At 64.7% G+C, this 111,983-nt stretch carries 110 protein-coding genes, 1 tRNA gene and 1 pseudogene (1 of these 112 running past the window's edge); 64 read left to right on the top strand and 48 right to left on the bottom strand.

Annotation, left to right across the window (positions count from 1 at the left end; genetic code table 11):
* The 3 genes from PJE01S_RS09490 to PJE01S_RS09480 form a co-directional block, all read left to right on the top strand.
* Positions 1-200, top strand: the end of a protein-coding gene (locus PJE01S_RS09490; RefSeq protein WP_068833138.1) for a DUF429 domain-containing protein. 619 nt of this gene lie to the left of the window's left edge; 200 of the gene's 819 nt are visible here — the last part of the coding sequence; the start codon falls outside the window, past its left edge; its stop codon occupies positions 198-200.
* Between the two features lie 214 nt (positions 201-414).
* Positions 415-951, top strand: coding sequence for a thermonuclease family protein (locus PJE01S_RS09485; protein ID WP_245660706.1), 537 nt, complete (start codon positions 415-417; stop codon positions 949-951).
* Between the two features lie 210 nt (positions 952-1,161).
* The gene (locus PJE01S_RS09480; RefSeq protein ID WP_068833136.1) at positions 1,162-1,671 is read left to right on the top strand and encodes a BON domain-containing protein; all 510 of its coding nucleotides are present in this window, start codon (positions 1,162-1,164) and stop codon (positions 1,669-1,671) included.
* A 199-nt stretch (positions 1,672-1,870) separates the two neighbouring features.
* Here the strand turns inward: PJE01S_RS09480 and PJE01S_RS09475 are convergent, their stop codons facing one another.
* From PJE01S_RS09475 to PJE01S_RS09465, 4 genes are all read right to left on the bottom strand, one after another.
* Positions 1,871-2,185 (bottom strand): BON domain-containing protein, encoded by a 315-nt coding sequence (locus PJE01S_RS09475; protein ID WP_068833134.1) that lies wholly within the window; start codon positions 2,183-2,185, stop codon positions 1,871-1,873.
* Positions 2,186-2,329: 144 nt separating this feature from the next.
* On the bottom strand, positions 2,330-2,680 hold the full coding sequence (locus PJE01S_RS09470) for a hypothetical protein (protein ID WP_068833132.1): 351 nt from the start codon (positions 2,678-2,680) through the stop codon (positions 2,330-2,332).
* 95 nt (positions 2,681-2,775) lie between these two features.
* Positions 2,776-2,940, bottom strand: coding sequence for a DUF1328 domain-containing protein (locus tag PJE01S_RS24430; RefSeq protein ID WP_084389443.1), 165 nt, complete (start codon positions 2,938-2,940; stop codon positions 2,776-2,778).
* Between the two features lie 246 nt (positions 2,941-3,186).
* Entirely contained in the window at positions 3,187-4,527 is a 1,341-nt protein-coding gene (locus tag PJE01S_RS09465; protein ID WP_369406095.1) for a sensor histidine kinase, read from the bottom strand.
* Positions 4,528-4,660: 133 nt separating this feature from the next.
* Here PJE01S_RS09465 and PJE01S_RS09460 point away from each other — a divergent pair, with 133 nt between their 5' ends.
* The gene (locus PJE01S_RS09460) at positions 4,661-5,293 is read left to right on the top strand and encodes a response regulator (RefSeq protein WP_068833429.1); all 633 of its coding nucleotides are present in this window, start codon (positions 4,661-4,663) and stop codon (positions 5,291-5,293) included.
* Positions 5,294-5,295: 2 nt separating this feature from the next.
* Here PJE01S_RS09460 and PJE01S_RS09455 read toward each other — a convergent pair whose 3' ends face one another.
* The 4 genes from PJE01S_RS09455 to gpmA all read right to left on the bottom strand — a co-directional run bounded on the left by PJE01S_RS09455 (position 5,296) and on the right by gpmA (position 9,144).
* Complete coding sequence (locus PJE01S_RS09455; protein WP_068833130.1) at positions 5,296-5,676, bottom strand: response regulator; 381 nt, start codon at positions 5,674-5,676, stop codon at positions 5,296-5,298.
* 231 nt (positions 5,677-5,907) lie between these two features.
* On the bottom strand, positions 5,908-6,672 hold the full coding sequence (locus PJE01S_RS09450) for a HesA/MoeB/ThiF family protein (protein ID WP_068833128.1): 765 nt from the start codon (positions 6,670-6,672) through the stop codon (positions 5,908-5,910).
* A 103-nt stretch (positions 6,673-6,775) separates the two neighbouring features.
* Complete coding sequence (locus PJE01S_RS09445) at positions 6,776-8,215, bottom strand: S41 family peptidase (protein ID WP_068833126.1); 1,440 nt, start codon at positions 8,213-8,215, stop codon at positions 6,776-6,778.
* A gap of 185 nt (positions 8,216-8,400) precedes the next feature.
* Positions 8,401-9,144: a 2,3-diphosphoglycerate-dependent phosphoglycerate mutase gene (gpmA, locus tag PJE01S_RS09440; RefSeq protein ID WP_068833124.1), complete on the bottom strand. Its 744-nt coding sequence runs from the start codon at positions 9,142-9,144 to the stop codon at positions 8,401-8,403.
* A gap of 126 nt (positions 9,145-9,270) precedes the next feature.
* Between gpmA and PJE01S_RS09435 the strand changes: the two genes are divergently transcribed.
* The 4 genes from PJE01S_RS09435 (at position 9,271) to PJE01S_RS09420 (ending at position 11,816) form a co-directional block, all read left to right on the top strand.
* Complete coding sequence (locus PJE01S_RS09435; protein ID WP_068833122.1) at positions 9,271-9,681, top strand: rhodanese-like domain-containing protein; 411 nt, start codon at positions 9,271-9,273, stop codon at positions 9,679-9,681.
* Between the two features lie 118 nt (positions 9,682-9,799).
* On the top strand, positions 9,800-10,060 hold the full coding sequence (gene grxC, locus PJE01S_RS09430; RefSeq protein WP_068833119.1) for a glutaredoxin 3: 261 nt from the start codon (positions 9,800-9,802) through the stop codon (positions 10,058-10,060).
* Between the two features lie 178 nt (positions 10,061-10,238).
* Complete coding sequence (secB, locus tag PJE01S_RS09425; RefSeq protein ID WP_068833117.1) at positions 10,239-10,715, top strand: protein-export chaperone SecB; 477 nt, start codon at positions 10,239-10,241, stop codon at positions 10,713-10,715.
* A 45-nt stretch (positions 10,716-10,760) separates the two neighbouring features.
* On the top strand, positions 10,761-11,816 hold the full coding sequence (locus PJE01S_RS09420) for an NAD(P)H-dependent glycerol-3-phosphate dehydrogenase (protein WP_068833115.1): 1,056 nt from the start codon (positions 10,761-10,763) through the stop codon (positions 11,814-11,816).
* 52 nt (positions 11,817-11,868) lie between these two features.
* Here PJE01S_RS09420 and PJE01S_RS09415 read toward each other — a convergent pair whose 3' ends face one another.
* The 8 genes from PJE01S_RS09415 to panD form a co-directional block, all read right to left on the bottom strand.
* The gene (locus PJE01S_RS09415; protein ID WP_068833113.1) at positions 11,869-12,198 is read right to left on the bottom strand and encodes a cupin domain-containing protein; all 330 of its coding nucleotides are present in this window, start codon (positions 12,196-12,198) and stop codon (positions 11,869-11,871) included.
* A 210-nt stretch (positions 12,199-12,408) separates the two neighbouring features.
* A complete protein-coding gene (gene panC / locus PJE01S_RS09410; protein WP_068833111.1) occupies positions 12,409-13,257 on the bottom strand; it encodes a pantoate--beta-alanine ligase in 849 nt (282 codons plus the stop codon).
* A gap of 61 nt (positions 13,258-13,318) precedes the next feature.
* The gene (gene panB / locus PJE01S_RS09405; RefSeq protein WP_068833109.1) at positions 13,319-14,224 is read right to left on the bottom strand and encodes a 3-methyl-2-oxobutanoate hydroxymethyltransferase; all 906 of its coding nucleotides are present in this window, start codon (positions 14,222-14,224) and stop codon (positions 13,319-13,321) included.
* A gap of 83 nt (positions 14,225-14,307) precedes the next feature.
* Positions 14,308-15,330 (bottom strand): biotin synthase BioB, encoded by a 1,023-nt coding sequence (gene bioB / locus PJE01S_RS09400; RefSeq protein ID WP_245660704.1) that lies wholly within the window; start codon positions 15,328-15,330, stop codon positions 14,308-14,310.
* A gap of 62 nt (positions 15,331-15,392) precedes the next feature.
* A complete protein-coding gene (bioF, locus tag PJE01S_RS09395; protein ID WP_068833107.1) occupies positions 15,393-16,589 on the bottom strand; it encodes an 8-amino-7-oxononanoate synthase in 1,197 nt (398 codons plus the stop codon).
* Positions 16,586-17,278: a dethiobiotin synthase gene (bioD, locus tag PJE01S_RS09390; protein WP_377372009.1), complete on the bottom strand. Its 693-nt coding sequence runs from the start codon at positions 17,276-17,278 to the stop codon at positions 16,586-16,588. The genes bioF and bioD overlap by 4 nt, the downstream gene beginning before the upstream one ends.
* A complete protein-coding gene (locus PJE01S_RS09385) occupies positions 17,271-18,620 on the bottom strand; it encodes an adenosylmethionine--8-amino-7-oxononanoate transaminase (protein ID WP_068833103.1) in 1,350 nt (449 codons plus the stop codon). Before PJE01S_RS09385 ends, bioD begins: the two co-directional genes overlap by 8 nt.
* A gap of 60 nt (positions 18,621-18,680) precedes the next feature.
* Positions 18,681-19,061 (bottom strand): aspartate 1-decarboxylase, encoded by a 381-nt coding sequence (gene panD, locus PJE01S_RS09380; RefSeq protein WP_068833101.1) that lies wholly within the window; start codon positions 19,059-19,061, stop codon positions 18,681-18,683.
* Between the two features lie 170 nt (positions 19,062-19,231).
* On the opposite strand from panD, the gene nadC reads away from it, so the two are divergent.
* The 10 genes from nadC (at position 19,232) to PJE01S_RS09330 (ending at position 27,991) form a co-directional block, all read left to right on the top strand.
* Positions 19,232-20,107, top strand: coding sequence for a carboxylating nicotinate-nucleotide diphosphorylase (gene nadC, locus PJE01S_RS09375; RefSeq protein ID WP_068833423.1), 876 nt, complete (start codon positions 19,232-19,234; stop codon positions 20,105-20,107).
* Positions 20,107-21,228 carry a quinolinate synthase NadA gene (nadA, locus tag PJE01S_RS09370; protein WP_068833099.1) on the top strand — a complete coding sequence of 374 codons (1,122 nt, stop codon included), beginning with the start codon at positions 20,107-20,109 and terminating at the stop codon, positions 21,226-21,228. Before nadC ends, nadA begins: the two co-directional genes overlap by 1 nt.
* 244 nt (positions 21,229-21,472) lie before the next feature.
* The gene (locus PJE01S_RS09365) at positions 21,473-21,940 is read left to right on the top strand and encodes an SUF system Fe-S cluster assembly regulator (RefSeq protein WP_068833097.1); all 468 of its coding nucleotides are present in this window, start codon (positions 21,473-21,475) and stop codon (positions 21,938-21,940) included.
* 47 nt (positions 21,941-21,987) lie between these two features.
* Entirely contained in the window at positions 21,988-23,436 is a 1,449-nt protein-coding gene (sufB, locus tag PJE01S_RS09360; RefSeq protein WP_068833095.1) for a Fe-S cluster assembly protein SufB, read from the top strand.
* 24 nt (positions 23,437-23,460) lie between these two features.
* Positions 23,461-24,231, top strand: coding sequence for a Fe-S cluster assembly ATPase SufC (gene sufC / locus PJE01S_RS09355; protein WP_068833093.1), 771 nt, complete (start codon positions 23,461-23,463; stop codon positions 24,229-24,231).
* Complete coding sequence (sufD, locus tag PJE01S_RS09350; RefSeq protein ID WP_068833091.1) at positions 24,228-25,568, top strand: Fe-S cluster assembly protein SufD; 1,341 nt, start codon at positions 24,228-24,230, stop codon at positions 25,566-25,568. The genes sufC and sufD overlap by 4 nt, the downstream gene beginning before the upstream one ends.
* Positions 25,565-26,830 (top strand): cysteine desulfurase, encoded by a 1,266-nt coding sequence (locus tag PJE01S_RS09345; RefSeq protein ID WP_068833089.1) that lies wholly within the window; start codon positions 25,565-25,567, stop codon positions 26,828-26,830. Before sufD ends, PJE01S_RS09345 begins: the two co-directional genes overlap by 4 nt.
* A complete protein-coding gene (sufU, locus tag PJE01S_RS09340) occupies positions 26,830-27,279 on the top strand; it encodes a Fe-S cluster assembly sulfur transfer protein SufU (RefSeq protein WP_068833087.1) in 450 nt (149 codons plus the stop codon). The genes PJE01S_RS09345 and sufU overlap by 1 nt, the downstream gene beginning before the upstream one ends.
* Before the next feature lie 5 nt (positions 27,280-27,284).
* Positions 27,285-27,671, top strand: coding sequence for an SUF system Fe-S cluster assembly protein (locus PJE01S_RS09335; protein WP_068833085.1), 387 nt, complete (start codon positions 27,285-27,287; stop codon positions 27,669-27,671).
* Positions 27,671-27,991 (top strand): non-heme iron oxygenase ferredoxin subunit, encoded by a 321-nt coding sequence (locus PJE01S_RS09330; protein ID WP_068833083.1) that lies wholly within the window; start codon positions 27,671-27,673, stop codon positions 27,989-27,991. Before PJE01S_RS09335 ends, PJE01S_RS09330 begins: the two co-directional genes overlap by 1 nt.
* Positions 27,992-28,065: 74 nt before the next feature.
* Here PJE01S_RS09330 and nadB read toward each other — a convergent pair whose 3' ends face one another.
* The 3 genes from nadB to PJE01S_RS09315 all read right to left on the bottom strand — a co-directional run bounded on the left by nadB (position 28,066) and on the right by PJE01S_RS09315 (position 30,877).
* Positions 28,066-29,640, bottom strand: a complete 1,575-nt coding sequence (nadB, locus tag PJE01S_RS09325; protein ID WP_068833421.1) for an L-aspartate oxidase — start codon at positions 29,638-29,640, stop codon at positions 28,066-28,068.
* 32 nt (positions 29,641-29,672) lie between these two features.
* Positions 29,673-30,470 (bottom strand): segregation and condensation protein A, encoded by a 798-nt coding sequence (locus PJE01S_RS09320; RefSeq protein ID WP_377372016.1) that lies wholly within the window; start codon positions 30,468-30,470, stop codon positions 29,673-29,675.
* 188 nt (positions 30,471-30,658) lie between these two features.
* On the bottom strand, positions 30,659-30,877 hold the full coding sequence (locus tag PJE01S_RS09315; protein ID WP_068833080.1) for a DUF3460 family protein: 219 nt from the start codon (positions 30,875-30,877) through the stop codon (positions 30,659-30,661).
* Between the two features lie 147 nt (positions 30,878-31,024).
* Between PJE01S_RS09315 and PJE01S_RS09310 the strand changes: the two genes are divergently transcribed.
* Entirely contained in the window at positions 31,025-31,546 is a 522-nt protein-coding gene (locus PJE01S_RS09310) for a hypothetical protein (protein ID WP_068833078.1), read from the top strand.
* A 47-nt stretch (positions 31,547-31,593) separates the two neighbouring features.
* Here the strand turns inward: PJE01S_RS09310 and PJE01S_RS09305 are convergent, their stop codons facing one another.
* On the bottom strand, positions 31,594-32,580 hold the full coding sequence (locus PJE01S_RS09305) for a LysR family transcriptional regulator (protein WP_068833076.1): 987 nt from the start codon (positions 32,578-32,580) through the stop codon (positions 31,594-31,596).
* Between the two features lie 201 nt (positions 32,581-32,781).
* Here PJE01S_RS09305 and PJE01S_RS09300 point away from each other — a divergent pair, with 201 nt between their 5' ends.
* Positions 32,782-34,131: an MFS transporter gene (locus tag PJE01S_RS09300; RefSeq protein WP_068833075.1), complete on the top strand. Its 1,350-nt coding sequence runs from the start codon at positions 32,782-32,784 to the stop codon at positions 34,129-34,131.
* A gap of 232 nt (positions 34,132-34,363) precedes the next feature.
* Here PJE01S_RS09300 and PJE01S_RS09295 read toward each other — a convergent pair whose 3' ends face one another.
* Complete coding sequence (locus PJE01S_RS09295; protein WP_068833420.1) at positions 34,364-36,040, bottom strand: SulP family inorganic anion transporter; 1,677 nt, start codon at positions 36,038-36,040, stop codon at positions 34,364-34,366.
* Between the two features lie 202 nt (positions 36,041-36,242).
* Between PJE01S_RS09295 and PJE01S_RS09290 the strand changes: the two genes are divergently transcribed.
* The gene (locus tag PJE01S_RS09290; RefSeq protein ID WP_245660702.1) at positions 36,243-38,045 is read left to right on the top strand and encodes a sensor domain-containing diguanylate cyclase; all 1,803 of its coding nucleotides are present in this window, start codon (positions 36,243-36,245) and stop codon (positions 38,043-38,045) included.
* A 22-nt stretch (positions 38,046-38,067) separates the two neighbouring features.
* On the opposite strand, the gene metG is transcribed toward PJE01S_RS09290, so the two are convergent.
* Positions 38,068-40,161: a methionine--tRNA ligase gene (gene metG, locus PJE01S_RS09285; protein ID WP_068833074.1), complete on the bottom strand. Its 2,094-nt coding sequence runs from the start codon at positions 40,159-40,161 to the stop codon at positions 38,068-38,070.
* Positions 40,162-40,352: 191 nt separating this feature from the next.
* Here metG and apbC point away from each other — a divergent pair, with 191 nt between their 5' ends.
* The 5 genes from apbC to PJE01S_RS09260 all read left to right on the top strand — a co-directional run bounded on the left by apbC (position 40,353) and on the right by PJE01S_RS09260 (position 44,157).
* Positions 40,353-41,456 (top strand): iron-sulfur cluster carrier protein ApbC, encoded by a 1,104-nt coding sequence (apbC, locus tag PJE01S_RS09280; RefSeq protein WP_068833071.1) that lies wholly within the window; start codon positions 40,353-40,355, stop codon positions 41,454-41,456.
* Positions 41,457-41,495: 39 nt separating this feature from the next.
* Positions 41,496-42,446, top strand: a complete 951-nt coding sequence (locus PJE01S_RS09275) for a LysR family transcriptional regulator (protein WP_068833069.1) — start codon at positions 41,496-41,498, stop codon at positions 42,444-42,446.
* Positions 42,447-42,758: 312 nt separating this feature from the next.
* Positions 42,759-43,067 carry an acylphosphatase gene (locus tag PJE01S_RS09270; protein WP_068833067.1) on the top strand — a complete coding sequence of 103 codons (309 nt, stop codon included), beginning with the start codon at positions 42,759-42,761 and terminating at the stop codon, positions 43,065-43,067.
* 147 nt (positions 43,068-43,214) lie between these two features.
* Complete coding sequence (locus PJE01S_RS09265) at positions 43,215-43,739, top strand: winged helix-turn-helix domain-containing protein (protein WP_068833065.1); 525 nt, start codon at positions 43,215-43,217, stop codon at positions 43,737-43,739.
* Positions 43,726-44,157 carry a transposase gene (locus PJE01S_RS09260; RefSeq protein ID WP_245660700.1) on the top strand — a complete coding sequence of 144 codons (432 nt, stop codon included), beginning with the start codon at positions 43,726-43,728 and terminating at the stop codon, positions 44,155-44,157. Before PJE01S_RS09265 ends, PJE01S_RS09260 begins: the two co-directional genes overlap by 14 nt.
* Before the next feature lie 107 nt (positions 44,158-44,264).
* Here the strand turns inward: PJE01S_RS09260 and PJE01S_RS09255 are convergent, their stop codons facing one another.
* Positions 44,265-45,152 carry a LysR substrate-binding domain-containing protein gene (locus PJE01S_RS09255; RefSeq protein ID WP_068833062.1) on the bottom strand — a complete coding sequence of 296 codons (888 nt, stop codon included), beginning with the start codon at positions 45,150-45,152 and terminating at the stop codon, positions 44,265-44,267.
* Positions 45,153-45,428: 276 nt separating this feature from the next.
* Here PJE01S_RS09255 and PJE01S_RS09250 point away from each other — a divergent pair, with 276 nt between their 5' ends.
* The 9 genes from PJE01S_RS09250 (at position 45,429) to fdhF (ending at position 59,455) form a co-directional block, all read left to right on the top strand.
* A complete protein-coding gene (locus tag PJE01S_RS09250; protein ID WP_068833060.1) occupies positions 45,429-47,288 on the top strand; it encodes a TRAP transporter large permease in 1,860 nt (619 codons plus the stop codon).
* 38 nt (positions 47,289-47,326) lie between these two features.
* A complete protein-coding gene (locus PJE01S_RS09245) occupies positions 47,327-48,187 on the top strand; it encodes a transketolase (protein WP_068833058.1) in 861 nt (286 codons plus the stop codon).
* Positions 48,184-49,194, top strand: a complete 1,011-nt coding sequence (locus PJE01S_RS09240; RefSeq protein WP_068833056.1) for a transketolase family protein — start codon at positions 48,184-48,186, stop codon at positions 49,192-49,194. The genes PJE01S_RS09245 and PJE01S_RS09240 overlap by 4 nt, the downstream gene beginning before the upstream one ends.
* Before the next feature lie 61 nt (positions 49,195-49,255).
* Complete coding sequence (locus PJE01S_RS09235) at positions 49,256-50,005, top strand: SDR family NAD(P)-dependent oxidoreductase (protein ID WP_068833414.1); 750 nt, start codon at positions 49,256-49,258, stop codon at positions 50,003-50,005.
* Between the two features lie 34 nt (positions 50,006-50,039).
* A complete protein-coding gene (locus tag PJE01S_RS09230) occupies positions 50,040-51,071 on the top strand; it encodes a TRAP transporter substrate-binding protein (RefSeq protein ID WP_068833054.1) in 1,032 nt (343 codons plus the stop codon).
* A 61-nt stretch (positions 51,072-51,132) separates the two neighbouring features.
* Positions 51,133-53,157, top strand: a complete 2,025-nt coding sequence (tkt, locus tag PJE01S_RS09225; protein WP_068833052.1) for a transketolase — start codon at positions 51,133-51,135, stop codon at positions 53,155-53,157.
* 12 nt (positions 53,158-53,169) lie between these two features.
* Positions 53,170-54,135 carry a D-2-hydroxyacid dehydrogenase gene (locus PJE01S_RS09220; RefSeq protein ID WP_068833050.1) on the top strand — a complete coding sequence of 322 codons (966 nt, stop codon included), beginning with the start codon at positions 53,170-53,172 and terminating at the stop codon, positions 54,133-54,135.
* 527 nt (positions 54,136-54,662) lie between these two features.
* Positions 54,663-56,486: an NADH-ubiquinone oxidoreductase-F iron-sulfur binding region domain-containing protein gene (locus PJE01S_RS09215; RefSeq protein WP_068833048.1), complete on the top strand. Its 1,824-nt coding sequence runs from the start codon at positions 54,663-54,665 to the stop codon at positions 56,484-56,486.
* Positions 56,483-59,455: a formate dehydrogenase subunit alpha gene (gene fdhF / locus PJE01S_RS09210; protein ID WP_068833046.1), complete on the top strand. Its 2,973-nt coding sequence runs from the start codon at positions 56,483-56,485 to the stop codon at positions 59,453-59,455. Before PJE01S_RS09215 ends, fdhF begins: the two co-directional genes overlap by 4 nt.
* Before the next feature lie 37 nt (positions 59,456-59,492).
* Here the strand turns inward: fdhF and PJE01S_RS09205 are convergent, their stop codons facing one another.
* The 18 genes from PJE01S_RS09205 to PJE01S_RS09120 all read right to left on the bottom strand — a co-directional run bounded on the left by PJE01S_RS09205 (position 59,493) and on the right by PJE01S_RS09120 (position 78,233).
* A complete protein-coding gene (locus PJE01S_RS09205; protein WP_068833044.1) occupies positions 59,493-60,635 on the bottom strand; it encodes a histidinol-phosphate transaminase in 1,143 nt (380 codons plus the stop codon).
* A complete protein-coding gene (locus PJE01S_RS09200) occupies positions 60,632-62,074 on the bottom strand; it encodes an FAD-binding oxidoreductase (protein WP_068833042.1) in 1,443 nt (480 codons plus the stop codon). The genes PJE01S_RS09205 and PJE01S_RS09200 overlap by 4 nt, the downstream gene beginning before the upstream one ends.
* Position 62,075: 1 nt before the next feature.
* Positions 62,076-62,894, bottom strand: coding sequence for an N-formylglutamate deformylase (gene hutG, locus PJE01S_RS09195; RefSeq protein WP_068833041.1), 819 nt, complete (start codon positions 62,892-62,894; stop codon positions 62,076-62,078).
* A gap of 20 nt (positions 62,895-62,914) precedes the next feature.
* Complete coding sequence (locus tag PJE01S_RS09190; RefSeq protein ID WP_068833040.1) at positions 62,915-64,315, bottom strand: formimidoylglutamate deiminase; 1,401 nt, start codon at positions 64,313-64,315, stop codon at positions 62,915-62,917.
* Positions 64,305-65,600: an imidazolonepropionase gene (gene hutI, locus PJE01S_RS09185; protein WP_068833039.1), complete on the bottom strand. Its 1,296-nt coding sequence runs from the start codon at positions 65,598-65,600 to the stop codon at positions 64,305-64,307. Before hutI ends, PJE01S_RS09190 begins: the two co-directional genes overlap by 11 nt.
* Positions 65,601-65,677: 77 nt before the next feature.
* Positions 65,678-66,274, bottom strand: a complete 597-nt coding sequence (locus PJE01S_RS09180) for a HutD/Ves family protein (protein WP_068833038.1) — start codon at positions 66,272-66,274, stop codon at positions 65,678-65,680.
* Positions 66,274-67,137 carry a phytanoyl-CoA dioxygenase family protein gene (locus tag PJE01S_RS09175; protein ID WP_068833037.1) on the bottom strand — a complete coding sequence of 288 codons (864 nt, stop codon included), beginning with the start codon at positions 67,135-67,137 and terminating at the stop codon, positions 66,274-66,276. Before PJE01S_RS09175 ends, PJE01S_RS09180 begins: the two co-directional genes overlap by 1 nt.
* 43 nt (positions 67,138-67,180) lie before the next feature.
* On the bottom strand, positions 67,181-67,957 hold the full coding sequence (locus PJE01S_RS09170; protein WP_068833036.1) for an amino acid ABC transporter ATP-binding protein: 777 nt from the start codon (positions 67,955-67,957) through the stop codon (positions 67,181-67,183).
* Positions 67,954-68,622 (bottom strand): amino acid ABC transporter permease, encoded by a 669-nt coding sequence (locus tag PJE01S_RS09165; protein ID WP_068833035.1) that lies wholly within the window; start codon positions 68,620-68,622, stop codon positions 67,954-67,956. The genes PJE01S_RS09170 and PJE01S_RS09165 overlap by 4 nt, the downstream gene beginning before the upstream one ends.
* Before the next feature lie 23 nt (positions 68,623-68,645).
* Positions 68,646-69,395 (bottom strand): transporter substrate-binding domain-containing protein, encoded by a 750-nt coding sequence (locus tag PJE01S_RS09160; RefSeq protein ID WP_068833034.1) that lies wholly within the window; start codon positions 69,393-69,395, stop codon positions 68,646-68,648.
* A 32-nt stretch (positions 69,396-69,427) separates the two neighbouring features.
* Positions 69,428-70,174, bottom strand: coding sequence for an IclR family transcriptional regulator (locus PJE01S_RS09155; protein ID WP_174548535.1), 747 nt, complete (start codon positions 70,172-70,174; stop codon positions 69,428-69,430).
* Between the two features lie 85 nt (positions 70,175-70,259).
* Complete coding sequence (hutU, locus tag PJE01S_RS09150) at positions 70,260-71,978, bottom strand: urocanate hydratase (protein WP_068833030.1); 1,719 nt, start codon at positions 71,976-71,978, stop codon at positions 70,260-70,262.
* A gap of 51 nt (positions 71,979-72,029) precedes the next feature.
* Positions 72,030-73,574 (bottom strand): histidine ammonia-lyase, encoded by a 1,545-nt coding sequence (hutH, locus tag PJE01S_RS09145; protein WP_068833028.1) that lies wholly within the window; start codon positions 73,572-73,574, stop codon positions 72,030-72,032.
* Positions 73,575-73,634: 60 nt separating this feature from the next.
* Positions 73,635-74,432, bottom strand: coding sequence for a histidine utilization transcriptional repressor HutC (gene hutC / locus PJE01S_RS09140; RefSeq protein ID WP_068833026.1), 798 nt, complete (start codon positions 74,430-74,432; stop codon positions 73,635-73,637).
* A gap of 28 nt (positions 74,433-74,460) precedes the next feature.
* Complete coding sequence (locus PJE01S_RS09135) at positions 74,461-75,240, bottom strand: ABC transporter ATP-binding protein (RefSeq protein WP_068833024.1); 780 nt, start codon at positions 75,238-75,240, stop codon at positions 74,461-74,463.
* On the bottom strand, positions 75,240-76,076 hold the full coding sequence (locus PJE01S_RS09130) for an ABC transporter permease (RefSeq protein WP_068833022.1): 837 nt from the start codon (positions 76,074-76,076) through the stop codon (positions 75,240-75,242). The genes PJE01S_RS09135 and PJE01S_RS09130 overlap by 1 nt, the downstream gene beginning before the upstream one ends.
* A gap of 11 nt (positions 76,077-76,087) precedes the next feature.
* Positions 76,088-77,053: an ABC transporter substrate-binding protein gene (locus tag PJE01S_RS09125; RefSeq protein WP_068833020.1), complete on the bottom strand. Its 966-nt coding sequence runs from the start codon at positions 77,051-77,053 to the stop codon at positions 76,088-76,090.
* Between the two features lie 238 nt (positions 77,054-77,291).
* Positions 77,292-78,233, bottom strand: coding sequence for a LysR substrate-binding domain-containing protein (locus tag PJE01S_RS09120; protein ID WP_068833019.1), 942 nt, complete (start codon positions 78,231-78,233; stop codon positions 77,292-77,294).
* Positions 78,234-78,325: 92 nt separating this feature from the next.
* On the opposite strand from PJE01S_RS09120, the gene PJE01S_RS09115 reads away from it, so the two are divergent.
* The 15 genes from PJE01S_RS09115 to PJE01S_RS09045 all read left to right on the top strand — a co-directional run bounded on the left by PJE01S_RS09115 (position 78,326) and on the right by PJE01S_RS09045 (position 94,752).
* Positions 78,326-79,612, top strand: a complete 1,287-nt coding sequence (locus PJE01S_RS09115) for a CaiB/BaiF CoA transferase family protein (RefSeq protein ID WP_084389441.1) — start codon at positions 78,326-78,328, stop codon at positions 79,610-79,612.
* Positions 79,609-80,757: an acyl-CoA dehydrogenase family protein gene (locus PJE01S_RS09110; protein WP_068833017.1), complete on the top strand. Its 1,149-nt coding sequence runs from the start codon at positions 79,609-79,611 to the stop codon at positions 80,755-80,757. Before PJE01S_RS09115 ends, PJE01S_RS09110 begins: the two co-directional genes overlap by 4 nt.
* Before the next feature lie 72 nt (positions 80,758-80,829).
* Entirely contained in the window at positions 80,830-81,417 is a 588-nt protein-coding gene (locus PJE01S_RS09105) for a DUF3305 domain-containing protein (RefSeq protein WP_084389454.1), read from the top strand.
* Positions 81,410-82,096, top strand: coding sequence for a DUF3306 domain-containing protein (locus PJE01S_RS09100; protein WP_068833015.1), 687 nt, complete (start codon positions 81,410-81,412; stop codon positions 82,094-82,096). Before PJE01S_RS09105 ends, PJE01S_RS09100 begins: the two co-directional genes overlap by 8 nt.
* Positions 82,023-84,170, top strand: a complete 2,148-nt coding sequence (locus tag PJE01S_RS09095) for a 4Fe-4S binding protein (RefSeq protein WP_174548534.1) — start codon at positions 82,023-82,025, stop codon at positions 84,168-84,170. The genes PJE01S_RS09100 and PJE01S_RS09095 overlap by 74 nt, the downstream gene beginning before the upstream one ends.
* Positions 84,167-84,784, top strand: a complete 618-nt coding sequence (locus PJE01S_RS09090; RefSeq protein ID WP_068833011.1) for a TorD/DmsD family molecular chaperone — start codon at positions 84,167-84,169, stop codon at positions 84,782-84,784. The genes PJE01S_RS09095 and PJE01S_RS09090 overlap by 4 nt, the downstream gene beginning before the upstream one ends.
* Positions 84,785-84,982: 198 nt before the next feature.
* Complete coding sequence (locus tag PJE01S_RS09085) at positions 84,983-85,189, top strand: formate dehydrogenase (RefSeq protein ID WP_068833410.1); 207 nt, start codon at positions 84,983-84,985, stop codon at positions 85,187-85,189.
* A 33-nt stretch (positions 85,190-85,222) separates the two neighbouring features.
* Positions 85,223-88,198 (top strand): formate dehydrogenase subunit alpha, encoded by a 2,976-nt coding sequence (locus PJE01S_RS09080; RefSeq protein WP_068833009.1) that lies wholly within the window; start codon positions 85,223-85,225, stop codon positions 88,196-88,198.
* A gap of 10 nt (positions 88,199-88,208) precedes the next feature.
* Entirely contained in the window at positions 88,209-88,829 is a 621-nt protein-coding gene (fdh3B, locus tag PJE01S_RS09075; RefSeq protein WP_068833008.1) for a formate dehydrogenase FDH3 subunit beta, read from the top strand.
* Positions 88,826-89,065, top strand: coding sequence for a hypothetical protein (locus PJE01S_RS09070; protein WP_157090280.1), 240 nt, complete (start codon positions 88,826-88,828; stop codon positions 89,063-89,065). The genes fdh3B and PJE01S_RS09070 overlap by 4 nt, the downstream gene beginning before the upstream one ends.
* A gap of 15 nt (positions 89,066-89,080) precedes the next feature.
* Positions 89,081-90,280 (top strand): formate dehydrogenase subunit gamma, encoded by a 1,200-nt coding sequence (locus PJE01S_RS09065; protein ID WP_068833004.1) that lies wholly within the window; start codon positions 89,081-89,083, stop codon positions 90,278-90,280.
* Between the two features lie 12 nt (positions 90,281-90,292).
* On the top strand, positions 90,293-90,694 hold the full coding sequence (locus PJE01S_RS09060; protein WP_068833002.1) for a hypothetical protein: 402 nt from the start codon (positions 90,293-90,295) through the stop codon (positions 90,692-90,694).
* 91 nt (positions 90,695-90,785) lie between these two features.
* Complete coding sequence (locus PJE01S_RS09055) at positions 90,786-91,667, top strand: formate dehydrogenase accessory sulfurtransferase FdhD (RefSeq protein WP_068833000.1); 882 nt, start codon at positions 90,786-90,788, stop codon at positions 91,665-91,667.
* A gap of 67 nt (positions 91,668-91,734) precedes the next feature.
* Positions 91,735-94,302, top strand: coding sequence for an ABC transporter permease (locus PJE01S_RS09050; protein WP_068832999.1), 2,568 nt, complete (start codon positions 91,735-91,737; stop codon positions 94,300-94,302).
* An 18-nt stretch (positions 94,303-94,320) separates the two neighbouring features.
* A complete protein-coding gene (locus tag PJE01S_RS09045; protein ID WP_068832997.1) occupies positions 94,321-94,752 on the top strand; it encodes a group II truncated hemoglobin in 432 nt (143 codons plus the stop codon).
* Between the two features lie 272 nt (positions 94,753-95,024).
* On the opposite strand, the gene PJE01S_RS09040 is transcribed toward PJE01S_RS09045, so the two are convergent.
* From PJE01S_RS09040 to PJE01S_RS09030, 3 genes and pseudogenes are all read right to left on the bottom strand, one after another.
* Positions 95,025-95,243 carry a DUF1059 domain-containing protein gene (locus PJE01S_RS09040; RefSeq protein ID WP_068832996.1) on the bottom strand — a complete coding sequence of 73 codons (219 nt, stop codon included), beginning with the start codon at positions 95,241-95,243 and terminating at the stop codon, positions 95,025-95,027.
* Between the two features lie 11 nt (positions 95,244-95,254).
* A complete protein-coding gene (locus PJE01S_RS09035; protein WP_068832994.1) occupies positions 95,255-96,667 on the bottom strand; it encodes an FAD-binding oxidoreductase in 1,413 nt (470 codons plus the stop codon).
* 127 nt (positions 96,668-96,794) lie between these two features.
* Positions 96,795-97,027: pseudogene (locus PJE01S_RS09030) on the bottom strand (SAM-dependent methyltransferase); the annotation flags it as partial.
* A 169-nt stretch (positions 97,028-97,196) separates the two neighbouring features.
* Here PJE01S_RS09030 and PJE01S_RS25870 point away from each other — a divergent pair.
* Positions 97,197-98,057: a helix-turn-helix transcriptional regulator gene (locus tag PJE01S_RS25870; RefSeq protein WP_245660699.1), complete on the top strand. Its 861-nt coding sequence runs from the start codon at positions 97,197-97,199 to the stop codon at positions 98,055-98,057.
* 103 nt (positions 98,058-98,160) lie between these two features.
* Here PJE01S_RS25870 and PJE01S_RS09020 read toward each other — a convergent pair whose 3' ends face one another.
* A complete protein-coding gene (locus PJE01S_RS09020; protein WP_068832990.1) occupies positions 98,161-98,826 on the bottom strand; it encodes a Smr/MutS family protein in 666 nt (221 codons plus the stop codon).
* 11 nt (positions 98,827-98,837) lie between these two features.
* Positions 98,838-99,512, bottom strand: coding sequence for a RadC family protein (radC, locus tag PJE01S_RS09015; RefSeq protein WP_068832988.1), 675 nt, complete (start codon positions 99,510-99,512; stop codon positions 98,838-98,840).
* A 182-nt stretch (positions 99,513-99,694) separates the two neighbouring features.
* Here radC and PJE01S_RS09010 point away from each other — a divergent pair, with 182 nt between their 5' ends.
* The 8 genes from PJE01S_RS09010 (at position 99,695) to PJE01S_RS08975 (ending at position 105,674) form a co-directional block, all read left to right on the top strand.
* Positions 99,695-100,198 carry an FKBP-type peptidyl-prolyl cis-trans isomerase gene (locus PJE01S_RS09010; protein WP_068832987.1) on the top strand — a complete coding sequence of 168 codons (504 nt, stop codon included), beginning with the start codon at positions 99,695-99,697 and terminating at the stop codon, positions 100,196-100,198.
* On the top strand, positions 100,195-101,196 hold the full coding sequence (ispH, locus tag PJE01S_RS09005; RefSeq protein ID WP_068832985.1) for a 4-hydroxy-3-methylbut-2-enyl diphosphate reductase: 1,002 nt from the start codon (positions 100,195-100,197) through the stop codon (positions 101,194-101,196). Before PJE01S_RS09010 ends, ispH begins: the two co-directional genes overlap by 4 nt.
* A 6-nt stretch (positions 101,197-101,202) precedes the next feature.
* Positions 101,203-102,144 (top strand): threonine/serine dehydratase, encoded by a 942-nt coding sequence (locus tag PJE01S_RS09000; RefSeq protein WP_068832984.1) that lies wholly within the window; start codon positions 101,203-101,205, stop codon positions 102,142-102,144.
* 256 nt (positions 102,145-102,400) lie between these two features.
* The gene (gene serS, locus PJE01S_RS08995) at positions 102,401-103,741 is read left to right on the top strand and encodes a serine--tRNA ligase (protein WP_068832982.1); all 1,341 of its coding nucleotides are present in this window, start codon (positions 102,401-102,403) and stop codon (positions 103,739-103,741) included.
* A gap of 189 nt (positions 103,742-103,930) precedes the next feature.
* Positions 103,931-104,020 (top strand) — tRNA-Ser (locus tag PJE01S_RS08990).
* Between the two features lie 176 nt (positions 104,021-104,196).
* Positions 104,197-104,673, top strand: a complete 477-nt coding sequence (locus tag PJE01S_RS08985; RefSeq protein WP_068832980.1) for an Arm DNA-binding domain-containing protein — start codon at positions 104,197-104,199, stop codon at positions 104,671-104,673.
* Positions 104,674-104,884: 211 nt separating this feature from the next.
* Positions 104,885-105,190, top strand: a complete 306-nt coding sequence (locus PJE01S_RS08980; protein WP_068832979.1) for a DUF4258 domain-containing protein — start codon at positions 104,885-104,887, stop codon at positions 105,188-105,190.
* A 16-nt stretch (positions 105,191-105,206) separates the two neighbouring features.
* Positions 105,207-105,674 (top strand): helix-turn-helix domain-containing protein, encoded by a 468-nt coding sequence (locus PJE01S_RS08975; protein WP_174548533.1) that lies wholly within the window; start codon positions 105,207-105,209, stop codon positions 105,672-105,674.
* Positions 105,675-105,802: 128 nt separating this feature from the next.
* Here the strand turns inward: PJE01S_RS08975 and PJE01S_RS08970 are convergent, their stop codons facing one another.
* Positions 105,803-106,426 carry a hypothetical protein gene (locus PJE01S_RS08970; protein ID WP_068832978.1) on the bottom strand — a complete coding sequence of 208 codons (624 nt, stop codon included), beginning with the start codon at positions 106,424-106,426 and terminating at the stop codon, positions 105,803-105,805.
* Positions 106,427-106,495: 69 nt separating this feature from the next.
* Here PJE01S_RS08970 and PJE01S_RS08965 point away from each other — a divergent pair, with 69 nt between their 5' ends.
* Positions 106,496-106,756, top strand: a complete 261-nt coding sequence (locus PJE01S_RS08965; RefSeq protein WP_068832976.1) for a hypothetical protein — start codon at positions 106,496-106,498, stop codon at positions 106,754-106,756.
* Between the two features lie 90 nt (positions 106,757-106,846).
* Entirely contained in the window at positions 106,847-107,143 is a 297-nt protein-coding gene (locus tag PJE01S_RS08960) for a hypothetical protein (RefSeq protein ID WP_068832975.1), read from the top strand.
* Between the two features lie 305 nt (positions 107,144-107,448).
* Here PJE01S_RS08960 and PJE01S_RS08955 read toward each other — a convergent pair whose 3' ends face one another.
* Positions 107,449-107,694 (bottom strand): hypothetical protein, encoded by a 246-nt coding sequence (locus tag PJE01S_RS08955; protein ID WP_068832973.1) that lies wholly within the window; start codon positions 107,692-107,694, stop codon positions 107,449-107,451.
* A gap of 370 nt (positions 107,695-108,064) precedes the next feature.
* Here PJE01S_RS08955 and PJE01S_RS08950 point away from each other — a divergent pair, with 370 nt between their 5' ends.
* From PJE01S_RS08950 to PJE01S_RS08940, 3 genes are all read left to right on the top strand, one after another.
* Entirely contained in the window at positions 108,065-108,229 is a 165-nt protein-coding gene (locus PJE01S_RS08950; RefSeq protein WP_157090279.1) for a hypothetical protein, read from the top strand.
* Between the two features lie 325 nt (positions 108,230-108,554).
* Positions 108,555-110,393 (top strand): cache domain-containing protein, encoded by a 1,839-nt coding sequence (locus tag PJE01S_RS08945; RefSeq protein WP_068832971.1) that lies wholly within the window; start codon positions 108,555-108,557, stop codon positions 110,391-110,393.
* A 45-nt stretch (positions 110,394-110,438) separates the two neighbouring features.
* A complete protein-coding gene (locus PJE01S_RS08940; RefSeq protein ID WP_068832969.1) occupies positions 110,439-111,671 on the top strand; it encodes an ABC transporter substrate-binding protein in 1,233 nt (410 codons plus the stop codon).
* Positions 111,672-111,983: the final 312 nt, after the last annotated feature.

Genomic DNA, 111,983 nt, shown 5'->3' with positions numbered 1-111,983 from the left:
AACACGGACAAACCCGGCTGGGCCTGCGCCTGAAGGTCAGCCATGCCCAGCGTGACGCCCTGATTGACGACGCCAGCGGCGACAGCCTGGATGCCGTGCTGTGCCTGCTGCAGGCGGCATGGGCGCAGCAGCAGGGGGCGCCACGCTATGGCTTGCCGCTGGAGATGGATCCGCTGGAGGGCTGGATAGTCACGGCTTAGCCGGAGCGGGTTGGGCCGGGCAGGCATGTGCCCTGGGCTAGGCAGTTGGTGAATGCGAAAAACTGTTTGTTTGCACAGTACATTAGTCGCTCCAGGGAAATTCCGCAGGGCGCGCGCATGAAGCGCCGGTTGCGCTCCCTGAAACATTTTCAAGCATGAAATTGATCACCAGCCCAAGCAGGGCGGGCGCTATTAGCTATTAAATAAGTAGTAAATGAACAACATGCCTTCTCTTTGCCGGGCTGCAGCGTTGGCCGCATGGGCTTTTGCCGCGCTGGCCGGGTGTTCGCCGGCAAGCGCAGCGGCGCCGTCCAAAGCCAGCTGGTCGGGCGTGGTGACCTATGTGGGCGACGGTGACACCCTTCGCGTGCGGCCGCCCGGTGGCAGCAAGCCGGTGATCATACGCATCGAGGGCATTGACGCGCCTGAGATTTGCCAGGCTGGCGGCGCGGCGTCCCGCGATGCGCTCATGCGCCGCGTACTGGGAAAACGCGTCGTCGTCCAGGGCAGCCGTCACGACGACTATGGTCGCCTGCTGGCACGCATCGTGTTGAATGGGCAAGACCAGGGCAAGTGGATGGTCGCCCGGGGGCAGGCCTGGTCCTATCGCTACCGCCACAACCCGGGCCCCTACGTGATCCAGCAACGCCGCGCCAAGGCGGCAGGCCTGGGAATTTTTTCACGGGCCCAGACGGCGCCTCCGGTGTATCCCGGGGTGTTTCGCAAGCAGCATGGAAGCTGCCACGTTTGAGCCTTGCCCGGGCGCGGAGGTCTGCGGCGGGCGCCTGAACGGCGTAGATGGGTTTGTCCTACGGGCATTTCGGCAAAGACCGACCGACCGCCAGCAGACGGCTGGCTAGAGTGAATGGGGGCGATTTTGCCGTCGCCGTTTTCGCCCGTCTCTCCAAGGCTGCCTATCCGGGCGTCTTTGGGGCGGGGCCATTCACGAACAGGAGCCATCATGAAAAAGCAACGTTCAAGCCGTTCACCTGCCAGCCTGCCTTTCGTATCCACACCGCTGGTCCTGGCCAGCTCGCTGGCCTTGGCGCTGGGGCTGGCGGGCTGCAACAAGCCGGATGAGGGTAAGACCGCGGGCCAGCAGCTCGACTCAGCCATTGCCAAAACCGAGCAGGCCGGCGCAGAGGCCAAGGCTAAAACCGAAAGTGCCATGGCCAACACCGGGGCTGCATTGAAAGATGCCGCCCAGAACGCGGAATCCTCGGGCAAGGCGCTTGCAGGCAAGGCCGGCGAAAAAATGGATGATTTGGCCATCACCACGGCCGTCTCGTCAGAGTTCGTCAAAGACCCCGATTTGAGCGCACTCAAAATCAAGGTCGACACCGCCAATGGCGCCGTCACCCTGACTGGCTCGGCACCCACCGAAGCCGCCCGCGAAAAAGCCGCCACGCTCGCCAAAGGGGTCAAGGGGGTGAGCTCGGTGGACAACAAGCTGGTCGTAAAGGCCGGTTGAGTGCCGTCTCGCTCAACTGGGGGCTGCCGGTTCCTGCTTGAGTGTCCGGCGGTTTTTCGATCCACTGCGGCTCATTTTTGAGTGTCCCCTGGCAGCGAGAGCTTCAAGATTCATCACCCATGAAAAAGGCAGGCGATGGGAATTCCATCGCCTGCCCTTGGACCTGCCTGCTCATGGGGTGAGCGCTGGGGCGGTCCGTTTAAGGACGAATGGCGATGTCGTTGCGCACGCTCTTGACGTTCTTCACGCCGCGGGCAATATTTTCAGCCTGCATTTTTTCGGCATTGGATTTGGCAAAACCCGACAGCTGGACCGTGCCATTGAGCGTTTCAACGCTGATGGACATGGCGGAAACCGTTTTGTCCTCAACAAACTTGGCTTTTACGGCGGTGGTGATGGCCGCATCATCAATATAGGCGCCGGCGGTTTCCTGACCACGCCCAACGGCGCAGCCGCTGCCAATGATGGTGATGCCTGCCAGGGTGGCGAATGCGATGGCGCGAGCGTATTTCATAGGGTTTTCCTTTGGGGTTGATTTCATGGAATCGGTGCAAGTTGAAAAAGCCTGTCGATCAGCGGCACTACGCCCATCGACCTGCGGTAAGCGTTTATTTCTCCAGCCAGTCCCTGAGTTCGTCGGCGTTCAAGCGCCTCGGGCTCAATAGCGGTTCTTGTTGCGCTGGCGTGAGGAGGCAACCAGCAAGGCCACAGCGGCACCGACGGCCGCGGCAATCAGCACCGAGCGCACCGGCTGTTCGGACACATAGCGGGTGGTCACGCCTGCCGCGCGGTTCAATGATTGCTGGGCGCGGTCTTTCGCTTCGGCGGCCAGGTCAAGGCTGTGGCGCGCCAGCTGCTGCGCCTTGGAAGTCAGCATGTCCACGACCGGGTCGACACGGCCGCGCAATTCGTGCACCTGGTTGCCTGCCTTGTCCACGGCGTTGCCGGTGGTTTGCAGCAACTCATTTGAAGCTTCGCGCGCAGCCTGGGCGGGGGTGTTGGTGTTCATGTCGGTTCCTTGGTGAGTAGGGTTTCTGGTTCAGGCGAGAGTCAGCTCAGACCGCATGCAGGGGCGTTGCTTCACGCCCCGCATGGGCACGGGCCTTATTTTTTCTTCAGCAAGCTCATGACAAAGCTCACGATGGCCATGACGGCAAAAATGAAGAAGAGGATTTTGGCAATCTCAACGGCGCCAGCCGCAATGCCGCCAAAGCCGAAGACGGCGGCGATCAGTGCGATCACCAAAAAAACGACGGCATAGTGCAGCATCTCGATCTCCTTGTTTTCGCCGGCTTGAGTGGTGCTTCATTCCGGAGCGCTTGCTGCAAGGTTAATCAGGGCGGCGGTTTTCACCCATCGGCTGTGAACGTGTGCCCCTGTCAGTTGCAGGGGGGATGCGCTGTAGGAGGCCGCTGACAATTTTTTACATGGCTTTTGTGCGGCGTCTTGACTGAGCCGCTTTGGCGCATGCCTGGTGTTGTTGCCGGTTGGCGCTGCTGCACGCGCCGCGAAGACTTAGCGTGACTTCGGCAGCACGGCGGAAATCCGCGTGCCGCTGCCTTCCGCACTGACGACCGTGAGACGGCCTCCCGCGGCTTCAACGCGGTGGCGCATACCCGCCAGCCCATGGCTTGTCGCGCGGACACTTTCCATTTTGAAGCCCTTGCCGTTGTCCTTGACTTCAATGGTGATGACGCTGTCGAAGTTGTGAAGGCTGATTTCGGCTTGACTGGCCTTCGCATACTTGCCGATGTTGGTCAGCGACTCCTGAACCAGGCGGTAAACGGTCAGTTGTGCGGAGCCACCGAGTTCGACGGACTCCAGGTCGGTGGTGATGGGCAGCCCCGATCGCTCTTCAAATTCACGGGCCAGAATTTCGAGCGAGGCGACCAGGCCAAGATGGGACAGCGAGGAGGGTCGCAAATCTTCCACAATCCTGCGCTTCAAGGCAATGCCGCTGTTCAGCGTGCTGGTCAGGTGCTCCAGGCGTTCCACCGCTTCAGGCAGTTGACCCGCCAGACGCGATTTCAGGCGGGCCACATCCAGTTTGGCGGCAGTCAGCAGCGAACCCAGTTCATCGTGCAGTTCACGGGCAAGGTGACCGCGTTCGTCCTCCCGCACATTTTGCAGGTGAGTCGCCAGCTCGGCCAGGGTGGCGGTACGCTCGCGCACCTGTGTTTCCAGCAGATCCCGCTCCCGCTGCAAAGACTCCTGCTCACGCTGGCCTGAAGCGAGCAGTGCCTTGGTTTGCTGCAGGTACATGTAAAAAGCCAGCAAGCCGGCCAAGGCCATGGTGGCCACCCCGATGCGGGATAGCTGCAATGACTTCTTGATCTGGGCCTGCCCCTGTTCCATTTTGCTGATGCTGCGCGCAGCCAGCTTGGCTGATTGCACACGGATGGCTTCCATGTGCTCTTTCCCGACATCCGTGGTCAGCACAAATTTCCAGGCGTCCTCATTGCCTTCCTTGCGCATGCGCACGCTCAGGTCCATCTCGGCGAGCTTGCGTGAAATATGCTGGGACATTACGCTGAATTCGGTGAGCTGATCCTGGTAGGCGCCGAACAGCTGCCGCAGCACGTCCAGGTTCTGGCTGATATCGGCCGTGGCCGTGTTGTAGGGCTCCAGGTAGCGTGCGTCGCCCGTGAGCAAATAGCCTCTTGAGCCGGTTTCCGCATCCAGCATATGCTGCAGCAATTTATTGATGGCCTCGCGGGTTTGCTGCGCTTGCTCTATGTTGGCCGCCGCCGCCGTGGACTCGTGATAACTTGCTTCATTGATGAAAATCAGGATGGCGGCAGCCAGCACGGCCAGCGGCAGGCTGATGGCCATTTTGGGGAATGCAAAATTTTTCACGACCTACTCCGTTCAGTACTTTTGTGAATAATTCGTCAATAATGGGCACTGAAAGCTAATGCAGGTGTCCGAGCCGGCCATCTTTTTTCCATGGCGCTGCCCGTTCAGGCAGGCTTTAAAGGGGGACCGAGACATGATCAAAATTGGAATTGTGGATGACCACGCCATTGTGCGTTCGGGACTCAAGCAGTTCTTCTCCGATCAGGTGGATTTTCGGGTTGTCGGCGAGGCCGGCAGCGGCCGCGAGGCGATCGACCTGGTCCGCAATGTCGAGCTGGATATTTTGGTGATGGACCTCTCCATGCCCGGACAGAGCGGAATCGATGCGCTGGCCATGATCCGCGCCAAAGCCCCTGATGTGGGTATTCTCATTTTGAGCGGCTATCCGGAAGAGCATTACGCGGTCAACATGATTCGCCAGGGCGCCAGCGGTTACCTGAACAAGGAATGCGACCCTTCGGAGATTGTGGATGCGATTCGCGTGATCTCGCTTGGCAAGCGTTACATCACGCCGGCGGTGGCCGAGTTGCTGGCGCAACAATTGAACCGGCCCAATGACATGGCCTCCCATGAGCAATTGTCTGAACGGGAGTTTCAGGTTTTCCTCAAGTTGGCCAAGGGCGAGACGGCGGGCGACATCGCGAAAGCGCTTTCGCTGAGCGTGAAAACCGTCAGTACCTACCGAACCCGCGTGATGGAAAAAATGAGTCTTGCGTCCAACAGCGATCTCACCTATTACGCGCTTAAAAACAAGCTGATTGATTGACGTCAACCGGCGCTGCCGCTCTGCTGGATGCAATAGTCCACCAGGGCGTCAATCTCATTGGATTTGTCGAACACGGCGTCGACGCCCAGTTGTGCACAACGCCGGCGAATGTCCGCCGTGGCGTAGTTGCTGAGCACCACGACCTTCTGCCTGGGGGGGCGGTCACGGCAGGCGCCCAATACCCCCAGCCCGCTTCCCTGCTTCAGAAACAGATCAACGATCGCCAAATCCCAGCCATCCCGGTTTTCGGTCAGCCAGGCTTTGCCCTCGTTCTCGGTCTCTGCGGTTCCCACGGCGTTGATGCAGGCCAATTCTTCAAGCGTACCAATCAGATTTTCACGGATGGTGGGGTTATCTTCGACGATGTAAGTTTTCAGTCTCACTGCTCAGGATCCAATTAGGGGCGGGCTTTCGGAAGATGACGAAAGGCCTAACAATACGAATACGGCACGCCTTGTTTCCTAATGTATCTTGCCTGGAACTTAATTCTGCCAGTGACGACGGCCAGTGCCTGTAGGCGGCCTCCTACGCGAGCGCTTGCGCACGCCGCCGCACGGCCCTCTTTAGCGGCGGGCAGGCGGCAGCTTCAGGGTTTGTCGATGCTGTGCGCCTGATCACGGACCCGTCGAGGGGTGGGCGCCGCAAACGGCGCACGCGGTGTCTCGCGCCAGCTGCATTTCGGTCCATTCCATGCCCCGGCCATCCAGCATCATCAGCCGTCCGGTCAGCGTTTGACCGATGCCGCAGAGCAGCTTCAAGGCCTCGGCTGCCTGCGTGCTGCCCACGATGCCGACCAAGGGGGCAAAGACGCCCATGGTGGCGCAGCGGGTTTCTTCCAGCTGGTCCGATTCCGGGAAAACACAGGCGTAGCAGGGCGACTGCGCGCTGCGCGGATCATAGACGGCCACCTGTCCGTCGAAGCGAATGGCGGCGCCTGAGACCAGCGGCTTGCGGTGCTTGACGCAGGCGCGGTTGATGGCGTGGCGTGTGGCAAAGTTGTCGGTGCAGTCCAGGACGAGGTCGGCCTCGCCGACCAGCTTGTCAAGCAGGGCCGCATCGGCACGTTCCGTCACCGGAATGACCGTGACATCCGGGTTGATGGCGGCAATCGATTGCCGCACGGAATCTGCCTTGAACTCGCCGATGCGCGCCAGCGTGTGGGCAATTTGCCGCTGCAGGTTGGTGGCATCCACGCGATCGTGATCGACGATGGTGATGCGCCCGACGCCGGCACTGCCAAGGTACAAAGCCACCGGCGATCCCAGCCCGCCCGCGCCAACAATCAGCACGTGCGCGGCGAGGAGTTTTGCCTGACCCTCAATGCCCAGTTCGTCGAGCAGGATGTGCCGGGAATAGCGGAGCAGCTGTTCGTCGTTCATGGAAAGAGGCCGGTCAAATACGCAACTGCCCAGTCAGGGCCAGGCGCGAGGCAGGCCGGGGTCAGGCGGTGCAGGAGAAGACCGGCCCGACCTCAGTTCGGCCCTAGTTTTCTTTTTTCTCGTTCTTGGGTTCCACCACAGCGGTCTTGCTGACCAGCACCGGCCGGCCCTTGAGCTGGTTGATGGCCTGCGCCAGCTGGAAGTCCTTGTCGCTGCCCAGTTCGGGGGGGCGGCGCTGCTCAGGTGTCTTCTTGGCCTCTTCTTCCAGCCGCTTGAGGGCCGCTTCGCGGGCCTTTTCCCGGCCTTCGTCCTTGACTTCAGCGCCCTGGCCGCTGTTGAGGTGTTTCTCGAGATCGGCTTCGCGGGTACGCAGGGCGGCGAACGGGCTGCCTTCCGCGGTTTCGTCCACCATCACGTCGGGAACAATCCCGCGTGCCTGGATCGACTTGCCGCTGGGGGTGTAATAACGCGCCGTGGTGAGCTTGAGGCCCGTGTCGGGGCCCAGCGGGCGAACGGTTTGCACCGAGCCCTTGCCGAAGGTCTGGTTGCCCATGATGGTGGCGCGCTTGTAGTCCTGGAGCGCCCCCGCGACGATTTCGCTGGCCGAGGCAGAACCCTCATTCACCAGCACCACCAGCGGCACGCTCTTCAGGGCGGCGGGCAGGCGCTTGAGCGGGTCCACACCGTTGCGGCGCTGGTAGAACTCCGGCGAAGCCTTGTAGGTGAATTTGCTTTCAGCCAGCTGGCCGTTGGTCGAAACCACGGTCACGTCTTCAGGCAAAAAGGCGGCCGATACGGCCACGGCCGCATCCAGCAAGCCACCGGGGTCGTTGCGCAGGTCCAGCACCAGCCCCTTGAGGTGGGGCTCCTGCTTGTAAATCTGTTCCAGCTTGGTGACGAAATCGTCCACCGTGCGTTCCTGGAACTGGCTCAGCCGGATCCAGGCATAGCCGGGCTCGACCACCTTGCTGCGAACCGATTGCGTGCGAATTTCCTCGCGCACGATGGTCACCGGGAAGGTGCGGTTTTCATCCTTGCGGAAAATGGTCAGCAGTACCTTGGTCTTGGGTTCGCCGCGCATCTTCTTGACGGCGTCGTTGAGGCTCAGGCCCTTGACCGCTGTGTCATCGATTTTGGTGATCAGGTCATTCGGCTTGAGGCCGGCGCGGTCGGCGGGTGAGCCTTCAATCGGGGAAACCACCTTGACCAGCCCGTCTTCCTGGCTGATTTCGATGCCGACGCCGACAAAGCGCCCGGTGGTGCCTTCGCGGAATTCCTTGTAGGACTTCTTGTCGAAGTACATCGAGTGCGGATCCAGGCTGGCCACCATGCCTGAAATGGCATCCGTGATGAGTTTTTTCTCATCCACCGGTTCGACATAGTCGGTCTTGACCATGCCGAAAACGGCGGCGAGCTGTTGCAACTCCTCCAGGGGCAGGGGGGCCAAGCCGGCGCGCGCGACCGCTTGCAGTTGTACCGTGGTGAGGGCCCCTGCCACGGCGCCGATTGAAATCCAGCCTGCTATCTTGAGCTTCTGACCCATAAAAAAACCTTCGTAAGCCTGTTAAGGAGCCTTGCCCCTCTATATCTGGGAGCAATATACACCTTGGAGAAAGGCCCCACGCCGCAGTTCCGTTGCCAGCGTCTTGCCGGGCCTCAAAAGTGCCTGAATGGCCGGTTTTTACAGGACTTTTACACACAAAACCGCGCCGGATGCCCGTGAACGCTTCAGGCCCTGCCTTGCGCGCCCACCGCCGCTGCTGCCTTGGCGGCCGCTTCGCTGTCGCCCAGATAGTAGTGGCGCAGGGGCTGGAGATCGGCGTTCAGCTCATACACCAGCGGAATGCCGTTGGGAATATTGAGCCCCACGATGTCGCTGTCCGAGATGTTGTCCAGGTATTTCACCAGCGCGCGTATGGAGTTGCCATGAGCCGCCACCACAATGCGTTTGCCGGCCTTGATGGCGGGTGCCATGGATTCGTTCCAGAAGGGCAGCACGCGGGCCACGGTGTCTTTCAGGCATTCGGTCAGGGGCACCTGTTCGGCCGGCAGTTTCGCGTATCGCGGGTCGCCGCGTTCGCTGCGCTCGTCATCGGCGGCCAAGGGCGGCGGCGGCGTGTCGTAGCTGCGGCGCCAGACCAGCACCTGGTCATCGCCATACTTTTTGGCGGTTTCGGCCTTGTTCAGCCCCTGCAGGGCACCGTAATGCCGTTCATTGAGCCGCCAGCTGTGCACCACCGGCAGCCAGGTGCGGTCCATCTCGTCCAGCACATGCCAGAGGGTGCGGGTGGCGCGCTTGAGCACGCTGGTGTAGGCCACGTCGAAGTCATAGCCTTCGTCCGTCAGCAACTGGCCGGCGTTCTTGGCCTGGGCTATGCCGGTTTCCGTGAGATCGACATCGGTCCAGCCCGTGAAGCGGTTTTCAAGGTTCCAGGTCGATTCGCCGTGGCGGATGAGCACGAGTTTGTACATGGTGGAGCGGGTAGGAATGGGTGAAATGGAAGGGAAAGAGGTGGGGGTAAGCGGCGGCCGCAAGGCGGCAACCTCCCTCCATTCTAAAATCACGCCTTAGGTGAAAAACATACACAAAGGTACAACGTGAAATTTCTGATTGATAACTGGATGCTGATTGCCATCGCACTCGCCTCGGGCGGCATGCTGGTTTGGCCCATGATTTCGAGCGGCCTGAATGCCGGCGCGCTGAGCGCCAGCGGCGCCGTGCAGTTGATCAACCGCGAAAAAGCCGTGGTGGTGGATGTGAGAGAGGCCGACGAATACGCGGCGGGCCACGTCAGCGGCGCCAAGCACCTGCCCCTGAGCGAGCTGGAGGCCAAGCTGCCCGGGCTGGTGAAAAACAAGGCCTTGCCCCTGATTCTGGTGTGCGCCAGCGGTGCGCGTGCCAGCCGCGCCGTCGCGATTGCCCAAAAACTCGGTTACGCGCAGGCCCAATCGCTGGGCGGCGGACTCAAAGCCTGGAAAGACGCTAATCTTCCCGTCGAGAAAGCCTGAAACGGCTGAAAGTCGCCAACAGCCCTGGGGCCGCCAGATACTTCTGGTTCGCACCGGGGCCTGGCCCCGATTCACCCCACTGACTGCCCGGCATTGGCCGGCACGACCCGAAAAACCCATGCAACCCGTCAAGATTTACACCACCGGAACCTGCCCCTATTGCATTCACGCCAAACAGCTGCTCAAGGCCCGTGGCGTGACCGAGCTGGACGAAATCCGTGTCGACATGACGCCTGATGAGCGTCAAAAGATGATGACCATCACCGGCCGGCGCACGGTGCCGCAAATCTTCATCGGCGACACGCATGTCGGCGGCTGCGATGACCTGGTGGCGCTGGACGGCCGCGGCGGCCTGATGCCGCTGCTCAACGGCGGCTGAGCCCCTTCCTGTTTGGGCGATTCCCTCAGGAAAAAGCTGGCCTCTCGGCCGGCCGCAGCGAGGGGACGCGCCTGGCATGGAGCCGCCTGATTTGCCTGACATAATGCCCCGTTGCCTGACGGTGCACGCCGCGGGCACTCGCCCTTTCTTTCCGATTTTCTAGAACCGAAAGCACACCATGGCTGAAGCCAATCTTGACCCCGTATTCCAGATCCAGCGCGTCTACCTCAAGGACCTGTCGCTGGAGCAACCCAATTCGCCCGAAATCCTCCTGAACCAGGAGCAGCCTGGCGTGGACATTCAGCTCGGTGTCGATGCCACCCCGGTGGCCGATGGCCTCTTTGAAATCACGGTGACGGCGACGGTGCATACCAAGATTGCCGACAAGACGGTGTTTCTGGTGGAAGCCAAGCAGGCCGGCATTTTCGAAATCCGCAACATGCCGACGGAACAGATAGGCGCGATTCTGGGCATCGCCTGCCCGCAAATCGTCTACCCCTACCTGCGCAGCAATGTGGCCGACGTGGTTCAGCGCGCTGGTTTCCCACCAGTGCACCTGGCCGAAATCAACTTCCAGGCCATGTACGAACAGCAGCAGACTGAAGCGGCGGCCGCCGCGGCCGCCACGCCCGAAGCGCCGCAAATCATCGTTTAACGAATTGCTCTTGAAAGCGCCACCCGGACCCAGCGGCTTGATGTCATGAAAATTCTGGTGATTGGAGCCGGCGCCTGGGGCACGGCGCTGGCTGTCAATGCGGCAGGTGTCGCCGCGCATCACGCACCCCGGCATCAGGTGACGCTGTGGGCGCGCGATAGGGGGCTGGTTCAAGCCCTGCAGGCCGAGCGCGCCAACCAGCGCTACCTGCCTGGCGTGGCTTTTCCCGAGGCCTTGCAGTTGCAGGGCGGCGAGGCCACCCTGCCCCAAGCGCTCATTGGACAAGACCTCATCATCCTGGCCACGCCGGTGTCAGCGGCGCGCGGCCTGTTGCAAAGCCTGCAACATGTCAAGGTGCCGGTGGCCTGGCTGAGCAAGGGCTTTGAAGCGCCCCTGGCTAGCTCGGCTGCCGCGTCTGCGTCCTCGAATTCACAGCCATTCGGGCTGATGGTCCATGAAATACGGGCTCAGGTGGCTATCAATTTGAGAGCGGGCGTGCTCAGCGGCCCCAGCTTCGCCCTCGAGGTGGCGCGCGGCCAGCCAACGGCGCTGGTGGCCGCCAGCGAACACGCCGAAGTGCGTGAGGCGCTGGTCCAGGCTTTTCACAGTTCCACCCTGCGGGTCTACGCCAACGACGACATCGTGGGCGTCGAGGTCGGCGGCGCCGTCAAGAACGTGCTGGCGATTGCCACGGGCCTGTGCGACGGCCTGCAGCTGGGGCTCAATGCCCGCGCGGCCCTCATCACGCGCGGTCTCGCCGAAATGACACGGCTGGGCGTTGCCCTGGGTGCCCGCGCCGAAACCTTCACCGGCCTGTCGGGCCTGGGCGACCTGGTGCTGACCGCCACCGGCGACCTGAGCCGCAACCGCAAGGTCGGCTTGCTGCTGGCCCAAGGCAAGACGCTGGCCGAAGCGGTCGAATCGCTGGGCCATGTGGCCGAAGGCGTTTATTGCGCCCGCACAGTGGTGCAGCGCGCCGCCAGCCTGGGTGTGGAGATGCCCATCGCGCAGAGCGTGGTGGCGTTGCTGGACGGCCGGATATTGCCCGCGCAGGCCGTTGCCCTGCTCATGGGCCGTGACCCCACCGCCGAGCTGAATTAGCGCTGGCCGGGTTGGCGGCCTTGCCGTGATGGCGTGGGTTGAGCCCGGCCCGCTACTTTCGCAAAACAATGCTTAGCAGCAGCGAGGAGTCCCGCACGGCCGTCAATCCATACTGAACACCGCCCGCCAGCCAGAGCAACTGGCCCGCCCGCATCAGCTGGGTCTGTCCGCCGGCCGTGAATTCAAACTCTCCTTCCAGGCACTGAACCGTGATTTCGCCCTTGACCTGGTGCGAGGGCACGGTTTTGCCGGCGGGCACGATCAGCCGCATGACTTCAAGCTCACCGGTTTTGAACAGGGCGACCGTTCTTGCTTCGGTGAGTTTGTCTACCAGGGGATAAACGTCAATGAGTTGCCCCGATGCGGCATGTGGAATGGCCATGATGGAACTCCATGAAAGCGGCGGCTATGTCTGAGAGGCTTTATACCCCAAGGGTCAAAAGCCGGGCAAGCGCCCAACTCCCGCAGGCCAGGGCCGCGTCAATGCATGGGCCGGAAAATTTCGATGAAACAGGCCTCAAGCCCAGATCGTGCGGGCATATGAAGCTATTAAAAGATGAGTGGGTACGATCCCGACCATCTCTGAGTGGGGTCAGATTTCCAGGTTGTCGATCAGCCGGGTGTTGCCCAGCTTGGCCGCGCCCAGCACGACCAGCGGCTGGGCCGCCAGCGGGCCTTGCGGCGGCATCAGGTCGGCGCGGCGTCGCACGGTCAGGTAGTCGGGCTTCCAGCCGCGGCGTGCCAGCGCCTGCATGGCCTGGGCTTCCAGGGCCGGCAGGTCGGGTGTGGACGTGGCGCGAGCCGCCTCGCCGAGCCCCTTCAGCGCCAGCGAGAGCTGCACGGCTTCCAGCCGCTCGGCTTCGCTCAGGTAGCCGTTGCGCGAGGACAGTGCCAGGCCGTCTGCGGCGCGCTGGGTTTCGCCGGCCAGGATGTCTATGGGCAGGGCAAACTGCTGCACCAGGCGGCGCACCACCATGACCTGCTGGTAGTCTTTTTTGCCGAAGGCCGCCACGCCCGAGGGCATGCCGGCGAACACGCAGGAAAAGAGTTTCATCACCACGGTGCTCACACCGATGAAAAAACCGGGTCGGAAGTGGCCTTCCAGAATGTCGCTCAGGTCGGTCGCGGGATGGACCTTGAAGGTTTGCGGCTCGGGGTAGAGGTCTTTTTCGCGCGGCGCAAACACCAGGTCGCAGCCGGCGGCTTCCAGGCGGGCGGCATCCGCATCCAGCGTGCGCGGGTAGCTGTCAAAGTCTTCGTGCGGTGCGAACTGCAGGCGGTTCACAAAAATGCTGGAGACGGTGACGTCGCCCAGCGGCTTGGCCTGTTTGACCAGCGCAATGTGGCCGTCGTGCAGATTGCCCATGGTGGGCACAAAGGCCGGGCGCTTGTAGCCGCTGAGCTGCTGGCGCAGGTCGGCGATGGTGTGAACGATGTGCATCTTGTTTCCTTCTTAGGGGCCGCTGGCCGCGCGACGGGCAGGCGTGCCGGCGGCGCGGGGTTTACCAGGCGTGGGTGGCGTTCACCGGAAAGCTGCCGTCCTTGACGGCGCGGACATAGGCTTCCATGGCGCCGCGCACGCTTGCGCTCTTGTTGTCATCGCCCTCCATGAAGTTGCGCACGAACTTGGGCATTTTCCCCAAATTCATGCCCAGCATGTCGTGCAGCACCAGCACCTGGCCGGCCGTGCCCTGGCCCGCGCCTATGCCTATGGTGGAGCAGTGCGTCAGCTGCTGGGTCAGCTCGGCCGACAGCGCCGCCGGCACCATTTCCAGCACCATCATGGACGCGCCGGCGTCCTGCAGCGCAATCGCTTCGCGCCGCAGCTGGGCGGCGGATTCGTCGGTCTTGCCCTGCACGCGGTAGCCGCCCAGCGCATGCACGGTTTGCGGCGTCAGGCCCAGGTGGGCGCAGACCGGAATGCCGCGCTCGACCAGAAAGCGCACCGTCTCTGTCGTCCAGCCGCCGCCTTCGAGCTTGACCATGTGGGCGCCGGCCTGCATCAGTACCACGGCGCTGCGCAGGGCCTGCTCTTTCGACTCGTGGTAGCTGCCAAAGGGCAGGTCGCCGATCAGCCAGGCCGTGGCGTGCGCGCGGCGCAGGCCACGGGCCACACACTCGGTGTGATGCCGCATGGTCTCCAGCGTCACGCCGACGGTGCTGCTCAAACCTTGGCAGACCATGCCCAGCGAGTCGCCGACCAGGATGCATTCCACGCCGGCGGCATCGGCCACGGCCGCAAAGGTCGCGTCGTAGGCGGTGAGCATGGTGATTTTTTCGCCCTGCGCATGCATTTCGCGCAGGCGCGGCAGGCTCATGGGCTTGCGCGCCGAGGGCGTGGCGGCAGGCGGCAGCGTGCCGTAAGGCGTGGCGCCGGGCGGGGCTGTGGAAACGTTGGTTGAGCTCATGGTTCCATCCGAAGTGATAGCGGGTCTGGCTGGCCGGGGCCGCGCTTTCCAGCCGCGGCCACAGCCGGACGATACACCTGTCCTCAGCGGGCGTCAGGTGCCGCGCGGCGCATGCCCAGGCGCTCGATCAAGTGCAGGTCGGCGTCGGTGTCGGGGTTGCCGGTGGTCAGCAGCTTGTCGCCGTAAAAAATCGAGTTGGCACCGGCCAGGAAGCACAGCGCCTGCACGCCGTCGCCCATTTGCTGGCGGCCGGCCGACAGGCGGACCCGGGCCTTGGGCATGGTGATGCGGGCCACGGCAATGGTGCGCACGAACTCAAACGGATCGAGGTCGGCCTGATTCGCCAGCGGCGTGCCTTCGACCTTGACCAGGTTGTTGATGGGCACCGACTCGGGGTAGGGCGTGAGGTTGGCCAGCTCGGCCACCAGGCCGGCGCGCTGGCGCCGTGTTTCGCCCAGGCCCACGATGCCGCCGCAGCAAACCTTGACGCCGACGTTGCGCACGCGCGCCAGCGTGTCGAGCCGGTCCTGGTAGTCGCGCGTGGTGATGATGTCGCCGTAAAAGTCGGGCGCGGTGTCGAGGTTGTGGTTGTAATAGTCCAGGCCGGCGCTTTGCAGGGTCTGGGCGTGGCTGTCTTCCAGCATGCCCAGCGTGGCGCAGGCTTCCAGGCCCAGGCCCTTGACGGTGCGGATCAGTTCGGCGACTTTTTCAATGTCGCGGTCTTTCGGCGAACGCCAGGCCGCGCCCATGCAAAAACGCGTGGCGCCGGCGTCCTTGGCACGCTGGGCGGCCGCCAGCACTTCCTCGGGCTCCATCAGCTTGCTGGCTTCCACGCCGGTGTCATAGCGCGCCGCCTGCGGGCAGTAGCCGCAGTCTTCGGCGCAGCCACCGGTCTTGATCGACAGCAGGGTGGCGAATTCCACCAGCGTCGGGTCGAAGTTTTCGCGGTGCACGGTTTGGGCGCGGTGCATTAGTTCGGGAAAGGGCAGGTTGAACAGGGCTTCGATCGCGTCGATGCTCCAGCGCTCGGCCTCAGGCCTGCCGGCTTTTGCCTCGGCGGGGCGGGGGCGGTGCAGCGTGACGACTTGTTCTACAGGGGTGGACATTTTGGGCTTTCCTTCAGGAAAATGGATTTCGGAGTCTAGCGGAGGCGGCGTTGGCAACGGGTTTAGCGCAAGGTCTTGGCCAGGGTGGTCAAGGTTTCAATCAGCAGGTCGACATCGGCCTCGGTGTGCGCGGCCGACAGCGCGATGCGCAGGCGGGCCGTGCCCTCGGGCACCGTGGGCGGGCGAATCGCCGGCACCCAGATGTCCCGCTCGCGCAGGCCTTGCATGGCGGCCAGTGCCTTGTCGTTGGGGCCGATCAGCAGCGGCTGGATGGCGGTATGCGATTCCGACAGCTGCCAGCCGCTGCCCTGCAGGCCGGCCGTCAAGCCGCTGCGCAGGCGCGCAATCAGCTGGTTCAGGTGAGTCCGGCGCCATTCGTCCTGCGCAATCACGCGCAGGCTGGCGCTGAGGGCGCTGGCCAGCAGCGCGGGCGCGGCGGTGGCAAAAATATAGCTGCGGGTTTTTTGCAGCAGCCACTCCACCAGCGCGTCGTCGCCGGCCACAAAGGCACCGGCCGCACCGGCCGCCTTGCTCAGCGTGGCCATGTAGAGCACGCGGCGCGAGGCCTGGGCGCCATACAGCCCGGCCTCGGCCAGGCTGCCGCGGCCTTGCGGGCCCTTGACGCCAAAGCCGTGCGCGTCATCCAGCAGCAGCAGGGCGTCGTGCCGCTCGCACAGGGCCAGCAGGGCGGGAATGTCGGCGCAGGTGCCATCCATGCTGAAGACGGCATCGCTGATGACCAGTTTGCGGCGGGCGCTGCTGTGCGCCAGTTCGTGGTCCAACGCGGCCAGGTCAAGGTGCGCGTAGCGGTGAATCTGCGCGCGCGAGAGCCGGGCGCCATCGATCAGGCAGGCATGGTTCAGCGCATCCGAGAAGATCGCGTCACCGGCGCCCATCAGCGCCGGGATGATGCCGACATTGGTGGAAAAGCCTGCGTAAAAGTACAGCGCGCGCGGCAGGCCCACAAAGGCGGCCAATTCCTGCTCCAGCGCTTCGTTGGCGGCACTGTGGCCGCTCACCAGCGGCGAGCCGCCCGAGCCCACGCCAAAAGCCTGGGCGCCGGCGCAGGCCGCCTGCACCAGCTCGGGGTGCTGGGACAGGCCCAGGTAATCATTGCTGCAAAAGGCCAGCATGCTGCGCCCGTCGACCTTGAGGCGTGCGCCGCCGTCGGGTGTGACCACGGCGCGGCGGCGGCGCAGGTGGGCGTGGTCCAGTTCTTTGATGCGCACCGGGAAGTCGTCTAGCCAGGAGTTTGTCATTGCCATGTCTGTGGAAGGTTGAAGGTCAGTGCGCGCGGGTCGGGCGTGGACTGGTAGGGAATAGTGGCCAGCAGCGGGGCTTGCAGCTTTTGCCGCAAAAAGGCAATATTGTCTTCCTGTGCCAGCATGGAGGCATCCACATGGTTGGCGACCCAGCCGGCCAGCGTGAGTCCGCGCGCGCGAATCGCTTCGGCGGTCAGCAGGGCGTGGTTCAGGCAGCCGAGCCGCAAGCCTACCACCAGCAGCACCGGCAGATCGAGAGCCTGTGCCAGGTCGGCGCCGGTCTCGGTTGCAGAGAGGGGGACGAGAAAGCCGCCTGCGCCTTCCACCACCACCGCATCGGCCAGTGTCGTCAGCGCGCGCTGGCAGGCGACCAGATGGCCGATGTCAATCTGCACACCGGCGCGCGCGGCGGCGATGTGCGGCGACACCGGGTCGGGCAGCAGCACCGGGTTGTCGAGTTCGGGCGGCACGCTGCAGGTGGCGGCTGCGCGCAGGGCGAGCACGTCCTCATTGGCCTGCACGCCGTTGATCAGTTCCGTGCCGGCCGCCACGGGCTTCATGCCCACCACGCGGGCATGGTGCTTTGCCAGAGCATGCAGCAGGGCGGTGCTGACCAGCGTTTTGCCCACGCCGGTGTCGGTGCCGGTGACGAAAATGGACAGTGCCTTGGGCCGGGCGTCAGTCACGGGCATCGCCTTTGTCGGCCAGCGTGGCCTGCAGCGCGGCCAGTGCGCCTTGCGCCAGATGGGCGGCCGTTTCCGCATCCAGGACGTAGGGCGGCATGGCATACAGGGTGTTGCCGATCGGGCGCAAGACGACCCCTTGCGCCATCGCCTGCCGCGCGTAGCGGCTGGCAAACCCGGGCTGCGGCTTGGTGCCGTCAAAGCCTTCGTCGATGTCCCAGGCCCAGATCATGCCCTGCCGGCGCGCATGGCGCACCGAGGGATGTTGCGTCAGCGGCGCAAAGGCCTGGTCCAGCCGCTGCGCCAGTGCGGCGTTGTGCGCCAGTACGTCGCTTTGTTCAAACAGCTCCAGCGTGGCCAGTGCGGCGCGGCAGGCCAGCGGGTTGCCGGTGTAGGAATGCGAGTGCAGAAAGCCGCGTGCCACCTCGTCGTCGTAAAACGCCTGGTAGACCGCATCGGTGGTCAGCACGGCCGACAGCGGCAGGGTGCCGCCGGTCAGCCCTTTGGAGAGGCAAATGAAGTCGGGCCGGATGCCGGCCTGCTGGTGCGCAAACATCGTGCCGGTGCGGCCAAAGCCGGTGGCGATTTCATCGGCAATCAGGTGCACCTCGTAGCGCTCGCACAGCGCGCGCGCCTCGCGCAGGTAGGCGGCGTCATGCATGGCCATGCCGGCAGCGCACTGCACCAGGGGCTCGACGATGAGGGCGGCGGTGCTGGCGTGGTGCTGCTCCAGCCAGCTTTGCAGGCCTGCGGCCGCATGGTGTGCCACGTCTACAGCGCTTTCGCTTGGCTGCGCGCCGCGTGCATCGGGGCTCGGCACGGTGGCGGCCAGCCGCACCAGCGGTGCGTAGGCCTCCCGAAAAATGGCGATGTCGGTGACGGCCAGCGCGCCCACGGTTTCGCCGTGGTAGCCGCCGGCCAGGCCGACAAAGCGGCATTTTTCGGGGCGGCCCGTGTTGCGCCAGTAATGCGCGCTCATCTTCAGGGCAATTTCGGTGGCCGAGGCGCCGTCGCTGGCGTAAAACGCATGGCCCAGACCGGTCAAGGCGCCCAGCCGCTCGGACAGTTCCACCACGGGCGCATGCGTAAAGCCGGCCAGCATGACGTGATCGAGTTGCTCCAGCTGGTCGCGCAGCGCCGCCTTGATGTGCGGATGGCCGTGGCCAAACAGGTTGACCCACCAGGAACTGATGCCGTCGAGGTAGCGCCGGCCCTCAAAGTCATACAGCCACACGCCTTCGGCTTTGGCGATGGGCACCAGGGGCAGCGTCTCGTGCCGCTTCATTTGTGTGCAGGGGTGCCACACATGCTGCAGGCTGCGCTGGATCAGCGAGGGGTTGTCCATGGGGATCCCGTTTTAAAAAGGGCGGTAATGCCCGGGTGCGCGGGTGGCGCTGCGGGGCAATCAGGCCATTTGCACCGGAATCGTCGAGCGCTCTTCCTTGATGCGGTTGTCCGGGTTGACGAACACCAGCTTGGGTGCGAAACCCGCCACTTCTTTTTCTTCCACCTGGGCAAAGGCCGCAATGATGACCAGGTCGCCCACCGCCGCACGCCGTGCCGCCGAGCCATTGACCGAGATGATGCGGCTGCCGCGTTCGGCGCGGATGGCGTAGGTGATGAAGCGTTCGCCGTTGTTGATGTTCCAGATATGCACCTGCTCGTTTTCGCCCAGGTTGGCGGCATCCAGCAGGTCTTCGTCGATGGCGCAGGAGCCTTCGTAGTTGAGCTCGCAATGGGTGACGGCGGCGCGGTGGATTTTGGATTTGAGCAGGGTTCTGAACATGGTAGGAAGGGTAAAGCCAGCGACCAAAGACGGCGCAAAATGTGTTGATAAGCCACCGCGCCGCAGTGCCCATCGTCATGGAGCGGTAACATTTGGGCAGGCGGCCAAGGATTCTTAATTATTAATTAGTTTAATGCACTCCCGTGTGCGAGCTTTTCTTTGAATTGTTTATGACAAAAGCATTTGATTTTTCGGCACAGGCTGTTGAACAGCTGGCCAGGGCAGACGTGGCGCGTGCGCTGGCAGAGGATGTGGGCAGTGGCGATTTGACGGCCGCCCTGATTGACCCGGTCCGCCAGGCGCGCGCCCGGGTGCTGGCCCGCGAAAGCGCCGTGCTGTGCGGCAGTGCGTGGGCCGAGGCGGCCTTCAGGCAGCTCGATCCGCAGGCCAGGCTGGTCTGGCATATGAAGGACGGCGAGCGTTGCGAAGCCAACCAGGTGGTGTTCGAGGTGTCGGCCCAGGCCCAGGCCCTGCTATCGGCCGAGCGCACTGCGCTGAATTTTTTACAACTTTTAAGTGCTGTTGCAACCAAAACGGCAACTTATGTCGCTGTTGTGGCGGGTACCCGCGCCAGGATCGTCGATACCCGCAAGACGCTGCCTGGCCTGCGCCTGGCGCAAAAATATGCGGTTCGCACCGGTGGCGGCACCAACCACCGGGTCGGTCTGTATGACGCGGTGCTGATCAAGGAAAACCACATCGCCGCCGCCGGCGGCATTGCGCAGGTCATGCAGCAGGCGGCGCAACTGGCCGCGAAGGCCGACTTTGTGGAGATCGAGGTGGAAAACCTCGACGAACTGCAGCAGGCGCTGGAGGCGGGTGCCCGCATGGTGCTGCTGGACAACATGGACCTGGCGATGCTGCGCGAGGCCGTGCGCATCAACCAGGGGCGGGCGATTCTGGAAATTTCGGGTGGCGTGACGCTGGACGGCCTGCGTGCGCTGGCCGAAACCGGCGTTGACCGCATCTCCATCGGCACGCTGACCAAGGATGTGCGGGCGATTGATTTCTCGATGCGTTTTGACGCTCAACCAGGAGCCCTGTGATGGCCACCATCAGCGTTGACTATGAGCAGCCCCAGGCCGGCGTCCCGGGCGAATCCTCAGCCTGCAGCACGCGCCATGCCTGGGCGCGCGTGCCGGCCGAGCCCGCGCCGGTCGAGCGGCTTGCCTTGAAAGAGCGCATCCGCGGCCTGCTTAAAAGCCGCAACGCCGTCATGGTGTCGCACTACTATGTCCATCCCGATTTGCAGGACTTGGCCGAAGAGACCGGTGGCCTGGTATCGGATTCGCTGGAAATGGCGCGTTTTGGCCGCGACCACGCGGCACAAACGCTGGTCGTTTCCGGCGTGCGCTTCATGGGCGAGACGGCCAAAATCCTGTCGCCCGAAAAGCGCGTGCTGATGCCCGATCTGGACGCCACCTGCTCGCTGGACCTGGGCTGCCCGGCCGATGAGTTCAGCGCTTTTTGCGACGCCCACCCCGACCGCACCGTGGTGGTCTATGCCAACACCAGCGCCGCGGTGAAGGCGCGCGCCGACTGGCTCGTCACCTCCAGCTGCGCGCTGGACATCGTGCGCGCCCTCAAAGAGCAGGGCCAGAAGATATTGTGGGCGCCCGACCGGCACCTGGGCGGCTACATCCAGCGCGAAACCGGCGCCGACATGGTGTTCTGGAACGGCGCCTGCATCGTGCATGACGAGTTCAAGGCCTTCGAACTGGAAGCCCTGAAAAAAGAACATCCCAAGGCCAGGGTGCTGGTGCACCCCGAGTCACCGGCGGACGTGGTGGCGCTGGCCGATGCGGTGGGTTCAACCTCGGCCATCCTGAAGGCCGCGCGCGAGATGGACGCGCCCGAATTCATCGTCGCCACCGACAGCGGCATGATGCACAAGCTGCGCACGCTCAACCCCGGCAAGCTGTTTATCGAAGCGCCCACGGCGGGCAACAGCGCCACCTGCAAGAGCTGCGCGCACTGCCCGTGGATGGCCATGAACGGGTTGGCCGGGCTGGCGCAGGTGCTGGAAACCGGCGCCAATGAAGTCCATGTCGACCCGGCGCTGGGCCTGCGCGCGCGCTTGCCGATTGACCGCATGCTGGCTTTCACCGCCGCGATCAGGAATGGCCAGCCCACGACCGGCCTGGTGCCGCACATCGGCGCGGCCTGAGGCGTTTGCCCTGGTCCACGGCGCAAGCCGTGGATGCTATCAATAAGATAGCTGTCGCGCTTGTCGGACAAGCGCTGGCGGCTCTCTTTTAACAAAGGGGGCGGCTTGCGATTCGTCGCGGGTGCGCAGCTTGATGGCGGGTTCATCCAAAGCCGACGTTCAACGTTGTTCATGCTGGGTGACGCTTGCATCCTGGGTATATTTAGGACTAAACTGGTTCTATATAAAGCGAAAGCCCACGGCGATGTTGAGACTGAGCAAGCTGACCGATTACGGCACCGTGATCATGACCCACATGGCGCGGCAGCCGGCCCGCGTCTACAGCGCCGCCGAGGTGGCCACCGCGATCGGCGTGCCGGTCCCCACGGCGAGCAAGGTCCTGAAGACGCTGGCACGGGAAAACCTGCTGCAGTCGCTGCGCGGCGCCCACGGCGGTTACCTGCTGTCGCGGCCGCCGGATGAGATCTCCATCGCCCAGGTCATCGACGCGATGGAAGGGCCGGTCGGCGTGACCGAGTGCAGCGCCGCCCTTGGCCTGTGTGCGCAGGAGGGCTCGTGTTCGCTGCGGGCCAACTGGCAGCGCGTCAACCAGGTCATTCACCACGTGCTGAGCGACCTCACGCTGGCGGACATGGCGCAACCGGTGTTTCAGCCAGTGGACGTAGTCGCGCTGGTGGGCCCGGCAGCAAGGCGTGCCGGGGTGAGACGGTAGCAGGCACCCGGTCGCAACAGGAGCAACAGGAGCAACAGGAGAAGGCAATGGCAAGCTCTACAGTCCAACTCGACGAACTGATCAGCCAGGACTACAAACACGGCTTCTACACCGCCGTAGAGACGGACACGGTGCCGCGCGGGCTCTCCGAAGACGTGATCCGCCTGATCTCGGCCAAAAAGGGCGAACCGGACTTCATGCTCGAATGGCGTCTGCGGGCCTATCGCCACTGGCTGACGATCACCGAACCGCACTGGGCCACGGTGCGCCACCCGCCCATCGACTACCAGGAGATCGCCTACTATTCCGCGCCGAAGTCGCGCAAGGACGGGCCGCAAAGCCTGGACGAGGTCGACCCGGAACTGCGGCGGACCTACGAGAAGCTCGGCGTGCCGCTCGAGGAGCGCGCGCTGCTCGCCGGCGTGGCGGTGGACGCGGTGTTCGACAGCGTGTCCGTGGCGACCACCTTCAAGGAGAAGCTGGGCGAACTGGGCATTGTGTTCTGCTCGTTTTCCGAGGCCGTGCAACAGCACCCCGACCTGGTGCGGCAATACCTCGGCTCGGTCGTGCCCTACACCGACAACTTCTTCGCCACGCTCAACTCGGCGGTGTTCAGCGACGGCTCGTTCTGTTACATCCCGCCGGGGGTGCGTTGCCCCATGGAGCTGTCCACCTACTTCCGCATCAACGCCAGGAACACCGGCCAGTTCGAGCGCACGCTGATCATCGCCGACGAGGGCGCCTACGTGAGCTACCTCGAAGGCTGCACCGCGCCGATGCGCGACGAGAACCAGCTGCACGCCGCGGTGGTCGAGCTGATCGCACTGGAAGGCGCGCAAATCAAGTACGCGACGGTGCAGAACTGGTACCCCGGCGACAAGGAGGGCAAGGGCGGCATCTACAACTTCGTCACCAAGCGCGGCGATTGCCGCGGCGCCAACTCGAAGATTTCCTGGACCCAGGTGGAGACCGGCTCGGCCATCACCTGGAAATACCCCAGCGTGATCCTGCAGGGAGACAACGCGGTCGGCGAGTTCTACTCGGTGGCGCTGACCAACCACTATCAGCAAGCCGACACCGGCACCAAGATGATCCACCTCGGGAAGAACACCCGCAGCACCATTCTTTCCAAGGGGATCTCGGCCGGCCACGGCCAGAACGCCTACCGCGGACGGGTGTTGGTGGCCAAAGGCGCTGCCGGTGCACGCAACTACACGCAGTGCGACTCGCTGCTGCTGGGCGACCGGTGCGCGGCCCACACCTTCCCCTACATCGAAGTGAAAAACCCGACCGCCCGTGTCGAGCACGAAGCCTCCACTTCGCGCATCGGCGAGGACCAGTTGTTCTACTGCCAGAGCCGCGGCCTCTCGCCGGAAGATGCGGTGTCGATGATCGTCAACGGCTTCTGCAAGGCGGTGTTCAAGGAATTGCCGATGGAATTCGCGGTGGAAGCGCAGAAGCTGCTGGGCGTGAGCCTGGAAGACAGCATCGGTTGATAGCGGTTGTTATGAGGACAGACCATGCTCGAGATCAGAAACCTGCATGTCAGCGTCGACGACAAGCCCATCCTGCGCGGCATCGACCTCACGATCCGGGCGGGCGAGGTGCACGCCATCATGGGGCCGAACGGCTCGGGCAAGAGCACGCTGGCCCATGTGCTGGCCGGGCGCGACAACTACGCGGTGACCGCCGGCGAGGTGCGCTACGAGGGCCGGAACCTGCTCGACCTGCCGCCTGAAGAGCGGGCGCGGAACGGCATCTTTCTGGCCTTCCAGTACCCGGTGGAGATCCCCGGGGTCGCCAACATCTATCTGCTGAAGGCGGCGGTCAATGCGCGGCGCTTGCACCGCGGCGAGCCTGAGCTGGACGCGGTGGACTTCCTCGCGCTGGTGAAGGGCAAACTCCAGCTGATGGGCATGGACACGAGCCTGCTCTACCGCGCGGTCAACGAGGGTTTCTCTGGCGGCGAGAAGAAACGCAACGAGATCCTGCAGATGGCCGTGCTGGAGCCAAAGCTCGCCATCCTCGACGAGACCGATTCGGGACTGGACATCGACGCGCTCCAGGTCGTCGCGGGCGGCATCAGCGCCATGCGCAGTCCGGAGCGGGCCATCGTGCTGGTGACCCACTACCAGCGCCTGCTCAACTACATCGTGCCGGACCATGTGCACGTGCTGTCGCAGGGCCGCATCGCGCTCTCCGGTGGGCGGGAGCTGGCGCTGGAACTGGAAAAACACGGTTACGGCTGGATCGAGGCCGAGGCCAGCCACCAGGCGGGAGTGGTTACATGAACACCATCACGGCCGATTTCTACCGCGACGAATTCGCCCGCCTCAGAGCGTCACTGCCTGGCGGGCGCCTGCCATGGCTGCAGCGTACGCGTGAAGCGGGGCTGGCGTCGTTTGCCGACACCGGCTTTCCGACGCTGCGCCAGGAGGACTGGAAGTACACCAGCGTCGCCGCCATCGAGAAAGGCCGTTTTGTGCTGGCTGCGCTGGCACCGTCGGCGCCCGACGGTGTCACGGCGCAGCAGATCGAAGGCTGGAGCCTGCCTGACACGCACCGGCTGGTGTTCGTGAACGGCCACTATCAGCCGCGCTGGTCGCGCATAGCACCGCTGCCCGCGGGCGTCACGCTGGCCAGCCTCGCCGAGCTGCTGGAACGCGAGCCCGAGCGCCTGGAAAGCTTGCTGGGGCCGACGCCGGACGCCTACCCGTCCGCTTACCCGTCCGCCTTCGCGGCGCTGAACGCGGCCTTCATGACCGACGGCGCCTATGTCCATCTGGCCGCCGGCGTGGCGCTCGACACGACTATCCACCTGCTGTTCGTCGCCACCGAAGCGGGCCTGGCGATGCAGACGCGCAACCTCGTGGTGGCCGACGCCGGCAGCCGCGCCAGCCTGGTCGAACACCATGTGGCCGTCGGCGACGGCGCCTACTTCACCAATGTGATCACCGACCTCGTGGCCGGGCGCGACGCCGCGATCGAGCACCACAAGCTGCAGCAGGAGAGCCTCAAGGCATTCCACGTCGCTGCAGTGAATGCAGACCAGCAGCATGGCAGCTGCTTGACCTCGCGCTCGTTCGCGCTGGGCGGCGGCCTGGCGCGGATCGACATCCGCGTCGGACTCAATGCCGAGCGCACCGAGTGCGCGCTCGACGGGCTGTACATGACCGACGGCCGCCAGCATATCGACCACCACACGCGCATCGACCATGCCCAGCCGCACGGCACCAGCCGCGAGTTCTACAAGGGCGTGCTGGCCGGCGCCTCCCGCGCGGTGTTCAACGGCAAGGTGATCGTGCATGCCGATGCGCAGCACAGCGACGCCTGCCAGACCAACCGCAACCTGCTGCTGTCGGACAACGCCGAAGTCGATACCAAACCGCAACTGGAGATCTACGCCGACGACGTGAAATGCAGCCACGGCGCTACCGTCGGCCAGCTCGACCCCGAGCAGATCTTTTACCTGCGCTCGCGCGGCGTGGACGATGCGTCGGCGCGCGCGCTGCTCACCTTTGCCTTCGCCGAGGAGGTGATAGCCCGGGTGAGCATTGCGCCGCTGCGGGCGCGGCTGGAGAAGCTGCTGCTGGGGCGCCTGCCCGAGCGGGTGAAGGAACTGTTATGAACGACCGAATCATCGAGTCGACAGCACGCGCCAGCGCGCCCGAGACCAAACGGGCGGTGGCGCGGCTGCGGCAGGATTTCCCCATCCTGCACCGGACCGTGCATGGCAAGCCCCTGGTCTACCTGGACAACGCGGCCACCAGCCAGAAGCCTCAGTGCGTGATCGAGTGCGAGGCGCGCTACTACGCCCAACTGAACGCCAACATCCACCGCGGCGTGCACAGCCTGAGCCAGCAGGCGACCGAGGCCTACGAAGCCGCGCGCGACACCGTGCGGCGCTTCATCCATACGGAACGCCGCGAGGAAATCGTGTTCGTGCGCGGCACCACCGAGGCGATCAACCTGGTGGCGACGAGCTATGGGCAAGGCCTGCGGCCCGGCGACGAGATACTGATCACGGAGATGGAGCACCACTCCAACATCGTGCCGTGGCAGCTGCTGTGCGAGCGCAGCGGCGCGGTGCTGCGCGTCGCGCCCATCGACGACGCCGGCGAGCTGCGCCTGGACGCGTTCGAGCGTCTGCTGGGCCCGGCAACGCGCCTCGTCGCGCTCACGCACCTGTCGAACGCGCTGGGCACCATCAACCCGGTGAAGCGCCTCGTCGCGCTCGCCCATGCGGCGGGGGCGGTGGTGCTGGTCGATGGCGCCCAGGCGGTCGCCCACCTGCCGGTCGACGTGCAGGAACTCGACTGTGATTTCTATGCCTTCTCCGGCCACAAGCTCTATGGGCCGACCGGCATCGGCGTGCTCTACGGCAAGGCGGCGCTGCTGGACGCCATGCCGCCCTGGCAAGGCGGCGGCGACATGATCCGCGAGGTCACCTTCGCCCGCACGAGCTACAACGACCTGCCGTACAAGTTCGAGGCCGGCACCCCCCATATCGCGGGCGGCATAGCCCTGGGGGCGGCGATCGACTATGTGGGCATGGTGGGTTTGCCTGCCATCGCCGCCCACGAACACGCGCTGCTGGCGTACGCCACCGAACAGGCGGCCGGGATGGCCGGCCTGCGCCTCATCGGCACAGCCCGGGACAAGGCGAGCATCCTGTCGTTCACCGTGGAGGGCGTGCACCCGCACGATGTCGGCACCATCCTCGACGACGAGGGGGTGGCGGTGCGCACCGGCCACCATTGCGCGATGCCGGTGATGGCGCACTTCGGCGTGCCCGCCACGGTGCGCGCCTCGTTCGCCCTCTACAACACGGTCGAGGAGGTGGATGTGCTGCTGCGCGCGATCCGCAGGGCGCAGGAGGTATTTGGCTGATGTCTGACTTGCGCGATCTCTACCAGGAACTCATCGTTGACCATTACCGCCACCCGCACAATTTCGGGCCGCTGGCGGGGGCCAACCGCCGCGCCGAGGGTTTCAACCCGCTGTGCGGCGACCGGCTGACGCTTGCCCTCAAGGTGGTGGACGGCGTGATCGAAGACGCCCGCTTCGAAGGCTCGGGCTGCGCCATATCGACCGCCTCGGCGTCGCTGATGACCGACGCCCTCAAGGGCAAGACCGAAGCGCAGGCCCTGACCCTGTTCGCCGGCTTTCACGCGCTGGTGGCGGGCGGCGGCGACTCGCCGCCTGCGGTCGCGCTGGGCAAGCTGGAGGTGCTGGCCGGCGTGCGCGAATTCCCGGTACGGGTGAAATGCGCCACCCTGGCCTGGCATACGCTGCGCGCGGCGCTGCACGAAGCCAGCCGGCCGGTTTCGACGGAGTGAACGTGATGAGCATTTTCGATTTGATACGCCAGGCCAAGGAGGCCGCTGCCCCGCCCCCTGCTGCGCCGGCACCCACCACCCCTGCCACGGGCTTGCAGGCGCGCGTGATCGAGGTCCTGCGAACCGTGTTCGACCCGGAAATCCCGGTCAATATCTACGACCTGGGCCTCGTCTACGGCCTGGACGTGGACGAAGCCCAGGGCAAGGTGCATATCCGCCTGACGCTGACCGCCCCCGGCTGCCCGGTGGCACAGACCTTTCCCGAACTGGTCGGCAGCACCGTCGACGCGCTGCCCGGCGTGAACGAGGTCGAGGTCGAACTGGTGTGGGAGCCGCCCTGGTCCAAGGACAAGATGAGCGAGGCGGCGCGCCTGCAACTGGGGCTGCTGTGATGGCCGACTGGACCGACGTCGCCCTGGCCGACGGCTTCCCGCCCGGCAGCTGCCGCACCGTGGACGTGGACGGCGTGCCCATCGCCGTGTTCAACGTCAACGGCCGCTACCATGCGATCGAGGACGTGTGCACCCACGAGGCCGAGACCCTGTCCGGCGGCGAGCTGCTGGACGACATCATCGTCTGTCCCCGCCACGGCGCGCAGTTCTCACTGGTCACCGGCGAGGCGCTGTCGCCGCCGGCCTACGAGGCGGTGGCGACCTTCCCGGTGCGGGTCGAGAACGGCATGGTGCAGGTGAGGGACGACCGGTTCGACTAACACCTCGTTGCCGCGGACATCCCTGGCGGGCCGCCGCTGAACTCAAATGGGGCACAGGCAGGAGGTGCAGGCGCTCAGGCCACGGGCGGCACCAGAATGGTTGCCGCCGCCGGCGCCGCCAGTTCGGGGTAATCGCGGCTGAAGTGCAGGCCGCGGCTTTCGCGCCGCAACTGGGCCGAGCGCACGATGAGTTCGGCCACCTGCACCAGGTTGCGCAGCTCCAGCAGGTCGCGCGTGACGTGGAAGTGGGCGTAGAACTCCTGGATCTCGGCCTGCAGCAGCGTGATGCGGTGGGCGGCGCGCTCCAGGCGCTTGTTGGTGCGCACTATGCCCACGTAGTCCCACATGAAGCGGCGCAGCTCGTCCCAGTTGTGCGAGATGACGACGGCTTCGTCGGCATCGGTGACGCGGCTGTCGTCCCAGCGCGGCACCGCCGGGATGGGCTGCTGCGGCGCGGTGGCAATCGCCTGGGCGGCGGCGCGGGCAAACACCATGCATTCGAGCAGCGAGTTGCTGGCCAGGCGGTTGGCGCCGTGCAGGCCGGTGCAGGCGGTTTCGCCAATGGCAAACAGGCCGGGCAGGTCGGTGCGGCCGGCCAGGTCGGTGAGCACGCCGCCGCAGGTGTAATGCGCGGCGGGCACGACCGGAATCGGCTGCCTGGTGATGTCTATGCCCAGTTCGGCGCAGCGCGCCAGGATGTTGGGGAAATGCGCCTGCAAAAACTCGGGGCTCTGGTGCGAGATGTCCAGGTGCACGCAGTCCAGGCCGCGTTTTTTCATTTCGTAGTCGATGGCGCGGGCCACCACGTCGCGCGGGGCGAGTTCGGCGCGGGCATCATGCCCGGGCATGAAGCGGGTGCCGTCGGGCAACAAAAGCCGCCCGCCCTCGCCGCGCACCGCTTCGCTGATCAGAAAGGACTTGGCGTGCGGGTGGTACAGGCAGGTCGGGTGGAACTGGATGAATTCCAGGTTGGCCACGCGGCAGCCGGCGCGCCAGGCGGCGGCAATGCCGTCGCCGGTGGCGGTGTCGGGGTTGGTGGTGTAGAGGTAGACCTTGCCGGCGCCGCCGGTGGCCAGAATGGTTTGCGGGGCGCGGAAGGTGACGACTTCGTCGGTGGCGTCGTCGAGCGCGTACAGGCCCAGGCAGCGCTGGCCCGGCAGGCCCAGCTTGCGCGCGGTGATCAGGTCCACCAGCGTGTGGTGCTCGAACAGCGTGATGCCGGGCGTGGCGCGCACCACGTCGATGAGCGTGCGCTGCACCGCCGCGCCGGTGGCGTCGGTGACATGGGCGATGCGGCGCGCGCCGTGGCCGCCTTCGCGCGTCAGGTGCAGCTGCTCGCCCTCGAGCGAAAAAGGCACGCCCAGGTCGCGCAGCCAGGCAATGGCGTCGGGGGCGTTTTCCACCACGAAGCGGGTGGCGGCCAGATCGCACAGGCCGGCGCCGGCCACCAGGGTGTCGTTGACATGGGCGTCGAAGCTGTCGCCGTCGGCCAGCACGGCGGCAATGCCGCCCTGGGCCCAGCCGCTGGCACCGTCGCTCAAGCACCGCTTGGTCAGCACGGCCACGCGGTGGGTGGGGGCCAGGTGCAGGGCGGCAGACAGGCCGGCCAGGCCGCTGCCGACAATCAAAACATCAAAATCGTGTTGCATGGTCGCAGGCAGGGCGGGGTTGAAGATGAATATCAAGCCGGGGTGTAGGCCAGGCGCACGTAAATCGGGGCAAAGGCCTCGGCTTGCGTGACCTCCAGCAAGCCTTCCTTGGCCAGTTCAAGCATGGCGATGAAGGTCACCACCAGCACCGGCATGCCGCGTGCGGTGTCGAACAGGTCTTCAAATTCCAGAAACTTGCGGCCCTGCAGGCGGCGCAGCACGATGCTCATGTGTTCGCGCACCGAAAGTGCTTCGCGGCTGATGTGGTGGTGCTGCACCAGCTTGGCGCGGCGCACGATGTCGCGCCAGGCCTCCTGCAGATCGACCACATGCACGTCGGGAAAGCGCGGCTGCAGCGACTGCTCCACATAGACCTGGGCGCGCAGGAAGTCACGCCCGTATTGCGGTACTTCGTTGAGCTTGTGGGCGGCCAGCTTGATCTGCTCGTACTCGAGCAGGCGGCGCACCAGTTCGGCCCGCGGGTCTTCGGCTTCCTCGCCTTCGGCCGTCTTCTTGGGCGGCAGCAGCATGCGCGACTTGATCTCTATCAGCATGGCGGCCATCAGCAGGTATTCGGCGGCCAGCTCCAGGTTGGTGGCCCGGATCTCGTCGACATAGCTGAGGTATTGGCGCGTGACCGCCGCCATGGGGATGTCGAGGATGTTGAAGTTCTGCTTGCGGATCAGGTAGAGCAGCAAGTCCAGCGGGCCCTCAAATGCCTCCAGAAACACCTGCAGCGCATCCGGCGGGATGTACAGGTCGTGCGGCATGGCAAACAGCGGCTCGCCGTACAGGCGGGCCAGCGCGACCTGGTCAATCACGGCGGGCATGCCCGGACTTGCGGCCGCAGGCAGCTCGGGCCCGGCCGCGGGCGGCAGTTCCTGGAGGACGGCAGAAGAAGGGTTTGGGGACATGTTGCAGCAGTGGCACTCAGGAGGCGGCTGATTTGCTATGAAAAATATAGCTTATTGCGCCCGTCCCATAAGGGCTGGCGGCCTGTTTTTGGCCTGTTTGGCGCTTACTTGCTGTTGGCGTGGCCGCTGGTGCCGTAGACATAGGGCTGCTGGGGCACGCTGGCCTCGCGGTACTCGGCCTGGTCGTCGAGGTTCAGGTTTTTGTCCCACAGCAGGGCGCGGCCGGCCCGTTGCTCGGCTTCCAGCGTGGGCTTGTTGCTCTTGAGCTGGTCGATGAACTGCGTGACTTCTGAGGTGTAGTCGGGCCGGCGAAAGAAGGACATGGGTCTAAACTGCCTAAAACGTATAGTTGGTGGATTTTACCGGGGACTGCCGTGCTTTCATTGTTTCGCCTCTCCAGGCCTTTCTCCAGCGCTGTTTCCGGGGACTTTGCCGTCCCGGTTTTCTTCAACACAAGGACCATGGCCTGTATGGGTTTGCTGTCATTCATTCTGGGGCTGGTGGGTTGCGATTCCCGGCGCATTGCCGAGCTGGAAGAGGGCGTGTCCACCGAGGCCGATGTCCGGGCCCGTTTCGGCGAACCGGAAAAAATCTGGGACGCCACCGACATGGCCGAGACGCCCCTGCCGGGCGTTACCGCCGCGCCGGGTGCGCGCACCTTTGAGTACAACCGCCAGCCGCAAGGCCTGGTCAACTACATGATCACCATAGGCGCCGACGGCAGGATGAGCGCGCTCAGGCAGGTCTTGAACCCGCAGAGCTTTGCCAGGGTGCTGCCCGGCATGCGCATGGAGCAGGTGCGCAAAATGCTGGGCAAGCCGATGAAGGTCACGCCTTATGTCCTGAAGCGGGAAACGCACTACGACTGGCGCTACCTGAACCCGCCCAACACGGCGCGGATTTTTACCGTGGTCTTTGATCCGGAGCTGAAGGTGCTGGGCACCGAGTCGGTGGATGAGGAAAGCATCAGACCCTTGGGGGGTAACCGCTGAAAAACAGGCGCCAGCCCATGAGTGACGGGCGCAGGAAGCTATTGTTTTTATAGCGAATCGGTGTTTGCCAGAAAACCCGGGAGTTTTTCGTCAGGGGTTGGCAGCGGGACCTCCTGTGCAACGCGACGAGCGGCGTGCGACAACAGGTCGCGGAACCAGCGGTGTGACGGCGAATGGTGCGAGCGCTCGTGCCAGAGTTGATAAAAGCGCATGCGCGGAAAATCAAACGGCGCCGGGCTGACTGCCAGCGGCAGCATGCGCACGTAATGCTCCGCGAAGTGGCGCGTGGTCGTGAACACCAGGTCGGTGTTCACAAGCAGGTAGGGGGCGAGCCCAAAAAACGGCACGACGACAGCCGCATGGCGCGACACGCGCAAGCTCGCGAGATACATGTCGATGAGGCCGCGATGCGACTGCGAATACGGGAAGGGCACGATATGGCGCGCCGCGAGGTACTGCTCGCGGGTCAGGCCGCAGGCTGCTCGCCGGTCGTGGCCGCTCATCAGGCAGATCACCTCGTCTTCAAGCAGAACCGACAGGTGCAGCTGCTGCGGCGGCTGGGGCCAGTTGCCGATGACCACGTCGAGATCGCCCTGCGCGAGCGCGCGCTCATAGTCGAAGTCGGCACCGAGCGGCTGCACCATGAGCCGGGCTCGGGGCGCTTCGCGCCCGAAGCGCTCGACCGTCCCGGCCAGGAAGGACGCCGCCATGAAATCCGGCGAACCGATGCGAAAGGTTTGCGTGCTCGACGCCGGCTCGAACAGTTCGGCATCGGCGCGCATGGCGTCAATCTCGCCGAGCGCACGTCGCGCATGTTCGCGCAGCACCAGCGCCCGGTCGGTGGGCACCATGCCGCCCTTTTCGCGCACCAGCAAGGGGTCGTCAAAAATCTCCCGCAGCCGTTTTAGCGCAATGCTGATGGCCGGTTGCGACTGGTTCAGCCGGATGGCAGTGCGCGATACATTGCGCTCCGTGACCAGGGTCACCAGCACACGCAGCAGGTAGCTCTCGACGGGATCGGCGGGTCTGCTCATGGTTCGGTTCTCACATTCGTCGAGCTAAATGGTATTCGGATTCTGCAATGCTGCTTATAGCAATCCCCGTGCGCGGCGCCAGCCACTTGTTCGTAGACTGGCGGTGCCTTCGCACGGCGCGTCAATGGCGCGCCTGAAATCGAAAGCAATAGTCAGGCCCGGACGGGCTTGTCGCTCCCCCAAGCAACACAGGTAAAAAGCATGAATACAGCCAGCGTCACGCTACCCCTTGCCCAGGCACCCGCAAAGACGGATCTGGACAATGTGTACAAGAAGATTTTTCTGCGGTTGATCCCGTTTTTGATGATGCTGTGGATCCTCGCCTGGATAGACCGCGTCAACATCGGCTTCGTCAAACTGACCATGCTCGACGACCTGAAATGGAGCGAGGCGGTTTACGGTCTGGGCGCCGGCATTTTCTTCCTCGGCTATTTCTTCTTCGAAGTGCCGAGCAACCTGCTGCTGCAAAAGATCGGCGCGAAAAAAACCATCATGCGCATCACGATTGGCTGGGGCCTGACCAGCATCGCGATGATGTTCGTGAAGACGCCGCAGATGTTTTATTTCCTGCGTTTCCTGCTCGGCGTCTTCGAGGCGGGCTTTTACCCCGGCATCATCCTCTACCTCACGTTCTGGTTCCCGAACGACCGCCGGGCCAAGGCCTTCGGCATGTTCATGTCGGCCTCGGCGCTGGCGGGTGTGATTGGCGGGCCGCTGGCTGGCTTCATCATGACCTCGCTCAACGGTGTCAACGGCTGGCAGGGCTGGCAGTGGGTGTTTCTGCTGGAAGGCATCCCATCGGTGATTGCCGGTTTCGTGACTTGGTTTTACCTGACCGACAAGCCCGAACAAGCCGGCTGGCTGACGCAGCGGGAGCGCGATCTGGTGCGCGCCGACCTGGAGCGCGACGCCAAGGCCCTGGGCCACCGCGAGCACAGCATGCTGGCCTCGCTGAAGGATTCGAAGATCTGGCTGATGATCCTGATCTACTTCTGCATCATCGCGGCCAACTCCTCGCTGACCTTCTACGGCCCGACGCTGGTCAAGGAAGTCGGCTTCACCAGCCCGCTGGCGGTTGGCTGGATCATGGCCGGCGCCTATCTGTGCGGCGCGGTGGGCATGATTCTGAACGGATTTCATTCCGACAAACACCAGGAATCACGCTACCACTGCGGCATTGCGGCGGCACTCGGATCGGCCTCGCTGCTGGTGATTGCCCTGGTGCTCAAGACCAGCCCGCTGCTGACCCTGGCGATGCTGACGCTGGCCATTGTCGGCACCATGAGCGCCATTCCCGTGTTCTGGCAAATGCCCAACCGCTTTCTGTCAGGCACGGCGGCGGCCGGCGGTGTGGCGCTGATCAACTCGGTGGCGAATCTGGCCGGCTTCGGTGCGCCCTGGATGCTGGGCCTCATCAAGACCTCGACCGGCTCGCTGTCCGCCGGCCTGTACGTGGTGGCTGCCTTCGAGATCTGCGCGACGCTGCTGATCCTGAGCTTCGTCCCGCGCATGCACAAGACCCATGCGGCCGTCAAGGCGAGCTTTCGTTAAGTCTGGTCAGCAACGGAAAACCGCCATGGCCGAAGCGACACGCGCGTTCGACCTCGATGCCGTCAACGCCATGGCAGCGAGCTCGAGCTCAACCAGGCGCGGTGCAAATCGCTTGCATCACGCGGCTGCGCGTCGACGCCGGGGTGGCGGCCTGAAAAGGCCGGGCGTAGCCTGGGTTCAGATAAAAAAGTGCATGCAGCCCAATCGGAACGGGCGCAGCCAGCTACTGTTTTTATAGCGAATCTATTTTTTCCAGGAAGCCCGTGCGCTCCATCACGGCCCGGGGTTGGGCGTTGAGCCCGGCCACCACCAGCCGGCCACCGCGCAGCACGATGGCCTTGCGCAACTGCTCCAGCACATCGAGCCCCGAGGTATCCAGCGACTGCAGCGACTGCACATCCAGCCGGATCACCAGTCCCTGCGGCGCGCTTTCCACCACGCTCAGAATCGGGTCGATCTTGGCCACCGCGCCAAAAAACAGCGCGCCGTAAAGCTGAAAGCTGGCGGCCTCGGCACTGCGTGCGACCTCCACCACCTGGAACAGGCTGCTCATGCGCCGCACAAACAGCACGCAGGCCAGGATCAGCCCGACCTGCAGGGCCACGGTCAGGTCAAAAATCACCGTCAGCAAAAACGTGCCCAGCATGATGAGGCGGTAGTGGCTGCTGGCGCGCCCCAGCTCGGCAAACTCGCTCCACTCGCCCATGTTCCAGGCCACGTAAAGCAGTATGCCGGCCAGCACCGCCAGCGGCACATGCACGGCCAGCGGCGCCGCCGCCAGCACCACCACCACCAGCGTGAGAGCATGCACCAGGCCCGAGATCGGCGAGGTCGCACCGGCGCGCACGTTGGTGACGGTGCGGGCAATCGTGCCGGTGGCCGGCATGCCGCCAAAAAACGGCACCACGAAATTGGCCACGCCCTGCGCCATCAGTTCCTGGTTGGGGTCGTGCCGGGGCTGGCCCGAGATCTGGTCGGCCACGCGCGCGCACAGCAGCGACTCCACCGCGCCCAGCATCGCAATCGTGATGGTGGGAGTCAGCAGCAGCCTGACCGTCGCCCATGAAAAATCGGGCAGGGCAAAGCTGGGCAGGGCGCGCGGAATGCCGCCAAAGCGCGTGCCTATGGTTTCTATGGGCAGGCTCAGCACATAGGCAAATGCCGTCAGCGTGAGCAGCGCCACAATGGGGCCCGGCATGCGCGCGGCCATGCGCATGGCGTGTCCCAGTTCCACACTCTCCAGCGACTGGAGCATTTTGACGAGGCGGGTCGTCAAGCCGTTGGCCTGGTCCGTACCAAACAGTCGGGGCCAGACAAACAGGCCCAGCAGGCAGCTCAGCCCCAGGCCCAGCGCGTAGGGGTTGATGCCGCCGAGGTTGCCGCCAATCGCGTGCGCCAGCACATTGATTTGCGAAAAAAAATCGGCGGGCATTTTGGGCACGACCAAGCCCAGCAAGTCCTTGACCTGCGACAGCACAATCAGCACCGCAATGCCGTTGGTGAAGCCCACCACAATGCTGACCGGCACATAGCGTACCAGCGTGCCCAGCTTGAGAAACCCCAGTAAAAACAGCAGCACGCCGGCGCAGGCGGTGGAAATCAGCAAATTGGCCAGGCCATAGCGCTCCAGAATGCCGTACACGATGACGATAAAGGCGCCCGCCGGCCCGCCAATCTGCACCGCCGAGCCGCCCAGGGCGGAGATCAGGGCGCCGGCAATGATGGCAGTCCAGATGCCGGCTTCGGGCTTGAGGCCCGAGGCAATGGCAAAGGCCATGGCCAGCGGCAAGGCCACGATGCCCACCGTCAGGCCGGCACCCGCGTCCTTGAGAAACCTTTCCCGCGTGTAGCCTGCAAGCGCGGACAGCAGGCGGGGGCGAAATGGTGCTAGATAAGCGGGTAAATGCATGAGCGGCATTGTGCACTTCGGGCGTCAACGAACAATGTGCTTATTCCGTGAAAAATGTCCGTTGTTAAGTTAGTAATAGCTTGTTACATTGTTTTCAGGGCTTAGGTCCATTTGGTTAATGTCTGCTTGTTGACGGTGCGTGGCCTTCCATTCGGTTTCCAGAAGGTCCTCTCATGCTGCATGGTGTTCCTGAGGACGTATTTTGCGTGACTTGCTGCACTCATCGGTCGTCTTTCTGACCCGTCTTGCGACCTGCCTGGCAGGGCTGCTGCTTGTTCATGGCCTGGTTTTTGCGCAGGCGGCTGCCGCCCCCCCGATGGGGGCGCCGCGGCCGATTTCCTCATCGAGCGATTTGCTCGGCGCACACGGTCTCAGGGGTGAGGGTTGGGTGGTGCTGGATCCTTCGGGCACGCTGACGGTAGACCAGGTCCATGCCCGGTTTGAGGCCGGCGAGGGCCGCGTCGCCAATGCCGGCGAGATCATGCCCACCGGCGGCGGCCTGGCGCTTTGGTACCGGCTCAAGTTGCCGGCGGTGAGCTCGCCCACGCCGCTGGTGCTGACGGTGCCTCACGCCGGCATGAACAGCGTGGACCTGTACCGCCCGGCTGCGCAGGCCGGCAGCGCTGGCGCCGGCCAGTGGCAACTGCAGCGCTCGGGCAATCAGATTCCTGTCGCGGCCTGGCCGGTGCGGCACCTGCATCCGGCATTCGAACTGCTGGTCCAGCCCCATGAAAGCCAGCCCAGCTATCTGCGGGTGATGCACAACTACCCCATCAACGTGTACTGGACGCTGTCGGACGCGAACGGTTTTCATGAGCAGAGCAAGCAATGGCATTTGCTGCTGGGGGTTTATATCGGGCTGGTGCTGTTCATTGTGCTGATCAGCAGCCTCCAGGCCGTGTCGTGGCGCGATCCCATCCATCTTTGGTACGCGGGCTATGTGCTGGTCATGGCCGTGGGCCAGCTGTCGTTGACGGGTCTGGGCGGTGAGTATCTCTGGCCGGACCACGCCTGGTGGAACGACCTCGCCCCCGCCGTGCTGACGCTGGTGGCCGCGGCCTGGCTGCATCTGCTGCTGCGCCAGCTGGTGGTGGACCGGAATATGTTCTGGCTGCCCCGCGGGCTGCTGGCCATGGCGGCCTTGGGGGGGGCGATCGTGGTGGACTTGTTGGCGCTGGGACGCCGGCCGTCCTATCCCTTGCTGGCGCCCTATTACCTGGCGAGCCTGGCCACCTACCTGGGAGTGGCCGGCTGGTACGCGTGGCGCAGGCCCCGGGTGGGTGTGTGGGTGCTGGCCGCCATGGCCTGCCTGGTGGTTGGGGCCATCTTCCCCATCCTGCGCACGCTGAGCCTGCTGCCCCTGAGTCTGGCCACGCAATACGGCGAGCAAATTGGCGCCGCCTTTGAAATTCCCCTGCTACTGATTGCGCTTTACCTGCGCAGCCGCGAACGGCGCGACAACCGGGCGCGAGTGGGGGCGCTGACCCGTGTGGATCCGCTGAGCGGCGTGGCCAGCCACGGCGTGTTGTTGCAGCGGCTGGAGCAGCTGCTGCTTCGCCAGCAGCGCGACCCGGATCTGGGGGCCGTGCTGCGCATACGGCTCAGCAACGCGAATGAAATCCGCCAGGAATACGGCATGGAGATCGCGCAAAACGCGGTGGTGCATGCGGGGGCCTGCATCACCAGCGTGGCGCATGAAGGCGACACCGTGGGTCGCCATCGCGACGGTGACTTTGTGCTGATTTTGCAAGGCCATCTGACGCACCAGCAACTGGCCGACATCGGACAGCGCCTCATCGTCCGCGGCCTGGCAGAAAGCCCGGGCCTACCGCCCAATATGGTGCTCAAGCTCAAACTGGCGGTGGCCGAGGCGCCGTTCAGGGCCTCCGATGCCACTTTTTTACTGGAGTCCCTGGGCCGCGTGCTGGGTGAGCTGGCGGGCCGTTCGGGCACGGCGCTGCGCTTTGTGAGCTGGCCACGGCCAAGGACCGGATCGCTGGTCTAGCGGTGGTCCCGGGCGCGCCGACTCAGTGAATGCGCATGCCCGGCGTCGCGCCCGGCAGGGGCTCCAGCACATAAATGCCGGGCCGGGCCTTTTCGTCGGCGTGGCTGGCGGCCAGCACCATGCCCTCGCTGAGGCCGAACTTCATCTTGCGCGGCGCCAGATTGGCCACCAGCACCGTGTGCTTGCCGATCAGGTCTTCCGGCTGGTAGCTTGAGGCAATGCCGCTGAAGACGTTGCGCATGCGGCCTTCCCCGGCATCCAGCGTCAGGCGCAGCAGCTTGGTCGAGCCGTCCACCGGTTCGCAGTTGACGATTTTGGCAATGCGCAGGTCCACCTTGGCGAAGTCGTCGATGGTGATGGCGGGGGCAAGCGCCTCGCCGCCGGGCAGCTCTGAAGATGCTATCGATTCAGTAGCTGCCTGCGCAGGTTCTGCCTGGGCTGGAGGCTCAAACAATGCCTCAAGCTGTTTGATGTCGACGCGCTGCATGAGATGCTTGTAGTCGCCGATCAGGTGACCCTGCCCCAGGCTGCCGGCCGCGTCGGCAAAGGTCAGCGGACCGGTTTTCAGGAAAGCTTCCACCTCGGTGGCCAGGGCGGGCAGCACCGGCTTGAGGTAGAGGGTCAGCAGGCGGAAGGCCTCAATGCACACCGTGCACACGTCGTGCAGGCGGGCGGTCATGCCTTCCTGTTTGGCCAGCTCCCAGGGCTTGTTCTGGTCCACATAGCTGTTGACGCGGTCCGTCAGCAGCATGGTTTCGCGCAAGGCCTTGGCGTATTCGCGGCTTTCAAAGAGCTGCTCGATGGGGCTTTTCTGCGCGCGCAAGGTGTCCAGCAGCGTGGCGCCGTCGGCCGAGACTTCGCCAAGTTTTCCGGCAAAGCGCTTGGCGATAAAGCCGGCCGCCCGGCTGGCAATGTTGATGTATTTGCCGACCAGGTCGCTGTTGACGCGCGCCATGAAATCGTCGGCATTGAAGTCAATGTCTTCGTTGCGCGCATTGAGCTTGGCCGCCAGGTAGTAGCGCAGCCATTCCGGGTTCATGCCCAGGCTCAGGTACTTGAGCGGGTCCAGGCCGGTGCCGCGGCTCTTGCTCATCTTCTCGCCGTTGTTCACCGTCAGGAAGCCGTGCACAAAGATGTTGTCCGGCGTCTTGCGGCCGCTGAAGTGCAGCATCGCCGGCCAGAACAGGGTGTGGAAGGTGACGATGTCCTTGCCGATGAAGTGGTATTGCTCAAGGCCCGGCGTGGCCATGTAGCTGTCATAGCTCTGGCCGCGCTTTTCCAGCAGGTTTTTCAGCGAGGCCAGGTAGCCGACCGGGGCGTCCAGCCAGACATAAAAATACTTGCCCGGCGCATCGGGGATTTCGATGCCGAAGTAAGGCGCGTCTCTGGAGATGTCCCAGTCGCCCAGGCCCTCGCTGGTCGTGCCGTCGGCGTTCTCGCGCACCGAAAACCACTCCTTGACCTTGTTGGCCACTTCGGGCTGCAGTTTGCCGTCTTGCGTCCAGGCTTGCAGAAATTCAACGCAGCGCGGGTCAGACAGCTTGAAGAAGAAGTGCTCCGAGGTCTTGAGCACCGGCTTGGAACCCGACAGGGCCGAGTAGGGGTTGATCAGCTGGATAGGCGCATAGACCGCGCCACAGACTTCGCAGTTGTCGCCGTACTGGTCCTTGGCGTGACATTTCGGGCATTCGCCCTTGATGAAGCGGTCGGGCAGGAACATGTTCTTTTCCGGGTCAAAGAACTGTTCTACGGTATTGCTTTCGATCAGGCCGGCTTTTTTCAGATCCAGGTAGATCTGCTGCGCCAGCTGGTGATTTTCCGGCCCGTCGGTCGAATGCCAGTTGTCAAAACTGATGTGAAAACCGTCCAGGTAGGGCTTGCGGCCCGCCGCGATGTCGGCCACGAACTGCTGCGGCGTCTTGCCGGCCTTTTCGGCGGCAATCATGATAGGCGCGCCGTGGGCGTCGTCGGCACAACAGAAGTTCACCTCATGGCCCTGCATTCGCTGAAAGCGCACCCAGATGTCGGCCTGGATGTATTCCATGATGTGGCCAATATGGAAATTGCCGTTGGCGTAGGGGAGGGCGGTGGTGACAAACAGGCGGCGCTGGGACATATAAAGTTTTTTGGGGCTTTAGAGGGCTAACCCTGGATTTTAAGTCGCCCGGGGCAGAATGCCTGGCGGCAATCCCCCATGACCCCATGGCTCGCGCCGCGGCGTTAGACTTCATGACAACCCCAGGGACAGATGCGTTGCCGCAAAAAGCGCTCCGCCTGCCTTGTCAGATTCACATGGAGAGTTCCCCGATGGCCCCCGAAGAACAGCTGCAACAACAGACGGTATTGAATGCCTTGCAAACCGTGCTGGACCCCAATACCGGCAAGGATTTCGTCAGCAGCAAAGCGGTAAAAAACCTGCAAATCAGCGGCAGCGATGTGTCGTTTGATGTGGAACTGGGCTACCCCGCCAAGAGCCAGATTCCGGGGTTGCGCAAGAGCCTGATTGCGGCCGTCAAGGGCGTTGCGGGTGTGGGCAACGTGTCGGTCAATGTCACCTCCAAAGTCGTCAGCCACAGCGTGCAGCGCGGCGTGCAGCTCTTGCCGAATGTGAAGAACATCATTGCCGTGGCCTCCGGCAAGGGCGGCGTGGGCAAAAGCACCACCGCCGTCAACCTGGCCCTGGCGCTCGCCGCCGAAGGTGCCAGCGTGGGCCTGCTCGATGCCGACATTTACGGCCCCAGCCAGCCCATGATGATGGGCATCGAAGGCCGGCCCGAGAGCCTGGACGGCAAAAACATGGAACCCATGGAAAACTACGGCCTGCAGGTCATGTCCATCGGTTTCCTGGTGGCGCAGGACGAGGCCATGATCTGGCGCGGCCCCATGGCGACCCAGGCGCTGGAGCAGCTTTTGCGCCAGACCAACTGGAAAGACCTGGATTACCTGATCGTCGACCTGCCGCCCGGCACCGGCGACATCCAGCTCACGCTGTCCCAGCGCGTGCCCATGACGGGCGCCGTCATCGTCACGACACCGCAGGACATTGCGCTGCTCGATGCCAAGAAAGGCATCAAGATGTTCGAGAAGGTCGGCGTGCCGATTCTGGGCATCGTGGAAAACATGGCGGTGCATGTGTGCAGCCAGTGCGGCCATGTGGAACACATTTTCGGCCAGGAAGGCGGCAAGAAAATGGCGGCTGAGTACGGTATGGACTACCTCGGCGCCCTGCCGCTGGACATGCAAATCCGCCTGCAGGCCGACGGCGGCCGGCCAACCGTGGTGGCCGACCCCGACGGCGATGTGGCGGCCATCTACAAGGCCATCGCGCGCAAGATGGCGATCACGGTGGCGGCGAAAGCCAAGGACTTCTCGGCCAAATTCCCGACGATCACGATCTCGAAAAATACCTGATTCGGCTTAAGTGCCAGGCGGACTTTTGCGACATCCCGTATGAATCTGCTCACTTCATTGCGCTACCTGGTCGCACTGAGTGAGCACCGGCATTTTGCGCGGGCCGCGCAGGCCTGCCACATCACGCAGCCGGCGCTGTCCAACGCCTTGCGGGCGCTGGAAAAGGAGTTTGGCACGCCCATCGTCAAGCGCGCCCGCAGCTATGCCGGCCTGACGCCCGAAGGCGAGCGCGTACTCGCAACCGCCCAGCGCATGCTGCATGAGCATGCCTTGCTGCAGCAGGAACTCACCAGCAGCGCAGGACGGCCCCGGGGCCGCCTGCATCTGGGGGTGGTGCCGACGGCCGTGCCGGTGGCCGCGCGTTTTGCCGCCATGCTGCACGCTGCACATCCGGGCATTGCCCCGGTGGTGCGCGCCCTGAGTTCCCAGGAAATCGAAGAGGGCCTGGAAAACCTTTCGCTGGATTTGGCGCTGGGTTTCACGGACCGGCTCAAAAAGGGTGGGCCCTTTGCCGTGCTGCCGCAGTATGCCGAGCATTATTTTCTGGTGCGCCGGCTGCAAAACCAGGATCGCGCCATGGGGGCCGAACTGCAACTGGGCAAAGCCATGCGCTGGGTTGACGCCGCGCAACTGCCGCTGTGCCTGCTGACGCCCGAGATGCACAACCGCAGCCTGGTGGACCGCGCTTTTGCCTCCGTGGGCGCAGCGGTGCAGCCGGTCATGGAAACCAATTCGGTGCTGACCCTGGCCCTGAGCGTGCTGGCCGGCGATGTCAGCAGTGTGCTGCCGGGTGCGCTGGTCGGCGCGGTGCGCAGCCAGGGTGAGCTGGAAGCGCTGCCTCTGGTCGAGCCGGAAATGCTCACGCCCGTGGGTTTTATTTACCTGGCCAATTCCCGTGCCTCACGCGCGCTGGAAGCGGCGCTGGCGCTGGCCCGGGACCAGCGGTGGCTGCAGCATGCGGCGCAGCACAGCGGATCGCTCAAGCCCTGAGTCATCCGCCCGGCATTCGTAAGAATGCTGGGCCTGATGTGCGTGAATGCCTGTTGGCGACATGGCCAGCCTGGCCGGCCGGAATCGACCGGAGGGCGGCAGTGGGAAAATGCCCCCTGAGCAGCCGGTCGGCGCCGGGAACGGGCACAACGAAGTGCTGGACAGCAGGGGCCAAGTTGACGCAAGATTTGTGGTTCGCCCCCGCAGGCCGCGAGCGTTTGACGCGACATGCGAGGCGCTTGACAGGTGAATTCGGTGGAGCCAGTTGATTAACCTTCTCGTAGGTACATCCACAGGCAAGGGGCTGCGCATATGGTTTCTCGCGACAAAGATGGCACGATCGAGACTTGGCTGGTACGGGTATGGGGCCGTGTGCAAGGCATCGGTTACCGGGACGCTTGCGTGCGCCGCGCGCGCGCGCAGGGCATCACCGGCTGGGTCCGTAACCGCATGGATGAGTCGGTAGAGGTGATGCTGCAGGGCTCGCCGGAGCAGCTTGCGGACATGTGCAGTTGGCTGCGCGATGACATGCCCGCAGCACTCGTCGACGAGCTTGAAGTCACGCAGGTGCAGCCCCCGTTCCCTCGCTTCGACCACTTCGAGCGCTTGCCCACCCTGTAATTCCATTTCTAAATCATCCGTGCACTTTGTCGGCTTCGCTTGGCCGAAGTCTGTACTGTCTGCGCTTCGCCTTCACGAATGATTTATACAACTTTGCGTTCAATAAGTTAGATATCATACTCATCCACAGACTTCAAGGAGTTGTGGATGAAGGGTCTTATCTCGTGTGACAAGGCGACGATTGCGCGGCTTGCCGAGCGGCTGAAACAGGCCAACAGCCACTCGCAGTACCAGCGCATCCAGTGCGTGCTGATCAGGGCTACGCTGGGCAGTTCGGCTGCGCAGATCGCGCAACTGCTGGGGTGGTCGACAGCCACGGTACATGTCATCCACTCGCGCTGGGCCAAGGAAGGGGATGCCCTGTTCGACTTGCGTGGCCGGGGCGGACGACACCACCAGCACTTGAGCGCCGAGCAGGAGGCGCAGATTCTGGCGCCGTTCATCGCCCGGGCCGAAGCCGGCGGCATGCTCAAGGTAGCGGAGATTCAGCAGGCTTACCAAGAGAAGGTGGGCAAGGCGGTGGCGCCTTCGACGATCTACCGGCTGCTGGATCGGCACGGCTGGCGCAAGGTCATGCCGCGTCCGCGGCATCCGAAGGCGGACGTCGCGGCGCAGGCCGCCTTTAAAAAAACTCCGCCGCGCGGTACGCCAAGAGGTCGTGCGCCAGGCTGAACGCGGCCGCCGCGTGCGGTTGATGTTCCAGGACGAGGGCCGCTTCGGGCTGCTGGGCACGCCGCGGCGCTGCTGGGCGCCCCACGGCATTCGGCCGGTGGTGGGCGCGCGGCTGGAGCGCAAGTACATCTACGCCTTCACGGCCGTCAGCCCGCACGACGGCGTGATGGACAGTCTGGTGCTGCCATGGGTCAACGCTGAGACGATGTCGCTGTTCCTGGCCGAGGTGGCACAGCGTCACGCCGACGAGTTTGTCGTCATGGTGATGGATCAGGCCGGCTGGCACATCGCTGGCGAGTTGGTTGTGCCGGCGAACATGCGCGTGGTGCACCTGCCGCCATACAGCCCCGAGCTGAACCCGGCAACTGACCGGGTTCAGATGGATAACTTCTATATCATTGAACGCAAGTTAATATAAGAAGTGGCCACGCCGCAACGCGGGCTTGATGCTGGACGCCTCGGTTGTATCCTTGAGCCGTGGTCGAAACGTGCGCATCGACACAGCGCCTGGTGCGGCCCTCGCCTTCAGCCATTCTTCGCTGCCTCGCCGTGGAGCCATGACAAGAACGCCTCGACCGGCACGCGCTTCGCATGGCGCGCTGGGTACACGACAAAGTGAGCCTTGGTGCGCACGTCCTTGTCCAGGCTCAGGATCGGCTTGAGCTTTCCCTCGGCCATGTGCCGGCCGGCAATCGTATAGCTCTCCAGGGCGACGCCCAAGCCCTGGGCGGCGGCGTCGAGCGACATCATCGCGCGGTCGAAGCGCAGGGTGAAGCGTTCGGGCGCGCGCTTATTGGTGTGGGCCTTGAACCAGTCGGACCACTGCACCACGCTGACGTTGCTCTGGATCAGCGGAACGTCCAGTAGTTGCTCCGGGCGCTTCAGGCGGTGCTCGCGAATGAAGGCCGGGCTCGCCAGCGGCACGATGCGCTCTTCGAACAGCGGTTCGATCACGAGGTCGGGCCACTGCGGCACGCCATAGCGAATGTCGACGTCCGCCTGCCCAAGCCCGAAGTCGCTGTGGGTGTGCGCGGCCGACAGGTTGAGCGAGATGTCGGGGTAGGCCTGCGCAAATGTGGACAGCCGCGGGAGCAGCCACAGGCTCGCGAAGCTCGGCGTGGAGTGGACATAAAGGCTGTTGCGCACGCCCTGGCGCAGGTCGTCGCTCGCCGCGCCGATGGCCTGCAGCGCGCCACCGACACGCGAGAGGTACTGCTCGCCCGCGGCGCTCAGGCGCACGCCATGCGCGCTGCGTTCGAACAGGCGCACGCCCAGCTGCGATTCGAGCCGCGCGACCTGATGGCTGATCGCGGAAGCGGTGAGATGCAGCTCGGCGGCAGCGAGCGCAAAGCTGCGGCGGCGGGCCACGGCCTCGAAGGCCTGGAGGTTCACGAAGGGCGGAATGGAGGCCATGGGGGGAACCCTCACGTCAGATGAATTCCCGTCATCTTAGCCTGATGAGACTTCGCTTGTCGTCAAGTGCTCCGGCACATAACATCCGCTCCCAGGAACTCAGGAGACAAGGCGACAGGCAAGTGCGCCAGCCATCGAGGCCACGCCGAGGGCATCGGCATCTCCGACGTTCGTCCCATCGATCCACCAGCCCAAGGAGACAACCGAGATGCCGAACCCTCTCACCCATGCAGCCCGAGGCCGGGCGATGCTGCAAGCCAGCGTCGGGGGCCTGAAGTGAGCACCGCGTTGCTGGACGCACACCCCGTGCAACCGGACGATTCGCTGTTGGTGCGCGCCGAGTCGTGGCTCGGCCACGCCATCGAGATTCCCGCTGCCGCATTGGTCATCGGCGAAGTGGTCGTGCTGCTGGCGGGCGTGATCATGCGCTTCATCTTCAACAGCCCGATTCCCTGGGCTGACGAACTCGCGTCGATCCTCTTCCTCTGGCTCGCCAACCTGGGCGCCGCCGTGGCGCTGCGCCGCGGCTCGCACATGCGCACCACGGCGCTGGTGTCGCGCTGGGGCCCTCGGGCCAGGGCCTGGGCGGAGACCCTGGCGATCGCGGTGCCTTGCCTGATGCTCGTGATCCTGATCGGTCCGATGACCGAGTACGCCGCCGACGAATGGATCGTGCAGACGCCGGCCCTGTCGTGGCCGAACACGATCCGTGCAGCGGCAGTGCCTGCCGGCGCTGCACTGATGATTGCGCTCGGCCTGCTGCGCCTGGCCCGCGTCGGCATCGCGGATCTCGTCGGCGTGACCATCGCGCTCGCGGCACTGGCCATCGCGCTCTATGTCGGCTCGGGCTGGTTGCAGTCGGTCGGCAACTGGAATCTGGTCATATTCTTTGCGTTGCTGTTGGGCACCGGCGTACTGCTCGGCGTGCCGATCGCGTTCTGCTTCGGCATGGCGACAGTTGCCTTCTTGCTCTGCGTCACGTCCACGCCACTCGCGGTGGTCAGCGGTCGCATCGACGAGGGCATGAGTTCGCTGATCCTGCTGGCGGTCCCCTTGTTCATCCTGCTGGGGCACCTGGTCGAGATGACCGGCATGGCCAAGGCGATGGTGGACTTCCTGGCTTCGCTGCTGGGCCATGTGCGGGGCGGCCTGAACTACGTACTGCTCGGGGCGATGCTGCTGGTTTCCGGCATCTCCGGCGCCAAGACGGCCGACATGGCCGCCGTGGCCCCCGTGCTGCTGCCGGAGATGAAGAAGCGCGGCAACGACGAAGGCGAGCTGATTTCGCTGCTGGCCGCATCCGGTGCGATGGCCGAGACCGTTCCGCCTTCGCTGGTGTTGATCACCATTGGCTCGGTCGCGGGCATCTCGATCGGGGCGCTGTTCACCGGCGGCCTGCTGCCGGGCGTGGTGCTGGCGGTGATGCTGGCATTGCTGGCCCGCTACCGCAGCGCAGAGGTTGCGCACGGCCTGAAGCGCGCGCCCTTCAGCGTCGTCGGCCGCACGCTGCTGATCTCGTTGCCGGCGCTGTTGCTGCCGGTGCTGATTCGCACGGCCGTGGTCGAAGGCGTGGCGACGGCCACCGAGGTGTCGACCATCGGCATTGCCTACGCGGTCGTCGCGGGCCTGTTCATCTATCGCCGCTTCGACTGGCGCCGTCTCTATCCGATGCTGGTCGATACGGCGGCCTTGTCCGGCGCGATCCTCTTCATCATCGGCACGGCCACCGGCATGTCGTGGGCACTGACGCAGTCGGGCTTCTCGCACAGCCTGGCAGAGCTGATGACCAGCGTGCCGGGCGGCAAGTACGGCTTCCTGCTGGTGTCGATCGCGGCCTTCATCGTGCTTGGCAGCGTGCTCGAAGGCATCCCGGCGATGGTCCTCTTCGCACCGCTCCTGTTCCCGGTCGCCAAGGCCATCGGCGTGCATGAAGTGCACTACGCGATGGTGATCATCCTGGCCATGGGCATCGGCCTGTTCGCCCCGCCCTTCGGCCTGGGCTACTACGCCGCCTGCACGATCGGCCGCGCAAACCCCGACGTCGCCCTGCGCCGCATCTGGCCGTATCTCGGCGCGCTGCTGGTGGGCTTGCTCGTCGTGGCCTTCGTGCCCTGGTTCTCCATCGGGCTGCTCTGAGCCTGCTCCCCCTCACCGACTTTCAACAAAGGACACACATGTCTGATCTGACGAAGAATCTTCGCGAACGGGCCTACCGCATCCGCCGCTTTGCCCTGCGCATGGGCGAGGTGCAGGGCCAGGGCTACATCGGCCAGGCCCTCGGCTGGGCGGATGTGCTCGCCGTGGCCTACGGCCATGCGCTCAACTACCGTCCCGCCGAGCCCGAGTGGGAAGGCCGCGACCGCTTCCTGCTCTCGCACGGCCATTACGCCATCGCCTTCTACGCGGCGCTGATCGAGGGCGGGATCATTCAGGAGAGTGAACTCGAGACTTACGGCAGCGACGACAGCCGCCTGCCGATGTCGGGCATGGCCACCTACACGCCGGGCATGGAGATGTCGGGCGGCTCGCTCGGCCAGGGCCTGCCGATCGCCGTGGGCATGGCGCTCGGCCTGCGCCAGAAGAAGAACCCGGCCTTCGTCTATGTCTCGATGTCCGACGGCGAGCTCGACGAGGGCTCGGTGTGGGAGGCGGCCATGGGCGCTGCGCACCATCGGCTGTCGAACCTGGTCTGCCTGGTCGACATCAACAACCAGCAGGCCGATGGTCCCTCCAGCAAGGTGCTCGGCTTCGAGCCGCTGGCCGACAAGTGGGCGGCCTTCGGATGGGACGTGCAACGCGTGGACGGCAACGACCTGCCGGCCGTGCTGAAGGCTTTCGGCAACGCGCGCGACCTGGCCGAAGCGAAGCCGCGCGTGATCCTGTTCGACACCTTGATGGGCAAGGGCGTGCCCTTCCTCGAGCAGCGCGAGAAGAACCACTTCATCCGCGTCGACCCGCCCGAATGGCAGCAGGCGCTGCAGATACTGGACGACAGCTGGTCGGCCGCCAAGCAAACCGAAGGAGCCCTCGCATGAACACCGTTGTTGCGGAAAAGAAAAAGCCGCGCCTGACCACCTCGGCGATGATCGCCTCGATCGCCTCCGAAGGGCAGCGCGTCAAGGCCGCGCCCTTCGGCAAGGCACTGGTCGAGTTGGGCGCGCAGCGTCCGGAAGTCGTCGGCATGACGGCCGACCTGGCCAAGTACACCGACCTGCACCTGTTCGCGCAGGCCTACCCGGAACGCTTTCACCAGATGGGGATGGCCGAGCAACTGTTGCTCGCCGCCGCGGGAGGCATGGCCAAGGAGGGACTGGTGCCCTTCGCGACCACCTACGCGGTGTTCGGCACGCGGCGCGCGTATGACTTCATCCACCAGGTCATCGCCGAGGAGAACCTCAACGTCAAGATGTGCTTCGCATTGCCCGGCCTGACGACCGGCTACGGCCCCAGCCACCAGGCGACCGAGGACATCGCGATGATGCGCGGCATTCCCGGGCTGACGATCGTCGACCCGTGCGATGCGCTCGACATCGAGCAGGCCGTGCCGCAGATCGCGGCGCACAAAGGGCCGGTCTACATGCGCCTCCTGCGCGGCAACGTGCCCCTCGTGCTCGACGAGTACGACTACAAGTTCGAGCTCGGCAAGGCCAGGATGCTGCGTGACGGCAATGACGTGCTGGTCATCTCCAGCGGCTTCATGACGATGCGCGCGCTCGAAGTCGCGCAGGACCTGGCGGCGGACAACGTCGGCGTGGCCGTGCTGCACTGCCCGACGATCAAGCCGCTCGACGAAGCCGCCATCGTCGAAGCCGTTCGCTACAAGCATCGCCTCGTGGTCGTCGCGGAGAACCACTCCGTCATCGGCGGACTGGGCGAGTCTGTCGCCAGCGCGCTGCTGCGACACCGGGTGCAGCCGGCCGGCTTCGAGCTCGCCGGATTGCCCGACGCCTTCCTCGACGCGGGCGCATTGCCCACCTTGCACGAGCGCTACGGCATCAGCCGCGAGGCGCTGGCCAACCGCATCCGCAAGTGGCTGGGCTGAAGCCCCGGCCTGACCCTTTCATTCAACGCAAATTCAACACAACCCCTCATTGGAGATCAACATGCTTCTCGCAGACAAAGTAGCCCTCATCACCGGCGGCGCCGGCCTCAATGGACTTGGCTTCGCCACCGCACGCATGCTGGCAGAGCAAGGCGCCCGCGTCGTGATCCTCGACCTCGAACGCGCCGACCCGGCCGGCGCTGCCGCCAAACTCGGTCCGCAGCACGTGGGCCTGGTGGCCGATGTCACTGACAAGGCCTCTTGCGAACGCGCCGCCAAGGCGGCCGTGGAGCAATGCGGCCGCATCGACATCCTCGTCAACAACGCCGGCATCACGCAGCCACGCAAGACGGGCGACATCACCGGCGCGGACTACGACGCGGTGCTCGACGTGAGCCTGCGCGGCACGCTCTACATGTCGCAGGCCGTGCTGCCGACGATGCGCGCGGCCAAGACCGGCTCCATCGTCTGCATCTCGTCGGTGTCGGCGCAGCGCGGCGGCGGCATCCTGGGCGGCCCGCACTACTCGGCGGCCAAGGCCGGCGTGCTCGGCCTGGCACGCGCGATGGCGCGCGAATTCGGCATCGACGGCATCCGCGTCAACTGCGTCACGCCCGGCCTCATCGCGACCGACATCAACAAGGGCCTGATCCCCGATGACCGCATGCAGGGCATCCTGGACCAGATCCCCCTGAACCGCATCGGCGAGCCGGCCGACGTCGCCGGATGCGTCGTCTTCCTGGCCAGCCCGCTCGCCAAGTACTGCACCGGCATCACGCTGGACGTCAATGGCGGCATGTTGATCCACTGATCGGCTGCTTCACACACCCCCAACGGAGACAACAATGACCCAGCCCGAAACCTCTCGTCCGAACCTGACCCGTCGGCAATGCCTGGCCGGCGCCGCGGCGCTCCCCCTGGTCGCCATGCTGCCGCGGCGCGCGCATGCCGCCGAATTCACCTACAAGCTCGCCACCGGACAGGACCCCAGCCACCCCGTCAACAAGCGGGCGCAGGAAGCCATCGAGCGCATCAGGGAAGCGACCAAGGGACGCCTGGAGATCCGCCTGTTCCCGGCCAACCAGTTGGGCTCGGACACCGACCTCCTGGCCCAGGTGCGCAACGGGGGCGTGGAATTCTTCAACCAGGCCAGCTCGGTCCTGTCGACGCTGGTGCCGGCGGCCGGCATCGTCAACACCGGCTTCGCCTTCACCGACTACGACCAGGTCTGGAAAGCGATGGACGGCCCGCTCGGCAAGTATGTGCGCGGGCAGATCGAGAAGGTGGGCTTGCTCACCATGTCCAAGCCCTGGGACAACGGCTTTCGCCAGATCACCACGTCCACCAGGCCGATCAACACCCCCGATGACCTGCGCGGCCTGAAGCTGCGCGTGCCCTCGGCGCCTATGCTCTCGACGCTGTTTACCGCGCTGGGCGCGAGCCCGACGCCCATCAACTTCAACGAGGTGTATTCGGCGCTGCAAACCAAGCTGGTCGAAGGCCAGGAGAACCCGCTGGCGATCATTGCCACGGCGCGCTTGTACGAGGTCCAGAAGTACTGCAGCCTGAGCAACCACGTGTGGGACGCGTACTGGATCCTCGGCAACCGCAAGGCAGTAGACCGCCTGCCCAAGGACATCCAGGAGATCGTCTTCCGCGAGTTCGACAAGTCCGCCAACGACGAGCGCGCCGACATCGCCACGCTCAGCAAGACGCTGCGCGGCGATTTGCAGGCCAAGGGCCTCCAGTTCATCGAGCCCGACAAGAAGGCGTTCAAGGCCACCCTCGCCAAGACCACCTTCTACAAGGACTGGCGCGGCAAGTTTGGCGAGGACGCCTGGAAGCTGCTTGAAGAAAGTGCAGGGTCGCTTGCATGAGCGCCGCGCCGGGCCGCCCCAAGCAAGCTCGCACCGCAGTGCGAAGCACGGAGGTTACTCAATGAGTGCAGTGCTTGCCCCGAGTGCCGCGGACGTGCCGAGGCCCGCGTTGTCAAAGCTTGCCAACGCGATCCGTTTTCTCGCGATTGATGCGATCGTGCGTGCGGGCGAAGGGCATCAGGGCGTGCCGCTCGGCATGGCCGAGATCGCCACCGCGCTGTACACGCGTCACCTGAAGTTCCTTGCGGCCGACCCGACCTGGCCTGATCGCGACCGCGTCGTCCTCTCGAACGGCCATGGCTCGATGCTGCTCTACGCGCTGCTGTACCTGACGGGCTACGAGGCCATCTCGATCGACCAGGTCCAGCGCTTCCGCGAGATGGGCTCGCATTGCGAAGGCCATCCCGAGATCGCGCCCGGGCACGGCATCGAGGTGACCACCGGGCCCTTGGGCCAGGGCATTGCCAACGCGTTCGGCATGGCAGTGGCGGAGGCCTACCTCAACGCACGCTTCGGCAGCGGGCTGGTGGACCACCACACCTACGCCTTCGTCGGCGACGGCTGCCTGCAGGAGGGCATCGGCCAGGAAATGATCTCGCTGGCCGGTCATCTCCGACTGGGAAAGCTGGTGCTGCTGTGGGACGACAACCGCATCACCGATGACGGCAGCACCGCGTTGTCGATCAGTGAAAACGTCGCGGAGCGCTTTCGCGTGGCGGACTGGCACGTGATCGAGGTCGATGGGCACGACCTCGAAGCGGTGTCGGCGGCGTTGGCTGCCGCGAAGCTCGACCCCCGTCCGTCGATGATCGCGTGCCGCACCGTGATCGCGCGCGGCCTCGCACGTCTCCAGGGCCAGCGCGGCGGCCACAGCGCGCGCCTGCATCCCGAAGACGCGGACATCGCCCGCAAGGAACTCGACTGGCCCCATGCACCATTCGAGGTGCCCGCGTCCGTACTGGAAGCCTGGCGCGATGCAGGCCGCCGCAGCGCAGAGAAGCACGCCGCATGGCAGGCCCGGCACGCTGCGCTCTCGCCCGCGGAGCGCGCAGAGTTCGACCGCGTCATCGCCGGCGAACTGCCCGACGGCTGGCGCGAGACACTTCTGCGCTACAAGCGGCAGGCCACGGAGCGCAGCGAAGCGCCCGGCGGCATCATGATCTCGGCGGAGATCAACGACCTGCTCACCGACGTCTTGCCCGAGCGCATGGTGGGCTGCGCAGACCTCGAGGCGCCGACCAGCCACAAGCGCCGCCTCGCGGCCTTCACCGCTGCCGATCGCAGCGGCGCGTATGTGCACTGCGGCGTGCGCGAACACCTGATGGGTGCCATGGCCAACGGCATGGCCGCGCATGGCGGTGTCATTCCGCTGGCGGTCACCTACCTCGCCTTCTCGGACTATGAGCGGCCGGCCATGCGCATGGCTGCGCTGATGGGCTTGCCGGTGAAGTTCGTGTTCAGCCACGACTCCATCGGCGTCGGCAAGAACGGCCCCACGCACCAACCGGTGGAGATCCTGGCCTCGCTGCGTGCCATGCCCAACATGCTGGTGCTGCGTCCCGCGGATGCCGTGGAGGCCGCCGAGTGCTGGGAGATCGCGCTGGAACACTGCAGCGGCCCCGTCACGATGGTCTTCGCGCGACAGGCGCTGCCGCTCGTGCGGCGCACGCACCAGGCCGACAACCTCTCGCGCCGCGGCGGCTACGTGCTGGCCGAAGCCGTTGGCGGCCCGCGTCAGGTGACGCTCATGTCCACCGGCTCCGAAGTGGCGATTGCCTTGCAGGCGCGCGAACTGCTGCAGGCCCAGGGCGTGCCCACCGCGGTGGTATCGATGCCTTGCTGGGAGCTCTTCGACGCACAGAACGCGGCCTACCGGGCTTCCGTGCTGCCGCAGGGGGGCATCCGCGTGGCCGTGGAGGCCGCCGTGCGCTTCGGATGGGATCGCTACCTGGGCGAGCGCGGCGGCTTCATCGGCATGGCCGATTTCGGCGCGTCCGGGCCCGCCGACGAGCTGTACGAGCACTTCGGCATCGTGCCCTCGGCGGTGGTCGCCGAGGCGAAGCGATGGCTGCAACTTCAGAACTGACGAGACACTGATATGCACAAGATCGTTTTCCTGGACCGCGCGACCATTGCGCCGCAGATCCAGCTGCGCCGACCGAACTTCGAGCACGCGTACGAGGAGCATGCGTTCACCGCGCCCGACCAGGTCGCCGAGCGGCTGGAGGGTGCGAGCATTGCCATCACCAACAAGGCGCCCATCACCGCGGCCATGCTGGAGCGCCTGCCCGCACTGCGCCTCGTCGCGGTGGCGGCCACCGGCACGGATTGCATCGACAAGGCCGCCTGCCAGGCGCGCGGTATCGCGGTCGTGAACATCCGCGCCTACGCCGTCAACACGGTGCCCGAGCACACCTTCGCGCTCATCCTCGCACTGCGGCGCAACCTCGTCGCCTACCGCGAATCCGTGCTCCGCGGCCGCTGGCAGGCGTCGGGGCAGTTCTGCTTCTTCGACCACCCCATCCGCGACCTCGCGGGCGCGAGGCTGGGCATCATCGGCGAAGGGGTGCTCGGCCAGCGGGTCGCCGAGCTCGCCCGCGCCTTCGGCATGGTGCCGCTGTTCGCCGCCCACAAGGGCAAGAGCGGGCTGGGTCCCCTGTACACACCCTGGCAGGAGGTCCTCGAGACCAGCGACGTCATCACCCTGCATTCGCCGCTGACGAAGGACACGCGGGGCATGATCGCGATGCCCGAGTTCGAGGCCATGCGGCGCCGCCCGCTGATCGTCAACACCGCGCGCGGTGGGCTTGTGGACGAAGCCGATCTGGTGCGGGCGCTCGACGCGGGGCTCATCAGCGGTGCCGGATTCGACGTCGTCGACGGCGAGCCGCCTTCGCCCGACAACCCGCTGATGCGCGCAGCTTCGCGCCACAACGTGATCCTCACGCCGCATGTGGCATGGGCGTCCGACGAGGCACAGCAAGCGCTGTCCGATCAGTTGATGGACAACGTCGAAAACTTCGTCGCCGGCAGGCCGACGAACGTGGTCCTTGGCGCCTACTGATGCGGTCGATTCCGTATCGAAGGAGGGGCTATGCAGATTGAAGCGGTCATTGGCGGAGGGCGGCCCCTTGTTGCCGGCCATCCTCGCCTAGACACCAGGCGCAGAAGGATTCAGTTATAGCTGCGAGTAGACACGTCCGTGCCCGGACATTGGTCAAGTTGATACGGCGCCACGCGCAGTCCTGCCCCCGGCGACCGCTATCCAGTCTCAGTAAAGTCTTCGACCGCTCTCGGCCCCTATGCAGACATTCCTTGCGAAACCTTCAAAGACGGCTTGACAAACGAGGCTCCATAGAAGCAGCCGTTGGCCGGTACCCGCTATCGCTGCCAACTTGTCATTCACTTCTTTCCGGTGACTGACGGTAACGGGCCCGTTGCTGCCAGCCGGCTGCTGCCGTCGAAAGCCAGCTCCCAGTCCAATCCGCCTAGGGGCATTGAGGCGTCAAGCCGTGCTGCTCATTCAAGGATTGAATCAGCGCATACGCCGATTCAATTTGACGCGGCGGCGGCCGCGAGCCACAGTGCCGCATGAATCCATCCATCCAGCCTTCCGCCGTCCCGGCGGTCACCATCGCCACGGTGGACCAGTTGCGGGACCGCATACGCCGCAAAAGCAAGTTGAAGGGCCGCCAGGCCGATGAGGTGTCCCTGGCCGAAGTACGCGCGCTGATCGGCGAGCGCCCGGCTGAAGGCCATCGCCGCGACCTGCTGATCGAGCATCTGCACCAGCTCAACGACGCCTGGCGCTGCCTGCACGACCGCCACCTGGTCGCGCTGGCCAGTGAGATGAACATTCCCATGGCCGAGGTCTACGAGGTGGCCACCTTTTATCACCACTTCGAAGTGCTCAAGGGCGACAGCAAGGCTCCCGGCCTGACGGTGCGCGTGTGCGACGGCCTGGCCTGCGAGCTGGCCGGGGCGCAAGACCTGCTGGCGCGCCTGCCGGCCTTGCTGGGCCACCAGGATGTGCGGGTGGTGGCGGCGCCCTGCATGGGCCGCTGCGAGCAGGCGCCGGTCGCGGCAGTGCACCAGCGCGCCGTGCCTTTTGCCACCGTGGACGCGCTTCAGGCCGTTATTCAGGAGGAAATAAGGCCTTTAGCCCAGAAAGTACGGGTGAAGGATGCTATTAATTTCGTAGCGTCTGATCATGCGGAAAAGAGTGTGACCGGCTCGGCACGCGACGCCAGGCCGGGCTATACCGGTTATGAGACCTACCGCGCCCACGGCGGCTATGCGCTGGCCGCGTCGGTGGTCAATGGAGAGGAAGAAGCCGAGGCCATCCTCAAGGCCATGGAGGATTCCGGCCTGCGCGGCCTAGGCGGCGCGGGTTTTCCGGCGGGCCGCAAGTGGCGCATCGTGCGCGATCAGCCGGCCCCGCGCGTGATGGCAGTGAACATCGACGAAGGCGAGCCCGGCACCTTCAAGGACCGCGTCTACCTGGAACGCGACCCGCACCGTTTCCTGGAAGGCTTGCTGATCGCCGCGCAGGTGGTCGGCATTGAGGCCTGCTACATCTACCTGCGCGACGAGTACCACGACTGCCGCGCCATGCTGCAGGCCGAAATCGCCAGGCTGCAGGCCGACCCGCCCTGCGCACTGCCCTTGATCGAACTGCGGCGCGGCGCCGGCGCCTACATCTGCGGCGAAGAGTCGGCCATGATCGAAAGCATCGAAGGCAAGCGCGGCGAGCCGCGCATGCGCCCGCCCTATATCGCCCAGGTGGGCCTGTTTGGCCGGCCCACGCTGGAGCACAACTTCGAAACGCTGTACTGGGTGCGCGACATTGTGGAGAAGGGCCCGCAATGGTTCAGCGGCTTCGGCCGCAACGGCCGCAAGGGGCTGCGCAGTTTCAGCGTCAGCGGCCGCGTGAAAAACCCGGGCGTGAAACTCGCGCCCGCCGGCATCACGCTGCAGGAATTGATTGACGAATACTGCGGCGGCATGGCCGACGGCCACACGCTCTACGCCTATTTGCCCGGCGGCGCCTCGGGCGGCATTCTGCCGGCCAGCCTGAACCACATTCCGCTGGACTTTGACACCCTGCAGCCCTATGGCTGCTTCATCGGTTCGGCCGCCGTCATCGTGCTGGGTCAGCAGGACCGGGCGCGCGACGCGGCCCTCAACATGATGAAATTCTTCGAGCACGAAAGCTGCGGCCAGTGCACGCCCTGCCGCGTCGGCACCGCCAAGGCGGCCCGGTTGATGCAGGCCGAACGCTGGGACAACGCGACGCTGGAGGACCTGAGCCAGGTCATGGTCGATGCCTCGATCTGCGGACTGGGGCAGGCCGCGCCGAATCCGGTGCGCAGCGTCCAGAAATATTTTGCGCATGAGATTGGGGGCCAAGCATGAACGCTCCTGCCAAGCGGGTCGAGGTGATGCCTCAAACCGTCGAGTTCACGCTCGATGGCAAAACCCTTCATGCCTACGAAGGCGAAACCATCTTCAAGGCGGCCCAGCGCCACGGCGTGGACATTCCGCATCTTTGCTACAAGGACGGCTATCTCCCCGACGGCAACTGCCGCGCCTGCGTGGTCGAAATCAAGGGCGAGCGCACGCTGGCGCCGAGTTGCTGCCGCAACGCCGTAGCCGGCATGGAGGTGCAGGCCGGCAGCGAGCGCGCCCTCAAGAGCCAGAAGATGGTGCTGGAGATGCTGCTGTCGGACATGCCGGAGCAGGGCTACAAATGGAACGATGCGAATTCGGGGAGCCCTCACCCTGACCCTCTCCCAGGGGGAGAGGGGATTAATTCGCGTTCACTCCCTCTCCCTCCGGGAGAGGGCAGGGGTGAGGGCTCCCCCGGCCAGCATGGTGAGCTGAGCGACTGGGCGGCGCGCATGGATGTCACGGTGCGGCCCGAACTCAAGGCGCTGCGCCGCGAGCAGCCCCAGGCCGACCTGTCACATCCCGCCATGGCCGTGAACCTGGATGCCTGCATCCAGTGCAAGCGCTGCGTGCGTGCCTGCCGCGAGGAGCAGGTCAACGACGTGATCGGCTACGCCCAGCGCGGCGCGCACAGCGAAATCGTGTTTGACCTGAACGACCCCATGGGCGACAGCACTTGCGTGGCCTGCGGCGAATGCGTGCAGGCCTGCCCCACGGGCGCGCTCATGCCCAAGACGCAAATCGGCTCGCAGCGGGTGGATAAAAAGGTCGATTCGGTCTGTCCCTTCTGCGGCGTCGGCTGCCTGGTGACCTATAACGTCAAGGACAACAAGATTGTCAGTGTGGACGGGCGCGACGGCCCGGCCAACCACAGCCGTCTGTGCGTAAAAGGGCGCTTTGGCTTTGACTATGCCCATAGCCCGCAGCGTTTGACGGTGCCGCTGATCCGCAAGTCCGGCGTGGCCAAAGATCCCGAAGCCCTGCAGCATCTCAATCGCGATAGCGCCGACTGGTCGGAGGTGTTTCGCGAAGCCTCCTGGGAGGAGGCGCTGGCGCTGTCCGCCGGTTCGCTCAAATACCTGCGCGACACCCACGGCAAAAAATCACTGGCGGGCTTTGGCTCGGCCAAGGGCAGCAACGAAGAGGCCTACCTGTTCCAGAAGCTGGTGCGCACCGGCTTTGGCAGCAACAACGTGGACCATTGCACGCGCCTGTGCCATGCCTCCAGCGTGGCGGCGCTGCTCGAAGGCGTGGGCTCGGGCGCGGTGAGCAACCAGGTCAATGATGTGGCGCATTCGGACCTGATTTTCATCATCGGCTCGAACCCGACGGCGAATCACCCGGTGGCGGCGACCTGGATGAAGAATGCCGCAAAAAGGGGCGCGAAAATCGTGCTGGCCGACCCCCGCATCACCGACATAGGCAAATACGCCTGGCGCACCCTGCAGTTCAAGGCCGACACCGATGTGGCCATGCTCAATGCCCTGATTTACACGGTGATTGACGAGGGTTTGACTGACCGCGATTTCATTGAAAAGCGTGCCAGCAACTTTGAAGCGCTGCGTGAAAACGTCAAGGGCTACAGCCCCGAAGCCATGGCACCTATTTGCGGCATTCCGGCGCAAACGCTGCGCGAAGTCGCGCGTGAATTTGCCCGGGCCAGGGGCGCGATGATTCTCTGGGGCATGGGCGTGAGCCAGCATGTGCACGGCACCGACAACGCGCGCTGCCTGATTGCCCTCAGCACGGTGACCGGGCAGATTGGCAAACCCGGCTCGGGCCTGCATCCGCTGCGCGGCCAGAACAATGTGCAGGGCGCCAGCGATGCCGGCCTGATTCCCATGATGTATCCCAACTACCAGCGCGTGACCGACAAGGCGGCGCACGCCTGGTTCGAGGACTTCTGGAAAATGCCGCTGGATGACCAGCCCGGCTACACCGTGGTCGAGATCATGCACAAGGCGCTGGCGCCCGACAGCGACCCGCACAAGGTGCGCGGCATGTACATCATGGGCGAGAACCCGGCCATGAGCGACCCCGACCTCAACCATGCGCGCCATGCGCTGGCCAGCCTGGAGCACCTGGTGGTGCAGGACATCTTCATGACCGAAACCGCCTGGCTGGCCGATGTGGTGCTGCCAGCGACGGCCTGGCCCGAGAAGACCGGCACGGTGAGCAACACCGACCGCATGGTGCAACTGGGCCAGCAGGCCATTGATCCGCCCGGTGAAGCCCGGCCCGATCTCTGGATCATCCAGCAATTGGCCACACGCATGGGACTGGACTGGAACTACCCGGGCGAACATGCTGGCGTGGCAGCGGTGTATGAAGAAATGCGCCAGGCCATGCATGCGGTGATTTCAGGCATTAGCTGGGAGCGTCTGCAGCGCGAGTCCAGCGTGACCTACCCCTGCCTGAGCGCGGACGATCCCGGTGCGCCGACGGTGTTCATGGACCGCTTCGATACCGACGACGGCCGCGTCAAGCTGGTGCCCGCCGACATCATTCCCGCCAACGAGCGTCCCGACGCCGACTACCCCTTTGTGCTGATCACCGGGCGCCAGCTCGAGCACTGGCACACCGGCAGCATGACGCGCCGCGCCACCGTGCTGGATGCGATCGAGCCCATGGCGACGGCCTCGCTGTGTGGTGCCGACCTGCAGGCGCTGGGCCTGGCGGCGGGGGACGTGGTCACGGTGCAATCGCGCCGGGGTGAGGTGGCGATTCATGTTCGCCGTGACGACGGTACGCCGCAGGGGGCCGTCTTCATTCCCTTTGCCTATTACGAGGCCGCCGCCAACCTCATGACCAATGCCGCGCTGGACCCGTTCGGAAAAATCCCGGAGTTCAAGTACTGCGCGGTGGCCATTCGGCGCGGCGGCGCGGCGGCTGCCACGGCGGGCTATGGTGCGGGCGAGACCCTGGCGCGGGCCTGAAAATGGCGCCTGAACGCCGGGCCCGCTTTGACAGGCCTCAGGAAGCCAGGCCCATCACGTCCGTGAAGGCCTGCAGGAACAAGGCATTGTCCTCGGCGCTGCCGATGGAAACGCGGATGAAATTCTCGTAGCCGCGTTCCTTCCACGGCTTGACGGCCACGCCGCGCGCCAGCAGTCCTTCGGCGACCGGGCCGTTGGCGCGCTGCAGATTCAGAAACAGGAAGTTGGCCGCGGAGGGCGCCATGGTCACGCCCAGGGCGTGCAGTTGCGCCGCCAGTGCGTCGCGCCGTGCCACGGTTTCGCGCACGCTCATCTCCATGTGTGCCGGGTCCTTCCAGGCCGCGAGTGCGGCCGTTTGCGCGGCCAGGTTCACATTGAAGGGCGTGCGCACGCGGTCCAGGATCTGCACCAGTTTTTCGTCCGAGGCAATGCCGTAGCCAACACGCAAGCCGGCCAGGCCCCAGGCCTTGGAGAAGGTGCGCAGAGCTATCCACGGACGGGATTGCGCGCGCAACTCGGCCAGGGCGTCGGGGAACCCGGGGGTCAGGCGCGCGTATTCGTAATAAGCCTCGTCAATCACCAGCAGGGTTTCGGGCGGTGTGGCCTGCACGATGCGCCTGAAGGCATGGGCGTCGAGCATGCAGCCCACCGGGTTGGAGGGGTTGCTCAGCATGGCCAGTTTGGGCGGCTGCGGGCCGCCGGCCAGTGCGTCGCACCACGCGTCGACATCGAATTCCAGCGCTGGCGTCACCGGCACCATCTGCACCCGCGCACCCATCATGCGCGGATAGATGTCATGCAGGCCGAAGGACGGGCTCAGCGTCACCACCCGGTCGCCGGGCGAGAGAAAGGCCTGGCACAGCACTTCCAGCAGGTTTTCGGAGCCGTTGCCCATCACCACCTGGCCGGCCTGCGTGCCTGTACGTTCGGCAATGGCGCTGCGCAGGGCCTGGCTGTTGGCGTCGGGGTAGGTGGCCGCAGCGCCGGCGAGTTCGGCCAGCGCCTTGGCGACCGCAGGGCTGGGGCCGAAGGGGTTTTCATTGCTGGCCAGGCGCGCGACATGCGTGACGCCATAGCGCTGGCGCACGACATCGGACGACAGCCCGGCGTTGTAGGCCGGCAGGTCGCGCACTTCGGGCCGCGCAAGGCGGCTGAGCAATTCGGCGGAGGCAGTGGTCATGGCGTGGCTTTCGGGTCCTGTTGCGTGAGGTCAAAAATCTTGCCCGGATTGAGCAGGTTCAGCGGGTCCAGCGCCAGCTTGATGGCGCGCATGGCGGCGAGCTCGGCCGGCGTGCGGCTGGCTTGCAGATAGGGTTTTTTGTGCAGGCCTATGCCGTGTTCGGCCGAGATGCTGCCGCCACGTTGGGCCAGCAGGGCGTAAACCATCTCCTCGACTTCGTGTGCCGCCTGCTCCGGGGTCAGGCTGGCGCCGAGCGAGCGGGCGTCGGTCGTGAGGTGCAGATTCCCGTCGCCCAGGTGGCCAAAGCGCAGCGTGCGCTGGTCCGGCCAGCGCGCCGTCAAGGCGCTTACGCACTGCTCGGCGAAGTCGCCGATCTGGTCGATAGGCAGGCTGACGTCGAAATTGATGGGCACGAGGTGCGTGGGGAACTCCGCCGTGGCTTCGCGGATGCGCCACAGCGATAGCGCCTGGGCCTGCGACTGGGCCACCACGGCGTCGAGCACGATGCCCTGGTCCATGGCTTCGCCCAGGGCGGTCTGCAGGCTGTCGGTCAGCAGGGCTTGGTCGCGGCCGGTGACCTCGGCCAGCACCATGAAGGGATAGGCCTGCGGCAGTGGCGATGCCAACTGGCTCCAGCGCAGGGAGGTGGCATAAAAGTCTTCCCACATCAGTTCGAAGGCGGCCAGCGCCCCCGGGAAATGCGCCTGCAGCAAGCGCAGCAGCCGGATGGCGCTGGCATAGTCCGGCAGCGCGACCAGTGCGCTCACCCGGGCGCGCGGCGCGGGGTGGAGCTTGAGCACGGCGCGGGTGATGACGCCCAGCGTGCCCTCCGAGCCTATGAACCACTGCTTGAGGTCGTAGCCGGTGTTGTTCTTGAGCATGGGCCGTAGCATGTTCAACACGGTGCCGTCGGCCAGCACGACTTCAAGGCCCAGGGCCTGCTCGCGCATCATGCCGAACTGCACCACGCCATTGCCGCCGGCGTTGGTGGCGAGGTTGCCGCCTATCTGGCAGGAACCGCGCGCGCCCAGGTCCACGCCCAACAGCAGGCCTGCGGCCTGAGCGGCTTCCTGCGCGGCTTGCAGGGTGACGCCGGCCTGCACGGTCAGGGTGGCGGCCGCCGTGTCCACTTGCTCGATGGCGTTCAGGCGTTCCAGCGACAGCGCCACGGCATTTTCCTGGGGCATGGCCCCGCCGGCCAGGCCCGTCAGGCCGCCTAGCGGCACGACGGGGACGCGGTGGGCATGGCAGATACGCAGCGCCGTGGCGACTTCGCCGGGATGGGCGGGATGCACCAGCGCCAAAGGGCGAACCGGCGGCGCACCACTCCAGTCGGCCTGGTAGCGCGCGTCAATGGCCTCGCCCCACTGCACCGCGCCTTGGCCTAGCTGCGAAACCAGGTCGTCGATCAGCGAGAGGGTGGTTGCCGGCGTTTCCATGTCAGCTTCTATGGCTGTGCGCGAAGCCGAGCACCGCCTCCAGCATACGGCGCAGATGCGGCTGAACGCCCGCCGCCACCTCGGGCAGGTAGTCAAAAGGCAGGGCTTCCTGCATGTAGCTGCACTGGGTCATTTCCAGCTGGATGGCATGGATGCCTTGCTCGGGCTGGCCGTACTGGCGCGTGATGTGGCCGCCCTTGAAGCGGCCATTGAGCACGGCGGTGTAACCCGTTGCCGACTGGGCAATGGCCAGCAGCTGCTCGGCCAGGGCCTTGTCGCAGCTGGCGCCATTGGCGGTGCCCAGGTTCAGGTCGGGCAGCTTGCCTTCAAAAAAGCGCGGCAGCACCGAGCGGATGGAGTGCGCATCCCACAGCATCGCCACGCCATGACTGGCCTTGATGCGGTCCAGCTCGGCGCGCAGCTGCTGGTGGTAGGGCGCCCAGACGGCGTCGCGGCGTGCGACGATTTCGGCGTCGCCGGGCACATCGCCCCGGGCGTAGATGGGGGTGTCGTCAAAGGTGTCGACCGGGCACAGGCCGGTCACGCTCTGGCCGGGGTAGAGGCTGGCGCCATCGGGCGGACGGTTCAGGTCCACCACATAGCGGGAATGCGTGGCTACCAGCACCGAGGCGCCCATGTCCACCGCAAAGTCGTAGAGGCGCGCCAAGTGCCAGTCGGTGTCGGGGACCTGGCGGGCTTCGGCCGTAAAACGCTGCGCCAGCGCCGGCGGCACATAGGTGCCGGCGTGCGGCATGGAGATCAGCAAGGGCTGGCTGCCCTGGTGAAACTGGAAGGGCGGTGGTGTGTGGGCGGTGCTCATGCGCAAAATTCTCCAGAAGCTCAGTCGGGTTGGATGGTGGCGGAGCGTGCCGCCACAAAGGCCTGGGCGGCGCCCTCGTGCAGGGCATGGCGGCCGGCGGCGACACGCTGCCTGCCGGCGGTCCACAGGCTGTGGATGGCCGAGGTGCGGTGGCTGCCGAACACATGGGCCGACAACATGCTGTCGGCGGGCAACTCGCGCAGCGCCACATGCTCGGCATCGAGTGCCACCATGTCGGCCTGCTGGCCCACCGCCAGGCCGGCGACGGGACGTGCGGCGGCCTGCGCGCCGCCTTGCACGGCCTGCAGGGTCATGGCCGTGGCGACCTGCGGATGGTCGGCGCTGGCCAGCACATTGCGCTGGCGGCGCGAAAGGCGCTGGCTGTATTCGAGCAGCATCAATTCCTCGGCGGCATTGACGCAGGCGTGGCTGTCCGAGCCCACGCCCCAGGCGCCGCCGGCGGCCAGCCACTGCGGCATGTCGAAAATGCCATCGCCCAGGTTGGCTTCGGTGCTGGGGCAGATGCCGGCCACCGCGCCGCTGCGGGCGGCGGCGGTGTATTCCTCGGGTGTCATGTGCGTCGCATGCACCAGGCACCAGCGGGCATTGACGTCGGCGTGGTTCATCAGCCACTGCACGGGGCGCTGGCCGCTCCAGGCCACGCAGTCGTCCACTTCCTGGGTTTGCTCGGCAATGTGGATGTGGACTGGTGCCGAGGCATCAAGTGCGCTCAGGCCCTGCACGGCGGCGCGCAGGCTGTCGGGCGGCACGGCGCGCAGCGAGTGCGGCGCCAGGCCCAGGCGGGCCTGCGCACCCTGCGCCGCGCACAGGGGCTGCAGGCGCTGCAGCAGGTCCAGCATGTTGTCGGTGCTGCGGATGAAGCGCGCCTGGCCTTCATGCGGCGGCTTGCCGCCGAAGCCGCTGGTCTGGTAGAGCACGGGCAGCAGCGTGATGCCTATGCCCGCGGCCTGCGCGGCGCGCAGCAGGCACTGCGAGAGCGTGGCGTCGTCGGCATAGGGCTGGCCGCCCCGGTCATGGTGCACGTAGTGGAATTCGCACACCGAGGTGTAGCCGGCCTCCAGCATCTCCACATACAGCCAGGTGGCGATGGCCTCCAGATGTTCGGGCGTGATGCGCGCGGCAAAGCGGTACATCAGCGTGCGCCAGCTCCAGAAGCTGTCCTGGGCGGCGGCGCGGTACTCGGTCAGGCCGGCAAAGGCGCGCTGGAAGGCATGCGAGTGCAGGTTGGGCATGCCGGGCAGCAAGGGGCCGGCAGCCACGGGCGTGCCTTCGGCGGCCGTGCTGTTGGGCGTGACCTGGGTCAGTCGTCCCGTGCCGTCCCATTGCAGCTGCACATTGCGGGCCCATCCGGTGGGCAGCAGGGCATTGGCGGCAAAGAGGCTGTGGGGGTCATGCACCATGTCGGGTTCCTTGCGGCTGTATCGCCAGCGTGTTGCGCACCACCTGGCCCTGTCGGACGATGGTGCAATCGGGTTTCTGGCCCAGCCAATAGGCCAGCTCGGCGGCTTCGCGCAGGCGCCAGAGCACAAAATTGGCGGGGCGGCCGGCGGCGATCAGTCCGTGGCTGTCCTGCAGGCCCAGCGCCCGGGCGGCATGGCTGGTGATGCCCGCCAGCGCTTCAGGCACCGTGAGCCGGAACAGCGTGCAGGCCATGTTGGCCATGAGCAGCAGGCTTAAGCAGGGCGAGGTGCCGGGGTTGTGGTCGGTGGACACGGCCATGGGCACGCCGGCATCGCGCAGCTGTTGAATAGGCGGCAGCTGGGTGTCGCGCAGGGTGTAGTAGGCGCCCGGCAGCAGCACGGCCACGGTGCCCGCGGCCTTCATGGCGGCAATGCCGGTGGGCGACAAATGCTCGATGTGGTCGCACGACAGCGCGCCGTAGCGCGCGGCCAGCGCGGAGCCCCCCATGTCCGACAGCTGTTCGGCGTGCAGCTTCACGGGAATGCCCAGCTTCTGCGCGGCCTGGAAGACCTGTTCGGTTTCGGCCAGGGTGAAGGCGATGCGCTCGCAGAACACGTCCACCGCATCCACCAGGCCTTCGGCGGCCAATGCGGGCAGCATCTCTTTGCAGACCAGCTCGGTGTAGGCGGCGCTGCGCCCGGCATATTCGGGCGGCAAGGCGTGCGCGCCGAGAAAGGTGGTGCGCACCGTGACGCCCAGTGCTTCACCCAGGCGGCGTGCCACGCGCAGCTGCTTGCGCTCGTGCTCCAGCGCCAGGCCGTAGCCGGATTTGATCTCGATGGCGCAAACGCCCTCGTCCAGCAGCGCCTGCAGGCGCGGCAGGGCGAGTGCGAACAACTCGTCCTCGCTGGCTTCGCGCGTGGCGCGCACCGACGACACGATGCCGCCGCCGGCCCTGGCCACTTCTTCGTAGCTGGCGCCCGCCAGGCGCAGGGCGAATTCGTTGGCACGCTGGCCGCCGTAGACCAGGTGCGTGTGGCAGTCGACCAGGCCCGGTGTGGTGAGGGCGCCCTGGCCCGCAAAGCGCGGCAGCGTGGCATGGGCCGGCGGCAGCGCATGGCCGGGGCCCACCCAGCGCACCACACCGCGCTCGACCACCACGGTGGCCAGCGCATCATCGGCCAGCGGCACATCGGGGTGGCTCAGCCCGGGCACCAGCCTCAAGGCCTCCCACACGCCGTCGGCACTGGGGACGGTTGGCGATGTTTGCTTTTGATTTTTCATCGTTCCCTGTTTGCTATTGAATAAGTAGCTGTCAGCGCTTGTACATCAAGGGCTAGCGGTCTATTTGATTGAATTCTTTAAGCCGGTGAGAGCGGCAGCCAGGCCAGTGCCGCCGCGTCCATGGCTGACGCCTGGGGACCATCAATGGGTGCAAGCGCGCCATGGACTTCTTCTTCCGCCCACCAGAGGCCCTGGCCAGGACTCAACTCGCGCGTGCCGTCCGGCGTAGTGAGCGTCCACCGCCCGCCAAGCACCATGCACAGGCCGGCTGGCGTCTTGCCCAGCGGCCGGGCATCGTTGGCGACCTGGACATGGCCGCGCCACTGGCCGCGGCGCAGCATCAGGTTGAAGTCGGTGGAGGTACCGCCCAGCAGGCGGCAGTCCACCGCCGCATCGCCTGAAAACGCCAGCGGCTGCCAGCGTTGGTCCAAGGCATGGTCCAGGCTGCCATCGGCGGCTCGCAGGTGCACGCCGTCACCATCGAGCAGCATGATCACGCGGTCCACCTCGGCAAAGATCGAGAACGGCCCGGGTGTGGCAATGGTGGCGACGCTCACGCGCCAGCCGAAATCCTGCATGCCGGCGCCCGCTGGCCAGCAGGCCAGTTCGCGGGTGCTGCCGCCGCCATTCTTCCAGGGCATCGGGGGGCAGGCGGCCAGGTCAAAAAACTGCATCACAACTCCTGTGGGGGCACGAGCAAGGGAAACAGCGGGTGTTCCATGGGGGCGCCGGCCGGCAACTGCTCGGCCAGGCCCGGAAATTCGGGTGAGGTTTTCCAGGGCCTGGGGGCATGGCGAATGTCGTCGCCCAGGAATCGAATTGAAAATACGCGGCGCCGGTTGGGGCCCTCCACGCCGCCGGCCGCATGCAGCGACAGCATGTGAAAACACACCACATCGCCGGGCTCAATGTCCCAGCCGACGATGGGAAAAGCCGGCCGGTTTGCTTCGATGTCCGGCAGGTCGGCCAGGCTGCCCTCGGGAAACCATTTGGCCTGGTGGTCCATGAAGGTGCGCGGCATCAGCCAGGGCCCCTTGTGCGAGCCCGCCACAAACTCGAGCGTGGACACGCGCGGCACGGGGTCGACCGGAATCCACATGCTGATGTTCTGCCGGCCCTCGATGTTGTAGTAGGGCTGGTCCTGATGCCAGGGCGTGCGCTGGCGCGTGCCCGGCTCCTTAACCAGCACATGGTCGTGGTACAGGCGCACGCTGGCCGATGGCATCAGGCGCTGCGCCGCCAGCGCCAGCGGCGTTTCGTGGATGAAGCGCCCGAACTGGGGAATGTCCTGCCAGTTGCAGAAGTCCTCGAAGAAACGCCCCGGATCATCCGGCCGGCTGGCGACCTTGGCGCGCGGGCTGGGCGCCGCCAGGTTGGCATCGATGCCTTCACGCAGCAGCGCCACCTCGCCCGCCGACAGCAGTTGCCGGACACAGATCGCGCCATCGCGGTCAAAGTCCGCAACCTGCTGCTCACTCAAGCGCTCCTGCAGACGGCGCTGCAGGAGGAGGGACGGGGTCACGCTGGCTGGGTTCATGGCGATGTCATCTCCTGGTGGGGCGGGGTCGTGCCGGTGGCGATCAGGTTCGCGTGAGCACGGCCTGCAAGAACGAGCGCGTGCGCTCCTGGCTCGGGTTGGTGAAAATCACGTCGGGTGCGCCGGCCTCGATGATGCCGCCGCCGTCCATGACCACGACCACGTCACCGACCTCGCGCGCGAAGTCCATTTCGTGGGTCACCACCATCATGGTCATGCCTTCACTGGCGAGCAGCTTCATGACCTGCAGCACTTCCCCGACCAGTTCAGGGTCGAGCGCCGAGGTGGGTTCGTCGAACAGCATCACGCGGGGCTTCATGGCCAGTGCCCGGGCGATCGCCACGCGCTGCTTCTGTCCACCCGACAGGCTGGCCGGCATGGCCGACGCCTTGTGCGCCAGGCCGACCTTTTCCAGCAGGGCGCGGGCTTCCACCTCGGCTTCAGCGCGTGAAAGCGAGCGCAGTTTGCGCGGGCCCAGCGTCACGTTGTCCAGCACCGAAAGATGCGGAAACAGGTTGAAGGACTGGAACACCATGCCGACTTCTTCGCGCAAGGCATTGAGGTCATGGTCGGGCAGCATGCGGCCGTCCTGCATCAGGGGGCGGCCACAGATTTCCACGCTTCCGCCTTCGGGTTTCTCCAGCCCGTTGCAGCAGCGCAGGAAGGTGCTTTTGCCGGAGCCGCTGGGCCCGATCACCACCACCACCTGGGACGGCTGAACGTCGAAGTCGATGCCGTCCAGCACCACATGACTGCCGAAGGATTTGCGCAGGCCGCGAATGCGGACCATGGGTGCCGCGTTTGGATTGACTTCTTTCATTGCACCATTCCTCCTGCGCGCAGGCGTAATTCCATGTGGCGCAGCGCCAGCGTGGTCAGGCCCGTCAGCACAAAATACATCATGGCGATGGCCAGGTAGACTTCCAGCGAGCGGTAGGAGACGCTGATGATCTTTTGTCCTTCGTGCATCAGGTCATGGATGGTCAGCAGCGACACCAGGGCCGAGTTCTTGATGAGGGCAATGAACTCATTGCCCAGCGGGGGAATCATGCGAACCACGGCTTGCGGCAGCACCACCGTGCGCATGGCCAGCCCGGACGACATGCCGATGGAGCGCGCCGCTTCCATCTGCCCGCGGTCTATGGACTGGATCGCGCCACGCACGATCTCCGACACATAGGCGCCCGAGTAAATGCCCAGGCCGATCACACCGCAGACGAAGGCTGGCAGCAAGATGCCGAATTGGGGCAGTCCAAAAAACAGAATGAACAGCTGTACCAGCAGCGGCGTGCCGCGGATGGCCGCCACGTAGGCCGTGCACAGGGCATATATAAAGCGCCGCTGGGGGTTGATCCGGCCAATGCCGACCAGCAAGCCCATGACGCAACCGAGCAGCAAAGAGGCGGCAGTGACTTCCACCGTGATCAGCGCCCCCTCCAGGAGTTGGGGCCAGCCGCCCCAAACGGGAGAAAAATCGAGTTCCATTGATCAGTCGCAATATGGCTGGTTTACTTGGCAGCGCTATTGCTGAACCACTTTTTCACGATGGTGGCATAGGTGCCGTCCGCCTTGAGCTTGGCGATCGCGCCATTGACCGCCTTGGTGAGTTCGGGGGTGTCCTTGCGCAGGGCCATGCCGTATTCCTCGACGGTCAATTGCTCTTCGAGCACGCGCAGGCCGGGACGGGTGCGCACGTACTGGAAGGCGGCGGGCTTGCCCGTCACTGCGGCGTCGGCACGGCCAATGTCCACGAGGTTGAACATTTCCTGGTTCTTTTCCACCTCGACGCGCTGCACCTTGGGGAACTTTTCCTGCAGGTAGCCCACCGACTTGGTGCCGACCTGCACGCTGACTTTTTTGCCGTCCAGGTCCGAGATTTTCTTGATGACGGTGTTGCCATCCTTGATCATGGCCACCAGGCCGCCGGCGTAGTAGGAGTCGGTGAAATCCACCACCTTCTTGCGCTCTTCAGTCACGTAGATGCCGGACACCGCCATGTCGAAACGCTTGGAGATCAGGCCGGGAATCAGGCCCTTGAAGTCGATGTCCACCCATTCGACGCGCTTGCCCAGCGTCTTGCCAATGGCTTCGACCAGTTCGATGTCAAAGCCCGCGCGCTTGCCGTTTTCCACAAACTCCATGGGCGGGAAGGTGGCGTCGGTGCCTACGCGCAGCACATTGTCCTGGGCATGCGCGCCGCTGGCGCCAAAGGTGAGGGCAGCGAGGCTGGACAGAAGGAAGTGACGACGAAATGTCATGGGGGAGTCTCCAGGTTGAGGGGTAAGGGAAATCAGTGAAGGGTCAGGTGGCGAGAGATGCGTGCGGCCGTCACGACGGCCATGCGGATCAAGTCCTGCTCCTGGCCTTGGGCACGCAATATCGGCGCCATGAGCGTGATGGCACCCACGGCCTGCCGCGAGGCGCCGAACAGGGGCACGCTGGCGCCCCAGACGCCCGGATCAACTTCGCCCGCGCTGGTGGCAAAGCCGGCCAGGCAGATGGCGTCCAGCTCATCCAGCGCGGCCTGGCGTTCGGCACTGGCGGGGCCATGGTGCGCATCCAGCACGGCCGCGCGCGCGGCCTTGGGCAAATGGGCCAGCACGCATTTCGCCGAGGCCCCTGCGCGCAAGGGCACGCTGCGTCCTTTTTCAAAGGAGCAGCGCAGCGATTGCTGGCTTTCGACCATGTCCAGGCAAATGGCCTGGTCGTTGACCGCCACGATCAGGCCCACGCTTTCATGGGACTGCTGGGCCAGCGCCACCATGTCCGGGCGGGCCTGGCGCACCAGGTGCGAGGCCAGATCGAAGCCCAGCGCCAGTTGCAGGCTCAGAGGACCGGGGGCGTAGTGGCCATCGCTTTCCAGCACAAAGCCCCAGTTTTTCAGCCGGGCCAACTGCCGGTACAGGGTACTGCGGGCCAGCCCGGTGCGTTCCATGAGTTCTGTGGCCGAGAGCGCCTGGCCGTGCTGTGCGAGCACGGCCAGCACCTGCAGCACGCGGTCTGCCGTGGGAACAGGGGTGGAGGCACTCTTCAGCATGGAGGCAGTATCAAAGAATCCGGACAGCAATAAAACCCTTCATTCCCATGTTCTGGGAATGATGTTCCCTTTTTATCCCCTTTCCTTATCGAATCATGGGCAGCTTCAGGCCCTGCTTCTTCGCCGTTGCAATCGCAATCTCGTAGCCCGCATCGGCATGGCGCATCACGCCCGAGCCGCTGTCGTTGACCAGCACGCGTGCCAGGCGCTCGGCCGCCGCGTCCGTGCCGTCGGCGACGATGACCATGCCCGCGTGCTGCGAGTAGCCCATGCCCACGCCGCCGCCGTGGTGCAGGCTGACCCAGGTGGCGCCGCCGGCGGTGTTGAGCAGGGCATTGAGCAGCGGCCAGTCGGAGACGGCGTCGGTGCCGTCCTTCATGGCTTCGGTTTCGCGGTTGGGGCTGGCCACCGAGCCGGTGTCGAGGTGGTCGCGGCCGATCACGATAGGCGCCTTGAGCTCGCCGTTCTTCACCATCTCGTTAAAGGCCAGGCCAGCGCGGTGGCGCTCGCCCAGGCCCAGCCAGCAGATGCGCGCGGGCAGGCCCTGGAAGGCGATGCGCTCGCGCGCCATGTCGAGCCAGCGGTGCGTGTGCTTGTTGTCGGGGAACAGCTCCTTGATCTTGGCGTCGGTCTTGTAGATGTCTTCCGGGTCGCCCGAGAGCGCGACCCAGCGGAACGGGCCCTTGCCTTCGCAGAACAGCGGCCGGATGTAGGCCGGCACGAAGCCGGGGAAGTCGAAGGCGTTTTTCACGCCCTGGTCGAACGCCACCTGGCGGATGTTGTTGCCATAGTCCACGGTCGGTATGCCCATGGCCTGGAAGTCCAGCATGGCCTGCACGTGCACGGCGCAGCCTTTGGCCGCTGCCGCAGTGAGCTGGGCATGCTGCGCCGGGTCGCGCTGCGCGGCCTTCCATTGGGCCACGCTCCAGCCGCTGGGCAGGTAGCCGTTGATCAGGTCGTGGGCCGAGGTCTGGTCGGTCACCAGGTCGGGCTTGATGCCGCCGGCCTTGGCGCGCTTGACGAGTTCGGGCAGGATGTCGGCGGCGTTGCCCAGCAGGGCGATGGAGACGGCCTCCTTGCGCGCGGTGTGATGTTTGATCAGCGCGATGGCATCGTCGATGTCTTTGGCCTGCTTGTCCACGTAGCGGGTGCGCAGGCGGAAGTCGATGCTGCTTTGCTGGCATTCGATGGCCAGCACGCAGGCGCCGGCCAGCACGCCGGCCAGGGGCTGCGCGCCACCCATGCCGCCCAGGCCTGCCGTCAGAATCCATTTGCCGGAGAGGTCATTGTTGTAGTGCTGGCGACCGGCCTCCACGAAGGTTTCGAAGGTGCCCTGCACGATGCCCTGCGCGCCGATGTAGATCCAGCTGCCGGCGGTCATCTGGCCGTACATGAACAGGCCCTTGCGGTCGAGTTCGTTGAAGTGCTCCCAGTTGGCCCACTTGGGCACCAGGTTGGAGTTGGCAATCAGCACACGCGGCGCGTTGGCGTGGGTCTTGAAAACGCCGACCGGCTTGCCGGATTGCACCAGCAGCGACTCGTCCTCGTTCAGGTCTTTCAGCGAGGCCAGGATCTGGTCGAAGCAGGCCCAATCGCGCGCGGCGCGGCCGATGCCGCCATACACCACCAGGCTTTGCGGGTTCTCGGCCACTTCGGGGTCCAGGTTGTTCTGGATCATGCGGTAGGCGGCTTCGGTGAGCCAGTTCTTGCAGCTGAGCTGGCTGCCGCGCGGGGCACGGATCACGCGGCTCGCGTCCGTGCGTGGGTCGGCTGCGGCGGTGATGAAGGAATCCTTGGCGTTCATGGTGATCTCCTGGGAATGAAGGTGTCTTGGTATCTTGAAGAGGGTGATGGGTCAGGCGAGAGCGGCGCGGCTGGGCAGGATGTCCAGCAATGCTGCAGGCCAGTGGCTGTGCAAGGCCCATTGGCGCATGGCTTCGACGTCGGTGGCGAGGAAGCGGTCCTGGTCGAGGAAGGCCACCTTTTCGCGGATGCGGGAAAATTCGGCTTCGATCAGCGGGGAGGACTTCAGGCCACGCTTGAGTTCCATGCCTTGCGCCGCGCCCATGGCCTCGATGCCGACCACGACCGCGGTGTTGTTCACCATGTCGCCCAGGCGGCGTGCCGCGAAGGTGGCCATGGACACATGGTCTTCCTGGTTGGCAGAGGTTGGCAGGCTGTCCACGCTGGCCGGGTGGGCGAGCGACTTGTTTTCCGAGGCCAGCGCCGCGGCCGTGACCTGGGCAATCATGAAGCCGGAGTTCACGCCGCCGTCGCGCACCAGGAAGGGTGGCAGGCCCGACAGACCGGTATCCAGCAGCAGCGCCAGGCGGCGTTCGGCAATCGCGCCGATCTCGGCCACCGCCAGCGCGATGATGTCGGCCGCGAAGGCCACGGGCTCGGCGTGGAAGTTGCCGCCAGAGATCACGTCGCCGTTGTCAAAGACCAGCGGGTTGTCGGAGGCGGCATTGGCCTCGATTTGCAGCACGCGTGCCGCATGCTGCAGGTTGTCCAGGCAGGCGCCCATGACCTGAGGCACGCAGCGAATGGAGTAGGGGTCCTGCACGCGGCCGCAGTCGGGGTGCGAGGGAATGATCTCGCTGCCGTCGAGCAGCGTGCGCACCGCTGCGGCCACGGCGATCTGGCCGGGCTGGCCGCGCGCGGCATGCACGCGTGCATCAAACGGTTTGATCGAGCCCTGAATGGCTTCGAGCGACAGCGCGCCCGACACCAGCCCGGCGGCGAAGACGTTCTCGGCGCCGAACAGGCCGGCCAGCGCCAGCGCGGTCGACACCTGGGTGCCGTTGAGCAGCGCCAGGCCCTCCTTGGGGCCGAGCACGAATGGGGCCAAGCCGATGCGCCGCATGGCTTCGGCGCCGGAGATGACTTTGCCTTCGGCGGTGGTGGCTTCGCCTTCGCCGATCAGCACGCAGGCCAGGTGTGCCAGCGGCGCCAGGTCGCCCGAGGCGCCGACCGAGCCTTTGGCCGGGATGCGCGGCATCACCCCTGCATTGGCCAGTGCCAGCAGCGCATCCACCAACTCGGGTCGCACGCCGGAGTGACCGCGCGCCAGACTCACGGCCTTGGTCGCCAGCACCAGCCGCACCACGGCGGCCGGCAGCGGCTCGCCCGTGCCCACGCTGTGCGAGAGCACCAGGTTGCGCTGCAGCTCGGCCAGCCGGTCCGGCGCGATCTTGGTGCTGGCCAGCTTGCCGAAGCCGGTGTTGATGCCGTAGACCACCTGGTCTTCGTCCACGATGCGCTGGACGGCGGCCTGAGAGACCAGCAGGCCGTCGCGGGCCTCGGGCGCCAGGGCCAGTTGCACATGGCCGGCATGGATGGTGCGCAACAGGGCCAGGCTGACCTGGCCGGGATGCAGGATGTGGGTGGATGTCGTCATTGTCTAGTCCTGTATATACAAGTTGGTGGGAGCGATGATAAAAGAGTTTGACCCTTGCGGTCAACCTGTTACAGCGTTGCCGTCGGTACGGAACCGGCTACCGAGCCGGTAGCGCATGCCAGGATGCAGGCAACGCACGATGGTGATCGGGGTGTCCCGCGTCCAGGTGCGCCGCGTCAGCAGCAGGCAGGGTTGGGTGGCGTCCATCTGCAGCAGCTCGGCCTGCGCACGTGTGGGGAGTACGGCGTCAACCACATGTTCCATCTGGTCGAACAGCACGGTACGCACCAGGAAGTCGGAAGGTTGTTCCTGCGAGAAGTCCTGTTGGACGAACGTGGGCACGACGCGCGGGTTGACGTAGCGGTCTTCGAGCTGCATGGGCACGCCATCCTCGAGATGCACGCACACCGAATGAAATACCGATTCCCCGGTGCCCAGGCCCAAGGCCGAGGCAACCTCGAGAGAGGCCGACACACGCTCCACGGTGACCACCTTGCATTGGTAGTCGTGGCCACGGCGGCGAATGTCTTCGGCCAGGCTGGCGATCTGCAGCAGGTTGGCCTGCGGCTTCTCATCCGCGACGAAGCTGCCAACGCCCGCCAAACGCTTGATGCGGCCTTGTTCCACCAGCTCGCGCAGGGCCCGGTTCACCGTCATGCGCGACATGCCGAACTGAACGACCAGATCGTTCTCGGAAGGCAGCCGGTCACCGGCTTTCCAGGTGCCGTCCTGGATCTTGCCGGCGATGAAGTCCTTGATCTGCTGGTACAGCGCCACATTTTGCGCTTGTGGCGCGGCCTCCGCGGTTTGGGGCTGGGCGCGGCTGGCAGGTGGCAGAAGGTGCAGGCGGGAAGTCATAGAGGCAGTCTTGGGTGGTGATGGGGCGTCAGTGCTCTGCCGCAGCCATGGCTTCGTTCCGGATTTCCTCGGTCAGCCTGGCCTTGAGTTCCATGAACTCGGGCGAGGTCTTGATCGTATAGTGCCGCGGGTGCGGCAGGTTCACCGCGATGTCGGACTTGATGCGGCCCGGGCGTGCGCTGAACACGGCAACGCGGTTGGCCATGAAGATGGCTTCGTCGATGTCGTGCGTCACGAACAGCACGGTTTTGCGCGCCGATTCCCAGATGCCCAGCAGCAACTCCTGCATCAGCACCCGGGTCTGGTTGTCCAGCGCACCAAAGGGCTCGTCGAGCAGCAGTATCTTTGGATCGTTGGCCAGTGCGCGCGCGATCGCGGTACGCTGCTGCATGCCGCCGGAGAGCTGTTTGGGGTAGTGATTTTCGAAGCCCCGCAGGCCGACCTTGGCCATGAAGTAGTCGCTGCGTTCCTTTTGCTCGGCCTCCGCCATACCGCGTTCGCGCAGGCCGAAGCGGATGTTCTGCGCAATGGTCAGCCAGGGAAACAGCGTGTAGCTCTGGAACACCATGCCGCGGTCGGCGCCCGGGCCGTCCACCGGACGGCCGTCGAGCAGCGCCCGGCCGGTGCTGGGTCGTTCGAGGCCGGCAACGATGCGCAGCAGTGTGGATTTACCGCAGCCCGAGGGGCCGAGGATGGTGACGAAATCGTTGTCATTGACGTTGAAGTCCACCGGCAACAGCGCCTGTGTGCGCTGGCCCTTGGCGGTTTCGAAAACGCGAGATACGCCTTGAATTGATAGCTGGCTCATCAGATGGAACTCCAGGCAAACAGGCGTCGGTTGATCGCCTTGAACGCAAAGTCGGAAACGAGGCCGATCAGGCCGATGATGATAATGCCGAAGATGATCTGGCCGGTGTTGAGCAAGGCCTGGCTGTCGGTGATCATGTGGCCGATGCCGCTGGACGAGCCGATCAGCTCGGCCACGATCACATAGGTCCAGGCCCAGCCCAGCACCAGTCTGAGGGTTTCGGCAATACCGGGTGCGGCCCCGGGAATCAGAACACGCCGGATGATGCCGCGGTCGCTGGCGCCCAGGGTGTAGGCGGCTTCCACGAGGTCGCGTCGGGCGCTGCCCACGGTGACGGCCACCATCAGCACGACCTGAAAGAACGAGCCGATGAAGATGACCAGGATCTTCTGCATTTCGCCAATGCCGGCCCAGAGGATCAGCAACGGAATGAAGGCCGAGGCGGGCAGATAGCGGCAGAACGAGACAAAGGGTTCGAAGAAGGCTTCAACCCCTTTGTAGGCCCCCATCGCAATGCCCAGCGGCACGGCAATCACACTGGCCAGGATGAAACCGCCCAGGACGCGCCACACCGTCATGCCAATGTCGTGGATGAAGTTGTATTCGGTGAACAGCAGCCAGCCCTCTTTGGCCATGGTCAGTGGACTGGCCAGGAAGGTGGGCGAGACGAGGCCACCGAGCGTGAAGATCGCCCAGACCAGCGCGAACAGCACGAAGAAACCCAGACCCAGCAACCACCGTGTATTGGCGGCGACGGGCTCCAGCGGCGCGAACCGGCGGCTGCGCGTTTGCTGGGGTGCTTCGGCGAGATGAGGCGGTACTTGTACGGTATCCATGATGCGAAGGTTTACTTGATGAAGCTGTCGTCGAAGGTGACGGCGAGGTTGTCAGGCGCCTTGCGGATCACGCCAGACTCCAGCAGGATCTTTTCGGATTCCTTCATGAAGGCGGTGATTTCGCCGGCAAAGAACTTCTGGTTGGCGGCCTTGTCCTGCCAGCGCAGATAAGCCGCCGACTTGGCAAACTGTTCACCCGTCTGCTTGACGGCTGAGCCCATGATTTCATTGGACTTCACGGGCTCGGCCTTGATCATGTCGAGCGCGGCGAAATAGGAGTCGGCCAGTGCCTTGGCGGCCTTGGGATTGGCCTTGAGCCATTGCGGGGCGCAGCCCACGGTGTCGAGCACCCAGGGGTAGTCGAGCGTGGTGGCGAGGATCTTGCCGGAGGCCGGGTTGTCGCGCACGGTGGAGATATAGGGCTCATAGGTCATGGCCGCGTCATTCTGGCCTGCGACAAATGCCTGCGCCGCCGCCTGGGGTGACAGGGTGGTGGTTTTGACATCCTTGAGCGTCATGCCATTCTTGTTGAGCATCCAGGCCAGGCCGAAATAGGGCGAAGTGCCGGGCGCATCCACGCCGATGGTCTTGCCCTTGAGGTCTGCAAAACTCTTGATGTTGCCGCGCACGGCGACGCCGTCGGCGCCATAAGACTTGTCCATCTGGAAGATCTGCACGATGGGCACGCCATTGGCATTCCAGGCCACATGGGTTTCCACGGTGGTGGCGGCGCACTGGATGGCGCCGGCAGCCAGTGCCAGGTGCCGGTCCTTCTGGGGAATGAACTTGATTTCCACGTCCAGGCCGTTTTTCTTGAAGATCCCGGCCTTGTCGGCCAGTGAGAGGGGCGCAAAACCCGTCCAGCCGGACATGCCCAGGACCAGCTTGGTTTCCTGCGCATTCGCCGCCGAGGCCAGGCCGGCCACGCAGGCGCCCAGCGCCAGCAGTGAGGTGATTTTCTTGACTGTCTTACCCATTACATACTCCAGTGTGTTCGGAAAAAATGGTTATCGCGGTGATCAATGCCCAGTGGGTCTGCGCATTGGCCTATTTTTGACCTTTACCCTTGTACATGTATATACAGGTTAACCCTGAATACTCCTTTTCACGATATGAAGCACCAAACTGGGCCGTGGGGCGCACGCCTTGGTGCGTCGGAGTATGGATCTGGAGCTTTTTCTGTCTATACAGGTATGGGGTGCCGGTGCCGGCCGTTTATGCAAGCTTCGGGCCAGTTTTTCGTGCGGCGCTTCGGGCCGTCGCTGTCGCTTCCAGGCTGACGCGAACCGTCCGGGCGAAGACTTCGGTCAGCGCTGGCTGCTGGTCTGCCTCGGCGGGGTAGGCCAGCACCACCGACTGCGTCAGCAAGGCGCCTTGCAACGCCCGGCAGGCGATGCGTTTGCCGTCGACGCTGATATCGCGCGCCGGTCGGGTTGTGAGGATGGATACGCCGAGGCCATTGGCTACCATGGCGCGCACCATTTCCACCGATGGACTCTCATGGGCTATGTGCGGTGTGACGCCGGCAGCGCGGAACAGCGACAGAAAGTAGGTGCGGCTGTGCGGCAGGTTGATGAGTATCAGCGGCTCGCGGGCGAGATCGGCCAGGCGCAGGCTGCTGCGCGCGGCCAGGGTATGACCCCAAGGCAGCAGGGCGTAGGGGCGCAGGTCCGTGACGGGTTCCAGCCGCACGCCACGCGCCAAGCCCAGGTCATAGAGAAGCGCCACGTCGAGCGCGCCGCGTTCGAGTTGCCGCGTCAACGTTTCGGTGTCGCCCTCTTCGAGCTGCACTTCAATGCCGGGATGTTCACTCTGCAGGCGTGCCAACACTTCAGGCAGGTAACGCGGCCCCAGCGTGCTGAGGCAGCCGATGCGCAGTCGTCCTTGCAGCGCCACAGTGCGTGGTGCCGCCAGCGAGTCGGCCTGTTGCAATAGCGTGCGGGCCTGCCGCAGCCTGGCCTGACCCGCGGCGGTGAGTTCCAGCCCGCGCGCATGCAGGCGCACAAACAGGCGTTCCCCCCAGAGCGACTCCAGTTCGGCGATCGCCTTGGAGATCGAGGGTTGCGAGACATTCATCGCCTCGGCCGCGCGTGCAGCCCCGCCGTGGCGGGCAGCGGCCGTGAAATATTCGAGTTGGCGAAGGCTGAAATGAATCACTTTTAAGAATCCAATGAATCGATATTCTGTATTTTCATTGATTCAACAGGCGGCCAACAATGGGGCATTACCGACCTCCCAAGAAAGCCTTTATGTCTGAAACCCCTCCCGGCATCCGTCCACTCGACGGTTTGCGCATCCTCGACTTCACCCGGGTTCTGGCCGGTCCGCTGGCCACTGCGCTGCTGGCCGACCTGGGCGCGGAGGTCATCAAGGTCGAGCCGCCGCAAGGCGACGACTACCGGGCCATCGGCCCCATGAAAAATGGTCAGAGCGCCCTGTTCAGCGTGATGAACCGCAACAAGAAGAGTCTGGTGCTTGATCTCAAGCGGCCCGAATCGGTCGCGCTGGTGCGCGATCTGGCCGCGCAGGTGGACGTGGTGATCGAGAATTTCCGCCCCGGCGTGGCCGGGAAGCTGGGCATTGGCCATGCCGCCCTGTGCGGCATCAATCCCAGATTGGTCTATGTGAGCGTGTCTGGTTTCGGCCAGACCGGTCCCTATGCCAGCCGTCCCGCCTACGACGTGATCGTGCAGGCCATGAGCGGCCTGATGGAGGCCACTGGTGAGCCTGACGGCGCGCCGACCCTGGTGGGCGAGGCCGTCTCCGATGTGGTGGCGGGACTGTTCGCGTCATGGGCCACCTTGGCAGCGGTGCACCAGACCCAGCGCACCGGCCAGGGGCAGCATGTGGACGTGGCCATGTTTGACACCACGCTGAGTTTTTTGGCCACCTCGGTGTCGCGTTACCTGTTTACCGGCCGACCGGCTCGCCGGGTCGGCAACCGCCATCCCCTCTCGGCACCGTTTGGGGTGTACAAGGCGCAGGACGGGCATTTTGCGCTGGCAGTGCTCAACCGGAAGTTGTTTGCGGCCCTGGCGCAGGCCATGGGACGGCCCGAACTGGGGCTGGACGAGCGCCTGGCGACCGACGAACAGCGCTCGGCGCGCGAGCCAGAACTGCGTGCCGTCATCGAGGCCTGGGCGGGGCCGCATAAGGTCGCCGACGTGGTGGCGCGGATCGATGCGGCGGGGGTACCCGTGGCACCTATCTGGGACATCGGCCAGGCATTGAATTCACCCCAGGCGCTAGCGCGTGGACTGCTGCAGCCGGTGGATGATGAACGCCTGCCCGGTCTGCGCCTGCCGACCCAGCCGGTGCGTTTTGGCGGTGCGGCGCCTGGCCGGGCCACGCGGGCACCGGCCCTGGGTGAACACAGCCAGCAAGTCCTGACATCCCTGCTCGGCTGCGGCATGGAGCGACTGGCCGAACTGCAGGCGCTGGGCGTGTTTGGACAGCCTGCGAACGACGCGCCGCCGGTTTCATCCCTCCCAACCCCTTCAACCCCTTCAAGCTTTACGACCAAGGAATCCGCATGAATCCCTCCCTACGCCTCGGTGTGACCGATGAAGATCAGGCCCTGGCCGATGCCGTCGCCGCCTTTTCGCAGGCCGAACTGGCACCACGCGCCCAGGCCATCGACGAGCAGGAGCTGTCGGTGACCTGCCATGTGCCGCAGCTTGCCGCGCTGGGTGTGATGGGCCTGAACCTGCCCGAACAACTGGGTGGTCCGGGTGTCACGCCCACGGCCATGCTGCTGGCGCTGGTCGAGATATCAAAGGCCTGTGCCGCCACCTCGTCGATGATAGGCGCGCACTTCCTGGGCGCCGATGCCGTGCTGATAGGCGGCGATGCGGCCCAGCACCAAGCCTGGCTGCCGCGCGCCGCCAGCGGCGAATGGCTGGCAGGCTTTGCGTTGACCGAGCCGCGCGGCGGCTCGCACCCGGCCGACCTGCGCACACGCGCCGTGCGTGAAGGCGACCACTACCGCATCGACGGCGTCAAACACTTCATCTCGAACGCGGCTGAAGCCCGTTTTCTGGTGGTCTTTGCCAAAACCGATTTGGCTGCCGGCGCACGCGGTGTCAGTGCCTTCATCGTGGACATGGGCACGCCGGGCATCCAGGTTTCCAGCCATGAAAAACTCATGGGAATTCGCGGCGCCCATGCTTTCGAGGTGTCTTTTGACAACGTTCGGGTGCCGGTGGCGTGCCGCCTGGGCGAGGAGGGCTCGGGCTTCAAGACCGCGATGAAAGTGCTGGACAACAGCCGTCTGGACGTGGCCGCCACCGCTTTGGGGATTGCCGAGGCCGCCTTGGCGGCTGCGGCACAGTGGGCCAAAGACCGCAAGATTGACGGCGAGGCATTGGCCATGCGCCAGGGCATCCAGTGGATGGTGGCCGACATGAAACTGCGACTGGAAGCCGCCTGGGGTTTGACCCTGCAGGCCACGGCCTTGCGCACGGCCGGCAGGCCGTTTACTCAGCAGTCGGCGATGGCCAAGCTTCATGCATCGGAGATGGTCGGGTTTGTCACTGACGCGGCCTTGCAGATTCATGGCGGTTACGGCTACACGCGTGAAATGCCGCTGGAGCGTTACGCCCGCGATGCGCGCATCCTGCGCATCTACGAAGGGTCCTCGGAAATCCAGCGCAGCATCATTGCACGGGGCGTGCTCGGCTGAGGACGGGTGCGGACAGGCCATGCGCCAAACCCATGCTGAATGTGGGGGAGCGGCCCGCCTTACACTGCGGGCATGTCTGATTTTCTGACGCAGTCTCCGGAGACGGATGGGGCGCTTCACCGCCCCTGTGTCAAAGTGGCGGTGGTCATGCGCCGCGAGCGCATAGCCAACCCCTGGCAGCCCTGGCGCTGGGTGCTGGCCGATGTGGTGCCGCATGAGGACGGCTTTGGTGAACAACCGCGCCTGCTGCTCAGGGACGAGCATGAGGAGCGCTGGCTGCACCCCGGCTTCAAGGTGGAGCTGTTCACCGATGATGCCGAAGGCTATTACCTCAATGTCACCACGCCGCAGCCCTGCTTCTGGGTGGTCTGGCGCATGGAAGAAGAGGCCGCTCTGGCGGATGAGCCGGTGGCCGTGCCGCAAATCGTCACGCTGAGTTACCACGATGCCGGACGCTGGCTCGACGCCCAGGAAACGGTGGAGCAGGTGCCCGCGCCTCCGGACGTGGTGCAATGGCTGCAGCATTTCGTGGATGCACACCATGTGCTGCAAGCCAAGCAACGCCAGCGCCCCCAGAGCTTCAAATCCCTGACGGATCGCTTTGGCAATCCGGCGCGGGTGAGTACTGAAAAGAAATTCGGCGGAGCGGGCAATGGCTGAAGACGCAAAGGGATTTCTGGGGCGCTGGGCGCGCCGCAAGACGGAGGCGCTGCGGGGCAAGCCGCCGGAGGAGGCCGAGGCGGTCGCGATGCCCGGGCCGGTGGCGGCCGACGGCGCGCCGGCCATAAAGCCCCCGTCGCCGGCCGTTGAGGCAGACGAGCCGCCTGCAAAAGCGCTGTCACTCGACGATGTGAAGCTGCTCGGCAAGGACTCTGACTTCAAGCCTTTCATGGCCCGCGATGTGGGGCCTGAAGTGCGCAACGCCGCGTTGAAAAAACTGTTTGCCGATCCGCGCTTCAATGTCATGGACGGGCTGGACACCTATATCGATGACTATTCCATCTCCGAGCCCATTCCCGAGTCCATGCTGCGGCAGATGGTGGGTGCGAAGTTTCTCAAGTTGTTTGACGACGGGGGCGACCAGGGAGAGGCCGAAAAGCGGCAAGACCCGGCTTCTTTGCCGCGGGAAAATGCGAATAACCCCAACGGCGAAATCGTGGCACAGTCCTCTGAAAATCCGGACATGATCTGTTCGGACCAAGATAGCTCCGAACATTCCAGCCAGCCCGCGCCATTGCCTGACGACGGTGCCAGCCAACCAGACGATGCCCACACTCATTTGCGACTGCAACCAGACCATGCCGCTCCAGCCCAAGACGCTGGGCACGGCACTCAATGAAAATCTGACGCTGCATTCGACGCTGTGCCGGCGTGAAGCCGGCGCCTTCCAGAAGGCCGTTCAATCCGGCGATGACGTGGTGGTGGCCTGCACCCAGGAAAAACGCCTGTTTGCCGAAGTCGGGCAACAAACGGAAGGGGCGACCTCCGTTGTCCGGTTCGTCAACATCCGCGAGACCGGCGGCTGGAGCAAGGATGCTGCCAGCGCCAGCCCCAAAATGGCCGCCTTGCTGGCCGTGGCCCATTTGCCGGACCCGGAACCCGTTGCAACCGTGACCTATACAAGCACCGGCCGCCTGCTCATCGTCGGTCCGCTGGACCAGGCCGAGCAGGTGGCCGAGCTGCTCGCCGACACGCTGGCCGTGACGATTTTTGCGCAGGGCGTTTCCTCCCAGGCGCAGCCGGGCTTTCCCGGGCAGGAGCGCAAGTACCCGGTGATCAGCGGCGGCGGCCTCAGCCTCAAGGGCTGGCTGGGCGCCTTCGAAGCGAAGTGGGAAAAGAACAACCCCATTGATCTTGACCTGTGCACCCGCTGCAATGCCTGTGTTGCAGTTTGCCCCGAAGGCGCCATCGATCTTAGCTACCAGATTGATAGCGAAAAGTGCACGTCCCATCGAGACTGCGTGGCCGTTTGCAAGGCGGCCGGCGCCATTGACTTCAACCGCGAGGTGCAAACGGTCACGCAGGCGTTTGACCTGGTGCTGGACCTGGGCGTCAAGCCCCTGGTCACGCTGCATGCGCCGCCGCAAGGCTACTTCGCTGTGAATGCCGCGGCCGGCCTGGCATCAAAGGGCCTGCTGGCCACCGTGGTCAAGTTGCGCGACATGGTTGGTGAATTTGAAAAACCCAGATTCTTTGCCTACAAGCAAAAGATCTGCGCGCACAGCCGCAACGAAACCGTCGGTTGCAATGCCTGCGTGGACATCTGCTCGGCGGGCGCCATCCGCAGCGAAAAAGACCGCCAGCAGATCGTGGTCAGCCCCCATCTGTGCATAGGCTGCGGCGCCTGCACCACGGTCTGCCCGACGGGCGCCCTCACATACGCCTACCCCCGTGCCAGCGAGCAGGGCGTGCGCTTCAAGACACTGCTATCGACCTATGCCAAAGCCGGCGGCACGCATCCCGTCTTGCTCTTGCACAGCCAGGGCAGCGGCCAGCAGGCGGTGGAAGCGCTGGGCCGCGCAGCCCAGTTGCAGAAAACCGTGCGGGGTGTGCCTGCCAACGTCATTCCGCAAGCCCTGTGGCATACCGCCAGCCTGGGTCTGGACCTTTGGCTGAGCGCCATTGCATTCGGCGCTGCCCAGGTGGCCGTGCTGGTCACGGACGAGGAAGCGCCGGCTTATCTGGAGGGGCTGGCGGAGCAGATGCGGGTCGCCCAAGCCATTCTGAATGGTCTGGGTTATGCCGGTGTTCACTTCCATCTGTTGCGAACGCCTGCGGAAAGTGGTGCCGGGATGGTCGCCAGCCTTGATGCCAGCCTGCAAGCCCTTGGCCGGGCCCGGCCCACGGTACCCGCCACGCCAGCCCGCTTTGCAGTGGCACAGGAAAAGCGCAGCACGCTGGAGATGGCGCTGGACCATCTGATCGCCCAGGCGCCTGCGGCTTTGCCCGAGGCCATTGAACTGCCGGCCAAGGGTTCGCCGTTTGGAAGCCTTCTCGTCAACACCGACAGCTGCACCCTGTGCCTGAGTTGCGTCAGCGCCTGCCCGGCCAGCGCCCTGCAGGACAACCCCGAGCGTCCCCAGCTCAAATTCATCGAGAAAAATTGCGTGCAGTGCGGCCTGTGTGCCACCACCTGCCCCGAAGACGCCATCACCCTGCAGCCGCGCCTGTTGCTCACGCCCCAGCGCAAGGAGGCGCGGGTGCTGAACGAGACCCAGCCCTACCAGTGCATACGCTGCGGCAAACCCTTTGGCACCCTCAAGGCGATTGAATCCATGCTGGGCAAGCTGGCGGGGCACGCCATGTTTCAAGGCGCGGCGGCGGATCGCCTCAAGATGTGCAGTGACTGCCGGGTCATTGACATCTACTCCGCCGACAACGAACTCAAGATCACCGACATCCGCTCCACATGACACCAGCCCAACTCGTCGCCTCCACCCTGGACGAAGAAACCGCGCGCGCCGAGGTCTACGGTTTGCTGGCGGCCCTTTACTACGCAGCGCCATCGGCCGAACTGCACGAGAACCTGCGTGCAGCCGTCACCGAGGCACCGGCCGCCGGCGCCTTGCTGGAGGGCCCATGGAGCGAACTGGTGGCTGCCGCGCGAGCGCAAAGCCTGGCGGACGTCGGTCAGGAGTACGACGCGCTGTTCGGCGGCGTGGGCAAGCCGGAGGTGTACCTCTTTGGCTCGCACTACCTCAGCGGATTCCTCAACGAAAAGCCGCTGGCCGCCTTGCGCGACGATCTCGCTGCGCTGGGGCTGGCACGGGATGAGGCCATGCCGGAAACCGAAGACCATGTCGCCTACCTGTGCGAAGTCATGCGTTACCTGATTGCCGGCGATGACGTGGAGGTGGCCAACCTGACCCGGCAGCGCGATTTTTTTGCGCGGCACGTCCAGCCATGGGTGCCGATGATGTGCGAGGCCGTCATGCAAAGCCCCAAGGCCCGCTTCTACCGCGCGCTAGCTGCTTTCACGCAAGCATTCATCAGCGTCGAAGCGCAAGGGTTCGACATGCTGGCGTGAAGCCGCCCGGTTTTGCGCCTGGGCGTCTGGCGGTCTCAAATCGAGACGCAGGCCGCGTCAAAATCGCCTTGTCAAAGAGCTGGCCTATCGTTTACCCCTAGTCGCCAGGTTTGGGGCGCACTGTCCATTGTGGTGCGTGGTTCACCGGCGTACAGTATGCAAATACTTACATAGCAGCCAGCCTCCTTGGAGATCAAGATGCAGGACAGCCAGCCAAAACCCTCGCGCCGGGGTTTCTTTTTCGGCGCCGCCGCTACGGGTGCCGCCGCAGTAGCCATTGTGAACTTGCCAGGCGTTCAAGCACCAGAAGCCGTGCATCAGGAGCCCAAGCCGGCCCCGGAAAAAGGCGGTGGCTACAGCCTGACGGAACACGTCAAGCGCTACTACAAAAGCACGCGCCTCTAACTCATTCCCGTTCCCCTTCTTACGGAGAGCGTCATGCTGCTCACGAGAAAATCTCCCGGTATCCCTGGCGATACAGCGCGCGGCGCCAATGCCGCACGCTTTGTGCAAAGTCTTTCGCGCGGCCTGTCCAACGCCCTGCCCACCATGGACAGGCGCGCATTCCTGCGCCGCTCCGGCCTGGGGCTTGGCGTCGGCCTGGCGGCCAGCCAGCTGACGCTGGTTAAAAAAGCCAGGGCTGCAACGCCGGCTGCGGCCGACGGCAGTGGAAAAATCGAGGTCAAGCGCACCGTCTGCTCGCACTGCTCGGTCGGCTGCGCGGTTGACGCCGTGGTTGAAAACGGCGTCTGGGTCCGTCAGGAGCCGGTATTTGATTCGCCCATCAATCTGGGTGCCCATTGCGCCAAGGGCGCTGCGCTGCGCGAGCACGGCCACGGCGAATACCGCCTGCGCTACCCCATGAAGCTGGTGGGCGGCAAATACGAGCGCATCAGCTGGGACACGGCACTCAACGAAATCACGGCGCGCATGCTGGAGCTGCGCAAGGCCAGCGGCCCCGACTCGGTGTATTTCATCGGTTCCTCCAAGCACAACAACGAGCAGTCCTACCTGCTGCGCAAGTTCGTGAGTTTCTGGGGCAGCAATAACTGCGACCACCAGGCCCGCATCTGTCACTCCACCACGGTGGCCGGTGTCGCCAACACCTGGGGCTACGGCGCCATGACCAACTCGTACAACGACATGCAGAACAGCAAGTGCGCCTTGTACATCGGCTCGAACGCCGCCGAGGCCCACCCGGTCAGCATGCTGCACATGCTGCATGCCAAGGAAACCGGCTGCAAGATGATCGTGGTCGACCCCCGCTTCACGCGCACGGCGGCCAAGGCCGACGAGTACATCCGCATCCGTTCCGGCTCGGACATTGCCTTTCTGTTCGGCATGCTGCATCACATCTTCAAGAACGGCTGGGAAGACACCAGGTACATCAATGACCGTGTCTATGGCATGGACAAGGTCAAGGAAGAGGTCATGGCCAAGTGGACACCCGACAAGGTGGAGGAAGCCTGCGGCGTGCCGGAGGCCCGTGTCTACATGGCCGCCGAGATGATGGCCAAGAACCGGCCATCGACCCTTGTGTGGTGCATGGGCCAGACCCAGCACACCATCGGCAATGCCATAGTGCGCGCATCGTGCATCGTGCAGCTGGCCTTGGGCAATGTGGGTGTTTCCGGCGGCGGCGCCAACATCTTCCGCGGCCATGACAATGTGCAGGGCGCGACCGACGTCGGGCCCAACCCCGATTCGCTGCCCGGGTACTACGGCCTGGCCGAAGGATCGTGGAAGCACTTCGCCAAGATCTGGGGTGTCGACTTTGACTGGATCAAGGGGCGTTATGCCTCGCCGGCCATGATGGGCAAGCCCGGCATCACGGTTTCGCGCTGGATCGACGGCGTGCTGGAAAAAAACGAACTCATCGATCAGGACTCCAACCTGCGCGCCGTGTTTTACTGGGGGCATGCGCCCAATTCGCAAACGCGCGGCCTCGAAATGAAGCGGGCCATGGACAAGCTGGACTTGCTCGTGGTGGTTGACCCCTATCCTTCGGCCACCGCCGCCATGGCGGCCATGCCCGGCAAGGCCGAAGACCTCAACCCCAACCGCGCGGTTTACCTGCTGCCGGCCGCCACGCAGTTTGAAACCAGCGGTTCCGTGACGGCTTCCAACCGCTCGCTGCAGTGGCGCGAAAAAGTGATTGAGCCTTTGTGGGAAAGCCGCAGCGACCACATGATCATGCACCAGTTTGCGGAAAAACTGGGCTTTGCCAAGGAGCTCTCCAGGAACTTCAAGATGCAAAAGGTCAAAGGCATGGACGAGCCCATGCCCGAAGACATCCTGCGCGAGATCAACAAGACCTGCTGGACCATAGGCTATACCGGCCAGAGCCCCGAGCGCCTCAAGGCGCACATGCGCAACATGCACCTGTTTGACGTCAAGACCCTCAAGTCCAGAGGCGGCAAGGACAAGGAAACCGGTTACGACACGACCGGCGACTACTTCGGCCTGCCATGGCCCTGTTATGGCACACCGGAACTCAAGCACCCTGGCTCGCCCAATCTCTATGACACCTCCAAACATGTCATGGAAGGTGGCGGCAATTTCCGCGCCAACTTTGGCGTGGAGCGCGAGGGAAAGAACCTGCTGGCCGAAGACGGTTCGTACTCCAAGGGCGCCGACATCACCACGGGCTACCCCGAGTTCGATCACTTGCTGCTGAAAAAGCTGGGCTGGTGGGACGAACTGACCGACGCCGAAAAAACCGCCGCCGAAGGTAAGAACTGGAAGACCGACTCGTCGGGCGGCATCATCCGCATCGTCATGAAAAACCATGGCTGCCATCCTTTTGGCAATGCCAAGGCGCGCGCGGTGGTGTGGAATTTCCCCGACGCCATTCCCCAGCACCGGGAGCCCTTGTATGGCAACCGTGCCGACCTGCAGGCCAAGTACCCGACGCATGACGACAAGAAGGCCTTCTGGCGCATGCCGACGCTGTACAAAACCATCCAGCAGAAAAACATCGCCGACAAGGTGCATGAAAAATTCCCGCTGGTCATGACCTCCGGCCGGCTCGTCGAGTACGAGGGCGGCGGCGAAGAAACCCGCTCCAACCCCTGGCTGGCCGAGCTGCAGCAGGAGATGTTCATCGAGATCAATCCCAAGGTGGCGGCCGAAAAGGGCATCCGCAATGGCGAACGCGCCTGGGTCAGCACGCCGACCGGCGCACGTCTGAATGTGCAGGCCCATGTGACCGAACGTGTGGGTCCTGATACGGTGTTCATGCCCTTCCACTTCTCGGGACGCTGGCAGGGGGCCGACATGCTGGCCTACTACCCGGCCGGCGCGCATCCCGTGGTGCGCGGCGAGGCCATCAACACCTCCACGACCTATGGCTATGACAGCGTGACGATGATGCAGGAAACCAAGACGACGGTCTGCAACATCGAAAGAGCTTGAGGAGATTGATATGGCACGCATGAAATTTGTTTGTGATGCGGAGCGCTGCATCGAATGCAACGGTTGCGTCACCGCCTGCAAAAACGAAAACGAAGTGCCGTGGGGCGTCAACCGCCGCCGCGTCGTGACGCTCAACGACGGTGTTCCTGGCGAGAAATCCATCTCGGTGGCCTGCATGCACTGCAGCGATGCGCCCTGCATGGCCGTCTGCCCGGTCAACTGCTTTTACCGCACCGACGAGGGCGTGGTCCTGCACGACAAGGACGTCTGCATAGGCTGCGGCTACTGCTCTTACGCCTGCCCCTTTGGCGCACCGCAGTTTCCGTCACAAGGCACGTTTGGGGTGCGCGGCAAGATGGACAAATGCACTTTTTGCGCCGGTGGCCCGGAAGTCAATGGCAGCCAGGCTGAATTCGAAAAATATGGCCGCAACCGTCTCTCCGAAGGCAAGTTGCCGGCCTGCGCCGAGATGTGCTCCACCAAGGCCTTGCTGGCCGGTGATGGCGATGTGGTCGCGGACATCTTCCGCAACCGCGTGGTGCAGCGCGGCAAGGGCGCCGAAGTCTGGGGCTGGGGCACGGCCTATGGCTCCAAACAGGCAGGCCAGCCGCCTGCGGGAGGCAAATCATGACGCGCTTTGTGATGCTCATGCCGGTTTTGGCGGCGCTGGCCGGCTTGCCGGCCTGCGGTGAAAAGCCGCAGACCCTGGGCGGCGTGAAAAGCGACGTCGCGCCCTACCAGGGCGCGCAAAACCAGTTTGTGGCACCGGGCTGGAAGCCGGGAGACAAGACCAGCTGGGAGCAGGGGCTCAAGGCCCGCGCGCAGAACACCCAGAACGAATACTCCAAGACGAATATTTCAAAATAAGTGGCCGGAGGCCTTATGAAACATGCGCAATTAGCTATATTTTTAATAGCGATTGGCTTGTCGGGGCTGGTTGGGGCGCAGCCGCCTGCGGCTCAGTCGCCACAAGCCTCGGGCGTTGTCACGCCAGAACCGGTGGCGCCGGCCGCGGTGGGCGGCATCCAGGGCCAGAATATTTTTGAGGTCAAGCCCGACGCGAGCGCCGATCCCCACTATGCCAAACAGACCAATGGCGAACGCGCCAAGGTCCAGCCGGGCAACAATGCGCCCATGTGGCACCAGGTGGGTCAGGGCGTGACGGGCTACAGCAGCCTGCCGAAAAACCAGGCGCCGGAAGCCGGCAACCTGATCCAGCCCTTTGTGCAATACCCCGGCTCGCGCCTGACCAACGCCGGTGAAGCGTGGCGGCAGGTGCGCAACCACTGGATCATCCCCTATGGTGGTTCGCTGTTCCTGATCGTGCTGCTGGCGATTGCGATTTTTTACTTCAGCAAGGGCAGCATCAAGACGCATGGCGCTGACACCGGCCGCAAGATCGAGCGCTTTACGCCGTTTGAACGGGCGGCGCACTGGTCCAACGCGATTGCCTTCTCGATTCTGGCCATCTCCGGCCTGGTGATGGCCTTTGGCAAATTCTTGTTGCTCCCCATCATTGGCGGCACGCTGTTTGGCTGGCTGACCTATCTGCTCAAAAACATGCACAACTTCGCCGGCCCGCTGTTTGCCGTGTCGCTGCTGATCGTGTTTTTTACCTTTTTGCGCGACAACTGGCCGCAAAAGGGCGACCTGAACTGGCTGCTCAAGGGCGGCGGCCTGATCTCGGGGGCCGAGCCACCGTCCAACCGTTTCAACGCCGGTGAAAAGCTGATCTTCTGGGGCGGCGTGTTCTTGCTCGGCGTGGTGGTGGTGTCATCCGGCTTGGTGCTCGACAAGCTGGTGCCCGGCCTGGTGTACGAACGCGCCACCATGCAGATGGCCCACATGGTGCACGCCGTGGCCGCGGTGCTGATGATGTGCATGTTCCTGGGTCACATCTACCTGGGCACCATAGGCATGCAGGGCGCCTACAAGGCCATGAGAGAAGGCTATGTCGACGAGACCTGGGCCAAAGAGCACCACGCGTACTGGTATGACGATGTGAAGGCCGGCAAGCTGCCCGCCCAACGCAGCCAGAGCGCACCACCCGATCAGCCTCCCAGCCAGACCGTACAAGCCTGAAGCGAGCGTCGCATGAACAAACTTCTTGTTTCCAGCCTGTTTGCCACACTGCTGGCCGGCGCGTCGGTAGCGGTGCTTGCCAAACTTCCCGCACTCAGCGACGAAGCCAAGGCCAAGGCCGCGGAAGCGACCGCCAAAACCGCCTGGAGCGGCAAAGTGGAGGCCTATCAGCTGTGCAAAGCGCAGGACAAGGCGGCGGCCAGTTACTACCAATCAGCGAAGGCGGCCGGTAAGGAGACCAAACCGGCAGCCGCAACGCCGGCCTGTGCAGACCCCGGCGCCTTTGTCTACACGCCGCCCGAAGCCGCCAAACCTGCCGAGGCTGCGGGCGCGCCTGCACCGGCGGCCACTGCTGTCAGCCCGCCCGGCGCCAAGCAGCCGGATGCGGTGGTCAATCCGGCCAAGAAATCCTGAGACACCCCGCTCACTACAAGTTAAAAACCAAGTTAAAAGCCTAAAGACCGCGCCGCAGGGTGTCGGTCTTTTTTTGCGATAGGCTTGGAGAATGCTGTTGCCTTCCTTACCCTTCCTGACGCAGGCCCATGCCCCGTTGACCTGCGAGATTGATGCCGTCAACGAATACGGTGAGCGGCACCAGGTGTCCATTCCCGCCGAACGCGCGCTCACGGTGTATGTGGACAAGCGCGAGCTGGTCACGCTGATGACCCTGGGCGCCCATCCCGAGCTGCTGGTGCTGGGTTATCTGCGCAACCAGCGGCTGGTCGAGTCGGTGCGGGACATCGAATCCGTCACGGTCGATTGGGAGGTGGGCGCCGCGGCCGTCAAGACCCGCCACGGCATTGCAGACATTGAAGAGAAAACCGCGCGCCGCGTGGTGACCACCGGCTGCGGACAGGGCAGCATCTTTGGCGGGCTGATGGATGAGGTGGACCGGATCGAACTGCCGCCCGACGCCAGCATCACCCAAAGCCAGCTCTACAGCCTGGTCAACACCATTCGCCTCAAGGAAACCACCTACAAGTCCGCCGGGTCCGTGCATGCCTGCGCACTCTTTGCCATGACAACGGGTGATCCTGACTTGCTTTTGTTTGTCGAAGACGTAGGGCGCCATAACGCGATCGACACCATCGCCGGCTGGATGTGGATGCAGGACAAAAAAGTGGAGAGCGAAGCGAACAAGGTTTTTTACACCACCGGCCGCCTGACCAGCGAAATGGTCATCAAGTCCGCGCAGATGAATGTGCCGATTGTGGTGTCGCGAAGCGGCATCACCCAGATGGGTCACCAGGTGGCGCAGTCGGTGGGCCTGTGCGCGATTGGCCGCGCCACCAACAAACGCTTTGTCTGCTACACCCATGCCGGGCGTCTGCGGCTTGAGCCCGGCCTTGTCAGCCGGCCAGAGGCTGTTGCCCCGCTTCAGGGCTGACGCCGCCCGGCCGGCAACCCCGCCCCCACGCCGACTCCGGCTACCCGTTCTGCGCTAAGGTAGCGCCATGAATCCCTTATTTCTGAAGCTGGGCTGGCGAACCCTGCAGCGCGACCTGCGGGCCGGCGAGTTGCGCCTGCTGATCGTGGCGGTCACGCTGGCGGTGGCGTCCCTCACGGCGGTTGGTTTTTTTGCCGACCGGCTCAAGGGCGGGCTGCAGCGCGACGCGCGGCAGCTGCTGGGCGGCGATGCGGTGCTGCGCAGCGATGGCCTGACCCCGGCGGCCTTCATCGCCAGGGCGCAGGCGCTGGGGCTGAAGACGGTCTCCACCGTGAGCTTTCCGACCATGGCCCGCGCCCGCGATGAAGACGGCGGCCAGGCCAAGCTGGTGGCCTTCAAGGGCGTGCCCGAGGGCTATCCGCTGCGCGGGACCATGAAGGTCGCCGACAGCCCGGACAGCGCCGGCCAGGACACGCGAGACATTCCGGCCCCGGGCACCGCCTGGGCCGATGCCTCGCTGCTCGATGCGCTGGGGCTCAAGCTCGGCCAAAGCCTGCTGCTGGGCGAGTCCCGCTTCACGCTGACCCGCACCATCGTGCAGGAGCCCGACCGCGGCGCCGGTTTCATCAGCTTTTCGCCGCGCGTGATGGTCAATGCGGCCGATATCGCCGCCACCGGCCTGATCCAGCCGGCCAGCCGCACCAGCTACCGCTTTGCGGTGGCGGGCGACGACCAGGCCGTCAATGCCTATGTGGCCTGGGCGACGGCCGAAATCAAGAAGGCCGGCGCCGAAGCCGGCCTGCGCGGCGTGCGCCTGGAGTCGCTGGAAAGCGGCAGCCCCGAGATGCGACAGACGCTGGACCGCGCCGAAAAATTCCTCAACCTGGTGGCCCTGCTGGCGGCCCTGCTCAGCGCCGTGGCGGTGGCGATTGTGGCGCGCAGTTTTGCTGCCAAGCACCTGGACGACTGCGCCATGCTGCGCGTGCTGGGCCAGCCGCAGCGCACCATCGCGTTGGCCTACAGCTTTGAGTTTGTGCTGGCCGGCCTGATCGCCAGCGCCCTGGGCGTGGCCCTGGGCTTTGCGGTGCATTACGGTTTTGTGCTGCTGCTGGCCGGGCTGGTCGACACCGCGCTGCCCGCCGCCACGCTCTGGCCGGTGGCCTTTGGCATGGGCATGGGCCTGACCTTGCTGCTGGCCTTTGGCTTGCCGCCCGTGCTGCAGCTGGCGCAGGTGCCGCCGCTGCGCGTGATCCGGCGCGAGGTGGGCAACCTCAAGCCGACCTCGCTGCTGGTGCTGGGCGTGGGCGTGGCCGGTTTCGCCGCCTTGCTGCTGGCGGCCAGCAGCGACCTCAAGCTGGGCCTGATTGCGGTCGGCGGCTTTCTGGGTGCCGTGCTGGTGTTTGCCATCGCCAGCTTTGCCGCCGTCAAGCTGCTGCGCACCAGCGTCAACGAGGTCACGGCGCCGCGCTGGCTGGTGCTGGCCACGCGGCAGCTGTCGGCGCGCCCGGTGTATGCGGTGGTGCAAACCAGCGCCCTAGCCGTGGGCCTGCTGGCCCTGATGCTGCTGGTGCTGCTGCGCACCGACCTGATCAGCAGCTGGCGGCGCGCCACGCCGCCCGACGCGCCCAACCGTTTTGTCATCAACGTGCAGCCCGAGCAGGGCCAGGCCTTCCAGCAGGCGCTGCGCGACGGCGGCGTGAAAAAGTACGACTGGTACCCCATGATTCGCGGCCGCCTGGTGGCCGTCAACGGCAAGGCCGTGACGCCCGATGATTTCGAGGACGACCGCGCCAAGCGCCTGGTCGATCGCGAGTTCAATCTGTCCAACAGCGCGGAAAAGCCCGGCCACAACCAGGTGGTGGCCGGCCGCTGGACGGCGGGAGAAAAAGACGCGGTCAGCGTGGAGGAGGGCCTGGCCAAGACGCTGGGCCTCAAGCTCGGCGACAGGCTGCGCTTTGACATTGCCGGCCAGCTCAGCGAGGCCAGAATCACCAGCCTGCGCAAGGTGGACTGGGGCTCCATGCATGTCAACTTTTTTGTGATGTACCCGGTGGCCGAGTTGGCGGCCGACGTGCCGGTTTCCTTCATCAGCGCCTTCCGGGCGCCCGAGCCCGTGGCTCCGGTCGCCGTTCCCGGCCAGGCCAGGCCGCTGAGCTTTGACAACCAGTTGGTGAGGACCTTTCCCAACATCACCAATGTGGACATGAGCAGCACCCTGAGCCAGGTGCAGCGCGTGCTAGACCAGGTGATACGCGCGGTGGAGTTCCTGTTTGGCTTCACGCTGGCGGCTGGTCTGGTGGTGCTGTTTGCTGCGATCACGGCCACGCGCGAAGAGCGCGCCCGCGAATTCGCCATCATGCGTGCCGTGGGCGCGCGCGCCTCGCTGCTGCGCCAGGTGCAGCGCGCCGAGCTGGCGGGCGTCGGCCTGCTGGCGGGCTTTCTGGCGTCCCTCGTGGCGCTGGCCGTCGGCTGGGCCCTGGCGCGCTACGTGTTTGATTTCAGCTGGACCGGCTCCTGGACGGTGCCCGTTTTTGGCAGCCTGGCCGGCGCCGTGCTGGCGCTGGCTGCCGGCTGGTGGGGCCTGCGCGCCGTGCTCAACACCCCCGTGGTGGAAACCCTGCGCAAGGCAGAATAAATAACTGTCTTTACATCTATGCAAATCGAAGAAAAGCCGCCCGGCAACCCGCCGTTTGAAACGCCCTACGCCTGGATAGGCGGGGAAGAGCGCGTCAAGGCGCTGGTGGAGCGCTTTTATGACCTGATGGACCTGGAGCCGGCCTACACCGCGCTGCGCGCGGCGCATGGCAGCACGCTGGACAACGCGCGCCAGCGCCTGTTCTGGTTTCTGTGCGGCTGGCTGGGCGGGCCGCAGCATTACACCGAGCGCTTTGGCCACCCGCGCCTGCGCATGCGCCACATGCCGCAGCAAACCGGTGGCGGCGCCATAGGCATTGCCGAGCGTGACCAGTGGCTGGCCTGCATGGACCAGGCCATGATCGAGACCGGCGTGGACGAGGCCTTGCGCAGCCGGCTCAATGCCTCGTTTTTCCAGACGGCCGACTGGATGCGCAACCGCGGTGAATAAGCCCCGGCGCTTCATGGCGCCGAGTTGCTACTAAAAGCGTAGCTGCTTGCGCCTGTCGGTATTGGGGTAGAGGCTTGTTTGATGCTTGAATTGAAGCAGGCGCCCGCAACAAGCGCCGGTCTGAGAGGGGAATTTCTTGGTGAAAATGCCTCCAGCCCCTTTAAGCATGGGTGCAGGTAGCTATTAAATCAGTAGCACACTGACACCCCCCGGCATGCACGCCGGTGTTGACCCCGCCAGACTCAAACGGCTGGGCTATGCCCGCATGGGTGCTAGGCGGCCTTGGCCGGCACGACCTTGAGCGGCGGCGTGCCGGGTTTGAACAGGGATTTCAGCTGCTTGCGCAGATCCGGCGAGTCGGCGTGGCCGTGCACGGCGACCGCATGCTGCACGGCGGCTTCGAGCAATTCCTTCTCGTTGTCGGCCGACATCGCGACGGTGCAGTTCGTGGCGCTGGGGAATTCGCGGCAATCAATGTATTGGCGTGACATGGGGACTCCTTTCATGGACGGGCTTCAAAAATCAGGTTGAAATCCGGCTTGATGTTCTGGTTCTGCCGGAACAGGTTATCCGGATCGTATTGGTTCTTCACCTGCACCAGCCGCTGGTAGTTAGGCCCGTAGGCGGCGGCGATGCGGTCGCCTTCGTCCTGGGTCAGGAAGTTGACGTACACGCTGCCGCTGGCATACGGTGCCGCCGCGCTCAGGAATTCGCGCGACCAGGCGATGCATTTGGCGTCCTCGGCCGGCGCGTCCCAGCGCGCGTGCACGTTCATCGCATACAGCGTGTCGCGGTTCGGGTAGGCGGTCGCATCCGGGGCGGGGCGGCTGGCCTGGCCGCCGATCAGGCCGAGGAAGATTTCGCACTGTGGCGACGGCAGCTCGCCGGCGTAGCGCACCACGGTGGCGATCGCATCGGCGTTGAGCGCAGTGAAATTGTGCGACTTCCAGTAATTGCGCGTACCCGGCGTCAAGAGCGGGTCGAAGGCCTGCTGCCACGCGCTGTACGGCATCGGGCCGACATGTTCGCCGAGCGGCTGGCCGAAGCCGCGCAGCGGCGCGATCAGGCGCATGCCCTCGTCGACATCGCCGGGGTAGCACAGCGCCAGCACCACCACGTTCTGGCCGTGCACCTCGCTCGGCAGGAAGGGCAGCGGCGGCGCCTGCCGCAGCACGGCCCAGACATTGAGCCGATCCGGCATGCGCTGGACAAAGGCGTGGTATTGCGTCAGCACCTGCTGGGCCTGGGCGTGCGGGAACACGATCAGCCCGGCCAGCACCTGCGGCCCGACCGGATGCAGCGCGAATTCGAACATCGTCACCACGCCGAAATTGCCGCCGCCGCCGCGTATCGCCCAGAACAGGTCGGGATGGGCGTCGGCATCGACCCGCACCAGATGGCCGTCGGCGGTGACGATCTCGGCCGCGACCAGGTTGTCGACCGACAGACCGTACAGGCGGCTGAGCCAGCCGAAGCCGCCGCCCAGGGGCAGGCCGGCGACCCCGGTGGTCGAGTTGATGCCCAGCGGCGTGGCCAGCCCGAAGGCTTGCGCCTCGTGGTCGAAGTCGCGCAAGGTGGCGCCGGCCTCGACATAGGCGCGCCGGGAAGTCGGCGCGATCTGCACCGACTTCATCAGCGACAGGTCGAGCATCAGGCCGCCGTCGCACACCGCATTGCCGGCGATATTGTGGCCGCCACCGCGCACCGCCAGCAGCAGTTCATGCTGGCGCGCGAAGTTGACCGAGGCCATCACGTCGGCCACGCCGGCAGCGCGCACGATCAGCTTGGGTCGGCGGTCGATCATCGCGTTCCAGATGCTGCGCGCGGTGTCGTAGCCGTCGTCGCCCGCCTGCAGCATCGGTCCGCGCAGCGTCGCCTTGAAGTTGTCGAGCATTTCCGTTGTCAGTCCAGCCATGATTCACCTCCATCGGAATTCTGATGCGATCGCATCCGCGAGCCTGAAGTTGGCAGGCCGGCAAGGCGCGACCGCTGATCCAGGCCTGCTTTGATAATGGACAGCGATTCGATAAGCGTTCGCCCTCGGGCTCGTAACACACGTAACCACTGGCAGCCTGCGCCGACAGCCATTCGCGCAGGTAGCGCGCATCGGTCTGGGTGGGCGGGCCAACTCCGCGGCCGTGGCCGGCCCTTCGGCCAGTGCCTTGTACAGGCCGAACTGGTCGCCGACCACGATGGTCGCGGCATGCATCACGGCGCCGAAATCGTTCACGAACTGGCCCATGAAGGCGTTGAGTTTTGCTTCATCGATGGCCATGTTTTTTTCCTTGGGCAATTCCTGACTTTCTGCTGCTGGCCGAGCTTGCGCTGGCCCGGGGCGCTTCCTATACTGGGCCGGTAAGTACCGCCCGAAACAACATGCTGAAGCTGCCGGGGCCAGGCGCCAATACGCAGCAATGCGTATGCCTGAGCCGTGCGGAAAAGCCATGAACCACCTCACCCAAAACGACTACGCCGGCGCCCTGCGGGTGCTCATGCGTATCGAGGCGCAGGCGGGCGACGTCGAGAGCTTTGCCCGCGCGGCGGTGCGGGCGCTGAGTGACTATGTGGCTGCCGAACTCACCACGCTGTCGGTCTGCGACCTGTTCACCGGCCACCGCCAGGTGCTGGGCCTGCCCGGCGTGCGCCAGGGGGCCGACGAGATCGCCGGCTTCGACCGGCATTTTTTCGAGCACCCGCCGGTGCGCCACCATGGCCTCGAAGGCGGCTTGCTGACGCGCCGCCTCTCCGGCCCGGTGAGCCGGCATGACCTTCCGCGCAGCGCCCCGTATGACGACCACGACCGGCGCACCGGACTCGAGTACGCGATCGCGGTGCCGCTTTTCAGGGACCACCGAACGCTGGTGAGCGTGGTGCTGAACCGGCGCGGACCGGACTTCGGCGACCGCGACCGCGAGCGGCTCGAGTTGCTGCGCCCGCATCTGGCCTTTCTGTACCAGCACGCGCGCCAGGCCGCCGCCGCGCCGGCCGGCGCTGCGCCGCTGACCGCTGAACCGCCGAGGGGGGCGGCGGCGCCCGAGCTCGGTCCGCCGGGGCTGACGCTGCGCGAGGGCGAGGTGATGCACTGGCTGGCCTGCGGCAAGACGGATGCCGAGATCGCGGCCTTGCTGTCCATCAGCCCGCGCACCGTGCAAAAGCACCTGGAGCATGTCTATGTGAAGCTGGGTGTGGAAACGCGCACCGCGGCGGTGATGCGCGCGCTGGCGAGCCGCGATCATGCGGGCTTGCGCGAGCCCTACCGCGGCCATGGCGACATCGACTGGCCATCGCCGTGCCCGGCCGGATAGCCCCAATTTCATAAAAAATGCCAGCAGCCCTTGATGGGCGGGCGCATCAAGCTATTGAATCGATAGCGATTTGGGCGGCGGGCATAAGCGGCCGGCCCGCGCGTCAACCCTGCGCCAGCAGCACCACCAGCGCTCCGGCGCCGCCCTCGGCCGGACGCGCCTGCACAAAGGCCAGCACCTCCTGCTTCTGGATCAGCCAGCTCTGCACCTTGCCCTTGAGCACCGGCGTCTTGCCGGGCGAGCCCAGGCCTTTGCCGTGCACCACGCGCACGCAGCGCCAGCCCATCTTGAGGGCGTCGCGGATGAATTGCGCCAGGCTTTCCCGCGCCGCTTCGCGGCGCAGGCCGTGCAGGTCGAGCTGGCCCTGAATGCTCCAGCCGCCCCGGCGCAGCTTGCGGACCACGTCGGGCCCCATGCCGGGCCGCCTGAAACTCAGTGATTCATCGGTGTGCAGCAGGCTTTCCACGTCGAATTCGTCGGAGATGGCCTCCTGCATCACGGCCAGTTCGTCGCGTTGCTGCTGCACGGGAATCGGCGGCGCCTGCTCCCGCGGCAGGTGGGCGCTGTGACCCGGATGGCCAGGCCGGTGCTTGGCGGGCAAGGCCTGGACCGGGCCGACGGCGCGGGAGAACAGCTCTTTTTCGGCCCTGGCCTGGGCGGCCGCGGCCAGCCGGGCCGCCGCGAGTTCTTTCTCCCGCTGGGCGCGGGCGGCTATCTCCTGCTTGACGGCCAACAGGTCCTGCAGGCTTTTGAGGGCGGGCTTTTTCATGCGCGGGACTTCTATAGCAGGCCCAGCTCGGCCATGGAAACGGCCTGGCTGCTGGTCACCACAAAATGGTCGAGCACGCGCACATCCACCAGTGCCAGCGCGGCCTTGAGCGTTTGCGTGAGCGCCTCGTCGGCGCGCGAGGGCTGGGCGGCGCCGCTGGGGTGGTTGTGGGCCAGCACCACGCTGGCGGCATGCAGGGCCAGCGCCCGCACCACGACCTCGCGCGGGTAGACGCTGGTCTGGGTCAGTGTGCCGCGGAACAATTCCTCCAGCGCGATCAGCCGGTGCTGGCTGTCCAGGAACAGCACCGCAAAAATCTCATGCGTGCGGCTGCCCAGCTGCAGTTGCAGGTAGTCGCGCACGGCTTGCGGGGTGGCGAACAGGGGCTTTTCCTTCAGCTCCTCGGCCAGGGCGCGGCGTGCCAGTTCCAGCACCGCCACCAGTTCGGCGCGCTTGGCCGGGCCCAGGCCCTTGATGCTTTTGAGCGCTTCGGGTCCGGTGTGCAGCAGGCCGGCCACGCCGCCGAAATCATCCAGCAGCTCCTGGCCCATTTGCAGCGCATTCTTGCCGGGCAGGCCGGTGCGCAGCAGCAGGGCCAGCAGTTCGGCGTCGCCGAGCGCGCCGGGGCCGCGGGCCAGCAGCTTTTCACGCGGGCGGGCATCCTCGGGCAGGTCTTTGAGAAGCATGGTGAAACGGCTCGGGTAGAGGGGCAGGGCGGTTAAAGGCCATTCAAGGCCGCGGAAAAGGCCAAAAGGCGGGCTAATGGTCGGGCTTAATTGGGGGTAAGGGTCCGGGTAAGGCTTGCTTTCTACAATAGAGGCAGTTTACAAACAGTTGTCAGCCGTCCCTGGGCGGCCCCGAAAGTCCTATGTCTACCGTGGAATCATCCGCTCATTGCGTCGCCCCTGCGGCGCCGCCCCTCGTTCAGCCAGGCTCCTTCCTGACCCTGCATTACCGCATGGCCGGGCCGGACGGCGCCGACATCATCAACACCTTTGGCGGCAAGCCGGCCACCCTGAGCCTGGGCACGGGCGAGCTGTCACCGGCCATCGAGCAGCGCCTGCTGGGCCTGGCCGAAGGCACGCGCACGCAGTTCGAGTTGGCGGCCGGCGAGGCCTTTGGCGAGCGCAACCCGGACCTGGTGCAGTGGGTGGCGCGCAAGCTGCTCAACGAGCTGGGTGACCCTGACGAGCAGTACCAGGTCGGTGATGTGGTGCAGTTCCCCACGCCCGACGGCATGGGCCAGTACGCCGGCGCGGTGCAGCAGGTCCAAGAGGGCGAAAAGGGCAGGCAGGCCGTGCAGTTTGATTTCAACCACCCCCTGGCCGGCCAGCCCGTGGTGTTTGAAGTGCATGTGATTGGTGTGCTATGAGCGTTGCCAACAAGCAGCTGGAAGAGATTTTGCTGGCCGAGCCGCGCGGTTTTTGCGCCGGCGTGGACCGGGCCATTGAAATCGTCGAGCGGGCGCTGACCAAGTTCGGCGCGCCGATTTACGTGCGCCACGAGATCGTGCACAACACCTATGTGGTCAACGAGCTCAAGGCCAAGGGCGCGATCTTCATCGAGGAGCTGTCCGACGTGCCACCCGGCGCCACGCTGGTGTTCAGCGCGCATGGCGTGAGCAAGGCCGTGCAGCAGGAAGCGGCCGCGCGCGGCTTCCAGATTTTTGACGCCACCTGCCCGCTGGTGACCAAGGTGCATGTGGAAGTGGCCAAGCTGCACAAGGAAGGCTACGAATTCATCATGATCGGCCACAAGGGCCATCCCGAAGTGGAAGGCACCATGGGCCAGCTCGACAGCGGCATCCACCTGGTGGAAGACGTGGCTGACGTGGCGCGCATCGCGCCGCTGCAGACCGAGCGGCTGGCCGTGGTCACGCAAACCACGCTCAGCGTGGACGATGCCGCCGAAATCAGCGCGGCCGTGAAGGCGCGCTTTCCGCAGGTGCGCTCGCCCAAGCAGCAGGACATCTGCTACGCCACGCAAAACCGGCAGGACGCCGTCAAGGTGCTCAGCCCGCAGGTCGACATCCTGATCGTGGTCGGCAGCCCGACCAGCTCCAACAGCAACCGCCTGCGCGAGCTGGCCGTCAAGCTGGGCACCGAGGCCTACATGGTCGATGATGCCAGCGAGCTGCAGGAAGCGTGGTTCGAGGGCAAGAGCCGGGTCGGCCTGACGGCGGGCGCCTCGGCGCCGGAGATCCTGGTCAAGCAGGTGATAGACCGCATGCGCGCGCTGGGCGCCGTGTCGGTGCGCAAGATGGACGGCATCGAGGAAACCATCAAGTTCCCGCTGCCCAAGGGCCTGAAGGTCGACGCCCAGGGCCATACGCTGGATGTCAGCGACAGCCAGCTGCACCATCTGCCCTGATTGCCGATGCTTAGCCGCTATCAAATTGAGAGCTGTCAGCGCTTGTTCAGCGAGGGCTACAGCCACTTTATTCGTCAAACACCACTGTGGAAGCTGCCCGGCCAGGCGCTGGGCGTGGCCTGTGCTGAAGTCTGGCTCAAGCTCGAGCATCTGCAGACCGGCGGCAGCTTCAAGGCGCGCGGCATGCTCAACCGCCTGTTGTCCAACCCGATTCCGCCCAGCGGCGTGATTGTGGCCTCGGGCGGCAATGCCGGCATTGCCACCGCCGCCGCGGCCAAGGCGCTGGGTGTGCGCTGCGAGGTGTTTGTGCCCGAGGTGTCACCGCCCGCCAAGCGCGCCAAGCTCGCCGCGCTGGGCGCGCAGGTTGTGGTAACCGGTGCCGCTTATTCCGATGCACTGCAGGCCTGCCTGGCCCGCCAGCAGCAAACCGGGGCGCTGCTCACGCATGCCTATGACCAGCCCGAAGTGCTGGTTGGCGCCGGCACCCTGGCGCTGGAGATCGAGCAGCAGGGCGGCCTGCCCGATGCCGTGCTGGTCAGCGTGGGTGGCGGTGGCCTGATTGGCGGCGTGGCCGGCTGGTTTGAGCAGCGCAGCCGCGTGGTGGCGCTGGAGCCCGAACTGGCCCCCACCTTGTTCCGGGCCCGCGAGGCGGGCCGGCCGGTGGACGTCGCCGTCAGCGGCGTGGCCGCCGATTCGCTGGGCGCCAAACGCATCGGCGAGCTGGGCTGGCAGGCCACCCAGGCCCATGTGCGGGATGCGCTGCTGCTCACCGACGAATCGATACGCGAGGCGCAGCTGTGGCTCTGGAAAGAGTTGAAGCTGGCCGTCGAGCCCGCCGCGGCCCTGCCGCTGGCGGCACTGCACAGCGGCCGTTACAGGCCCCGGCCCGACGAGAAGGTCTGCCTGATTGTTTGCGGCGCCAATGTGGACCCGGCGTCGCTTGTCTGAAGTTAAATTGGCACAAAAGGGGCTTCTAGAAATTCGATTGTCGGGATGCGGGGCAAGGCGCACGGAGCGCAGGAGGGTTTTTGGGGTCAGAGCCCAAATTCACCGAGCCTTCGGCTCGCCCGGAGGGTGCGGTGCAATGCACCGCAGCGAAATTGGTGTCTGACCCCAATAAACCATGAGGATTCCGAGCACCGCGCAACGCTGCCATGCGCCCGAGAATCGGATTTATAGAAGTCCCCGAAATACAATCCACCCCATGCTAGATATCAACCTGCTCCGCAAAGACCTGCCCTCCGCCATCGCCCGCCTGGAGACCCGCAAGAGCCCGCAAGCCTTCCTCAATGTCGAGGCGTTTCAGGGTCTGGAGGCCGAACGCAAGGCCCTGCAGATCCGCACGGAAGAGCTGCAGAACCAGCGCAACAGCCTGTCCAAGCAGATTGGCCTGCTCAAGTCCAAAGGCGAAGACGCCAGCGCCGTGATGGCCCAGGTCAGCGCCTTCAAGGCCGAGCTGGAGTCGTCGTCGGCGCGTCTCGACCAGATTCAGTCCGACCTGCAGGGCCTGCTGCTGGCCGTGCCCAATTTGCCGCATGAGTCTGTGCCCGTGGGCGCCGACGAGCAGGGCAACGTGGAGCTGCGCAAGTGGAGCCCGATCGAAGGCCCGGGCGGCGAGCCGCCGGCCTTTGCCTTCGAGGTCAAGGACCATGTCGATGTGGGCCATCCGCTGGGACTGGATTTTGAAATGGGCACCAAGCTGACGGGCTCGCGCTTTACCGTCATGAAGGGCCAGTTGGCGCGCCTGCACCGGGCGCTGTCCCAGTTCATGCTCGACGTGCAGACGCAGGAACACGGCTACACCGAGTGCTACGCGCCCTACATCGTCAATGCGGATTCCCTGCGCGGCACCGGCCAGCTGCCGAAGTTTGAAGAAGACCTGTTTGCTGTCAAAAAAGGCGGGCAGGAGGGGGCTGCGGAGGCCGAGAGCACGGCACTGTACCTGATTCCCACATCGGAAGTGTCGCTGACCAATTTCGTGCGTGACGAGATCGTGGCCGAGGCGCAATTGCCGCTCAAGTTCACGGCCCACACCCCCTGCTTTCGCTCGGAAGCCGGCAGCTATGGCCGCGACACCCGCGGCATGATCCGCCAGCACCAGTTCGACAAGGTCGAGATGGTGCAGATCGTGCATCCCGAGAAAAGCTATGAAGCGCTGGAAGCCATGACCGGCCACGCCGAGGCGATCCTGCAAAAGCTCGGCCTGCCCTACCGGGTGGTGGCCTTGTGCACGGGCGACATGGGCTTTGGCGCCAGCAAGACCTACGACCTGGAAGTCTGGTTGCCCGCGCAGAACACCTACCGCGAGATCAGCTCGGTGTCCAACTGCGAGGCCTTCCAGGCGCGCCGGCTGCAGGCCAGATTCAAGAACGCGCAGGGCAAAAACGAATTCGTGCACACCCTGAACGGTTCGGGACTCGCTGTCGGCCGCACGCTGGTGGCTGTGCTGGAAAATTATCAGCGCGCAGACGGCACCGTCGAGGTGCCGGCTGTATTGCAGCCTTATATGGGCGGCATGACGGTGCTTGCACCGTCGCGTGGATAATTTCAGTGAAGGCTAATCTTCGCGCAGCGAAGTTAAGCGAAGCGGCCGAAACTAAAATTACCAGCGCGCCAACGGCAGCGTGGCGGTTCCAGCCGTCCTGCAGCCTTCTTATCTGGGCGGCATGACCGTTCTTTCTGCGGCGGCCTGAAAAGCCCGGCCAGCAGCCTGCTAGAATCTGGGCTCGACACAGGAGAGGTGGCAGAGTGGTCGAATGTACCTGACTCGAAATCAGGCGTAGGGGCGACCCTACCGAGGGTTCGAATCCCTCCCTCTCCGCCAGAAATGCATATCACATCGTTCTACGACGTACCGAAAATGCCCTAAAAGCCCCGTAAATCGGGGCTTTTTTGTTTCAGGTCGTCCCACGCCGTCTTTTGACATTCTTGGTCTTTTGGGGGGCATAGTTGGGGGAATAAATCGGGAAATTCCCCGCCCTTGCCAAAATATTCCCCCAAATGCCCCTTACCGACACCGCCTGCAAGAACGCCAAATGTCCCGGAGGCAAGGCCCGGGAGCGCTTCACCGATGCCAGTGGGCTGTACCTTGAGGTGGTGCCCACCGGTGGCAAGCACTGGCGCTGGAAGTATAGGTTTGACGGCAAGGAAAAGCGCCTAGTCCTGGGTTCTTACCCACAGATATCCCTGGCCACCGCAAGGCGAGCCCGGGAAGAGGCCCGCGAGCAGCCAAGGCGCGACATTGACCCGGTCGCCGCCAAGAAGGAGGCCAAACAGACCGTCAAGGTCAGCCAGGAAAACAACTTCGAGGCCGTGGCGCGCGCATGGTTTGAGCACTGGAAAGAGCCCAAATCGTCCAGTCGCAAGGCGCAGCGGCTGGGCTTTCTGAAAAGGCGCTGGCAGCGCTGCATGGCCAACACGAAAAGCTGCCCCAGGACAAAGCGCCGGCCTTTGCACAGCGTTTTACCGCGGCACTGATCGAGAAAAGGGGGGCCATTTGCTGGCTCAGATCGCGTCGAAGCGATGCTGGAAAGGCCATGGGACGGAGCCATGCATGCCATGGCGGAGTCGGCTTACCGGGATGCGTAGGGGAGCCTGTTGGTTTGCTGGCCGATTGTCGAAAGCCCTTGACCCATAATATTTATTGGTACGTGGAGTATGATTTGTTCATAAAAACACAAGGTTTTCGGTGAACAAGAGCTTCAAAAAGCAGTCTACACCTCAGCTTCAGCGACATATCAGGGACGTGGCCAAGACAACCGAAAGGATTTTCTTGACCGTGCATGCCCAAGTGAGGATGAAGAAGCGGAAGATTCTGCAGGATGAGGTTTACGAGTGCCTTCGGCTGGGCTTGATCCGCTTGACGCCAGAGGAAGATATGAAGACGGGCCACCTGGTGTGCCGCATGGAACGTTATATCTGCGGACGAAACCTGGAAGTTTGTGTTGCATTGGATGATGGCGATCCTGATCTGATCGTCGTCACTGTTTTTTAATTAATTGGAGCGCAAGATGTACCACTACACGGAATGTGGGCTGGACAATGTCTGGCTCACCAATGGGTATACAAAAAAGAAAACGGCTTACGGCGTGGCCGTTTCTATCTCGAATGCCGATGATTTGCACAAGGTGCTGGCGGGCGAGTTGATCAACAAGCCGGCCCGGCTGACGGGCAAAGAGTTTCGCTTTCTTCGCGTGATGCTCAAGCTGTCGCAGGGGGCGGTCGCTAAGGTGCAGGGTGTTTCAGAGCAAAACGTCAGCCTGTGGGAGCGCCACGGCAAGGTGCCCAAGGCCAATGACAACCTGATGCGAATCATCTACATGGCGCACGAGTCCAAGAACCACTCGCTGCGCCAGGTGTGCGAGCGCATCACCACGGTGGAGCGCCTGGTGCATCAGCGGATTGTTGCCGAGACGACGGGCAAGGGTTGGTCTTCCACGGTGGAAGAAAACGATGAGAGATTTGCCCTTGCCGTTTGAGTAGTAGCTCAGTTTCAAAGCGCCTGGCGAGAAGCTGCCAGCGTTGCAGAAGTGTGCGCAGAAGCTCATGCCTGACAACCGCGTGTTCGTTGCCTGCTATGGTCACGAGAGGTCGTAGGCAAGCTTTCCTATATCCCCGGGAACTTGATGACCATAGCGCTGGACCGGACGGGTTCAGGCGGCACGATCTTCCAGGGAGGCAATTCAGAGCGAAGCCCTTCCCAGTTTGGGCCCCGGCACCCGGACTTGGCTTTCTCTGCTATCCCTTCAAAACATGGGTCGATAGCTGCGGAGAAAACCGCACACCGGCGGCTGCCGTGTGAACCCTCAAGATGGCGCCGCATGCCAGTGGGCATGGAAAAGCCTCGTGAATACGTGCTTTGCGCACCACATTTGCACAGCGGGCAGTACGCGCGGATCGTGCCAGCGGCGCCATACATCTCTTCACCAGGCCGGCTTAGCGTGAGCTCATCGCCCAGCACTCGGCCGTCACTGGATCCTGCAAGGGCGTAGGCGGCCGTTGCACGAGCCAGGCCGCCGTTCGGATGCTCCTTGTCATCATGCTTTGCATCCCATCCCTCAACATCAACCTGTCGCCGGCGCTCTGCCAGCACGTCAAGCGCAGCCGTCGTTGTTGGGTCGACGTACAGCGGCGCAGCCGCAGGCGTCTCGCCAAAGTGCACCTGCGCGTCGATGATGCTCTGGTCGGAATTGGGAATATGCGCGCCGCAGTGAAAGCAGTTCCAGCCCATGGCGTGGAGCAGGATAGGTGTCGGTGCTGGATGAGGTCATACTGTGACTTTCCTATTTAGGAGAACAACATGCGCGAAAGGAAATTCGAAGATTTCCCCGAAGATGAGCGCGACGATTTTCAGCGGGTGCTTGCACGCTGGCACCAAAATCCTCGTGACTTTGAGGTAACCGGCATTCAGTCGGATCCTCCGGAAAATGGCGCACCTGTCGATTTCGAGGTCACCGTGCGCCGAATTAGCACTGGGGCAGTGAGCAAGTTTCGAGGGGGTCACGTTTCGCACTGGGTGATTGATTTCGAACACGCATTGCGCGCCAAGGCGTTCGGCTGAGGCAATCTCATGGGGATGGTCCCCCCAATTGGTGGTTGACATGTTTTGGCTACCGCCCGATGATTGCCGTCCCAACCGATGGAGATCAATATGCCGGCTTACATCATGGGCTACAAAGGTTTCGGCATTCATGCGACCGTTCTCACGGTCGGTTCTCGTTTTGCCGGCTCGGTGCGGATCGATCGCCAAGGAACGGCGGACGGGCACCGCTTCACACCCGAATGGACGGATTTCCCTGAAAGCGCCGCGGAGGCTGTTGGGCGTCTTCAACTGCACGCCAAAGCCATCATTGACGGAAGAGTGACCGGGAAGTCCGTGGAGAGACTGTCGGACCTGATGGGTGGGGACACTGTGATGGATTGGGACACCGCGACGACCACCTATTAGGTAGACGGGCATTGGGTCGGGCCCACAGCTCCGTACGTTGGAGCTTGCGGGTGGCGCGGAAACCGTCGAGCTTGCGCGGCCGGGTCATGCCGGTCGAACTCTTCGCGACCTTGATTCTTTCTGGCATGTAGAACAGCCTTTCCTGCGCGGCGTCGACTTGCTGCGGGTCGACGCATGGCTCCCAGGCCTGCATCGCGCGGTGGCTTGCCAGCCCGATCTGTTCGGCCATGTGCGGCTGAGACCGGCCGGCGGCCAGGCGTGTGGCCTTGACCTCTGGGGTGTGGGCGATGGGGCAATTAGGCCCGTCAAAGCTCCACGAACTCCCACGCAGAGCACGTGCCGGCGATGACCTCACCCACGGCGCTCAGTTCGCGTACCGTTGGGCCGATGCGGTCATCATTCAGCGCTTCGGCAGTATCGCCGTCAAAGCCGGGAATTGCATCTTCCAGGTACACCAGCCCAACCACCTGGTCGCCCGCAATGGCGGCCAGCGCCTGGCCCGCACCCTTGTATTTGGGCGCCAGTGCTTCGGGGATTTTGTAGATGTTCATAGGACCTCCAATAGGGCGCGGACATCCGCCTCGAACTGTGCCTTGCCGGCCGTCCTAAACTGTGCTGCCAGTTCGGGTATCTGGTGCGTCGGCCTGGGGTTGTCATGCGCCGTCTAGTATCAGCCAATCCGGTCACCGTCGACCGGGTCAAAGCCAGAGGCCTGCGCTACTGCGGATTGCCCATGGCTCACCGGCACGCACCACCACGTTTGACGCTTCCCGGTGGAAAAGGGTTCGTACCATACCATTCGTTGAGGGCATCCATGGTGGTCATTAGCCGGGCGCGATCCTCGCCCGCATTGTCGGGCTCCTGATCCAGCTCACCTTGGTGCACGGCGCCAAGCCTGGATCCTGCAGCATCACGCCTGCCTTGATCAACTGGTATGTGCGCATGCAGCCCGGCGACATCGACGGCGCAGGCACTTTGCTGGCCGGGCGCGAGATCAACCTCAACCTGAGCGGCGACCTGACCCAACAGCGGCACCATCGCAGGCAGAACCGTGGGCAACCTGACCGCCGAGAATATACAGTGTGAACGGGGGATGTGAAGCTCCGGCCAAAGAGATTTGGCTATGGGGGCGAAGAAGCGGCGTCATTTTTTTTGAGCAATATTCCCCAATTTAGAGAAACGGTAGACGTGTTCCAGAAGGCGCAGGGTTACTGAAAATAGCGGGCGCTGGTGCGGCGGCGCCAGTCAGCTTGTCAAAAACTGTTGCGAAGAGTATCTTCGGCCCGATTGCAGGCCAAAGAACCACTGCAGGGAGATCACGCTGAAGACGCTGACTGCTCGCGCAAGATCGATTCGCGCTCATCTGTTCTGGACTTACGCCGCCCTGGTCACGGTCCTGGTCGTCGCGCTCATGTCGCTGGCTGAGCTGGCGGCCAGCCGCATCGTGTTTGACGGTGCGCAGCGCGAGCTGGAACAGCTGGGCCGTCGTACCCAGGAGCAGTTGCTGCGCTTTCAGGAGCCGGCGCGCGCCTGGCTCGAGGCGACGACCAGCGACCCGCGCGCCGGCCTCGAAGGCGAGAACGACATCTCATTGCTGCGCATGCAGATGTCTATGCAAAATCGCTATCCGCAGATCGGGTCGCTGGTGTTCGGTTATCCGGACGGCAGCTACCAGCAAAGCATGGTGCTGCGCACCGAGCGCGACCGGGCCTGGGCCGGTTCCTTGCCTGAGGCGCGCTTTGCGCAACAGATCATCCGGGTGGACGAGCGGGAGAAGCGGGTCGAGGAATGGGTTTTTTACGACCAGCAGATGACCGCCATCGCCAGCGAGCAGCGCCCCTGGGCCAGCCGCTACGACCCCCGCGCCAGCCCGTGGTACCAGGGTGCGAGTGAACTCAACCTGGGGACTTTCCAGGCCACCGACCCCTTTGTGCTGCAGCTGCCGGCCGAGTTCGGCATGGCGCTGTCGCGTCCGCTCATTGGCCCGAAGGGCGGCGTCGCGGCGGCGATGTTCACCGTGGCCGGCCTGTCCGATTTCCTGCGCGCGCGGGGCGAGGAAAGCCATGCCGAGCTGATTCTGTTCGACGAACAGGGCCGTGTCTGGGGGTGGTCCAGGGCGGATCGCCTGCGCCGCCTGCTGGCCTCCGGCACGCCGGCGAGCCTCACCGCCCTGGGTGATCCGCTGTATGCCGCGCTGCAGCCGCTGGTGGCGGAAGTTTCACCGAAAGACACGTCAATTCATTCGGTCGAGGGCGCGGCGGGCCAGCGGTTTGCGGCTGTGGTGATGCCCATGGAGGGCGTGTTCAGCCGCAGGGCGTATGTGGCCCTGGTGTCTGACCAGAACCTGCTGCTGGCGCAAGTGCGGCGCATGCGCTGGATGCTGCTGGGGGTGGGATTGGCCGGGCTGCTGCTGCTCATGCCCATGCTGTTCTGGATGGCCAACCGGCTGGCGACACCCCTGAAGAACCTGGTGCGGGCGGCCAAGCACATCCGCCAGTTCGAATTCGACAGCGACATTCCGCAGGACAGCGGCATTGCCGAAGTCCGCCGCTTGCAGGAATCGCTGGCGTTGGCACGGGTCGCCCTGCAGGGCTTCGCACGCTATGTGCCACAGCCGCTGGTGCAGCACTTCATCGCCAACCGCCTGACGCCCCAGGCCGGCGTGGAGCAGCGTGAGTTGGCCGTGCTGTGTGCGGCGCTGGACGAGCGCAAGGCGGCGACCTGGTCACCCCATGCCGACCATTACCTGCAGATACTGGCGGTGGAGGTGGCGCAGGGAAAAGGCATGATGGACCGTTACGAGAGTTGCACCGCCGTCGCGCTGTGGAACACGCCGCTGAACCTCTCGAACCCTGCCCGGTACGCCTGCGAGGTGGCGTTGCGGGCGCTGCACTCGATGCAGGCCCTGGCGCAAGGGCGCGATGCGCCGGTTGCACCACCGTGCTTCGGTCTCGACATTGGCAATGCCACTGTCGGCAACTTCGGCACCTGGGACCACCTGACCTTCACCGCGGTGGGTGCGCCGCTGGACCGGGCCCGGGCACTCGCGCAGCAGGCGCGCGCCCTGGGCGTGAACATCGCCGCCAGCCGTGCGGTGGCTACTGCGGCGGCGAAGTATTTCCGTTTTCGCCTGGCCGCCACGGTGCCGCTCGGCTCGAATGGCGAACCGCATGAAGTGTATGAACTGGTGGAGAGGCTGGTGCGCGAACACGATGCGAAGCCGGACAAGGTGAGCGTGGCAGCCCTTTAGGCCTCACGCCTTTCGTTCAATCCTTCACGCCGAAAGGAAGGCCCCATGACTGGCAGATCGATGTTGACGCGCAGGCACTGGCTGCGCAGAACCGCCGCCCTGGCGGGTGGTGCGCTCGGTGGCGCAGGCATCTCCGGCGCCCAGTCGGGCAGGCCGTTTACCCTGTCGTTCGGCTGGATCCCCTGGGCGGCGGGCAACTCGCCAACGACCCAGTACATGATCGGTAAAAAGCTGTTCGAAAAATATGCCGCGGAGTTTGGCTATGACCTCACGGTCGACTACCGGACTTACCCCACGGCCGCCCCGCAGGTGGATGCCCTGGCCAATGGCCAGCTCGACATGGCCATGTGGGGCAATACCCCGACGCTGCGTGCCATCGTTGCGCAGCATCCGTTCAGCCTGGTTTCGGTGGCGGAGGGTCGGCTGCGCTTCCTGCTGTGCACCCGCAAGGACTCGCCCATCCGCAAGGTGCAGGACCTCAAGGGCAAGGTGGTCGGCACCCTGCTCGGTGCCGATCCCTACAACGTGCTGACGCAGATATTGCGCTATGAGCTGGGCAACCCGGATCCCGCCGCCCACGGCATCCGGATGGTTCACCTGCCGACCCTGGGCGAGGCCGCGCAGGTACCCAGCGGCCTGGACGCCACCCTGGCCGTTTACCCGGCTTTCCTGAGCGCCCAGGCCACGGGCACGGTCGCCATCGTGAACTCCTACGGTTACACGGAAGCCCATTACGACGGGCCGGCCGGCAAGGGCGCCGGCATTTTGCTGCCATCGGTAAAGCACTCGCCCTTTTATCCGGATGGCTACTACCTGCATCGCTCCTTCCGGGTCGTGCATAACAACCTGGTGGAAAAGCACCCGAACCTCGTGCTCGCCTTCCTGCTCGCGCAGCAGGAGGCCGTGAGCGTGCTCAGTGAGGCCGACCCTGCCGCCGTGTCGCAACTGGTCAAGCCGTTCTGGGGGCTGTCTCCCACGGACGGCGCCAAGGTGGTCCGCGACGAGGTGGTGTTTCGCCGCGGCTGGGCCTGGTCAACCGAAGGCGACGCGCTGGCCCTGTTCGCCACGTCAAAAATGATCGCCGGCGCCAAAATCATTGCGCAACCGCTGAGCTGGGCGCAGGTGAAAAGCGTGTTTGTGCGCACCGCCCCGCTTGCCAGGCAGGCCTACGACCGGCTCGGGGCAAAACCCGCCATCGCAGAATTCCAGAGCGCGAAGGTCGGTGATCTGCGGGGTTTGCCATCCTGGGAGATGAGCCGCTGGAAGGACCGGACGTAGTGTGGTGTTGCACGCTATCCGGCACATAAAACCGCGTCTTTTTGCCCATGGCAGCGTTGCAAATCCTCGCAATAGTGGAACTATTGCTGTGGTTTGCGCCTTGCCCTGAACAAAAATCCATCGGTTTTATTTGCACCGTCAAGCATGCAACACCACACTAGCCTGCCATCAGTTGAAGCCTGGTGGCTCCAAAGGAGATCATTTGTGCGAGCAAAGCGAAAAAATATCGAATCCCGGCGTCAAACCCGATTCATTGCGAAAGGGACGTGAACGAATCGAAGCGCCAATTCGATGGCTTTATTTTTGGCGTGT

It is taken from the genome of Polaromonas jejuensis NBRC 106434 (assembly GCF_001598235.1).
Taxonomy (GTDB): Bacteria; Pseudomonadota; Gammaproteobacteria; order Burkholderiales; family Burkholderiaceae_C; genus Polaromonas; species Polaromonas jejuensis.
The sequence above is the reverse complement of the archived record's forward strand: the minus strand, read 5'-3'. Positions and strand labels throughout refer to the sequence as shown.

Coding starts and splice junctions, on each gene's coding strand:
- PJE01S_RS09485 (WP_245660706.1), top strand. CDS start 415: ATGAACAACATGCCTTCTCTTTGCCGGGCTGCAGCGTTGGCCGCATGG.
- PJE01S_RS09480 (WP_068833136.1), top strand. CDS start 1,162: ATGAAAAAGCAACGTTCAAGCCGTTCACCTGCCAGCCTGCCTTTCGTA.
- PJE01S_RS09475 (WP_068833134.1), bottom strand. CDS start 2,185: ATGAAATACGCTCGCGCCATCGCATTCGCCACCCTGGCAGGCATCACC.
- PJE01S_RS09470 (WP_068833132.1), bottom strand. CDS start 2,680: ATGAACACCAACACCCCCGCCCAGGCTGCGCGCGAAGCTTCAAATGAG.
- PJE01S_RS24430 (WP_084389443.1), bottom strand. CDS start 2,940: ATGCTGCACTATGCCGTCGTTTTTTTGGTGATCGCACTGATCGCCGCC.
- PJE01S_RS09460 (WP_068833429.1), top strand. CDS start 4,661: ATGATCAAAATTGGAATTGTGGATGACCACGCCATTGTGCGTTCGGGA.
- PJE01S_RS09450 (WP_068833128.1), bottom strand. CDS start 6,672: ATGAACGACGAACAGCTGCTCCGCTATTCCCGGCACATCCTGCTCGAC.
- PJE01S_RS09445 (WP_068833126.1), bottom strand. CDS start 8,215: ATGGGTCAGAAGCTCAAGATAGCAGGCTGGATTTCAATCGGCGCCGTG.
- gpmA (WP_068833124.1), bottom strand. CDS start 9,144: ATGTACAAACTCGTGCTCATCCGCCACGGCGAATCGACCTGGAACCTT.
- grxC (WP_068833119.1), top strand. CDS start 9,800: ATGCAACCCGTCAAGATTTACACCACCGGAACCTGCCCCTATTGCATT.
- secB (WP_068833117.1), top strand. CDS start 10,239: ATGGCTGAAGCCAATCTTGACCCCGTATTCCAGATCCAGCGCGTCTAC.
- PJE01S_RS09420 (WP_068833115.1), top strand. CDS start 10,761: ATGAAAATTCTGGTGATTGGAGCCGGCGCCTGGGGCACGGCGCTGGCT.
- PJE01S_RS09415 (WP_068833113.1), bottom strand. CDS start 12,198: ATGGCCATTCCACATGCCGCATCGGGGCAACTCATTGACGTTTATCCC.
- panC (WP_068833111.1), bottom strand. CDS start 13,257: ATGCACATCGTTCACACCATCGCCGACCTGCGCCAGCAGCTCAGCGGC.
- panB (WP_068833109.1), bottom strand. CDS start 14,224: ATGAGCTCAACCAACGTTTCCACAGCCCCGCCCGGCGCCACGCCTTAC.
- bioB (WP_245660704.1), bottom strand. CDS start 15,330: ATGTCCACCCCTGTAGAACAAGTCGTCACGCTGCACCGCCCCCGCCCC.
- bioF (WP_068833107.1), bottom strand. CDS start 16,589: ATGACAAACTCCTGGCTAGACGACTTCCCGGTGCGCATCAAAGAACTG.
- PJE01S_RS09385 (WP_068833103.1), bottom strand. CDS start 18,620: ATGGACAACCCCTCGCTGATCCAGCGCAGCCTGCAGCATGTGTGGCAC.
- panD (WP_068833101.1), bottom strand. CDS start 19,061: ATGTTCAGAACCCTGCTCAAATCCAAAATCCACCGCGCCGCCGTCACC.
- nadC (WP_068833423.1), top strand. CDS start 19,232: ATGACAAAAGCATTTGATTTTTCGGCACAGGCTGTTGAACAGCTGGCC.
- nadA (WP_068833099.1), top strand. CDS start 20,107: ATGGCCACCATCAGCGTTGACTATGAGCAGCCCCAGGCCGGCGTCCCG.
- PJE01S_RS09365 (WP_068833097.1), top strand. CDS start 21,473: ATGTTGAGACTGAGCAAGCTGACCGATTACGGCACCGTGATCATGACC.
- sufB (WP_068833095.1), top strand. CDS start 21,988: ATGGCAAGCTCTACAGTCCAACTCGACGAACTGATCAGCCAGGACTAC.
- sufC (WP_068833093.1), top strand. CDS start 23,461: ATGCTCGAGATCAGAAACCTGCATGTCAGCGTCGACGACAAGCCCATC.
- sufD (WP_068833091.1), top strand. CDS start 24,228: ATGAACACCATCACGGCCGATTTCTACCGCGACGAATTCGCCCGCCTC.
- PJE01S_RS09345 (WP_068833089.1), top strand. CDS start 25,565: ATGAACGACCGAATCATCGAGTCGACAGCACGCGCCAGCGCGCCCGAG.
- sufU (WP_068833087.1), top strand. CDS start 26,830: ATGTCTGACTTGCGCGATCTCTACCAGGAACTCATCGTTGACCATTAC.
- PJE01S_RS09335 (WP_068833085.1), top strand. CDS start 27,285: ATGAGCATTTTCGATTTGATACGCCAGGCCAAGGAGGCCGCTGCCCCG.
- PJE01S_RS09330 (WP_068833083.1), top strand. CDS start 27,671: ATGGCCGACTGGACCGACGTCGCCCTGGCCGACGGCTTCCCGCCCGGC.
- nadB (WP_068833421.1), bottom strand. CDS start 29,640: ATGCAACACGATTTTGATGTTTTGATTGTCGGCAGCGGCCTGGCCGGC.
- PJE01S_RS09320 (WP_377372016.1), bottom strand. CDS start 30,470: ATGCCCGCCGTGATTGACCAGGTCGCGCTGGCCCGCCTGTACGGCGAG.
- PJE01S_RS09315 (WP_068833080.1), bottom strand. CDS start 30,877: ATGTCCTTCTTTCGCCGGCCCGACTACACCTCAGAAGTCACGCAGTTC.
- PJE01S_RS09310 (WP_068833078.1), top strand. CDS start 31,025: ATGGGTTTGCTGTCATTCATTCTGGGGCTGGTGGGTTGCGATTCCCGG.
- PJE01S_RS09305 (WP_068833076.1), bottom strand. CDS start 32,580: ATGAGCAGACCCGCCGATCCCGTCGAGAGCTACCTGCTGCGTGTGCTG.
- PJE01S_RS09300 (WP_068833075.1), top strand. CDS start 32,782: ATGAATACAGCCAGCGTCACGCTACCCCTTGCCCAGGCACCCGCAAAG.
- PJE01S_RS09295 (WP_068833420.1), bottom strand. CDS start 36,040: ATGCATTTACCCGCTTATCTAGCACCATTTCGCCCCCGCCTGCTGTCC.
- metG (WP_068833074.1), bottom strand. CDS start 40,161: ATGTCCCAGCGCCGCCTGTTTGTCACCACCGCCCTCCCCTACGCCAAC.
- apbC (WP_068833071.1), top strand. CDS start 40,353: ATGGCCCCCGAAGAACAGCTGCAACAACAGACGGTATTGAATGCCTTG.
- PJE01S_RS09275 (WP_068833069.1), top strand. CDS start 41,496: ATGAATCTGCTCACTTCATTGCGCTACCTGGTCGCACTGAGTGAGCAC.
- PJE01S_RS09270 (WP_068833067.1), top strand. CDS start 42,759: ATGGTTTCTCGCGACAAAGATGGCACGATCGAGACTTGGCTGGTACGG.
- PJE01S_RS09265 (WP_068833065.1), top strand. CDS start 43,215: ATGAAGGGTCTTATCTCGTGTGACAAGGCGACGATTGCGCGGCTTGCC.
- PJE01S_RS09255 (WP_068833062.1), bottom strand. CDS start 45,152: ATGGCCTCCATTCCGCCCTTCGTGAACCTCCAGGCCTTCGAGGCCGTG.
- PJE01S_RS09245 (WP_068833058.1), top strand. CDS start 47,327: ATGTCTGATCTGACGAAGAATCTTCGCGAACGGGCCTACCGCATCCGC.
- PJE01S_RS09240 (WP_068833056.1), top strand. CDS start 48,184: ATGAACACCGTTGTTGCGGAAAAGAAAAAGCCGCGCCTGACCACCTCG.
- PJE01S_RS09235 (WP_068833414.1), top strand. CDS start 49,256: ATGCTTCTCGCAGACAAAGTAGCCCTCATCACCGGCGGCGCCGGCCTC.
- PJE01S_RS09230 (WP_068833054.1), top strand. CDS start 50,040: ATGACCCAGCCCGAAACCTCTCGTCCGAACCTGACCCGTCGGCAATGC.
- tkt (WP_068833052.1), top strand. CDS start 51,133: ATGAGTGCAGTGCTTGCCCCGAGTGCCGCGGACGTGCCGAGGCCCGCG.
- PJE01S_RS09220 (WP_068833050.1), top strand. CDS start 53,170: ATGCACAAGATCGTTTTCCTGGACCGCGCGACCATTGCGCCGCAGATC.
- PJE01S_RS09215 (WP_068833048.1), top strand. CDS start 54,663: ATGAATCCATCCATCCAGCCTTCCGCCGTCCCGGCGGTCACCATCGCC.
- fdhF (WP_068833046.1), top strand. CDS start 56,483: ATGAACGCTCCTGCCAAGCGGGTCGAGGTGATGCCTCAAACCGTCGAG.
- PJE01S_RS09205 (WP_068833044.1), bottom strand. CDS start 60,635: ATGACCACTGCCTCCGCCGAATTGCTCAGCCGCCTTGCGCGGCCCGAA.
- PJE01S_RS09200 (WP_068833042.1), bottom strand. CDS start 62,074: ATGGAAACGCCGGCAACCACCCTCTCGCTGATCGACGACCTGGTTTCG.
- hutG (WP_068833041.1), bottom strand. CDS start 62,894: ATGAGCACCGCCCACACACCACCGCCCTTCCAGTTTCACCAGGGCAGC.
- PJE01S_RS09190 (WP_068833040.1), bottom strand. CDS start 64,315: ATGGTGCATGACCCCCACAGCCTCTTTGCCGCCAATGCCCTGCTGCCC.
- hutI (WP_068833039.1), bottom strand. CDS start 65,600: ATGAAAAATCAAAAGCAAACATCGCCAACCGTCCCCAGTGCCGACGGC.
- PJE01S_RS09180 (WP_068833038.1), bottom strand. CDS start 66,274: ATGCAGTTTTTTGACCTGGCCGCCTGCCCCCCGATGCCCTGGAAGAAT.
- PJE01S_RS09175 (WP_068833037.1), bottom strand. CDS start 67,137: ATGAACCCAGCCAGCGTGACCCCGTCCCTCCTCCTGCAGCGCCGTCTG.
- PJE01S_RS09170 (WP_068833036.1), bottom strand. CDS start 67,957: ATGAAAGAAGTCAATCCAAACGCGGCACCCATGGTCCGCATTCGCGGC.
- PJE01S_RS09165 (WP_068833035.1), bottom strand. CDS start 68,622: ATGGAACTCGATTTTTCTCCCGTTTGGGGCGGCTGGCCCCAACTCCTG.
- PJE01S_RS09160 (WP_068833034.1), bottom strand. CDS start 69,395: ATGACATTTCGTCGTCACTTCCTTCTGTCCAGCCTCGCTGCCCTCACC.
- PJE01S_RS09155 (WP_174548535.1), bottom strand. CDS start 70,174: ATGCTGAAGAGTGCCTCCACCCCTGTTCCCACGGCAGACCGCGTGCTG.
- hutU (WP_068833030.1), bottom strand. CDS start 71,978: ATGAACGCCAAGGATTCCTTCATCACCGCCGCAGCCGACCCACGCACG.
- hutH (WP_068833028.1), bottom strand. CDS start 73,574: ATGACGACATCCACCCACATCCTGCATCCCGGCCAGGTCAGCCTGGCC.
- hutC (WP_068833026.1), bottom strand. CDS start 74,432: ATGACTTCCCGCCTGCACCTTCTGCCACCTGCCAGCCGCGCCCAGCCC.
- PJE01S_RS09135 (WP_068833024.1), bottom strand. CDS start 75,240: ATGAGCCAGCTATCAATTCAAGGCGTATCTCGCGTTTTCGAAACCGCC.
- PJE01S_RS09130 (WP_068833022.1), bottom strand. CDS start 76,076: ATGGATACCGTACAAGTACCGCCTCATCTCGCCGAAGCACCCCAGCAA.
- PJE01S_RS09125 (WP_068833020.1), bottom strand. CDS start 77,053: ATGGGTAAGACAGTCAAGAAAATCACCTCACTGCTGGCGCTGGGCGCC.
- PJE01S_RS09115 (WP_084389441.1), top strand. CDS start 78,326: ATGTCTGAAACCCCTCCCGGCATCCGTCCACTCGACGGTTTGCGCATC.
- PJE01S_RS09110 (WP_068833017.1), top strand. CDS start 79,609: ATGAATCCCTCCCTACGCCTCGGTGTGACCGATGAAGATCAGGCCCTG.
- PJE01S_RS09105 (WP_084389454.1), top strand. CDS start 80,830: ATGTCTGATTTTCTGACGCAGTCTCCGGAGACGGATGGGGCGCTTCAC.
- PJE01S_RS09100 (WP_068833015.1), top strand. CDS start 81,410: ATGGCTGAAGACGCAAAGGGATTTCTGGGGCGCTGGGCGCGCCGCAAG.
- PJE01S_RS09095 (WP_174548534.1), top strand. CDS start 82,023: ATGCCCACACTCATTTGCGACTGCAACCAGACCATGCCGCTCCAGCCC.
- PJE01S_RS09090 (WP_068833011.1), top strand. CDS start 84,167: ATGACACCAGCCCAACTCGTCGCCTCCACCCTGGACGAAGAAACCGCG.
- PJE01S_RS09085 (WP_068833410.1), top strand. CDS start 84,983: ATGCAGGACAGCCAGCCAAAACCCTCGCGCCGGGGTTTCTTTTTCGGC.
- PJE01S_RS09080 (WP_068833009.1), top strand. CDS start 85,223: ATGCTGCTCACGAGAAAATCTCCCGGTATCCCTGGCGATACAGCGCGC.
- fdh3B (WP_068833008.1), top strand. CDS start 88,209: ATGGCACGCATGAAATTTGTTTGTGATGCGGAGCGCTGCATCGAATGC.
- PJE01S_RS09070 (WP_157090280.1), top strand. CDS start 88,826: ATGACGCGCTTTGTGATGCTCATGCCGGTTTTGGCGGCGCTGGCCGGC.
- PJE01S_RS09065 (WP_068833004.1), top strand. CDS start 89,081: ATGAAACATGCGCAATTAGCTATATTTTTAATAGCGATTGGCTTGTCG.
- PJE01S_RS09060 (WP_068833002.1), top strand. CDS start 90,293: ATGAACAAACTTCTTGTTTCCAGCCTGTTTGCCACACTGCTGGCCGGC.
- PJE01S_RS09055 (WP_068833000.1), top strand. CDS start 90,786: ATGCTGTTGCCTTCCTTACCCTTCCTGACGCAGGCCCATGCCCCGTTG.
- PJE01S_RS09050 (WP_068832999.1), top strand. CDS start 91,735: ATGAATCCCTTATTTCTGAAGCTGGGCTGGCGAACCCTGCAGCGCGAC.
- PJE01S_RS09045 (WP_068832997.1), top strand. CDS start 94,321: ATGCAAATCGAAGAAAAGCCGCCCGGCAACCCGCCGTTTGAAACGCCC.
- PJE01S_RS09040 (WP_068832996.1), bottom strand. CDS start 95,243: ATGTCACGCCAATACATTGATTGCCGCGAATTCCCCAGCGCCACGAAC.
- PJE01S_RS09035 (WP_068832994.1), bottom strand. CDS start 96,667: ATGGCTGGACTGACAACGGAAATGCTCGACAACTTCAAGGCGACGCTG.
- PJE01S_RS25870 (WP_245660699.1), top strand. CDS start 97,197: ATGAACCACCTCACCCAAAACGACTACGCCGGCGCCCTGCGGGTGCTC.
- PJE01S_RS09020 (WP_068832990.1), bottom strand. CDS start 98,826: ATGAAAAAGCCCGCCCTCAAAAGCCTGCAGGACCTGTTGGCCGTCAAG.
- radC (WP_068832988.1), bottom strand. CDS start 99,512: ATGCTTCTCAAAGACCTGCCCGAGGATGCCCGCCCGCGTGAAAAGCTG.
- PJE01S_RS09010 (WP_068832987.1), top strand. CDS start 99,695: ATGTCTACCGTGGAATCATCCGCTCATTGCGTCGCCCCTGCGGCGCCG.
- ispH (WP_068832985.1), top strand. CDS start 100,195: ATGAGCGTTGCCAACAAGCAGCTGGAAGAGATTTTGCTGGCCGAGCCG.
- PJE01S_RS09000 (WP_068832984.1), top strand. CDS start 101,203: ATGCTTAGCCGCTATCAAATTGAGAGCTGTCAGCGCTTGTTCAGCGAG.
- serS (WP_068832982.1), top strand. CDS start 102,401: ATGCTAGATATCAACCTGCTCCGCAAAGACCTGCCCTCCGCCATCGCC.
- PJE01S_RS08985 (WP_068832980.1), top strand. CDS start 104,197: ATGCCCCTTACCGACACCGCCTGCAAGAACGCCAAATGTCCCGGAGGC.
- PJE01S_RS08975 (WP_174548533.1), top strand. CDS start 105,207: ATGTACCACTACACGGAATGTGGGCTGGACAATGTCTGGCTCACCAAT.
- PJE01S_RS08970 (WP_068832978.1), bottom strand. CDS start 106,426: ATGGGCTGGAACTGCTTTCACTGCGGCGCGCATATTCCCAATTCCGAC.
- PJE01S_RS08965 (WP_068832976.1), top strand. CDS start 106,496: ATGCGCGAAAGGAAATTCGAAGATTTCCCCGAAGATGAGCGCGACGAT.
- PJE01S_RS08960 (WP_068832975.1), top strand. CDS start 106,847: ATGCCGGCTTACATCATGGGCTACAAAGGTTTCGGCATTCATGCGACC.
- PJE01S_RS08955 (WP_068832973.1), bottom strand. CDS start 107,694: ATGAACATCTACAAAATCCCCGAAGCACTGGCGCCCAAATACAAGGGT.
- PJE01S_RS08945 (WP_068832971.1), top strand. CDS start 108,555: ATGTCGCTGGCTGAGCTGGCGGCCAGCCGCATCGTGTTTGACGGTGCG.
- PJE01S_RS08940 (WP_068832969.1), top strand. CDS start 110,439: ATGACTGGCAGATCGATGTTGACGCGCAGGCACTGGCTGCGCAGAACC.